Below are 107,699 nucleotides of genomic sequence, written 5' to 3'. Positions count from 1 at the left end.
CTCTATAAGATGGTATGCTAGGTGCGCATAACTTCCGAAGAACTATCAAAAATTTTGATACAGTGTGATGCAAGGCCTAGTTAAAACTAAAAAATCTAACAATATAATTCAGGCTAATAAAAAAAAGAGTCATAGAGTTAGAAAAATTAATAATAAACGAGCAAAACGCGTCGTTGTTATTGGTAATGGCATGGTCTCGCACAGGTTATGCCAAAACCTTGTGTACCTTTCTAAGCAACATGCTCATAGAGTGACAGTTATTGGTGAAGAAAAAAGGCCAGCGTATGATCGTGTAAATCTGACAGAGTTTTTTGAAGGTAAATCACCTAAAGAATTATCCCTAGCGCATCCCGAGTGGTATCAAGATAACGATATTGATCTGCAGCTTGGAGATCCAGCAATAGAGATCGACCGGGAGAAGCGCCGTGTTGAGACCATTGGAGGTAAAGATTTTGACTATGACACACTGATCCTGGCGACTGGTTCTCGTCCTTATGTTCCTGATTTCAAGGGTAAGGATTTAGAAGGTGTTTTTGTCTATCGAACCATTGAAGATGTTGAGGAGATCAAGGCCTATGCAGCACAAGCGGAAAGTGCCGCAGTTATAGGAGGAGGACTTTTAGGCCTTGAGGCGGCAAAGGCGCTGCAAGACCTAGGGTTAAGAACGCATATTCTTGAGTACTCTGGCCGTTTGATGTCTAGGCAATTAGATCTTTCTGCATCTGCTGTTCTACAGGGTAAAGTTGAGAAGCTAGGAGTGTTAGTTCACAACAAAGCCACGACAGAATGGATTGAGGCCATAGATGCGGGAAGGCGTATTTATTTAACAGATGGGAGAACCCTAACCGTTGATATGGTAGTGATTTCTACGGGCATTCGTCCACGGAGCGAGTTGGCTAAAAAATGTGGATTAGAGCTGGGGCTACACGACGCTATTATTGTGAACAACAGGCTTCAAACCTCAGATAAAAATATCTATGCCATAGGGGAGTGTGCGATGCACAAAGGAAGAGTTTATGGCTTTGTTGCCCCGGGGTACCGCATGGCAGATATTCTTTCGCAGAACCTGACCGGTAAACGGAATCAATTCTCCGTCATGGATTTTACGGTGCGACTCAAGTTATTGGGTGTTGATGTTTGTACCATTGGAGAGAATCTAGGTGTTGGCGAAGTCAAAAAATTTACGGATCAGAAACAGTACCGCCAGCTTGTATTGGATCGCGGTCGTCTGATTGGTGGCACCTTTATTGGTCCATGTCCAGAAGCTGCATTAATTCAAGCCGATGTGGAAAAACGCAGAAGGCTATGGAATTGGAAACTAAAAGAATTTGAAACGGCGGGTTCGATTTGGGATACGGAGTTTGGGGGATCGGTAAAGTCCTGGCCTGACGCTTCCGTAATTTGCAACTGTAACCATATCTCCAAGCGTGAAATTCTCAATTGCATTTCTAAAGGTTGTAAAACTGTAGAGGATGTTTCGAATAGAACGACTGCTGGATCTGTGTGTGGAAGTTGTAGGCCACTTATCGCGCAACTCACAGGGGGTGAACCTGCACCAGCCGTGCGAGGTGGTGGGATACTGATTGGGATGTCTCTCGCAGGACTGATTCTTGCCCTGGTTACTTATTTTGCTAATCCCGTTGAATTTTCTGATACGGTGCAAGACGTGAGGCATCAGATAGATGCCATCTGGCGTGAATCACTTTATAAGCAGATTAGTGGCTATACTCTGCTCGGCGTCACTTGCCTAGGACTGTTTTTGTCGATTAGGAAACGGATCAAATTGTTTTCATTCGGAGCCTTCATGAATTGGCGCATCCTGCATACGATTTCTGGGGTACTCACATTGGTTATTCTATTTGCTCATACGGGTTTTCGCATGGGGCATAACCTTAATTATTGGCTCATGCTAACTTTTCTTTCACTAAATGTTTTGGGCGCGTTGGCAGGAATTGTCACTGGAGTTGAAAGTAGAGGAACGGGCTCAATGGCTTTGTTGGCCAGGAAAGCGAAGCCTTATATGACCTGGATGCATATCATTCTTTTTTGGCCACTACCGTTGATGATCCTGTTTCACATACTCTCGGTCTATTTTTATTAAATGATGATAATTAGTTAGCGATGTTCAAACTTATACTCAGCTTAAAATGGTGGATTGCAGCATTGGTCTTGATAAGCGTGCAGGGTCTCTACATTGCCAACATCTTCTTTGTTTCCGAGGATAAGAGAGCCTTACTTCCAGGAAAAACGACGGATGGGCATTACCAAATTGAGATGGAATGCACGGCTTGTCACAAAGCTGATATGAGTGATTTAGGGCAACCTGGGGTCATCAACGAAGCTTGTATGAAGTGTCATAAAGAGGATTTAGATAAGGCTAACGACTCGCATCCGGTTAAGAAATTTAAAGATCCAAGAAATGCCGATCGCTTAGAAAGAGTCGACGCACTTCAGTGCATTTCATGTCATCGCGAGCATGTGCCAGATCAAACGCATCTGATGGCCGTGTCACTGCCTGAAGATTATTGTGCTCACTGCCATGAAATGATTGCAGAAGAGCGTCCCAGTCACTTAGGGATGGGTTTTGATACTTGTGCTACAGCGGGATGTCATAACTTCCATGACAACCTTGCTTTATACGAGAGTTTTCTGGTCAGGCATGCCAAGGAGCCCGACATGTTGAATGAGCAGTTGGTTTTGAAAACGACCTTTAAACAAGATTATACAGAAAAGCATGGAGAAAAAGTCAAACAGCTTACTTGGGATGATCATAATGCACCTGCTAAGCATGCAAAAGATCAGACCATTATGAATGATTGGCTCGAGACGGCTCATGCGGCTGCCGGTGTGAATTGTATGGATTGTCATCAAGACAGTAACAAGAAATCACTGACGTATGGTAAGTGGTTAGATAACCCGGATCACACCTCATGTCAGTCTTGCCATAGTCATGAAGTAAAAGGCTTTCTTAAAGGTAAGCATGGTATGAGGCTTGCCGCAGGCTTATCACCCATGACTCCGGGTATGGCTCGCCAACCCATGAAAAGTGAAGTGGCTCATGCGGAGCTGAGTTGTGTGTCATGTCATTCGACTCACCGCTTTGACAAGGTATTTGCGGCGACGGATGCCTGTATGTCTTGTCATGATGACGAGCATTCTCGGAACTATGTGAACTCTAGACACCATGATTTATGGCGTGATGAGGTGGCTGGAAGGATAGACCAGGGAATGGGTGTTTCCTGTGCATCTTGCCATATGCCGAGAGTCAAAATTGAAGAGTTTGGCGAGGAAATTGTCCGAGTTTCACATAACCAGAGTGAGAATTTGAGGCCTAATGAGAAGATGATCCGGACAACTTGCATGCAGTGTCATGGCTTGGGATTCGCTATCGATAATATGGCAGATCGTAAAGTGATAGAAGGCAATTTTAGTGAACGCACGGAAATTCATATCGAGAGTATCGATATGGCATACAAGCGGGAGTTAGAGAAAAAGGAACACGAAAAAAATAGGAGTAATCAATGAGAAAAATAAGTAAAAAAGCTATCACGATAGTATCTATGCTCGGAGTAGTCGCAGGCATAGTGGCGCTGAGTGCATGTGGTGGATCTTCTGGTGGAGGATCTGGAGGTTATAGCCCCCAAACAGTAACGGATTATCTGTTTACTGTTTTGAAAGCGGATAGAACGATCTATGCGCGTCAAGTGATCCAAAGACTTGTAAATAAGGAAAAAGTAATTGGAGCAAGCGAGAACTTTATGGACGAGAAGAAATTACCTCTTCCCGCGCAAATGTTCCGTATGGGATCGGAGTTAGTAGCAGAAAATCCTGATGCTGGGTTTACTTATTCGTTGCAGTCGTTATGGCCGATTAATAAAACAAATGCGGCTGGGCAAACACCTATGGAAAAAGAGGGTCTGCAATATTTGGTAGATAACCCAGGTGAGAATTTTTATGGGGAAGAAGAATTAGGAGGTAAGAAATACTTCACAGCGATTTATCCTGATTCAGCTGTTTCGCCCGCATGTGTGACCTGTCACAATGATCATAAGGATTCACCGAAGACAAACTTTGAATTGGGTGATGTTATGGGAGGAGTCGTTATACGCATTCCATTACAGTAATGGTTTGGAAGCCGGTGCACATTTTGTTCGAACGAAGTGTGTGCCTTAAAAAGTAGAGGATAGGGTTATGAATAAATCATTACTTTTTGTAATCCCGTTCGGTCTCATCGTTATAGGATGTGGTGGAGATAGTGTTCAAAGTGGAAGTGAATCAGGTAAAGCTACAAAGGTTATTCCTGTGGCAACGCCTGATTTATTACCAGTTTTTGATGACCCAGTGATGCAAACGGGACGTGCTATTTGGATACAGAAATGTGGCAAATGTCATTTTAGAGGTAAGGCGGGATCACCCAAGACTCTTGACAAAGAGGAATGGAAAAACCGGATTGCCACCAAAGGGCGCGATACTTTGCTCAAGCATACAATTCATGGGTTTGAGACATTAAGCACTGAAATGCCAGCGCGCGGGGGCTTTGAAGAATTGACGGATGCAGAATTGATTGCAGCAGTGGACTATATAATAAAAATTTCAACTAATTGATAAAAGAAAGGCACAAATATGACAGAAGAACAAATTCAACTTGTCCAGGATTCATGGGCAAAAGTGATTCCAATTCAAGAAACAGCAGCAGAGTTATTTTATGGGAGACTTTTCGAAGTTGCACCCGAAGTAAAAGCTCTTTTTAAGGGGGATATGAAAGAACAGGGTAAGAAGCTTATGACCATGATTACGGTGGCAGTAAATGGACTGACGAAATTAGATACTATTGTAGAGGCAGTTCAGGATATGGGTAAGCGTCATCTTGGTTATGGTGTGAAAGATGAACACTACGATGTAGTTGGGGCATCACTTCTTTGGACTTTAGAAAAAGGTCTAGGAGATGCCTGGAATGACGAGCTAAAAGCTGCTTGGACGGAGACTTACGTTACTTTAGCTACCGTAATGAAAGACGCGGCTAAAGAGGTTCCTGCTTAGGTTATTGCCAAACCTTTTGTTTCGGGCAAGTAGATATTCCCAATCTACTTGCCTTGGCAAGCGTATAATATGGAGTGTTTGATGAGAGCGACGATACAGGTATCCATTCTTGGTTGTTTTTTCTTTTGTCTTTCTACGTCCTGTAGCCGCGATGAAATAAGCGTGTACAAGGCGCCTAAAGATGCTGTGACTCAGCATGAAAAAAAAACTGAGCCGTACTCTTCTGATAAAGAAGTTACTTTTGAAGTGTCTGCCTTGCCAAATGGATGGAAGCAGGTGCCCGCCTCACAGCTGGTATTGGCAGCGTATGATACAGGTGTTGATGCTCAAGCAACTATTACGGCATTCCCCGGGGATGTTGGTGGTGTATTTGCTAATGTGAATCGCTGGCGTCGCCAAATGGGGCTTCCTCCCGCAGTAGATAGTGATCTGAACAATATTGTCCAACGAGTGCAGTTAGGAAAATCCGTACTGAATTTTGTAGAGATTCATGGCTCTGGGGAACAATCTGGACAAAGTGTATTGGTGTATTTTTTTATGAAAGAAGGGAAGACTTGGTTTTATAAAATGTCCGGTGGGGCAAAAGATGTGCAAACCCAAAAAGAAGTCTTCACGCAATTTGTAGAATCCATAGAAGGTTAGAGATTAAAAATGAATAGAACTATGTGGCTTCAAAATATGCTGAAAATTTTTTCATCCTTAAAGTTAACTGTAGGTTGTTTAGCTTTTGCTGCATTGCTTGTCTTTGTCGGAACGCTGGATCAAATTAATTTGGGAATTTATGAGGCACAGAGAAAATACTTTCAAAGTTTTCTGGTGTTCATGGAAGATTCGGATGGCAGAAAATTATTTCCTGTGCTTCCGGGGGGGTATCTCATAGGCGGGTTATTACTTATCAATCTTTTTGTTGTTCTCTTTACACATTATAAATGGACTGGGAGGAAGTCTGGTATTCTTATGATGCATGTAGGGCTAATTATTCTGTTATTGGGGATGTTGATAACAGATCTTCTTAGTCGTGAGAGCTATATGTCGATTGATGAAGGAGGTTATCAGGATTACTCGGAAAGCCAACGCGATCATGAGTTGGTATTAGTCAATAAAACAGATCCTGAATTTGATCTCGTTTTTTCGGTTCCAGAATCTCTACTAAAAGCAGGAGAGTTTTACACGAATGATGAAGTTCCTTTTAAAATACTGGTTCATCGCTATGCAAAAAATTCTCGTGTCCAACAAAGAGAGGATGCCCAGATAAGTCGATTAGAAAGAAAGGGTCTAAGCCGATTTGTTGATTTTGAGAAATGGCCGGCAGCAAAGAAAGTTGATGAAAAAAATATGCCTTCCGTTTCCTTTGAATTGATAGAAGGCACGGTGACGAAGGGAACATGGCTTGCTTCCGCTTATATCAAGGAGCCACAAAAGATTGCCATCAATGGGGGTGAATGGGAAATTTTGATGAGACCAACTCGTTTTTATCATGGATATAAGATTCATTTGAAGGATTTTTCTCATGATCTCTATGCCGGTTCAGATATCCCTAAGAATTTTTCTAGTAAGGTGTATCTAGAGGATGAAATAAATGGAGTGGAGATGGATACCCTCATTTATATGAATCATCCACTGCGTTATCAGGGAGAGACTTTCTACCAAGCGAGTTTTGCTAACGAGGATAAAACTTCTATTCTGCTGGTAGTTAAAAATCCAGGTGCCGCTATGCCCTATGTAGCCTGCACTATGATGGCGCTAGGTATGTTTATCCAATTTGGATTAAGTCTTTGGAAGCATTTATTAGCTAAACGTGTTGCAGTGGGAGTTTTGAGTTCATGAGTTTTCACAGTCTTTTGGGTAAAATAAGGTGGAGTTGGGTGGCTTTTTTCTTAGGGATTTTGGTTCTAGCAAAGCAGGCGCTTCCTCCTAAAGAAGATATAAATTTATTTCCAGTAAATGATCTTGCAGAAACCCCTGTACTGGTCAACGGACGCATCAAACCTATGGATACTGTGGCAAGGAACGGCTTACTCATTCTAAGTGGTAAGCAGAAGCTGAGAGAGTCGCAGCAAGGAATAGATATGAGAGCGATTCATTGGCTTGTATTGATGCTTACAAAGCCAGAAGAAGCTGATGAGTTGAAGGTATTTCGTATCGATCACAAAGACGTTCTTGGCCTGATAGAGGTGAAACAAGAAGGTGGTAAGAAGTATTTCGCTTTCAATGAAATCAAACCATTTTGGCTTAAGGTAGAACAAGCGGCTAAGAAACCTTTGGAGAAAGAATCACAGTTACGTAGTGCTTATGAACGCGCAGTGGTGAAAGTGTACAATCAACTTATTCTCTACCAGCGCATTAAAGAGAGTCTAGCACTCGATGCTTTGCTTAGTGCGGGTTTGGTAGATCAAAACCAAGAGGTGCTGCAGAGGTATGCCTTTATTAGCCAGATAGCTTATATCAATCCAATACTTGATCTTTCAAAAGATGAGATTATTTCAGATCAAAGTTGGGTCTCTCTGGGTGAGAGATTAATACATTTAGATGAGGGTGATGTTGGTTCTGAATTAGTTTATTGGCAAAAAATGGTCTTGAACTACCGAGAGGATAGATTCGAGGAAGCTCAAGCCGCAGCAAGTGATTACAATGACTGGGCCCGGGAGTATGCACCTTCATTTGTTACCAAGGCGAGAGCAGAATTCTTATTCAATCATTTTGGGCCTTTTACCAACAGCATTGCCCTGTATATCGTAGGCTTTCTTTTTATTTGTTGGAGTTGGGTGGGCAAAGAATATGGAGTTCGCAAAGGTAACGTTGCTCTGGGCTTAATCTGGTTGGCTTTTATTGTCCATACCATAGGCCTGATTACTAGAATATACCTACAAGGAAGACCTCCCGTGACTAATCTTTATTCTTCGGCTATTTTTGTCGGCTGGGGCGCAGTGCTTATTTCCTTGATTCTGGAGCAGCTTCACAAAAGAGGGATTGGCAGTATGGTAGCTAGTGTTGTCGGTTTTTTGACTTTGCTGATTGCACATCATTTGGCTATGGAGGGAGATACTTTGGAAATGATGCGTGCCGTCTTGGATTCAAATTTTTGGCTGGCAACACATGTGATTGTGATCACACTTGGTTATTCAGCTACTTTCATAGCGGGATTCATGGCGATTGTTTATATGGTCAGAAAGTTTCTTGGAAAAGTAGATGTGGAAGAAGCAAAAGCATTTAGGGGAATGGTGTATGGAACCGTCTGCTTTGCGACGCTATTTTCTCTAGTAGGGACGATACTTGGGGGTATTTGGGCTGATCAAAGCTGGGGACGTTTTTGGGGTTGGGACCCTAAAGAAAATGGAGCCCTGCTTATTGTCATTTGGAATGCAATGATTTTGCATGCTCGCTGGGGAGGTCTAATCAAAGTCGACGGGCAGATGCGTATGGCAGTCGGTGGAAATATCATTACTGCGTTTTCTTGGTTTGGTGTAAATATGCTTGGAATTGGTCTACATTCTTATGGCTTTATGGAGAGTGCATTTATTTGGCTTGGTATTTTTGTCTTAAGTCAGCTTGCTCTAATAGGACTAAGCTTTTTTCCCATATCGAGGCAAACTCTTAAAACTGTATAGAATGATGAATTTATGTTGTTCCATAAATCGACAACATGGAGAATTTTATACATTTCAAAATCTGGTGATAAGTTATTTTTGTATCATGATGAGCGAATGTTCGGAGAGTATTTCCAGGATAAGCCAGTTTTAAAGGGAGATTATAGGATATGAATGAAATTCATCAAAGGGCTAACAATATTCACAAATATTTAATAGCAAATAGCTGCCATGGCATAAAGGGTGCATAAATTAAATATAGACTAATACAAAGAAAATATGAGTTATACAACGAATTTGCCGGCAGATGCACCATTCACTAAAGAACAACGTCAATGGCTAAGTGGCTTTTTATCTGGTCTAGCAAGCCCTCCGATAGATGGAGCGACAGCAGTCGTTCCGGAGGAAGCAAGCCTGAAGACCTTGTTGGTTCTCTTTGGAAGCCAAAGTGGTAATACTGAGTCATTGGCCAAAAGTATTGGCAAGAAATCACAAGAGTTTGGTTTTGGTGCCCAAGTCAAAGAATTGAATGAGGCGACTCCGGATCAAGTAAAGACTTCAGCGAATGTTCTCATTGCTACCAGCACTTGGGGCGAGGGTGAAATGCCAGATAACGCTGCGGATTTTTGGGCTGCACTATCTTCTGATGATGCTCCGAAGTTGGATGGTGTGAATTTTTCAGTCTTGGCACTAGGTGATACGAACTACGCTGATTTTTGTCAGGCAGGTAAAGATTTGGACGCTCGTTTTGAAGCCTTAGGCGCCAGGCGAGTGTACCCGAGAGTGGATTGCGATGTTGATTTTGAAGAGCCTTCCGAAGAATGGATCAAGGGGGCCTTGAGTGCTATGTCAGAATTTGCGGTTGATGCATCGGATGCAGCATCTTTGGAAGGGGCCACAGCCGAATTAGTGGAAGGGAGTGCTCCAGTTACATATGATCGCAAAAATCATTTCCCATCAGCTTTACTGGATAATGTTGCTTTAAATGGAGAAGGGTCTGCTAAAGATGTTCGTCATATAGCCTTTTCTTTAGAGGGGTCTGGATTGGAATATGAGGTAGGGGATGCTTTAGGAGTTATGCCTTCCAATGATGAGGCCTATGTAGATTTGTTGATTTCTAAGCTTGGGGCCAAAGGTGATGAGAGAGTCGCCACGCCTGATGGAAATGAAACTATTTTACGAGAAGCTTTGATAAACAATTATGATGTTACTAAAGTTTCGCCTAAATTTCTCAAGCTAGTAGCAGAGTCAAGTAAGTCTGAAGAACTGCTAAAGCTTTTGGAAAAAGAGAATAAAAAGTTATTAGAAGACTATCTTTGGGGGCGTGATCCAGTTGATGTTTTACATGACTTTCCGTGTAATCCAGATCTCAGTGCCTTTTTAGAAACGCAAAAGAAATTAAACATCAGGCTATATTCGATAGCGTCGAGTCCCAAGGCACATCCTGGTGAAGTTCACTTAACAGTTGGAGCAGTGCGTTGGGATCATGATGGGCGTGCACATGGTGGTGTTTGTTCAACGTTTTTAGCCGACCGTTTGGCGTTAGGTGAGAAAACGGGAGTCTTCGTGCAACTGGCACATGGGTTTCGCTTGCCGGAGGATTTGAGCAAGCCAGTTATTATGGTGGGCCCGGGAACGGGTATAGCGCCCTTCAGAGCATTTTTGGAAGAGCGAGCATTCACAAAAGCGGAAGGCAAGAACTGGTTGTTTTTTGGTGATCAGCATGAGAAGACTGATTTTCTCTATAGTGAACAGATTAGGGGTTATTTGGATAGCGGGGTCCTAAGTCGCCTCTCTCTTGCTTTTTCCAGAGATCAGAAGGAGAAAATATATGTGCAAACCCGAATGTTAGAAGAAGCTGAAGAGTTATGGGCTTGGCTTCAAGAAGGTGCACATTTCTATGTTTGTGGTGATGCGAGTCGTATGGCTAAAGATGTTGATGCTGCCCTTCATCAGATTGCCAAAGAACAAGGCAAGATCAGTGAGGAGGATGCTAAGGCATACGTCAAAAAACTCAAAGACGACAAGCGTTATCAACGCGATGTTTATTGAATGGCAAATATAGGGCTAGTTTAGCAACCAATTAAAGATGAGTGTGAATGTAAAAAATCCTGTGATTGATAAAGCGGCCGAAAGTCTAAGCGCGCTAGGGCAACCTATGAGTGACGAGCAGAAGCTATACTTGGACGGCTTTGTAAAGGGGCTGCAAATTAGAGGTGTTAGTATAAAGGATCAGAATGGAGTAGATGGTATTGCCGAAAAACCAGAATTAAGAGTGTTGAATTCAGTTAGCTAATCGAGAAAAGGAGAATAAGTAATGGGCCTTAATGTAAAAAATCCTGTGATTGATAAAGCAGCAGAAAGTTTGAGTGATATTGGTAAGTCTATCAATGATGAACAAAAGCTATATCTTGATGGCTTTGTAACAGGTCTGAAGTCAAAAGGAGTTGCTTTTAGTGACTTAGCTGAAACGCCCGGAGGTAGCATGCCTTCCAAAGGGACCTGTGGCACGGTCTTGGAAGACGTAGATTGGGACTCTCTCTGCAAGGAGGAGAAGCTAAAAATTGAGGAAAATCCTTTAGCGTCCTTTAAGCGCATTGTAGAGAATGCAAGAGAAAACAAGTTTCCCGAGGGCGGTGATGTATTTAAATTTAAATGGAACGGTCTATTTTACTTAACACCTGTAGCTGAAGGTTTCATGAGTCGCTTACGTATACCTGGCGGTATGCTCAAGAGCTATCAGCTAAGAGGTATTGCTAAAGCGGCCAAGGAGTTGACTTCTGGATATGTGCAGATCACGACCAGAAATAATATCCAATGTAGGCTTATTCAACCTAAGGATGCTCCCGCTTTTTTAGAGAGTGTTCAAGAAGTAGGATTGCATACGCGTGGGGCTGGTGCTGACAATGTGCGCAATATCACAGCGAATGCCACTGCTGGTATTGACCCTTACGAATTGATCGATGTGACTCCTTACTACAAGGAGCTGGCGTTGCGTATTATTAACACGCTTGAATTTTACGATCTCCCTAGAAAATTCAATATTGCCTTCGATGGCGGTGGTTTAGTTAGCGCCTTAGAGGACACAAATGATATTGGTTTTACTGCGGTCAAGGTGAAAGCAAATGACGAAGGCTTAGATCCTGGTATTTACTTTAGAATTGCTCTCGGCGGTGTAACAGGACATAAGACTTTTGCCACGGACTTAGGTGTTCTCGCCAAGCCTAATGAGATTGTAGATGTCGCTTGTGCGTTACTAAGGATTTTTATCAAAAACGGAGACCGTACAAATCGCAAAAAGGCGCGATTCAAATATGTGGTGGATTCATGGGGTATGGAAAAAATGCGCGAAGAGATTGCTTCAGAATACGGCTCGGAGCTTTTCTTTGATGAACTAGATGAGGCAGGTCAATCAAAACTTTCTCAATGGAATGACCTGCCAGATGTGGCGCATTCTCATGTGGGAGCTTATCCTCAAAAACAAGATGGCCTTCACTATCTAGGTGTGGGTTTAGAAGCTGGACAAATCACCCCCGAGCAAATGTTTGAGGTGGCAGATCTTGCGGATGCTTATGGTAACGGAGAGATTCGCTTAACTGTCTGGCAGAATTTTATTATTTCCAATGTTCCCCAGGCCAAATTAGGTGAACTACAAGAAAAAATAGAAGAGATAGGTCTATATTGGAAGCAGTCGCATATACGTAGTGGTGTAGTTGCTTGCACTGGAAATAGTTATTGCAAGTTTGCGGCAACCCAGACCAAAGGGCATGCCATAGAGTTGATGGAATATTTGGATGAGGAGCTAAAACTAGATCAACCTGTTAATATTCATCTTACTGGCTGTCCACACTCATGTGCTCAACATTACATCGGGGATATTGGTTTGTTGGGAGCTACAGCCAAAGTTGATGGGGAGAAAGTGGAAGCATATCACGTGGTCATCGGAGGAGGGTTTGGAAAAAACCGTAAATTGGGTCGCGAGTATGCTAAGGCAGTTCCTGTTCCAGTTTTGAAAGAAAAGATATTTGGGATCTTGAATGGTTATATGAAAAATCGCCAGGACGGTGAAGCATTCCAGACATTTTGCAATCGGTATGAGATTGAAGAGTTAAGGGACCTTATTGATGGAACAAATCTTGCAGCTGCCGCCGCATAGTAAAACTCCTGCTTTAAAAAACAGAGAGTTTGATGCGGCACTTGATGAGCTTGTGGATGAAGGCGATCTGATTAGTCGCTACATCCAAAAGCAGCAGGAATTGACCGCAGTTGAGGAATTTTCTAAATGGCATGAGGTAAATAGTGAGCCATCACAAGCAAAGTATTATCATAATCTGATTCCACTGGAGAAGCCAACCGTTGATGAGCAGTATGCTTTCGAGGTTGATTTAGATACTTGTTCGGGGTGTAAGGCTTGTGTAAGTGCTTGCCATAGCCTTAATGGTCTTGATGCAAATGAGACATGGCGTGATGTCGGAACTATTTTCTCAGACTCCACTATTGTTGAAATGGATGAAATGCCTGCTCAGTATACTGTAACAACAGCATGTCATCACTGTGCAGAGCCAGGATGTTTGGACGGTTGCCCGGTTCTAGCTTATGATAAGGATGAATCTACTGGTATTGTCAGGCATTTAGATGATCAGTGTATTGGGTGTCAGTATTGTATCCTAAAGTGTCCTTACGACGTTCCTAAGTATTCAGAGGAAAAGGGGATTGTTCGTAAGTGTGACATGTGTCACAGCAGATTATCAGTGGGCGAGGCACCTGCTTGCGTCCAGGCCTGTCCAAATGAAGCGATTCGTATTATCAAAGTTGACAAGTCTGAATTAACGGCTGAAAGACTTAGCGGCTCGGCTCTAGTTCCTGGTGCTTACGACTCTGGTTATACCAAACCAAGCTCAAGATATATCTCGAAACGAAAATCGCCCTCACAAGGATCCTTTTTCTCTGCAAATACTTTTGAAGTGGCTCCTGAGCACTCTCATATGCCTTTAGTTTTTATGCTGGTTTTAACCCAACTCTCAGTTGGTTCAATAGGAGCAGAAATGTTTTTGCGTCTGTTCGAATTTGAGCCCGAGTTGTGGCTCAGTGCTATTGCTTTATTTAGTGGCTTGGTAGGTATTGGTGCGAGTGTTTTGCATCTGGGTCAGCCCTTGAAAGCATGGAGGGCTTTCTTGGGACTAAGAAAGTCTTGGTTGAGTCGTGAAGTTGTTGGCTTTGGACTTTATGCGCCTATGGCAATTGGTTATGCAGGGTTACTTCTTGTTAAAAACTATTCAGACTTTCCTTGGGTTGATCAAATACCCCTCTCATTTGTTGCCTTTGCTTGTTTTGCTGTAGGACTGATTTGTGTGATTTGTTCGGTCATGGTCTACGTCGATACTCAGAGAGTTTTTTGGCGGATGCGTTGGACGCTTTCTAAGTTTTTATTATCGACAACTCTTTTAGGTGCTGCAGCCAGCTATGTGATAACGGGTCACACCATAGCCCTGACTGTTACAATCATCTCAGCTTTGACTAAAGGGCTCCTAGAAACAGGATTTCTTCTCGCTTACAGAGACAAAAAATTAATTGGAAAAAAGACTGATGCGAAGTCAGCTCAATTAATGTTGAATCAATTGCGATTAGAGTCAGTCTTACGCTTTGTGTTTTTGGTCTTGGGAGTATCCATTATAACGCTAAGCCCATGGGTAGCTCTAGGTAGTATAGTGCTAGCTGAGCTCCTGGAGCGCTACCTCTTTTTCCGAGCAGTTGTTGCTTATAAAATGCCCGGAGGAATCGCTTCATGATCCAAATGATTAGCCAAATGTTAAAAAAGCATTCTCTTATCCGAGAATGGAATGGACCTCTTACTAAGGAGCTTGTACAAACGCCCGGTAGGTTTGGATTAGGAAAAGTTCCCGAGAAAGTAGCACCCGATGCAACAACCACTGCGATTTGTGGGTTTTGTGCAACAGGTTGTGGTTTGAAGCTGCATCTAAAAGACGGGGAAGCCATTAACCTTTCGGCGGATACGGATTATCCAGTCAATCTGGGGATGGCCTGCCCGAAAGGTTGGGAAGCTTTATCAGTTTTAGAATCGAGTGATCGAGCTACTATGCCCCTGCTTCGAGGAGATGATGGCGTTGTCAAAGAGGTGGATTGGGAGAAGGCGATGCTAGAGTTCTGTCGCAGGTTTAAACAGATTCAGGAAAAACACGGGAAAGCTTCTGTAGCTTTTTTAAGTACTGGGCAAATTCCCATGGAAGAAATGGCTATGCTGGGATCATTAGCTAAATTTGGGATGGGTGTAACCCACGGAGATGGTAATACACGCCAATGCATGGCTACCTCGGTTGTCGCTTATAAACAGTCATTTGGTTTTGATTCTCCACCTTATACTTATGGGGACTTTGAAGAGTCTGATGTCCTGGTGTTTGTAGGTTCAAATTTGTGTATTGCTCATCCAATTATGTGGCAAAGGGTTTTAAGAAATCCTCATCACCCTGAGATTATTGTCATTGATCCAAGAAAAACGGAAACAGCAGCAGCTGCTACGCAACACTTGGCTATTCGCCCTAAATCTGATTTGACTTTGCTATACGGGTTAGCAAACAAACTCATTAAAGAGGGCTGGATCGATAGGAAATTTATCGAAGCGCATACCCGTGATTTCTCTGAATTCGAAGAATTTGTTAAGGAATTTGATGAAGAGAAAGTCTTTGAAGCTAGTGGTATAACTTCCAAAGAATTCAATCAGTTAGCAGAAAAAATCCATAAAGGTAAGCGTGTTTCATTCTGGTGGACGATGGGTGTGAATCAAAGCCATGAAGGAACCCGCATCGCTCAATCCATTATTAATCTAGCATTGATGACAGGTAATATTGGGAGGCCTGGGACAGGAGCTAATTCAATCACGGGTCAGTGCAATGCCATGGGTTCTAGGCTTTTTAGTAATACCACTAACTTGTTGGGAGGGCATAGCTTTCAGAATGATGCAGATCGGAAAAAAGTTGCGGAGATCTTTGGTATGGATGAAGAGCTTATTCCTCGAGAGAATAGTTGGGCGTATGATCAAATTATTAGAGGAATAGATAATGGTGAAATCAAAGGGCTTTGGGTGATTGCCACCAATACGGCACATTCTTGGATTAATCAAAACGGATTCAAGAAAGTTCGAGAAAAGTTAGACTTTTTAGTTGTGCAAGACATCTATCATTCCACTGAAACAGCTCAAGTAGCTGATTTACTTTTACCGGCTGCTGGCTGGGGTGAAAAAGAGGGAACCTTTATTAATTCAGAGAGAAGAATGGGTGTGATTAAAAAGGTGAAAAGGGCTCCCGGCAAAGCACTCGCAGATTTTTATATTTTTAAGCTTATTGCAAATTATTGGGGTTGTGCAGATCTCTTTCGTTCTTGGCATTCAACAGAGGATGTTTTTCAAACATTAAAAGAGCTAAGTAAAGGTCAGCCCTGTGACTTTACGGGTGTCGAGGATTACCAAATGATTGACCAACTGGGTGGTGTCCAGTGGCCCTGGCCAGAAGGTGCCAACCAGAAATATAAAAAAGAGCGTAGGCTATTCGAGGATGGTCAATTTTATCACCCTGATGGTAAAGCGCGTTTTATTTTTGAAAAGCCAAGAAAGGTAGCAGAGCCAACATGCTCATCTTACCCTTTTATTTTATTGACTGGACGAGGGACCTCATCTCAATGGCATACACAGACTCGGACTGGAAAATCAGATGTCTTAAAAAAGTTATACCCCAAAAGTTTATATATAGAAATGCACCCTGAGGACATGGGTGAATATGGCCTTTATCCACAAGATCAAGCTACTATTGAATCACGACGCGGAAAGATAAAAGCGACGGTTGTGTCAGCGCCTACTGTGCAGAGAGGACAGATATTTATGCCTATGCATTATGCGAAGACAAATCAGCTAACGTATCCTGATTTTGATCCGTACTCAAGGGAGCCCTCTTACAAGTTTTGTGCAGTCAGGATTAAGAAGTAGGCGAAGCTAAACGGCGGCTATATACCTTCCTTTTATTGCCTTTAAGTAAAATATTTATATTCTCTCAGTATGACTACACTGATGGATCCTTCTGGGCGCAAAGTCGATTATCTCAGAGTCTCAGTAACGGACCGCTGTAATGAGCGCTGCTTGTATTGTATGCCCAAGGACTTCCATGATTGGCTGCCGCGCGAAGATATTTTATCATATGAGGAATTATTAGAAATCGTCCACATCACTTCCTCCCTAGGTATTTCTCGGTACCGAATTACGGGAGGTGAACCACTAATTCGAAGAGGAATTGAAGATTTTATTAAAGAAATGATTCAAATACCTGGAGTAGAGCATGTGGCGTTGACGACTAATGGTACTCGATTGGCGCATCTTGCGGAATCTCTTTATGAAGGTGGGCTTAGAAAACTCAATGTGAGCTTAGATGCGATTGAGCCTAAGATTTATAATAGTCTTACCGGAGGTAGGCTAGACGAAGTGATTGATGGATTGGAGTATGCTCAAACACTAGGATTTAGTATTAAGCTTAACACTGTGTTAATGAGAGGTAAGAATGAAGATCAAATTATGCCACTGCTTGATTTTGCACAAGAACATGGATATATCCTTCGTTTCATTGAATTGATGCCTGTCAGTATGACTGAAATGTTAGATGACTCTAACTTTTTTCCCATTAACGAGGCGAAAAAAATGATTGAGCGTCAAGAGTCATTGGACGTGCTTGAACATCAGCCATCTTTTGGTTTTGGTCCTGCGCGTTATTACAGTCTTCCTAAAAGAGGTATAAGAGTCGGATTTATTGGTGCTATGAGTGATTTTCATTTCTGTGACAGATGTAATAAGATGCGTCTCACTTGCGAAGGAACATTACGCCCTTGTCTGGGTAATCATATGGCATCAGACCTTAAGCCTTCGTTGAGGCCTAAATTAGATAGGCAAAAGCTTACGCAGATTTTTCAAGAAACGCTAGCCATGAAACCAGATGAGCATGTCTTCCGTGATAATTATCAGCCTGATCGCATAATGACGTCCATCGGAGGTTAAAGAAACACTGCCTATTGTGTAAGCATTTATGAAAGTTCGCGTCTTAGCATTTTCGGAGGCAAAGAGTCTTTTAGGTTTTTCAGAAAGGGAAATCAGCTGTTCGAGAGGAGATACTCCTAGATTTGTGCTTGAGAAAATAAATTCTAATGTTGAAGATTACTTAAACTCTTGGAGGGTTGCTATTAATCACGAATATGCAGATTGGGATCAAGAACTAGATGGTTATGTAGAATTAGCAGTTATACCTCCAGTAAGTGGGGGCTAGCATTTGGTCTTGATGAGAGTATCTGTAGAGATTGTTCGAGTTCCTATACTACTTAGCAAACTAAACAGTGGTGAGTTGGAGATTGGATCTATAGTGGAATTTCAAGGTCTTGTTCGTCAGCATGAGAGGGGGATACAAATAGAAGGTTTAATGTATGAGGCCTATGAATCGATGGCTCTTAAAGAGATGGAAAAAATTTTAGAAGAGTTGGGAAAAAATTTTTCCTGTTTTTCAGTTGAAGTCATTCATCGTATTGGCTGGGTGCCTGTAGGTGAGGCTTCTATCTATGTGAGAGTTTGTTCCAAACACAGGAAAGAAGGTTTTGAGCTTTGTATGAGGTTCATGGATCTCTTGAAAAAAGATGTCCCCATATGGAAAGTAGATAGGTCATGAGTGAGCTTTTGCCCATAGCGGAGGCTTACCGTTTAATTGATACGCATATCTCTGAGCTAGGTTCAGTGCGCCTCAGGTTGCAGCAAGCAATCGGTTGTTTGCTTAGGGAAGATATCCTTGCGGATCAAGATGATCCAGCATTTGACCGTTCGGCAATGGATGGATTTGTGGTGACTAAGGAGACGGGTTACAAGCGTGGGCAATCGTGGGAACTGATTGACGAAATTCAGCCAGGTGACCGTCAGCAAGTCACATTAAATATGGAGCAATGTGCAAAAATTTTTACAGGAGCTCGTGTCCCGAAAAATACCCATGTCATTAAAAAAGAGGATGTAAAACTAGAAAATAACAAAGTCGTTTTATGTGAAGTCGATAAGACTAATCATATCAGGGCAAAAGCTTCACAAGCAAGGCAGGGTGATTTACTTCTGAAAAAAGGGCATGAACTACAAGCTATCGAGCTTTCTATCTGTGCTAGTGTAGGAATGACAAACCCTTTGGTTAGTAAACGCCCTCGCGTTATTCATGTGGCCACTGGCAATGAATTAGTAGATCCAAATGAGGAACCTAATGAAACGCAGATACGTGATTCTAATTCCATACTTCTGGAGGCTTTTCTTAAAAAATCTGGTGCTCAACTCGTTCAGCAGACACGCCTTAAAGATGATCTTGAAGTAGCTATGAAGCGATGCTTTGATCTGCCTGATTTCGACCTCATTTTATTTTCTGGTGGAGCTAGTGTGGGCGATTATGACATTGGCCGGCCATTGTTAGAAAAAATGGGGTTCAGTATTCATTTTAGCCGGCTTAACTTACGACCAGGAAAGCCAACAATATTTGGCACGAGAGGTAAGCAGGCTGCATTTGTGGTGCCGGGGAATCCTGTTTCACATGTCATTGTTTACCAGCGTTTAGTAAGGCGGGCGCTGATGTGCATGCAAGGTAAGTCTACTGACTTAGAAATAGCTAGAGCAACGTTATTGCTAGACATACCGGAGTGGTTAGGCAAAAGATTGACATTTAATCCCGCAGTTTTTTCTTTCGATGGGGGAAAAGGCGTTGTTCGACCAATTATGTGGAGTCATTCAGGAGATTTAGGAGCTTTAGCAGGAATGAATGCTATGATAGCTTGTGATCCGAAAAAGTTGCCTAAGGTAGGCGAGAAAGTGATGGTGGAGCTTTTATGAATGAGAATTTTTCACATCTGGACGAAACAGGGTCAGCAAAGATGGTTGATGTGAGCAAAAAGCCAGATATGGTTCGTGAGGCATCAGCTCAGGCTATTTTTTGTTGCCAATCATTGACCATTAAAAAGCTTAAGGATAAAGCGCTGCCCAAAGGAGATGTTTTAACTGTTGCAAAAATCGCTGGGATACAGGCCGCCAAAGAAACAAGTAGAATCATTCCCTTATGCCACCCGTTACCTCTTTCAGGTATGGATATTGAATTTGAGATTTTTGAGCAAAGTATAAGAATTGGGTCCAAGGTAAGAACTACTGCTAAAACGGGTGTAGAAATGGAGGCTTTGACAGCAGTGCAAGTGGCGGCATTGACATTATTTGATATGTGTAAAGCAGTTGATCAGAACATGTCTATTACTGATGTAAGAGTTATCACAAAGACAAAAGCTAATTTAGCGTGAAGATTGGACGTCTAACATTAAGTGATCGAGCATCTCAGGGTGTCTATGAAGACAAAAGTGGTCCTGCAATAGATGCCTATCTCGGTGAATGTTTCGATGAAGATCTGGAATTTGTTCTAAAAATATTGCCTGATGATCAAAGCTTAATTGAAGAGTCACTTATACAACTCTCAGATCACGAACTTTGTTCTTTGATTATTACTACGGGAGGAACAGGACCTAGTGCTAGGGATGTGACTCCAGAAGCGACAATTGCAGTCCTGGAAAAGGAACTTCCCGGCTTTGGCGAAGTGATGAGGACGGAGTCTTTTAAAATTGTTAAGACTGCTATTCTTTCCAGAGCTACCGCGGGTATCCGGGGAAAAAGCTTAATTATTAATTTGCCAGGTAATCCTAAAGCAGTAAGGCAAATCCTGCCCTTACTATTAGCTGCTATAGCTGAGTGTCTAGAACATTTGACTGGATCTAGGCCGAAGTTAAGCAAATCCTTTTAAAACTCTAAGGAGCATTGAGATGTCTTGGATCTTGCCTGCTTTATTTTTCTTAGTTGCTTTGATTTATTCGATTGCAGGATTTGGTGGGGGTTCTTCTTACATTGCTTTGCTCATACTTTTCGAATTTCCTTATGAGATTATTCCGATCATTGGTTTGGCTTGTAATTTAGTTGTTAGCTTAGCAGGTGCTATTAATTTTACTCGAGCGGGGCATTTTCAGGCAAAGCTATTGAGCCCATTTTTATTTGCCTCTATGCCCTGTGCTTATTTAGCCGGGAGTATGGATGTTTCTAAGGAAATCTTTGTTTTCCTTCTAGCCAGCACTCTTTCTTACGCATCTTTTCATTTATTTTTTGGGAATCAAAAATTTGCAGATAAGGACCTGATTGAGCCTGGAGTTCAAAAGTTTTGGGTCATTGGAGTTTTTTCGGGAGCTGTGATTGGGTTTCTGTCTGGAGTTGTGGGGATTGGTGGGGGCATATTCCTTTCGCCTCTACTATATTTTTTACGCTGGGCATCACCTCAGCAAATTGCCTCGTTAGCTAGTAGCTTTATATTTCTCAATAGCCTAACAGGCTTGATAGGACAGTTATCAAAAAGAGCTCCTAATGATATAGCCATTTATGTTGATCTGCTAACCGATTATGCTTTATTGCCATTAGTAGTCGCAGTAGCTGGATTGATTGGCAGTTTTCTTGGAGCTAAGAAACTATATGGTAGGAGCATACAGTTCGCAACTGCACTGCTCGTGTGCTATGTCTCAGTTAGTCTTTGGTGGAGATGGATCGAGATGATATTATGAAAAAAAAGTTTGAGTTTGTATTGCATTATTCGAGTTTAAATCTCATATAGCCTAAGATTGCTAGCCCAATCATTAGTAGAGCATAAGTCGAAGGCTCGGGCACTACGTTATATATAATGTTATCTATAGCAATGCTGTCGTCTGTCTCAATGACGGCCTCTTTAATATTCTGTAGTCCATAATCTGCTGCATCTATAAATCCAAACTGATTAGCTGTATTGCTTCCAAAGACCTCACCTGAAGTCAGGTCTTCCAAATCGCTTATAGTAAGTGTAACACTATTATCGAGGCTATCTGTTAATGTCACATCCAATATGGTGCCATTGTTTAAAAAGTCGATCACTGCGAATGAGAGACGGTCTACTAGGTCGCTTTGAAACTCTATAGTGAAAAGGCCGCCAGTGCTTTGGTCACTAGGGAATGTTAGTATTCCGCTATTGAAGCCCAAGAGGAATTCAGCAATAATTAAAGCATTTCCTAAATTTAAGTTTTGGATGTTGCCGCCGCTGAACGGTGCTTGAAGATCTGGGTCTAATCCTAGCAAAACATTTGTATTATAAGTAGCTCCAACACTAAGTAATCTGGCTGGATTACTTACTGACAGGGAGACCCCGCTATACTGGTCACCGGTTGGACCAAAAGCAGAACTAGTGACGATACTTCCATGTTGAAATGCTTGCTCTGGTTCATCAAAGGTAATGAAATTTATTACACCATATGATGATAGCACGTTCATCATTGATATAGCGGCAGTTATTATTGTAACTTTGATGGGTTTTAATTTCATATAGGCTATCCGTTTTATAGAACTGCAATCTCGTAAGACTTAAGGAAGTTAAAATATCATTTAAGTAAAGTAAAGGCGTATTATGTCTTTATCATGATATTTCTGTTACATATAAGTGATAAAAATCATAAAATAGGGTTAAATAATTATTAAGACAGAAAGAGAAGTGATGTGACTTTTAATTCAAAATATGGATAATAATTATTTATTTTGATCTTGTTTCATCTCGTGAATTAACTTTTTCTTTAAATTTGCTATATCTTTTTCGATATGCATATACGTTTAAGAGCTTTGCATCCATAGTAAAAAAGAATCATTTTGAAAGATATACAATGTCTGAAGACAATATGCATGTTGTTGTGATGGGGGGAGGGCCAGCGGGTCTTACAGCAGCCTACAAACTTACAAAAGCGGAAAAAAAGGCCACCGTTTTAGAGAAGGATAATGTAGTTGGTGGGATTTCAAGGACAGCGAGCTATAAAGGATATCATTTTGACATTGGAGGGCATCGATTCTTCACAAAAGCAAAGATGGTGGATGACTTGTGGAGAGAAGTAATGGGAGATCGTTTTTTGAGACGAAGCCGCATGTCACGAATCTATTATAGGAAGAAATTTTTTTATTACCCACTGCGCGCTATGAATGCCTTGATGGGATTGGGCATATGGAATAGTTTCTTGATTTTTATAAGCTACATGAAGGCTATGTTGTTCCCCATCAAGCCAGAAAAAACCTTTCAGGACTGGGTGTGTAATCGTTTCGGCAAACGCCTTTTTAATACTTTTTTCAAGACCTATACTGAGAAGGTGTGGGGGATACCTTGTTCTGAGATTACCGCAGAGTGGGCAGCACAGCGTATTAAGGGACTTTCATTATTGTCAGCTGCAATAAACGCCTTACTTAAAATGCCAACTGGCAATAAGTCAAAGGTGATTAAAACTTTGATAGATGCGTTTGACTATCCACCTCTTGGTCCGGGGCAGATGTGGAATGAATTCAAGGGGTTAATAGAGGAAAAAGGTAATCGTGTTCAGATGGAGAGTCGCGTAGATAAAATATATTGGGAGCCCGGGTCAGTCAAAGCTGTGCAGGTAGTTCAAAAGGATGGAACCTCGCATGCGCTGCAAGGTACTGATTTTCTGAGCACGCTTCCGATCAAAGAGCTAATCTTGAAATTAGAGCCCACGCCTCCCGCAGATATTGTTGAAGCAGCAAATCAGCTGAGTTATCGAGATTTTTTGACGGTGGCGTTGATTATTGAGCAGGATGATCTTTTCCCTGATAACTGGATTTACATACATGATCCCGATGTGAAAGTAGGGCGCATTCAAAATTTTAAAAATTGGAGTCCTGACATGGTTCCTGAAAAAGGAATGACCTGCCTGGGATTAGAGTATTTTTGTTTTGAAGAAGATGGGCTATGGACTATGAAAGATGAGGACCTTGTAGCACTTGGGCGTAAAGAGATAGATCAGCTTGGTCTAGCCAAGGCCGAGGATGTGCAAGATGGCACCGTCGTGAGGATGCCTAAAGCATATCCAGTTTATGACTCAGTCTATAAAGAGGCCTTGGAAAAGGTAAAAGTTTTTCTTGCTACCTTACCTAACTTGCAGTTGATAGGCCGAAATGGTATGCATAAATACAATAACCAAGATCACTCGATGTTGACAGCAATGATGGCAGTAAAAAATATTCTAGGAGAAAATCACAATCTTTGGGAAGTCAATGCCGACCAAGAGTATCACGAGGAAGTGCAATCCGAGGAAGAGAGGCAGTTGGCGGAAACTCTCAAGACTCAGCCACATGTCCCAGAGAAAACGAATTGAGCCCTGTCCCGGAAACCTTAAGCCTAGCTTTAGAACCGGATGATACTGTTTAAGATTCACGAGACAACTGGCATGTCAGCAGATTTTCATGAATCTCCAACTGATCTAAAAAATAGCTCTTGATCAGTTAAGGGTGGTAGAGGGAACAAGGTATCCAGGGCTAATAGGAGTCACTCGTTGATATACTCTAATATTTGAAAGAATCTCGGGTGGATATTCTTCATATGTTTCTGGGGCAGTTAGAAAGTCCTGCCAAGAGGCTTTTACTTTCCAGCCATCACTAGATGGTGATAAATCTTTGAGTCTTTTACTTAGCTCAGCTGTTTTATCTAGCTCCTGTAAAAACAGAGCTGCTTTCTCACTCGCTACAACGAAAGCAACTAGTACCGCGGTTGTCCGATCGTCTCCCGAAGAATTGAAAATTCGGGAGGAGGTTCCGTTTTCATTAATAAAGTAGTAGCTAAATGCGAGGACTCCTTCACAAACATCTCTACGAATCGCTGAGCTAGGCTGAGTTAACTTAAAGCCAAGAGAGTCCTCTGAAGTTAGAGATTGCCAGTCGGGAGCTCCGCCCAAAAAATCATATGGGTGGTCAACCCTCTCTAGAACTTTTCTGCCATTTATTTCAATGGTTCCATAGGTAACATAAGTAAGTGGTCTTGCTGATTTGCTCTCTTTGCGTTGTCCAAAGTTACGGACAAAAAAGCCTAGCTCGTTCTTTTTATTTTCAGTAAATGAGGGGAGGTCTTGTCTAATGACAGAATTACTCAAATCCTGATGCATCAAATTGAGAATGGCACGTGCTTTGGAAAAGTTATCCATTTTACCCCTGGAGGTTGACCATGCAGATGACATAGTGCCAAGAATACTGACAAGGATACTAAAAATAATGGTGAGAACGGATACTGCTACTAGCACTTCTATCAATGTAAAGCCACTGCGTGACAATGGTTTTGCTCTGGTTAGACTGCGTTTGTTGGATCTAAGATATGTATTGTCAAAATAGAGTTTACGCATGAGATCGATTATTCAGATTGTTCTTCAATACGATTGACCCTAACGGTAGTCATTACTTCGTAAGTATTATTTGGTGTTATTGTTTTTGAGGCTGCTGGCCAAAAGAGTTGAAGCTGGATTCTAACAAATGTTGTTGCGGCACTTCCCTCTGTGGCAGACGCATTCCAAATACGGTATTCAAGACGAAATTTAGCTTCTTGCTGAGATGTTTTTCTTCCGCTCTCATCGATGTATTCAACAGTGCTAGATGATGGTGGGTTTTGAGATAAAGCCTCAATATTATAGATAGAGGAAATAGGCATGTCCTCCATCTGCCTGGTTGGATCAGATTTCCATCTCTCCAGGAGTTCACTTGCTACATTAGCGGCAGCAAGTTTGGCCTCACTGTCTCCAACGCTATCAAGACCTAAGCTAAAAAGACCAAGAATAGCCACTACACTAAAAGACATAATACCAAGCGCCACTACTATCTCTACTAGACTGAAGCCTGTTGTCTTTTTTTTTGCTCTATTCTTGGAATACTTTAAATTCATTGAGTAAAGATTCTCAGTCTTCCTGTCAGTCCCGCAATGCGTATGACAGAGGCTTTTTCATCATCTAATAAGGGCTCATCTGGCGTCCCGCCAATGACTGGCAATACCACCAATTGTATGGAGCCTGGTAGAGCCCTAGCTACCTTGGCCTCTCCCAAGGGATTGAATTGAATCGTGCGGGTAAAAGCGAGTCTGCCATAAACACGTGAGTCATATGTGAAAAGTTCCCCATCAGCAAAATATGAAGGGTCATCACCTAATTCAGGATGCTCGCGGAAATAGTCAGTCTCAGGCAACTCATCGACCAGAATGCATTCCTCAATTCCGGTGATGCTTCCAATGAGTTGGAAATTTTCCACATTGTTCTTACTCGGGTTGATATTTACAGCTTTCGCTCTAGATAAATCATAGATTCCGCCGGGAGAGCTATCACGAGAGGCTATGGTTGCTATGTATATTTTTCCTGTATCCGGATCAGGCTCCGTGATGGCAACATACGCATAAGTTCCGTTGCTGATCGCAAATTGTCTTGCCGACTCTACGGAATTAGATATCTCTATGACAGCCTTATTGCTACCTCCTCCAAACAGGGAACGATGAATAGTGGGTGAGGCTAGGGCAATGACTAAAGCGATAATTCCGATGGTAACTAACAGCTCCATGAGGGTGAAAGCTGATGATTTGAGATGGCGTGTATGTTTGCCTGATTTCGAAAACCAGGATGTAAAGGCTTTAAGTGCTAGTCGACTAAAGTGTAAACCCATATATAATTATTGTAGCATACATAACTTTGTCAGGAGTTCCAACAGGATAATTTATTTCAATCATCAACTTAAAATTCTATCCCAGGTATAGGAAATAAGGAATTGGTAGAGCTATAAATAGCCATAGATTTTATTGAGTTTCTTTGAGATTATCTTTTTCGTCGATCGGCTTTTCATCGACCAGGGAGTCCAACTGGTTCATTATTTCTATCACGCGATCTCCACGAACTAAGGTTTGATCATATCTAAAGTTGAGGCGGGGGGTGTATTTGATAACAACCCTTTTGGCGATATTACTCTGTAGGTTTGCTCTCAAATCGTTGAGTTTATGCAGTAGATCTTCTGGTGCTAAATCTTTATTAAGAGTGCTTACGTAGATAAATGCTTGTCTTAGATCAGGACTAATTTCTACATCAGTGACAGTAATTAGATGACCTTCAAGAGACTTTTCTCGTGATAGTATCCTGCTGAGCTCACTTTTGTAAACTTCAGCAAGACGAGTAGTTCTACGAGTCATGAAAAAGATTATTCGAGAGTTTGTGCCACTTTTTCTAATACGTAACACTCGATAATATCACCCTCTTCATAATCATTAAAGTCTCCTAAACGAACGCCGCACTCCATTCCGGCTCGGACCTCGTTAGTTTCATCTTGGAAACGCTTAAGGGTTACCACAGATCCATCATATATCGGAGTATGATCACGTGTGATACGGGCTCGACATGATTTGGTGATACGACCGCTTTCAACGACGCATCCGGCTACAGGGAACTTGGATAAAGAAAAGACTTTTTTAACTGCAACTTTGCCAATGTGGCTTTCGCGTTCCTCTGGGTCCAATAGCCCTGCCATAGCATCACGAACTTGGTCAATAAGCTCATAAATAATACTGTAAAGTTTGATTTGAATGTCTTCTTTCTTGGATGCTGAGGCAGCATTACTGTCAGTGCGCGTGTTGAAGCCCAAAATAACTGCATTCGATGCTTTTGCTAGAAGAACATCATTTACGGTGATGGGGCCAACCCCTGAGAGAATAAAATTAAGTTCTACTTTATCACTAGGGATTTTATTCAGAGACTCAATGATTGCTTCGAGAGATCCTTGTACATCTGAACGCAAGACAACAGGTAGTATCTTCTTTTGCCCGTCTCGCATGTCTTGGAAGAGAGTCTCGAGAGTTACCTTTGATCCCTTCTGTAATTTACCCATACGCTCTTCATTGCTTCTTTCCTCGGCCAGGGTTCGAGCCTTTCGCTCGTTCTTCATGACAACGAATTCTTCTCCGGGCACTGGAGAGCCATTGAATCCTAGTATTTTTACGGGAGTAGAAGGCCCAGCAGATTTGACAGAAGCTCCGACATCATTGATAAGCGCTTTGACTTTGCCCCAATAATTTCCACAAATAAATGCGTCTCCGACCTTTAACTTGCCATGTTGAACAATGATCGTGGCATTAGGACCTCTACCTACTTCGATTTGACTTTCAATAACAAGACCCCTGGCTAGCCCGGTATCTTCAGCTCGGAGCTCCATTACTTCGGCTTCCAGTAGCATCATTTCCAGCAAATTATCCATTCCTGTGCCTTTTACGGCAGATACTTCGCATACAATGGTCTTACCTCCCCATTCTTCCGGAGCGAGGTCCTGCTCTTGAAGCTGAGCTTTAACTTTATCAGGGTTTGCAGTGGGTAAGTCTATTTTATTGATAGCAACGATAATGGACACATTAGCGGCCTTGGCATGTTTGATAGCTTCAATGGTTTGGGGCATGAGGCCGTCATTTGCTGCTACAACAATAATAACAATATCCGTTATGGTGGCACCTCTAGCTCTCATTGCAGTGAACGCTGCGTGTCCAGGTGTGTCTAAAAAAGTAATGGTCTGGCTATTTTTTTCGATGCTATATGCACCGATGTGTTGGGTAATTCCGCCTGCCTCACCGGCAGCAACTTTCGTTCGTCGAATAGCATCTAGTAGGGAGGTTTTCCCATGATCCACATGCCCCATAAAGGTGATAATAGGAGGGCGCGGGGATAGTTTTGATTGATCCTTGACTTCAGCGGGCGGCGGCGGTGGCGGCGGCTCTTCGATGACTTCCTCTACTTTATGAATTCCTGCTCCTTTTTCGCGTTTTTCGAGAGCAAATTCAAAACCATTCTTTTCACATATTTTAGTGGCAATGTCTTCCTCAATGGTCTGATTTAGAGTTGCAAAGACATTCATCTCCATGAGTTGATGAACGACCTGAAAGGGTTTTAAACCTATGCGTGCAGCTAGATCTTTGACGACAATCGGTGGCTTCATTGAGACCACTTTGTCATCTGCAGCTGCGGACGGATTACTATCTGTTAGTGCTGGTGGGGTTGGACTAGGATCTACTACCTTAGCTTCACTCTGAGGAGAAGTATGAGGCTTGGGTGTCTCATCCTCTTTTGGCTTGGGCTTTTCAGCAAGAGATGTCTTGGGCTTAGGTGCGGTAGCCTTCTTTTTAGTAGCAGGTGCTTCTTTCTTGTCAACACTGCTAGAGGCTTTGGCTTTGCTCTTGGGAGCAGCTTTTTTTGCGGCAGTCTTTTTTGCAGCAGTCTTTTTAGGTTGCTTGATAGGCATTCGATTATTGAGCTCTCTAGTATGTTATCTTTTAACGCATAGCATGCAGTGCTTTGTGCGCGTTATCTTTAATGGCTTCTAATTTTTCCTCATTTATATCAGGAAGGCCTTCTTTCAGGTCTTCTAGAGAGACTTCACAAATACCCTCTATACTTCCAAAGCCTGCTTTAATGACAGTTTCTGCCATTTCTTTCTCGATCTTGAGATGTTTGGCGAGATTTTCAGCAGCTTTAGCTAATTTCTGTTCAAAGCCTTCGACTTCAATTTCTTCTTTTTGGATGTCAATATTCCAGCCAGTTAGTTTTGCAGTAAGGCGAGCATTTTGACCCCTGCGGCCAATGGCTAGTGAAAGGTTTTCGTCGTCTACTATAACTGTCACTCGCTTATTTTCTTCATCCACCTCAAGCTTTTTAAGCTTGGCAGGTTTAAGAGCCTCAAGGACCAGCTCACGGATATTGTCTGACCAGCGAAATAAGTCGATCTTTTCATTGTTTAGTTCACGGACAATATTCTTAACTCTAGCTCCTCTCAGTCCAACACACGCTCCCACTGGATCTATTTTTTCATCTTTCGACCAGACAGCTAGCTTGGTGCGGTAACCTGGTTCCCTGGCCAGTGCTTTAATCTCAACAGTATGATCATGTAGCTCGCTGACTTCTAACTCGAATAACTTGCGGACAAATTGCGGGTGGCTGCGAGTCACAACAATTTCAGGGCCACGAGGGGCACTATCAACAGAAAGAACAAGGCCTCTAATTCGTTCCCCAGGGGTATAGTCCTCAGTAGGCACTCGCTCATTTGAAGGCATGACAGCTTCAAATTTACCTAAGTCAATAATGACATTCTGACGCTCAAAGCGTCTGACAGTGCCTGTAATAATATCACCAACTCGATCTTTAAATTCATCAAAGATCATTGTTTTCTCTATAGAGCGAATGTTTTGATTAATAGTTTGTTTGAAAACCTGAGCTGCAATGCGGCCAAATTCTTTTGGAGGAATTTCCATTTCCAAGTCATCACCGGGCTGAGCTGTTACTTTTAGTGCTCTTGCTTTAATCAACGCCACCTCTGATCCGGAGTCGCGAACCTTTTCTACTACACGAAACTGGGCAAATGCTCTAATATTGCCTGTTTTGTGATCAATTTCAACGCGAAGGTCTTTGGCTTGGGCGAAACTTTTGCGCGCAGCAGAAAGCAGGGCGGACTCGATAGCGCTGATCATTTCATTCCGGTCTATGCCCTTTTCCTTCTCCATGTACTCGAGGATTGATAAAAACTCCTGGCTCATAACTTCACTTTCATTCAATATCTTCTAAGGAAAAAAAAAGCGGAAACCTAAGGTCTCCACCTTTCCAATAACTTCGTAATCCTTTGATCGCGAGTTATCAACAATATAGAGAATCAGATTTTAAGGTCAAGGTTGATTTGATAACTTATCTGTTATAAGTCACGTACTATAAATGATTAGAGAAAGTTTTTCCAACGATAGGCTAGGGTTGATTGCGGGCAAAGGAATCTATCCAGAGCTGATTCTTACAGAGGCTCGTAAAGCTGGAGTAAGAGAAATTTTTATGGCATGTGTTGAAGGAGAGACTGACCCCTCTCTTGCTGGATTAGCTGATATTGTCTTATGGCATCGTGTAGGGCAACTAGGTAAAATGTTAAACTTTTTCAAGCAATATGAAGTCTCCCATGTGATTATGGCGGGACAAATGACCCCACAGCGTCTTTTTGATCTTAGGCCAGATATGAAAGCTATTGCCGTCTTGGCTGGATTGAAAAAACGTAATGCGGAGTCAATATTTGGAGCAATTGGGGCTGAATTAGCTAAGGTTGGTGCTAAGCTCCTCCCTTCAACGACCTTTTTAGAGGACTATGTAGCTCGAGAAGGTCATATAGCAGGGCCCAGGGAATCAAAGCGTTTGTTGAATGATGCAAGATTTGGTTGGCCTCTAGCTAAGAAGGTGAGTGAATTAGATATTGGACAAACAGTTATTGTGAAGCAGGGTACGGTTCTTGCAGTGGAGGGGTATGATGGTACTAATAGCACGATACGAAGGGGGGGGCAGCTGGGAAAGAATTCAGTGACCATGGTTAAAGTATCAAAGCCTAATCAAGATATGCGTTTTGATGTGCCCGTTATAGGGCCCGATACCTTGCGAATAGCTGGAGCTTCAGGGGTAAATGGTATTATTTGTGAGGCTGAAAAGACTTTAATTTTAGGGTTTGATGAAGTTTTACAGATTGCGAAGAGTGAAAAAGTCACGCTAATGGGAATGAAGACAGGCAATGAGTAAAAAAATTCGTGTAGGTGTTATTGGCGTAGGTCATATGGGTAAAAACCATGCGCGCATTTTTTCCGAATTGGATCGTGCGGAACTTGTAGGGGTTCATGATATAGATACTCGACTTGGGGAAAAGATTGCCTCTAAGTATGGCACTAGTTTTTGGCCTGATTTAGATAAGCTAGCTAAAGAAGTAGAGGCATTTTCAATTGTTACGCCTACTACATTTCACTATGAGATAGGCATATCTCTACTGAACAAAGGAAAGCATCTATTGATTGAGAAGCCAATTACGACTACTACAGAGCAAGCAACCGAATTGGTGGAGTTGGCTAATAGTAATGGGCTGGTCTTACAGGTTGGACATGTCGAGCGCTATAATCCTGTGCTGGATGCTTTGGAAGAGCGTTTAGCACATCCCCGCTTTATAGAGGCTCACCGACTATCATCTTACCCAGATAGGAGCACAGATATTGGGGTGGTGATGGACCTAATGATTCATGATCTAGAAGTTATCCTACATCTTGTGAATTCATCAGTCGCGTCGATTGACGCAGTGGGCATTCCCGTTCTCAGCTCGAGCGAGGATATTGCTAACGCTAGAATCAAATTTGAAAATGGCTGTGTGGCTAATATCACCACAAGTCGCATCAGTCCTGAGAAAATGAGAAAGATCCGTATATTTCAAGATGATGCCTATATATCCCTAGATTACTATGCGCAAAAAGGGGAAATTTATCGCAAATCCGAAAATAAGATTTTGCGAGATAGCATACCAATCTTAAAGGAGGAGCCTTTGCTTAGGCAACTTGATGACTTCTTGCTCTGTATTCTTGCAAAAGGAAAGCCGAAAGTTTCTGGCGACCATGCAACAAGGGCATTAGAGACGGCTGCGAAAATTTGCGATCAAATCTGGTCAAATTCTTGTCAGGTCCTAGAATCCGAGCTTTGAGCATGAATGAAGTCAGTCAAGTAGAGACACATTTTTATATCATCGCAGGAGAAGTTAGCGGGGATCGTCACGCTTCAGATCTACTGACTGCTTTAAAAAAGTATTACCCTAATGCGAATTTTAAAGGCATAGGAGGCAGGTATTTACGTAGTGCAGGGCAGGAACAGCTTTTTGATATGACAGTTCATGCGGTAGTTGGTTTAACAGATGTTCTACCAAAGTATTTTAAATTTCTGAGTTTATTTAAAAAAGTATTGGCTGACATAGACTACGTTCGCCCAGATGTATTAATCCTTGTTGATTATCCTGGTTTCAATCTTCGCATTGCCAAAAAGGTGAGAGAGATGTTTCCCGAAACGAGAATAGTCTACTACATTAGTCCTCAAGTCTGGGCATGGAAGAGTGGTAGAGCTAGAATGATGGCTAAGTATATTGATCTCGTCTTATTGATATTACCCTTTGAAGAAGAATGGTACCAAAATAACGCACCTAAGGTTAAGACGAAGTGGATAGGCCACCCGATTATGGATAGATGGCAAGTCGCCTCTACTGAGGTCAAAGCTGAAGAGGGAAAGCTTAGAATCGCTCTTATGCCTGGAAGCCGTAGGAAAGAAATTAATACGCACCTGCCTGTTTTCTTGCGAGCTGCAAAGTTATTGAGTGCCTATAAAAAGGGAATCGACTTTGTTCTATTAGCAGCTGATGACAGAGCTAGAGAGTTGATTGAGAGCATAGTTGAAGAGCAAGATGTTGGAGCTCTATCCCTAGAGATTCATCAAGGTTATCAATTGACTCACCTTCGACGCTGTTCGCTAGCCTTAGTTGCATCTGGAACAGCTACATTAGAGTGTTGTTTAGCGCGTTTACCTATGTTTGTAGTCTATCGCGTAAGTAATGTAACTTACTGGTTAGGTAAAGCATTAGTCAGATTACCTTATTTAAGCATTGTGAATATTTTGGCTAAGGAAAAGGTTGTTCCTGAGTTCTTACAATCCCGAGTTAACGAGGAATTGCTCTTTGAGGCAGCTCGTCGGGTTTTAGGGAAGTCAGATTGGTTAGAAAAGACCAGCGAGAAGCTTGATGAAGTTGCAAACAGTTTGGGCAAACCTGGAGCAAATAAGAGAGCTGCTCTTGCCCTAAAACGGTTGTCTGAACAGACTTCTTAGCTTTTTCTCTCTAGTAAATAAGCAGAAATAGCTTGTAAAGCTTCGGCTTTCTTCCCTAAAGATCGAACCTTATTAAAAGCTAAGTCAGTAAGCCGTTTTGCTTCCTTTTGAGCTTTGGCCATACCTAGTATAGATGGGTAAGTAGCCTTTTCAGAGGTGAGGTCCTTGCCCGCACTTTTACCGAGCTCAGCACTTGTTTGTGTAATGTCCAAAATATCATCGATAATTTGGAAGGCTAGACCAAGGGCTTGCCCGAACTCTGTCATGAGTTTAAGCCTGCTTGGCGATGCGTTAGCAGACATAGCCCCTAAGCGAATAGATGCGCTAATAAGGGCTGCTGTTTTATTATTATGTATGTAGCGTAGCTGAGTAGGTGTTATTTTTTTCCCTTCACATTCTAAGTCTACAACTTGTCCTGCTATGAGGGCTTGGCTTCCACTAGCCTGCGCTATTTCTTGAATAATTTTTGCAGTAGAGTAGTTTTTCCAGCCTTTACAGCGACTAGCAATGGCGAAAGCCTCCGTTAGTAAAGCATCCCCTGTTAAAACTGCTATACCTTCACCAAATTTCTTATGAGAAGTAGGCATTCCTCTGCGAAGATCGTCATCATCCATGCAGGGAAGGTCATCATGAATAAGTGAGTAGGTGTGAATGCATTCTACTGCACAAGCAAGAGGTAGTGCGTTTTGGACATCTCCTCCCAAAGCCTCAGCAGAGGCCAAACAAATAATAGGCCGTAGTCTTTTGCCTCCGGCAAAAATACTATACCTCATAGCGGTATGTATAGTGCTTGGCTTTTTGTCCTTAGGAGGCAGTTCACGATTCAGAGCTTGATCGACTAGCTTTTGCTTCCTTTTCCAATATACCTTAATATCCACAGTCGAATTGTTATGTATAGCAATGAAAGAATTGGCAAGCATCTTGTCATTTATTATAGCTCCTTTAGTATAAGAATATGATTTTGCCGAGAATCTCTGTTCTTTGTGCGATCTTTCTAGGAGCCCTTGCTTTTGAAAGTAAAGCGAGCCAATTAATCACCAATAAAAGCGGCGACTGGCCCATTACTATTCAGTGTGATGATGTTATTGAATCTGAAAAAATTCTTAAGACTGTGACAAGTGCGATGGAGTATCTAGCAAAAATTTTTGGCGCTGACTTTTTTGATAATATTTCACTGAATTGGATTTGGTATTCTAGAGATCGTGAGCCCCTTGAGGCGGAATTATTTCCTAGGTCAGTTTATCTGCGTAGTTCTCTGGCATTTAAAATTGAGGGTTGGAATAGCATGGAGCTATACCGGGAGCAGCTCGTTCGGACTACAGTGCTTTGTGTTTTACAAGGGTTTTGGTTGAATTCACATAGAGATAAATACGAAGATTTGGAAAAAGTGGTTCCTCCGGAGCCACCTTATTGGTTAGTGGAAGGACTGGTTTTCGGGGTTTTAGGTAAGGAAGTAGACTTGTATCAAAAGGTTATTACGCGTTTTGATGCGCGTAATAATATTCCAACATTAGAAGAAATTCAAAATTGGGATGGTCATACAAACCATTATTTGGAAAAGCAAATGCAAAGAGTTTTTTGTCGTCGATTAGTAATGGCAGCAACATCTAATGAACCTGAACGCAAAGCGATAAGACAGTGGATTAAAAAAAGTATGAATAAAAAAGGTAGTCGTTATTGGGTGCAAAGTTCAATTAATAATCAATGGTGGAAAGGGGCACTAAGAAAACCCGAGCCTAAAGCAGTTCCCATCATGACTTGGGAAGAAACAGCTAGCCAGTTGAGTGGCTTAATGGATTTTTCAGTTTTTATGGAGGAAGAGAGTAAGTCACGGCTATTTTCAATCAAAGAATTGCCTGAAGATGCTTCTCCTGAGTTTCGTCGCAAAAAAGAGTTTGAGAAAATTTTAAAGGAACTGAAATTTTTGCAATCCCGAGGGGCCTACTCTTGGATAAGGATAATTGAGTCGTACTACTTTGCTTTGAAGGCATGGCTAATTAATAAACATAAGGATTATTTAGAGTGTATAGCCTGGGCAGAAAAGCTAGAGACAAATCTTGCTCAATATCAGGCTAGAATGAATGACCTTATGGATTGGGCAGAAGTAAACTTTCCTATGACGACTCTAGAAGATGATTATTTATATTATCACCAAATGGAGGAAGAGCTTCAGCGAATAAACAAAAAGCCAAAAGATTTATTTGGTAGAGAACTTAAAACTCTATCTGTAGACTGAGTTATGAAGTGTATCTTGTATCCAAGCCTTTTGTTTTTGAAAACCTTAATTCTACAATGATAGCAGATTGGATGCTGAATTGAGCAGGATAAAGGCGTTTTGCTTTCTGACTTTCTCAATAAAAATAATTCTAAGAAGAGTCATTGGGTACCATAACTGAAGAAGGAATGTTTAGGGATGTTCCTACTCTGATGAGATTGGGGTCCTTAATATTATTGATAGCAATTAACTCGGAGATTTTGGAACCATATCGGCGGCTTATGGAATATAGTGTGTCACCTCTTTTTACTACATGTCGAATATAATTTGGAGAGGGATGTGGAACAGCATTGGTAACAATTTTGGGGCGAGATTTCGTAGCAGTCGTCGGGGCGATAGGCAAACGCTTGACTGGTAGTGGCATGCTTCGTTCGTCCTCATATTTGGACTCTGGTGTTGACGAAATAGAGGAGGTCTTCATTTGTAATTGAGCTACGTTGCGAATTTCTGGAAGATTAGCAAACCCGTAGTCAAGTAGCTTTGGTGCATCCATCCATTTATTTTTACTTTTGAGAATGATCAAATGTAGCTCCCTTCCATTACGACTTACTGAGGCAGCATACGTATGTTGTGATGCGTGAGTCCAACCTGTTTTTGCTGGGCCCATGCCAGGATACTTACCCAATAGCTTATTGTGATTTTTTACTGTTTGTGTTCTGGCTTTGGTTTTTAAAACGAAATTCTTAGTCGTGCAGATTTGCCTTAGCTCCGGGATCATTATGACGGCTTGAAAGATTTTTAGCATATCTTTGGCACATACGACCTGCTTAGGGTCTGGTAAGCCATGTGGGTTTGTGAAATTTGAGTGGGTGCAGCCCAAGGCTTTGGCTCGTGCATTCATCATTTTGGCAAAATTCGGGATGGAGCCAGCAACATGTCGAGCAAGGGCCATCCCGCTGTCATTATCTGAGCCAATGAGTAGCGAGTATACAAGGTCTTTTACCGAGACTTGCTCACCGACTTTGAGTGGAATATGACTGGGCTCTACTTTTGTGTCATCTGCATGAACAGTGACCATGCCTTCTAGCTTCGTTTTTTCCCAAACTAAAAGTGCTGTTAAAAGTTTTACAGTGCTAGCTGGGTACCTCTTCGACTTAGGTCTTTTTTCATATAATATTTTGCCAGTTGCTTGGTCAACTAGGAGCGCGCTTTCCGCATAGAGCTGGGAATTAAGTTGGCTAGCTGAAATGGCAATGGCGTTAGCTGGAAGGATATAAGAATAGATAAGTCCGGCGCAGGCTAAACCTAGCAACTTGCAACACTGTTCAATCATAAGTTTCTACTTTATTTTATGTAAAATACCAAGAGCCTGTTGCTCTCAACACTACAATTTCTAGTTAGTAAGAATGATCTTGTCAATGAGACTAGTTCATCTCAGCTAACCGGGATCTTACATTAAAATAAATCGGAAGCTTGTCATGAAAAGTTAAATCTCTATCTTTTTGTCCTTATGAGTTCCATGGAAAAGCATACCTTTCAGGCAGAAGTTAAGCAGTTATTAGATATTGTAATCAACTCCCTTTATACAGATAAGGAGATATTTGTGCGGGAGTTGATATCAAATGCATCTGATGCACTAGAGCGTCTAAGATTTCAGCAAGTAGCTGGAAATGCCATAGCGGATGAGAATTTAGAGGCGCGTATTGCACTAACAACTGATAGCGAGGCTAATCAAATTACAATTGAAGACACGGGTAGCGGAATGACTAAGGATGATTTGGTAAACAATCTTGGCACGATTGCGCACTCTGGATCTAAGGAATTCCTAACAAAGGTTCAGGCAGATAAAGATCAGAAAGCAGCCCTTGATGTGATTGGCCAGTTTGGAGTTGGTTTCTATTCGGTGTTCATGGTCGCCAAGGAAGTAAGAGTTTACACACGATCCTATTTACCTGATGAGAAGGGGTGGTGTTGGAGTTCTGAAGGGACAGGAGAATACAGCATAGAGGAAGAAAAAGGTTTGCGTCGTGGAACCAAGATAGTCATTTCTTTAAAGGAGGATGAGAAAGATTTTGCGCAAGATTATCGTATTGAGTCGATTATCAAGCAGTATTCGAATTTTGTTTCGGCTCCTATCGAATTAAATGGAAAATCTGTAAGCACGGTGCAAGCCATTTGGACTCGCTCGAAAAGTGAAATTACTGAAGAAGAGTATAATAAATTTTATCAATACATTGGGCATGATATGGAAGAGCCTCAATACCGGTTGCATTTTAATGCAGATGCCCCATTAGCGATTAAATCTTTATTATTTATTCCTAAAAAGAATATGGAACGAATGGGGCTTGGTAGACAAGACGTTCAGGTAAACCTATACTGTAAAAAAGTTCTCATCGAATCCAAGAGCAAGAGTCTCATGCCAGAGTGGCTCAGGTTTGTTAAGGGTGTAGTTGATAGTGAGGATATTCCTTTGAACATTTCTCGTGAATCCATGCAAGACTCTGCTTTGATGCAGAAGCTGAACAAAGTTATTACGAGTCGTCTGCTGAAATTTTTAGACGAGGAGAGTAAAAAGCGTCCCGAAAGTTTCGAGGCATTTTACAAAGAATTTTCGCCTTGTCTTAAAGAAGGAGTAGCTACGGATTTTACTCATAGAGAGGCTCTTTCAAAGCTACTGCGCTTTGAGTCTTCGGAAACAGAGAGTGGCAAAACCACGACACTCGCAGATTATGTTTCTCGCATGAAAGACGAGCAAGAAGAGATCTTTTATGTCATGGCCCCATCGCGTGCTTCCGCAGAAGCGAGTCCATATAATGAGGTTTTCAAAGCTAGAGGGCTAGAAATGCTTTACTTAACGGATCCATGGGATGAATTTGTAATGGAGCACCTAAACGAGTTTGATGGTAAAAAATTAAAGTCTGCCGAGAAAGCTGATTTAGAGGTAGATGAAAAAGATCGTGAAGCTAAGGGTGGATTAAAGAGTGACGATGCACGTCTTTTAGCTAATTGGATAAAGGAGACATTGGGAGATCGAGTCAAGGATGTGGTAGTTTCTAAACGTCTTGTAGATAGTCCTGCTGTAGTAATTGATCCTGATAGTCATATGACAGCAACTATGCGGCAAATGATGAAGGCAGTTCAGCGGGAAAAAGGAGCTGCTGATGAGCAGGCTTCAGAGGCTCTTAATATGGAGATTAATCCATCTCATTCGCTGATGCAAAAGCTCAATGAGACTCGCAGTAAGGATGAAGGGTTAGCGAAAAAAGTTGTCGAGCAAGTTTTTGACAGTGCTAAGATTGCAGCTGGTCTTATGGACGATCCACGCACGATGGTTAAGCGAATGGATGAGTTGATGGAGGCCGCACTTTAAGCTGTGTGATGGCCTCTAGGATAAGCTGAGGTTTTAAAGCGTGTAAGGCTTTTCGGGCTTCTTCTTGATTAGCCTGAGCATGGGGTTGCAAGCTAAAGCCCTCAGGGCATGGCGCAATATATGGACATTCCCAAGGGTGCCAAGTTGTAATATTCCAAGGAAGGAATATGGCAATAATAGGTGTTTGTGTGGCAGCAGCGAGGTGCATAACGGCTGTATCTAGACCTATAAAAAGTTTGGAGGACTGCAGTATAGCAGCTAACTCATGCCAGGCTAGTTTTCCGCCGGTAAAGCTGCAATGACCCCCAGCATTTTTTTTGAGTCCAAGGCAAAAATCTATTTCTCTGGGATCTGGTCCAGAACTTAGGACTACTTTTTCGCCTTGCTGTACAAGCGTATGAATAAGCTCTTTCCAATAGTGTTTGGGCCATAGTTTGCGGTTCCATCTAGATACTGGGTGAATCACAATGCTGTTATTAGTCTGTAGGCTTTGGATACTGGCGATGTCTTTCTCGGTAATATGAAAGCGAAGAGGCGGCAGCTTATTTTGAAGTTCTAGTATGCTTCTAAAAATCTGGTAGTCATTTTCTACGCTATGGCAATTTATCTGAGCTGGAACCAGTTTATTAAGAAAGTATTTCCAGAAATGGGACGTTTCTGAATTGGCCATACCCCATCGTTTTTTTGCTCGTGAGATCGTGGCAAGCCAGCGCCCCCTATCCCCATTAGTAAGTTCGAAAATATGATCAAAGGTATTTTCCCTCAATTGGCTAAGAAGTTTGAGAGTATTAGTGAGCTCGCCTAAAAAGGAGCGGTTACTTTTTTCAGCAGGGGATGTAGTAAGAATTTGATCTATTTCTGGGCATCCTTCCAGAATGCCTTGCCCTCCCTGTCGGACCAAAACAGTGATGTGAGAATGAGGATAAGCTTCCTTAATTGCACAGATGCTAGGAGTTAGGACGAGATTATCCCCAATATGCTTAAGTTTGATAATGAGGATGCGCATGCGTCATTCCTTGCTTCTCAGCAAGCGATTTAAAATTGCCCTCTACACTTAATAGATCCTTAAAGTGTCCACATTGAACAACATTTCCTTTGGCCAGCACGTAAATACAATCCGTTTGGCGAAGGGTGGATAGTCTGTGTGCTACAGAGATGATGGTTTTGTTTTCAGGTAAGTTGTCAATAGCCCGTTGGATTTCAGATTCTGATGCAGAGTCAAGGGCAGATGTAGCCTCGTCTAATAAAATAATAGGAGCTTTGCGAACTAAGGCTCTGGCAAGCGCTATTCGTTGCCTTTGCCCTCCTGATAAGCGAAATCCGTACTCTCCAACAGTAGTCTGGTAACCCTCGGGAAGTTCCCTAATAAATGAGTCGGCATGAGCTGCTTTGGCTGCACGTATAATATCGTCTTCTGTCGTTTCCAGAGTGCCATAGCTAATGTTTTCATAGACACTTTTATTGAAAAGCAGCACTTCTTGGCCCACGAAAGAAAATTGGTTTAGGAGCGATTTGAGAGATAGATTGCGAATATTGTGTCCATCAATATTGATTGATCCTTGATGGACATCATAAAATCTAAGAATAAGGTTAATAAGGGTGCTTTTGCCAGAACCACTTTCACCAACGATTCCTATACGATGTCCTTTAGGGACTTCTATAGAAATATTATTGAGGGCGTTTTCTTCACTTTCAGGATATGAGAAAGAAATACTCTGAAGTGAAAGTAAGTGATTGAATGTTTTAAGTTCAATAGCATCTTCGGCTTCTTTGATATTGGGCTCTTCAAGTAAGAGTTTTTGGATGCGCTCCACACTCACGTAGCTTTGTTGGATGAGTAGATTTAAGCCAGCAAGTTTTTTTATAGGGGAATAACTAAAAATGACGGCCATTAAGAATCCAGCTATGTCCGGTAGGCGGAACTCAAAATAAATGGCAAATATAAGAGTAAAACCAAAGGCTAGAGCTGCAATAGACTCTATAATAGGATTCGTGAGAGATCTGGAACGTATGATTCTCATATTGTGACTGACAAGTTGATTAGAGAGTTGTAGAAACTCTAAGGCTTGAACCTTTTCTAAACCAAATGATTTAATAACTCGAACATTGGAGAGAGCTTGTAATATCAAGCTTGATTGTGATACATCGGTCACGCGTTTTTTAGTGGCAGCTTTCTTGACCTTCTTTCCCAGAATAATAATTGGAATGGCGCATAGTGGTAGAAAGGTAAACGAAAAAAGTGCCAGCTTCCAATTAATCATGGCTAGGCCCACGGCAACTCCAATAAGTACAAAGGGTTCCCTGATGAGGTCGGAGAGACCCAATTGATAGGCACGGTGTAGTTGGTCTGTATCGCGGTTAATACTTGAATGGAGGTCCCCGCTAGAATTAGCGTTAAAATAATTTAAAGATAGCGACATTAATTTGTCTAGAATTTTACAGCGCAAGTCACGCATGAAGCGTTCATTAGCCCAGCCAATTAAATATTTGCTGATGTAACCTAAAACGCCTCTCAACACTGCTAGAAAAAAAATAAACAGGATTCCGAATACGATACGTAATGGAGTTAAGGGCTCTTGCAAGGAGGGTAATAGCGGGTCAATTTTGCTCTCAATAAAGCTAAACACATTGGTGATTTGATCAGCATTGATATTGATTTCAGTAATCGCGGAAGGAGTAGTATTGATTTGTTCAGCTATAATTTTGGCAGCACCTACAAAAAGTCCATGGCTTAAGCCAAATAAAATACAGAAAGCGATGCCTAGGAAAAAGCGTTTCCAATACAAACGCATGTAAGGCCAGCAAAGTCGGTGAATGAAAGCGATCTGCTGTAAAGTTTTTGGCATGGCAATTACAAAGGTGGTGGTCTTTCTAATTTGTCTTCTTGGTGGTAGAGTTTAGGATACTATCTAATACGGCTTCGGGGTTTTGAGCTTTCATAATAGGGCGTCCAATAACCAAGTAATTACTTCCCAGCTCAATAGCTTCAGCAGGCGTCGTGACTCTGCTTTGATCATTTAGGTCGCTTCCTTTGGGTCTCACTCCTGGGGTGACAAGAGTGAAATGATCTGAAAATTCTCTCCTAATCAGAGAGACCTCGAGAGGGGAGCAAACCAATCCTTTAAGTTCGGCTGAATGTGCCAACCGAGCTAGTTCTAGGACTTGCCCTTGCGGCGTGTGATTAAATCCTATTTCAACTAGATCTTCTTCAGAATGGTGAGTTAAAACTGTGACGCCCAGCACAGTCGTTCGAGGGAAGGCCGAAGCTGCTTTCATAGCCTCAGACATCATTTGGCGGCCACCCATGGTATGAATCGTTACAAAGGAGACATCTAGTTTGCAAATGGACTCAATGGCGCGGCCAACTGTATTGGGGATATCATGGAATTTTAAGTCGAGAAAGACGTTTGCATCTCGTAGCCGGATTTCTTTAATAAAATCTGGTCCTGTCAGATTGAAGAGCTGCATGCCAATTTTAAAAGTACCTATTTTATGCTTAAGACGATCTATCCATTGCAGAGCTGCTTTGGGGTCATCTAAGTCTAATGCGAGAATCAGGTTGTCAGGTGTCATGATTTAGGCGAAAAAGGTTCCTACGACATGAAGATTGAGGCAAGGGCTAAAGTTAATTTGTTTTTGAGGATTTTGGGCAAACGATCAGATGGCTTTCATCAACTAGAGACCTTAATGGCCCCGATTTCGTTATATGATAGTATTGAATTAGAAGAAATAGAAGACGAAATTGAAATACAGGTTCGAGGTATGAACCTGAGTGCAGGTAAAGACAATCTGGCGTATCGAGCTGCGCTTGAAGTTCGTAAAAAAGTAAGAATTAAGCGCGGAGTGCGTATTACAATAGATAAGAGAATTCCCTTAGGTGGCGGTTTGGCAGGCGGCAGTAGCAATTGTGCAGCTGTCATTAAAGGAGTAAATGATCTTTGGCAAGCGGGGCTTGGTGAAGAGCAATTGCATGAAATAGCCGCTAGTTTGGGCAGTGATATCAACTTTTTTTTGCAAGATAGTCCTGCTATTTGTTCTGGCAGAGGCGAGAAAATTTCTCCTGTTCTTTTAGAGCATGATCTATTTGCGGTCTTAATTAACCCTGGTTTTGGTGTTGAGACTCCTTGGGCCTTTAAGACTTATGCCAAGAATCCAAAAATTGGGAAGGAGGGTCAGCTTTCAATTAAGTATAAAAAATCGGATGACAGTCCTAGTGATATTACTAAGCTGCGCAATGATTTAGAGCCTCCTGTATTTGAAAAATACATATGGTTGAGTGGAGCCAAGAATTGGTTGCTTAGACAAGAAGGAGTTTTAGATGCTATGATGAGTGGTAGTGGTGCTACGGTTTTTGCACTTGTTGATTCAGAGCAAAGAGCTGCTGCGCTCATTTCAAAATCAAAAGAAATTTTCGGTTCGACTACATGGATACAGCATGTATCAGTACATAGAGGTATATAACGTATGATGGACCTGGTTGAAATTATTCAGGAGAAATGTCTTCCTGAGCGCAATTGTATGCTAACCGTGCAGGATCAATCTGGAGAGACTGGTTTTCTATATTTTAAAGAAGCCCAGATTATTGAGGCAAACTGCGGCGGGGAATGGGGTAACCAGGCCTTTGCTATTATCTTGGCGTGGCAAATACAGAGCCATAGCATTTCGGAACTTCCTCTAGGTATCAAAAGAACTTTATGGGATCCTATTGATAAACTCATTGAAGATATACGCGGGGTTGGCTCTGCATCTGGTGTTCGTGAGGTGGTAAAGCATTTACCTATGAATTCAACTGTAAGTGTTGAGCCCGACGCTCCCTATGGATTTCAAGATAAAGAGAGTCAGCTTTTTACTGTCTTGATAGATCGAATGCGTGACCTTGAGGGGTTAATTGCTCTCTTTCATGAAGGTCAAGATCGTTTGCGCCTGGTGACAGGAACAGTTCAAAACGATAAATTGAATGGACAAGTGCTGCTGGATTTTTCTGAAGCAATAGAGAATCTGGGTGGGGGACTTGGAGCTGGACGCTTAATGGATTGGTATATTGAGACTGATCAGTCTAGGATTTGGCAAATATCAGCTAATGGAGAAATTTTTTATCTGGTTTCGAATAAGGATGTCATGCCCGATGAGTTTGCTTCACAGTTCCGAGAATGCTTGGAGGGATTATAGAATATGGAGGAAGATCAAAATAGGGTTTTGCCGGCACTAGACCGTTTGGTAGCAATTGATGAGGTCTCAGCTGTCTTTGTATTCAACGAGGATAATGAGATTCTGGCGAAGCATATGCCAAACCACTATACAGATGCTGCGTTGGTTCAGGTTGCTGCGCGCATCCAAGGGGTTTTACAGTATGGAGCTGAGATTGGTGAGGAGATTAAAGAATCTGTATTTCAGTTTGAAAATTACGGTGCCATGATCAAGCTCTTCAGCGATACCTATACCATGGCAGTATTTTTTGATCGAGATGCTGAGGTAGCCCTTTTGCGTCAGCCTGTAAACTTAGCCATTTTAAATATTGATAAGGCAGTCAGGAAAGTAGAAGTCGGGCTAATGGAGGATGCTGCCCGCTCGGATCTGGCGCAAGCAGCCAGGCAAGCTGAACGAGAAATTTACCAAGTGACTGGAGATGACGCAAATGGGTATTTTCGCCGCTTAAGCCTGTTGGCAAATTATTATTTAGGACCTCTAGGAATAGAAATTTTGGAGCATTCCTTTCGTGAACAAAATCTAGCCTTACCAATTAAAAAGCGCATCGATATGTTACACATCGTGCAATACTGCGCGGAGCATATTGCCAATCCAGCACATCGAGAGGCCTATTTAGTTGCTGGTGAAAATTTAATGGATCGCTTGAAATTTGAATCCTAGTCAACAAAAGACGTCCATGTACGAGACCATCTGAGCTTTTTCAATTCAAGCCAGAGATGTAATAGGAGTTGAACGAAATGTGTAATAGCTTGAGCCACAAGAAAAAGATAGTTGACGAAGATGTATTAATCGGGCGATACCTCTAGGAGACTGTATGTTTCTTGGCGACAAGATTTTTCATAGATCTTTGAGTTTCCATGCCATGGCCATCATACGGGCTTAGAGAAATAAAAGATGAAGCAGCTAGTTATCTTATTTTTAATCATGTGTTCCTTGAGCATAGGGATCAGAGCCAATGAAGCTATGAATGACTCCATACTTAAAGATCTCAGTAAATTTCCGGAGTATGTTCTAGAGGGCTTTGGAATGGAATCACAAAAACAGTACTCCAAAGCTTTTGATCTATACTCGAAAGCACTCGATCTAAAAAAGGATTCTCCTACTGTTTATATACGGAGGGCTTATTGTGGTGCAAAAATGGGTTTAGTCGAAGATGTAGTGGCAGATTTAAGTGAAGCAGTGTTATTAGAGCCAATGACGCCAACAGATTACTTAACGGTAGGGTGGTTTAGGGCGACTAATCCATTCCCTCGTTATAGGGACGGGCCTTTAGCTGTTGCATTGGCTCAAAAATCCCTTGAAGGTCGAGAATCAATAGATGGCTATGATGTCCTAGCAGCCGGATATGCAGCTATGGGAAGTTACGGAAAGGCGCTAGATGTCCTCAGGATGGCAGTTAAGAAATTCCCAGAGTCGGAGCGGGTAAGTGCAATCAACGACAGAATTGTTTTATTTAAGCAAAAAAAGCAATTTAATGAGGATTGGTCGGCCGTTGAGGGACAAGATCCTTCAAGAAAATAAGAATTGCCAATTTCTTGCAATAGAGTATAACAGAATCAGTAGGCAAGGAGGGGTAAGCCTTGCAACTGGAATAAAAGGAAGTGTTTTATGGTTGGTAGGATTTGCTTGATGTCTAAAGGGCGTATGAGTGGTAGTACCTACCTCAATGGGAGTGCCCTATGGATAATCTTCTAATTAGCGAGAAAATTGCTGTAGAAAGAAAGCAATTTTATTTTGATCTAAAGGAAAACGAGAGAGGTAGATTCCTTAAAATCACTGAAGATGTTAATGGCAGGCGTGATACTATCATTCTTCCTTCTACGGGAATGAAGGATTTTGCGAAAGCCTTAAATGCTATCATTGAGTTCGAAGGTGATGATTCTGATTAATTTAGTAAGTAGGGATAAAAGCTGTCTAGCTTGGCTCTTTTAGTTAAACAGCAAACTCAGTGCGTTCTACGGTGTAAATTTTGGCTGTGCGTTAATGCTGCAGCCAAAGCGTCTCCTTCGTCAGGGGTGGGAGTTTGATCAAGCCCCAAAATAGAACGCATCATAAATCCTACTTGGTTTTTAGCTGCATTGCCTGTTCCTGTAGCTCCTTTTTTAATGATCTTGGCGGGGTATTCGAAAATTGGCAAGCCAGCTTGTTCGAGGGCGATAAGCGCTGCTGCCCTGGCGCCTCCAAGACCTATGGCAGTCTTAGAATTCTGCACATAGATGATATTTTCAATCGAAGCTTCATCGGGATTAAATTCCTCAATAAGGTCTTGGAGAGTTCTTGTAATAATAAAAAAACATTTAGCATGAGTCAGCTTGTTTTGGTTCTTAATTGACCCAAAAGTAATAGTTCTAGGCGGGGCGCTTTGCCTGATTTCAATTATTCCATAACCGGTGCATCGAAGTGAAGGATCAATTCCTAAGATACGCATCTATGTAGCATAACATACTAAGTTTTCGCAGAAAGCAGTAAGATTTTTTAGATCGCAAGAAATGTAAATGGGAGCTTCTTGTGATTTGACAAACCGCAGCTTTGTTCTTTTATTATATAGGTATGAGATGCGTATTTTCGATGATGGTGCTCATTTTAACCGTTTCCTCGCTTCGGGCTGAGAATGAAGCTGAATTACGTGCGCCTATTGTTAAGAAAAGCCAGCCTTCCATCTCAAAGAAATCGGAGGACATCTCTAAGCCGAAAGCTACAGGAGTTATTTTCATGATATCGGAGAGGGGCCTTGAGGTTATCAGCCCCAGTGCCAGTTATGATTTAGGTGTAGGCCAAACTACATTAACCATGCCTTTTCTCCACGAAGAAAAACTCAATGAAGAAGAGGAGCGTAAGCAGTTTGGTGGAATCAAGTTATTTGGATGGCTTTTCTAGATTTTCAAATAATTTTATTCTCAATCCCTCTCATCAAAATGATTACAACGATAGATTTATTTGGCCACTGTTTTGATATTTAACTGCTTAATTCTATGATTTAGAATTCTAGGAGTTGTATTCAGTAGCCTTGCTGCGCCTACTTGTCTACCTCGAGCCTGAGTCAGTGCTTTTGTAATAATCTTACGCTGAAAAGCGTTCACCATTTCCTCGAGGCTTCCTTCAATAGCTATGTCTTCGGGATTGAAATCTAATTCAAACTCTCTGCCACGGATTTCTTCAGGAAGGAAAGAAGATTTTAGTGTTCGGCTAACTCCTTCTACTATAACTGCACGCTCAATGACATTGCGTAGCTCTACAATATTACCTGGCCAACTATAGTCTCTTAATTTCTCCATAGCCTCACTCTCAATATCCGACATCTCCGCGTTGAGCTGTTTTTTGAAGTGATTCAAGAAGAAGTAACCCAGTAGCGGAACATCCTCTTTTCTGTTGCGTAGTGCAGGAACAGAGATTCTATTGACATCTAAAATAGATTGTAGCTCAGGGATAAAGCCTTGTTTTGGGTCTTCGTCTGCTTGAAGTGACCGAATAAAAATTAGCCTAACATCAGTTTTTACTTCCTGTTGACTGCTTGCTCGCGTGAATAACTTGTCTTTGATAATTTTTACCAAATTCATTTGCAATTCGGGCGATAGGATATGAGCATCTTCTAATAGTAAAGTGCCTGAGGATGCAAGGTCAACTCGTCCCATAGTTTCAAGCTCTGAAGTAGCAGAAGGCTTATCATTGCCCTGCCCAAAGAGTTCTACTTCAATTAGGTGGGAGGGCAGGGAGGAACAACGTAACACTATAAATGGTTGATTACTGCGCACTCCAATGTTGTGAATATGGCGTGCAAGTAACTTTTTCCCAGTTCCTCGCTCGCCTTCAATGAGTAAAGGGTCAGACTTTGCGGTTTGTCGTAAGCATTTGTGTAAAACATGTTGAAAAGCCATGGTCTCACCAATCATTGTATGGGAGGGGCTTTGGATGACTTGTTCACGACGATTTGCTTCCAATTGTCTTCTGACCGATGTGTGAACAAGCGATTGTTCAGCGATGGTTCTGAGGTCTTCGGCTTCGAATGGTTTTGAAATAAAATCGACAGCTCCAAGTCGTATGGCCTCGGCCATGGTTCGGGTAGATGTCACAGCACTTACCATGATGACGGGAAGGTCTGGGTACATCACACGGAGTTCCTGCAGAAATTCCATTCCATTTTTTTCTGGCATCACAATATCTAAGAGCACGAGATCTACATGGTCATTCCTTAATACTTCTATAGCATCTACGGAGCTGCTTGCTGAAAGAACGTGGTGAGTTGATCTAAATGCCTCAGCTACGGCGTCGCGTGGCCCCTTTTCATCATCAATTACTAGAATTCTCTTCATTATTTTCCCTTCTCCAAACCTTATTATGGTATTTATATGAGTTGTAGCATGATCTTAAGATAGTCTTAACATTCTATATATGGTTTGTATGTCACAAAAGACTAACTAGAGAGCAATTAATCAACGTCAATGTGTCATTATAAACAGATTTTGCAAGGAATAGTTTACTTTTTTTTAACTTTTATGTCTGTATAAGTTGATAAACTGACACTGCATAAGTATTTGCTAAATATGGAGAGATTCATATTTTGGTACTTGAAGCTCCCTTAGCAGCCCTAATATTGAATGTTAAATCATTAAACTTAGGTCATGCTATAGAGACCTTAGGATTTACGTAAGATCTTGGCTTTAAGTAATATAGAGACATTTAAATATCATCTTTTGAGACCCATGTAGCTATTCTATCTCGATTAGTGCTCTGCGCTTGGTAGCGTTCCCATCTCTTGCTTGTCACGAGTTACGCTAGGACGATGTGCTCGATACATCTTCGTCACTCTGTTTGGTTAAGCGGCGATGCATCTATTTCAACTTCATTAGATCATCTGTATTCAATGGATGCTTTACTTATACGTCAGGAGAATTACGGATTACTAAATGTCTTATTCGCCAATCATACCTTCCGTGAAAAAAGAAGCGGAGAGCATTCTGTGGCTCACAATTGAGATGTTTTTTCGCTTGAGATGGGAGTAATGCGGATGCTCTGAGGCAAAATCTTAGAAGGTTTATTCTCAGCAGGAAAATCAATAGAAAACTCCTAAAATAAGGAAAACAGTGGGATGGGAACGTCTAATAATAAACTTGCATCAATTAGATCAAAGAGTATTATGCGTCGCTTATGTCACAGCACAAGAGTTTAAGAGGATCAGGAGGTATTGCGATAAAGCGCAATGTGCTCAAGCGTTTCGAGAGAGTAGAAGTTCTCAAAAAGCAGGGTAAATGGAAAGATGGTCAGAAAGTCATTGGGTTACCGAAAACAAAGGCGGATTTTTAGATTTTAGTGATAATTTTCTGTATTCGGCCAAGTGACTCAAGCACTTGGCCTTTTTTTTAGTCGACATCATTCATGAGGATTAACAAATATTTAGCCAGCACTGGCTTGGCCTCCAGGCGTAGCAGTGAGGCTATGATCTTAGAAGGTAGAGTCAAAGTCAATGGGCACTTAGTTCGAAATTTATCCTATCAAGTGGAACTGGACGCGCATGTAACGGTTGATGGCAAGAAAGTTAGATCCGAGCGCTCAGTTACGGTGCTATTGAACAAGCCATCTGGTGTTATCTGCTCAACAGAACCTCAAGGGATGAACAAGACTGTCTTTGACTATTTGCCAAGTGATCTTCCCAGAATGTTTTATATAGGACGTTTGGATGTGGATAGCGAAGGCATGCTGGTAATGACGAATGATGGAGATTTATCGCAGAAACTATCTCATCCAAAACATAAAGTTCCTAAGATTTATTTCGTTAAGTTGGACAGAGAGTTCGATTTTGCTCTGGCGCCTAAAATGAAGAAAGGTTTTTTAATTGAGTCTGGTTTTGCTAATATGGAATCTATTTATCATTTGAATGGTAAATGGGTCAAAGTCATCCTGACACAGGGCTTGAAGCGTCAGATCCGGTTGATGTTTCTAAGAGTTGGGTATAAAGTGCGTCAACTTAAGCGTGTTCAGATAGGTAATTTGGAGATAGGTGCTTTAAAAACTGGAAAATGGAGATATTTAAAAGATGAGGAAATTCAGCGCGATTTGCTAGGTGCTCGTCTTGGCGACAGAGGTAAGCCAGAGCGACGCGAAAAGAATCTCAGTAAAGATAAATCTGATAAGAAAAGTGTTAAGGATAAGTCAAAATTACCAAAGCAGAGTGTGGCAGGACGACCAGCCTCAAGTCCTCATAAAGCTAAAGTTGATGGTAAGTCATCCACTGGAAAACAGTCTAGGAGGACTAATTTCAAAAAAAGAGCCAAGCATGTTAAGTAGCAGCTAGAGGACAAATAGACACGGGATCATTGTCTTAAGTGCTAAAGTATTTGTATTATCGATAGTGGAGCTGTGTAGAAAGAATTTAATCATGAGTCAGAAAGCAGGAAAAGGTCATTCAGCGTTGTGGGGAGGGCGTTTTGGAGAAAAAACCGCTGCATTGATGCAGGCATTTTCGCAATCGGTTTCTTATGATAAAAGACTCTATCGGCAGGATATTAAAGGCAGTATTGCTCATGCTAGAATGCTACAGAAGATTGGTGTTCTTTCGGCGCGTGAATTGAGTCAAATACAAAAGGGGCTTAAAGATATAGAATTAAAGATTGATGAAGACCTCTTTAATTGGAGTGAGGAATTTGAAGATCTTCACATGAATATTGAGTCAGCCCTAACCCATGTAGTTCCCGCAGGAGCAAAGCTTCATACCGGGCGCAGTCGTAATGATCAGGTGGCAACTGATATGCGGATGTGGGTCATGGAAGAAATTGATGTAGATAAAAGTGCCATTAGAAATCTGCAGAAGACCTTAGTGTCTTTAGCGGAAAAGTATGAAGAAGTGATCTTGCCTGGATACACGCATCTTCAGCGGGCACAGCCAGTAACTTTTGCTCATCACTGTTTAGCTTACGTAGAAATGCTTGAGCGTGACTATACTCGCATGTCTGACGCTAGAAAGCGTATGAATGTGCTACCTCTGGGTTCAGGTGCTATAGCTGGGAGCACGATCCAGTTAGATCGTAAACTAGTTGCCAAGGAATTAGGCTTTGAAGAAGTCAGTCAAAATTCTCTAGATTCGGTAAGTGATCGCGACTTTATTCTGGAGTATGTTTTTGTAGCTTCTCAAATCATGGTACATCTATCTCGTTTGGCCGAAGATCTCATTATATGGTCTTCAGCGGAATTTGGCTTTGTACGAATAGGAGACACTTATACTACTGGATCCAGCTTGATGCCTCAGAAGAAAAACCCTGACGCAGCTGAGTTAATTCGTGGAAAGACTGGCAGAGTTGTAGGTGATCTTATGTCACTTTTAACCTTGATCAAGGGATTGCCGATGACTTACAACCGCGACTTACAGGAAGATAAGGAGCAACTGTTTGATGCTGCTGATACTTTAAGCATTTGTTTAGAGGTTATGGCCGGAATGCTCAAGGTGACTAGAGTCAGGGAGGATAAATGTCTGATAGCTGCTTCGGATGCCAATCTTTTGGCTACAGATGTTGCAGATGAATTGGTGCAGCAAGGTGTGCCTTTTAGGCAAGCTCATGAGATTGTGGGTAAAGGTGTGGCTTTAGCAGAAATACGTTCTTGCGGTCTCAATGAACTGACGGCAGAGGATTGGCAGGCCTTAGATCCCAGAGTGAAGAGTGATTTAACGGATATATTTAATTTAAAAAGAGCATTAACAAAGCGCAAGACAGTGGGTTCTCCGGGTTTATCTCAGGTGAAGTCGCAATTGAAGCGTTGGAGAAAGGTATTGGCTAAGGACTAGAAAAATATGCATGATTTTTATTTAAAGAGAGGAAAGCTCTATGCTGAAAAGCATTCAATTGATGCTTTAGCGAAGAAGTATGGTACGCCTTTATACATTTATTCAGCTAATACCCTCAAGCAGCATTACCATAAGTTAAGAAAAGCTTTAGATAGTCTAGATATACGTATTTGTTATGCAATGAAGGCTAATTCAAATCTAGCAGTCCTGTCTCTATTAGCTAAAGAGGGTGCATCCTTTGACATTGTGAGTGGGGGAGAGCTTTTTAGAGTGTTAAAGGCTGGTGGGAAAGCTAAGGACTGTACCTTTGCTGGAGTAGGTAAAACACGCCAGGAGATTGAGTATGCAATCAAAAAAGGTGTTTATTGTTTTATTGTGGAAAGCTCAGCGGAGCTTGATTTCATCCATCATATAGCAAAGAAACTCAAGAAAAAAGCTCCAATAGCATTTAGAGTAAATCCTGATGTGGATGCAGGAACTCATGAAAAAATTACAACAGGTACCTACAAAAATAAATTTGGTATTGCTTATAACGAAGTCGAAGGCTTATACGAGCGAGCCGCTAAGATGAAGTACCTAAAGATGTGTGGCGTGCAAATTCATATTGGATCACAAATCACAACTCCTGGACCTTTTAAGGCTGCGATTGAAAAAATGATTCCTATGGTGAAACGATTACGTGACCAATATGGAATTGAGTTCTTTGATATAGGTGGAGGTATAGGTATCGTATATGATCCTGCTTTGGAAAGCGGTTCAGATCAGTGGTGGCAGAATCAGAATGAGCCTCCTATGACGCCTGAAACATACGCAAATGTATTAGTTCCCTTACTAAAACCGCTCGGTTTGAAAATCATGATCGAGCCTGGAAGATTTATTGCAGGTAATGCCGGGATTTTGGTTTCAGAGGTCGTTTATATCAAACGCACTGAGAAAAAGAACTTTGTCATTGTGAATGCTGCAATGAATGATTTGGTTCGTCCTTCGATGTATGAAGCCTATCATGAGATAGTTCCACTAAAGGCAAAGAAGGGTGAATACATATCGAGTGATGTAGTGGGTCCGATTTGTGAATCAGGAGATACATTCTGCAAGGATCAGTTGCTTGCACCTTTGGAAGCAGGGGATCGCTTGGCTTTTTTGAGTGCGGGAGCCTACGGGTTTGTTATGGCATCTAATTATAATAGCCGTCCTCGGGCTGCTGAGTTATTAGTAGATGGCAGCAAAGTTCATTTAGCTCGTAAACGGGAAAGTGAAAGAGACCTAATCAGAGGAGAAGCTGTGTTATGAACTTGGCCTTTGTTAAAATGACTGGGGCAGGTAATGATTTTGTCTGTCTCAATAATCTCAAAGATAATCTTTCTTTGAGCAAAAGACAGATTGCTAAAATATGTGATCGTCATTTTGGAGTAGGGGCTGATGGTATGCTAATAGCCGAAAAATCTTCTATTAGCGATATTAGTTATCGGATGCGTTATCACAATGCTGATGGCGGCCAAGCTGAGATGTGCGGTAATGGTGCTCGATGCTTTGCAAATTACCTCAGGAATTTTTGTGGACTGTCCAAGAAACGCAATGAAGTTTCCTTTATGACTAAAGCCGGCGTCATTAAAGCAACGTTTTTGCCTAATGAGGAAGTGAAAGTTCAGTTAACGGCCCCTAAGAATCTCAAGCTGGATTTACCCCTCAAGTTAAGTGGAGGAAAATGCAAAGCTCATTCGCTAGATACCGGAGTTCCTCATGCACTTATTTTTGTCCAAGACCTGGAGGCACTAGATATTTCTAGAATGGGCAGAGAGGTGCGTAATCATGAGGTATTTCGCCCGGCTGGAACGAATGTGAATTTTGTACAGCAGACGGGTAAGAACGCTATTCGGGTAAGAACTTATGAACGCGGTGTAGAAGACGAAACTTTAGCCTGTGGAACAGGAGTAACCGCTGCTGCTTTAGTTTCTCACCTCAAATTAGGAATGGGCAAGTCTATCAAAGTAAAAGTGCAAGGCGGTCCTACTCTTAAGGTAGCATTTAATGTAGAAAGCGAAAAATTTACTGATGTGTCGCTAACAGGTCCTGCTACAGTTTGTTACAAGGGCACTATAGAAATTTAAAGGGATCAATTTATGTTTAAAGGAACTTACACAGCATTAGTGACACCATTCAAAGATGGAATGATTGACGCTTCAGCATTTAGAGAGTTAATCTGCAAGCAAATTGAGGCCTCAGTAGAGGGTATAGTGCCAGTTGGTACAACAGGGGAATCTCCTACACTTTCGGAAGAAGAGCATTTGCGAGTAATCGAGCTTGCCGTACGTGAGGCCGATAAAAAAATTCAAGTCGTAGCTGGAACAGGCGCTAACTCAACAAAGGAAGCTATTGCTCTTACTAGCGGTGCTGAGTCTATGGGTGTTGATGCCTGCCTATTGGTTGCACCGTATTACAATAAGCCCAGCCAGGAGGGACTTTATAAGCACTTCATGGCGATTGCCGAAAGTGTTGAAATCCCTTTGGTCCTCTACTCAATCCCTGGTCGCTGTGGTATTTCAATTGGAGAAGAAACTGTTGCTCGCTTGGCTCAAGATGCCGACAACATTGTGGCAATTAAGGAAGCTGGTGGAACGGTAGATCGAGTAAGTTCTTTGCGGCAAGTGCTACCAGAAGACTTCATTATTCTATCTGGAGACGATGGTTTGACCCTACCGTTCATTAGTGTCGGTGCTAGTGGTGTGATCAGTGTGGCGTCTAATCTGATTCCTGATCGTGTTAAGAAAATGGTGGACTTGGCACTCAGCGGCAACTTCAAGGAAGCAGAACTAGAACACCGCAAATTATACGGCTTTTTTACAACCTTATTTGTAGAAACAAATCCTGTGCCCATTAAAGCAGCTTTGGCCGCTAAGGGCTTAATCTCTGAGGATGTTAGATTACCCTTAGTAGGTTTGAGTGATCAGAGCGAAAAAAAGCTACGGACTGTTCTTAAAACGGTTTTGTAAATAAAAAGAAATATTATGAAGACAAAGATTGTGGTGATAGGTTCTAAGGGGCGCATGGGAATAGCTATTATCCGTTTGCTTGGGCTAGATCCCGAAGCTGAAGTAGTAGGGGCTATCGATGAGGGAGATGACTTAGATGAGGTCTTACCAGGTTGTGATGCTGTTATCGATTTTAGTCATCATTCTGTCTCATTAGAAGTAGCCCGGAAGACTACTGAGCAAAGCAAGGCTCTCGTTATTGGAACAACCGGACATGCTACTGAAGTTAAAGAACGAGTTTTAGCCTTGGGCCAAAAAGTGCCTATGATTTTTGCTCCAAACTATTCGGTTGGAGTTAACACATTGTTTTATATCACGCGCAAAACAGCCGAGATTTTATCGCGAGGCTTTGACCAAGAGATTGTTGAGATGCACCATCATTTTAAGAAGGATTCGCCAAGTGGAACGGCTGCGAAGTTATTGGAGATTCTTTGTGACGTTAAGGGTAAATCAGTGGATGAATTAGCTCGTTATGGCCGAGAAGGTGAACCAGGTGCTCGCACCAAGAATGAGATTGGCGTTCATGCTCTGCGAGGGGGTGATGTTGTGGGGGATCATACGGTGATCTTTGCTGCCACGGGTGAACGCGTGGAACTAACTCACAAAGCTAGTAGTCGTGATACTTTTGCAGGAGGTGCTATTCGAGCAGCTAAGTTTTTGCAGGGCAAACCACCGGGTGTTTACGATATGTTTGATGTACTAGGCCTTAAGTAAAATGCGAGTAGGCATAGCTCTGGGTGCTAATTTAGGGGATAAGTTGATGACGCTCAATAGGGCTGTAGACTATCTAAGAACTATGGATAATCATCTAGTTCTATCTAGTTGGTATAGCAGCCGTCCATTGGATTGCCCTGCAAACTCACCGGACTTTATCAATGGAGTATTAGAAATGGGCTATCAAGGAGATCTCTATGATTTATTGAACGAACTCCAAGCTTTGGAGATTGAAGCTGGCAGAGCAGAGATAAGAGACAGAAATGCACCTCGGCCACTAGATCTTGATATTCTTTATGCTGATAATCAGATTATAAACTCAGAGCGTTTGACATTACCCCATCCTCGAGCTGCCGAACGGTTATTTGTTCTACAGCCTCTCTCAGAGATTGTTCCAGATCGAGTATTGCCAGGAGGTGATGAGTCTATTTCGAAATTATGTGAAATTCTAAAGGAACAGAACAAGGAGATGGTGTGCCAAAAACTAAAGAGTTAATGACTTGCGATAAGGTTCGTCACTGGTCAAGTGAGAATCCTATATTGGCGCTTACGGCTTATGACTACCCCATGGCCAGGATTTTGGATGAAGCCGGCACAGATATCCTTCATGTGGGTGATTCCTTAGGTATGGTGATAATGGGTGATGAAGATACAACTCAGGTAACGATGGAGCAGATGTGTTACCACACCAAGGCAGTGTCTAAAGCGCGTCAACGGGCTTTGATAACGGCTGACTTGCCCTATGGCTCATATGATACTCCAAGAGATGCAGTGCGGTGTGCTAAGAAATTATTAGAGGCTGGCGCAGATGCTGTGAAATTAGAAGGTGGTGATGAAATTAAGGAACAGATTATAGCGCTTAGGTCAGAGGGTATTGAGATTCAAGGACACTTAGGTTTACTTCCACAAAGGATTAAAGAAGAAGGCCGCTATAGACGTAAAGGCGTTACTTCAGAACAGGTTGAACAAATGAAGAGAGATGCGGAACTTTTAGTTCAGTTAGGTGTTTTTTCGATCGTCTTAGAAGCAGTCGTTCATGAGGTAGCTAATGAAATTACATCCTTAATATCAGTTCCAACTATTGGTATTGGTTCAGGAAGCCAAACGACGGGACAAATACATGTCATTCATGATGTCTTAGGACTCTTTCCTTGGTTTGTTCCCCCATTTGTGAAACAAGAGGCAAAACTAGCCGACGAAATTTTTAAAGCTATCGATCGCTTGAAAAAAAGCCTGTAATTTAGCCTAAACAAAGCGTATGTTAAGAACACATGCTCGCCAATAGGACTACTCCTAGGATTTATATTGCCGCCACAAGGCAAGATGTGGGTAAAACGACAACCTCCATTGGGCTGGTTGGGGCTCTAAAAAAGAGGTTGACTAGGATTGGTTATATCAAACCTGTTGGTCAGAGATTTGTGGAAATAGATGGACATAAAGTAGATGAAGATTCTGTTCTTATAGGACAGACGTATGCTGTTGAGTTGCCCATCCAAGCCATGAGCCCTATAGCAATAGGTCCTGGTGTGACAAAGCACTACATTGATGGTCATATTGGTGACAACATGGATGAGAAAGTCCAGGAGGCTTTCTGTCGTGTCGCATGGGAGCATGATTTTGTCGTCATTGAAGGAACTGGGCATGCTGGCGTTGGTTCGGTATTAGACCTCTCTAATGCTCATGTTGCAAAAATTTTAGAGAGTAAAGTTGTCATTGTATGTCCTGCGGGTATCGGTCGCTCTGTTGATGAAATTGAGCTTAATGCAGCTTTATTTGAAAAGCACGATGTGGAAGTTGCTGGCGTGATAGTCAACAAAGTGTTGCCAGACAAAGTAGATTATTTGCGGCCATACTTGGAGAAAGCTTTCCACAAGATGGGCTATCCTTTGTTAGGAATTATTCCGTTAAACCAGGATTTACCAAAGCCTACGTTGAACCAAGTCAGCCAGGAATTAAAGGGAGAGTTTGTTGCAGGAGAACACCTCAAGACCAGGTGGGTAGATCGAGTTATGATTGGTGCAGCATCTTCTCGCAACGCAGACATCTATTTCAACTCGGGAACCCTGATCATCACGGCAGGCGATCGTGAAGACCTTATCTTGACGATTATGGAGGCGTATGAGGGGGATCCAGCTATGGATATTTCTGGAGTAGTTCTGACTCAAGGTTTTTTGCCACAACCAGGATTGCTTAAAATTATGAGGGAGAGACCTATTCCATTTATCAGTGTTCCCTACGACAGTTATACGGCAGCATCCCGTATTAATAATATGACTGTCAAGACGGAGCTAGGGAATGAGACCAAAATCCGCCTCATTCAAGATATGATAGAGAAGCACGTTGATCTAGATAGGATGATCAAGGCTGCTAACCTAAAGGATTAGCCCATGAAGCTTAACATACTGCTATCTTTTTCTACGGCGTGAACGCGAGCTACTTTTAGCTCTTGGGCTTTTATCAAGCAGCGCAGTGTAGGTGTAGCAGAAATTTGCGATCTTTTTCTTTTCTACCGATTTTCCTATGTAGTGTTCAATGCTTCTGACTTGGTCTAAATCTTCGCCTGTTATTAAAGTAAGAGCGTCACCAGTGGCAGCAGCGCGGCCTGTTCGTCCAATCCGATGAACGTAATCTTCAGGATTTTGTGGGATATCGAAATTGATGACGTGTGTGACGGTGCTGATATCGAGCCCACGAGCTGCAATATCCGTAGCTACTAAGACTTCTGCTTTACCAGCTTTAAATTCTTGCAAGGCCTTGGTGCGCTGAGATTGTGAGCGATCAGAGTGTAGAACGGCTACAGTATGACCATGCGTATCGAGCCAACTACTAATTTTGTCGGTTTCCGCTTTTGTGCGACAGAAGACAATCACACTTTCATAGTGACTTTGTTCGAGCAGTTCTAGGAGTAGCTCAAATTTCTGGTCTCTTGCAACGGGGTAGAATGCGTGAGCAACTGTTTCAGCAGGTGATTGGCGATGTCCAATAATAATCTTTTCTGGATTCACCATAGCCCAGCTCGCAAGGGACTCGATCGCTTGGGCTACGGTTGCTGAAAAGAGTAAAGTTTGTCGTTTATCTGGGCAGTAATTGATGATGCGTCGAATATCAGGGATGAAGCCCATGTCGAGCATACGATCAGCTTCGTCTATCACAAGCATTTCAAGGCAGTTGAAGTTGAGTTGTTTCTGTTGCAAGTGATCTAAAAGGCGTCCTGGAGTCGCGATGACCACATCAGGGTTTTGAGAAAGAGATTTTTTTTGATTTTCGTATTTTACTCCTCCGTGCAATAGAGTGATGTGCATGTCAGTAAAGTGGGAAAGGTCTTGGCATACTTCAAAAACTTGGGCAGCTAATTCACGCGTTGGCTCCACAATCAAGGCTCTTAGCTTCCCAGTGTTTTTCAGCTTGGAGAGCATAGGTAAGACAAAAGCAGCGGTCTTGCCTGTGCCAGTTTGAGCAGAGCCTATGATGTCTACCCCTGCAAGAATTCGTGGGATCGCCTCTGCTTGGATGGGGGTTGGATCTATGTAGCGTAATCGCTGCGCCCCATGGACGATTTTTTCTTCTAAGCCGAATTCTTGAAATGACATAAAGATCTGATTTATGCAGATAGTACTGCAGAGTGCAATGAGATATATCTGATATTAAGGTTTGGTTACCAAATCTAAGGGCTAGACCTTTGTTTTAAAGTACTCGATGGTCTTTTCTAAACCCTCCTGCAAAGGAACCGTGGGCTCCCAATCTAAAATTTCCTTTGCGCGGGTAATATCGGGCTGGCGTTGTTTAGGGTCATCCTGAGGGAGAGGTTCATAAATGATTTTGCTCTTGCTGCCGGTGGCATTAATGATTCGTTCTGCAAATTCTCTAATAGTAAGTTCAGTTGGATTTCCGATATTCACAGGTTCTGCGAAGTCTGATTGTGAGAGGCGGTAAATACCTTCAATGAGGTCTGATACAAAGCAGAAGCTGCGGGTTTGAGATCCGTCTCCAAAGACTGTGATATCCTCATCTTTTAGGGCTTGTCCAATAAAGGCGGGAACAACTCTACCATCTTTGAGGCGCATGCGAGGACCGTACGTATTAAAAATACGCACAATGCGTGTTTCAACCCCGTGTGAGCGGTTATAGGCCATGGTCATGGCTTCTGCAAAGCGCTTGGCTTCGTCATATACTCCTCTTGGGCCAACCGGATTTACATTACCCCAATAGCTTTCTTTCTGAGGATGCTCTAGTGGATCTCCATAGCATTCTGAAGTCGATGCTAAGAGAAGGCGTGCTTTTTTTGCTTTGGCTAGTCCAAGAGCCTTATGCGTTCCAAGTGAACCCACCTTGAGGGTTTGAATAGGCAACTCAAGGTAGTCAATGGGACTTGCTGGAGAGGCAAAATGAAAAATAAAATCGATGTCTTCAGGTAGATATAAGTACTCGGTGACATCTTGCTTGATGAATTTAAACTGCTTATTACCTGCTAAATGTTCAATATTTGCGACATTGCCGGTAATAAAGTTATCGATCCCGATAACTCGATGTCCTTTAGAGAGTAGTTTGTCACATAGATGAGATCCTAGAAAGCCTGCTGCTCCTGTTACGACTGTGGTTGACATGATGCTATGTTTCTACCGTCGAGAAAGAGCGCGGCAAGCTCAAAGTCACATAGAGTCATTTAACTATTTTGTGCCTTATTTCTGAGATGGTGATCTAGTAAGACGAGATTAGTCATTGCTTCCACCATGGGAACCGCTCTTGGAAGAACACAAGGATCATGTCTGCCCCTAGCTTTAAGAGAGGCATTTTTCCCGCTTTTAGAGACAGTCTTCTGAGATTGGATGATGGTGGCGGTTGGTTTGAAGGCGATGCGAAAGATAATATTTTCACCATTGCTGATACCGCCTTGCACGCCGCCACTATCATTTTTAATTGTAGTGACCTTGCCTTTTCTGATACGGAATGGGTCGTTATGTTCTGAGCCCAACATATTTGTGCAATGAAATCCTGAGCCCACTTCAAAGCCTTTTGTCGCAGGGAGTGACAGCATAGCCTTAGCGAGGTCAGCTTCTAGCCGATCAAAGACCGGCATACCTAAACCAATTGGCGCATGGCGGATGACACACTCGATGATTCCTCCTAGGGAGTCTCCCTTTGCTCTTGTTTTTTCAATGAGTTTGATAACTCGTTCGGCATCCGTTTTATCTGGCCAACGCACGATGTTGGATTCCACTTCTTTGAATTGAACTTTATTTGGATCAACTTTGGCTTCAAGTTTGTGGATTTGCTTTACATAAGTCACAATCTCTAGCTTGGGTAGTTGTCTTTTAAAAACCTGCTTGGCAACAGCAGCAGCTGCCACTCGACCAATGGTTTCTCTTGCAGAGGAGCGCCCTCCACCGTGTGGATTACGAATGCCAAATTTTTCTTGATAAGTGTAATCTGCGTGAGAGGGGCGATAGAGAGTCTCCATTTCAGAGTAAGCTTCTGGCCTAGCATCTTTGTTTTTGACCATTACTGAGATAGGGGTTCCAGTGGTTTTACCTTCAAAGACACCTGAGAGAATTTCGCATTGATCCGCCTCCTTCCTTGGTGTAACAATTTTGCTTTGTCCTGGGCGACGGCGATCTAGGTCGATTTGGATGATCTTTTCGTTCAGGGGTATCAATGGTGGGCAGCCATCTATAACGACGCCAACGCCTCCGCCGTGCGATTCTCCCCAGTTTGTGATGCGAAATAGTTTTCCAAAGGAATTGCCCATAAGCTAAATATGATGCTCAATGTTTGGAAAACTCTAAAGGAAAATTTTCAGAACTAGGCTATGTCGAAAAAACACATTGTATTGGTTGGATTAATGGGATCCGGGAAAAGTGTTATAGGTCGTTACTTGGCGAGATCTTTGCAGCTTGCTTTTACTGATACGGATGAAGTCATAGTTGATCGGGAAGCCATGAGCATCCCTGAAATATTTGAGAAAGCTGGAGAAGAAGGCTTTCGCAAGGTTGAGTCCGAAGTGATTGCCAATGTGGTGTTAAGTAAACCACGTGTGATTGCTACCGGGGGAGGAGTTGTGACACAGCCTAAAAACCTTGAGTATCTAAGAGATTCAGGGCGAATATATTACTTAAAGGCCTCGGTGAATTGCTTGGCTGAGAGGATTCAACAAGATCACAATAGACCCTTACTGAAGAATGCAGATCCATATGAGGTCCTGCAAAAATTACTGGTTGAGCGCTCTTCTTTATACGAAGAAGCAGATAAGATTATAAAAGTAGATGGAAAAACCGTTGAAGAGATCTCCAACAGTATCGCCCAAGATTTTAGCCAAACAAGTTAAGGCTTTGGCAAAGGATTTAGGCTTTGATGTTTGTGGAATAGCTGAGGCCAAGCCTTTCCCCAAACAAAACTATTTTTTTTCATGGTTAGAACAGGGAATGGCTGCGGGTATGGAATGGTTGAAAAGGAATCCCGAGCGCCGTTTAAATCCTCGCTTGGTCTTGCCTGGAACCAAACGGGTAGTTGTCTTGGGAACTAATTATTACCAACCGCAACCCGGACATCGAGGAAAGATAGCTACATACGCTTTGGGCAAAGATTATCATGATCTCCTTCCCAAGCGCGTTCGTCAATTAAGTGATCAAATGAATGAGTGGGGCGGTGAGCAGCGTTGTTATACAGATACAGGTCCAGTCATGGAAAAGGCGCTTAGCGCGATGACTTCAGTTGGTTGGCAGGGTAAGAGCACCATGCTCATTCATCGTAAACACGGGGCCTGGCTCTTTTTATCAGTGATTTTGACTACACTGGAACTTGAGTTTGATGAACCAGAGAAGGACCACTGTGGAAATTGCACACGCTGTATGGACGCGTGTCCAACAGATGCAATAACGACGAACAGGCCTTACCAACTAGATGCGAGGCGTTGCATAGCTTACCTAACCATTGAACATAAAGGGATTATCCCCGTAGAATTTCGCAAAGCAATTGGAGATCATCTCTTTGGTTGCGACGATTGTTTGGATGTCTGTCCCTGGAATCGCTGGGCTCAAGAAACAAGAGAGGCAGGCTTTAAGCCTATAGATAGGCCAGATTTAAGAGTGATGTTACATTGGGACGATGCCACATTCCGTAATGCTTTTAGGGGAACGCCAGTCTTTCGCTTAAAGAGGGATCGTTGGATTAGAAATCTATGCGTCGTGTTAGGTAATATTGGTGATCAAGAAGATCTTTGGGCACTGCGTGAAGTTCTCAAAAGAGAAAAGAATGAGGTGATTTTAGATCATGCGACTTGGGCTGTAGACCAACTAGAGAAAAAATTCGGATTGGCGCCGGCATAGACACCTGCCCTTTAGGGAAGTTCTTCCTTATCCGAAGACTTCTTAGCTCTACTACTAATTGTTCCTGGAGTTGGAAGGGGTTTGTCGGATTTGAGAATTTCGTCTTCTGATGGGGCATCGACCGTGTCTCCTCCCCAAAAGACACGCCAGGGCTTTTGTTGTAAAGTAGAGGTCAGTGCCTTGGCATTGGTGGTTATCACTTTGAGATTCTTAGAAACCACATTCATATCAGTCATAAGTTCATCTAGTTCAGCTAAGCTTGTGGTCAAACGATCTCCATTATCTTCCATAAAAAGATTGAGCCTGACGGTAAGTTCTTTGGCTTGTTCAAGCGTTGCTTGCCCATCTTTAACTAATTGAGCTATGTAATCAGGAAGATCTGGATGTTTCTCATTTAAGTCAGTAAGAATCTTATTCACTGCGGCCATTGTATCCATGCCGGCAGAGGTAAGCTCTTCAAAGCTAGCGGCTGGTGTGCCTGCTAATACGATGTCATTCGGCAGGACTTTTTCGTCTGGGGGGCCTGGATTAAGGTTGATGAATTTTTCCGCTAGCACAGTATCTGCCGCCATCTCTGCCCTTGTACCCAGGGTTAGTGGGGGGCAATCTTCTTCTAATGTGAGCACCACTCGAATAGCTGCTCGATCATTTGAAGGATCTCCATCATCCAGACGAGCTTGGCGTTCCTCTAAAGTAAGAGGATAGATGTCACTGACATAACCAACAGGAGCCCCGCTATAACGAACGGAGGAATGAACTTTAATACCAATCACAGATGGGAAATCGACCAGAACCGTTTTTCCGGGCCTTGTTAGGCGAGTTTTGGTCAAGGCATGAGTAAGCGCAGCCAAAAGTACGAGGCTACAGGCAATCACAACCCCTGCTATAATGTAATTAGCTAAATTATTTTTTTTCATAGGATTTATTCTTCTAGAGCATCTTTTAAGTTTCTTCGCCTACTAGGCGTTTGATATAAGCATCTTTCGAAAGTTTTAGTGGGATAGGTCCGTCAGGTTCTCCTTTAATAAATTGTTGAAGAAATGGGTGTGGATTATTTCGTATTTCTTCAGGTGTGCCATAGGCGACTACTTTACCCTGTAAATCGCCTGTGCCAAGCATGAGCATATGGGTAGCAATTCGAAAGCAGCTAGTCATGTCATGTGAGACCACCATAGCAGTCATGCCCATATTCCGAGTGAGTTGTAATGTTAACTCATCTACCACAGCAGTCATAACTGGGTCTAAGCCAGAGGTAGGTTCGTCGCTAAAAAGAAGCTCTGGGTCTAGAGCTACTGCTCGAGCGAGACCTACTCTCTTTCTCATCCCTCCAGAAATTTCAGAAGGCATGAGATCTTCAAAACCAGTTAGGCCGACGAGTTCTAGCTTCATTTTAACGACAAGGTCGATAATAGAAGAGTCTACATCACTATGTTCCATCAGGGGCAGAGCGACATTTTGGCCAACAGTCAAGGACTGCATGAGAGCTCCAAATTGGAAATTCATCCCAAAGCGTTTGCGCATCTTATTGAGTTCAAATTCATTCATGTCTGTTATTTCTTGTCCAAAGAGTTTAACGGATCCAGAGGTAGGCTTGAGCGAACCGATGACATGGCGTAGTAGAGTGCTCTTTCCGCATCCAGAGCCTCCCATAATGATAAGAGTGTCTCCGCGATAGATTTTGAAGCTAATCCCATTGAGAACGGTACGATCACCGAACTTCCTAACAAGATCCTTTACCTCGACAATTGGTTCCCCTTTATCTTTTGCGGGGTCTTTACTCTTGGGAGGGGCTTCACTCATGGCTCGTGTCTTGTGTTACAACAGGTAAAAGAAAATTCCAGTTAGAATGGCATTAGCAACTAACATAGCTAGCAAGGAGTATACCACGGAGTTCGTCGTAGCTTTACCCACGCCTGCGGCTCCGCCTTTGACCTCAAGTCCAGCGTTACAAGCTATGGTGATAATGAGCCAGGCAAAAACAAAGGCCTTTATGATGCCAGCATACAGGTCCCAGTTTGTTGCGCGATCAACCGAGTGGATGATATAGATGGCTACTGACATATCTAGGGTCAACCAGCAAATTAACCAGGCACCAAACATTGCGACAAAGTCTCCTAATATGGTCAGCACTGGTAGCATGATGACCATGGCAATGATGCGCGGGATAATGAGATAACGCACTGGATTGATCCCCATTACACTTAATGCTTCTATCTCTTCGGAGACCTTCATAGTACCCAGTTCAGCGGTGACCGCAGAACCGCTCCTACCGATCACAATTACTGCTATCAGCACTGGTCCCAGTTCACGCAAGAGCGTGAGCGAGACAAGGTCGGGAACGTATTCAGCAGCCCCAAGCTTCATGAGCTCCTTAGCAGATTGCATGGCTAGGGTGAGTCCTACACTAAAACCCGTTAGACTCGCCATAGTTAATGCCTCCACGCCGATCTTAACCATCTGCTCGATGCAGGCATGAATGCTGAACATGTAGCCCTTTAATGGGGCAATAAAAAGCCAATAAAGGATGCGAAAGGTGAGTTGGAAATAGGCCTTGATCACAAATTTATTCTAATCACCAACCGATAGACAACAAACGGACTGGCCCAAGCTTGTTGTTGCGGTTCTTATGTTTTGAGCAATTGTAACGCATCATCTACTGATTCTTTGATTGAAAAAATTTCACCCAGGCGAACCAGTTCGAAGACACTTTTAACCCTTTGGGACATCCCTGCCATGGCTATTTTTCCAGAATATTTACGTGATCCTTGGTAATATTCCACAAAAGTGGCTAAACCTGAGGAGTCAATGTAGTTAACTTGAGTAAAATCAATCAGAAGATTAGCGCATTTTTCTTTAACCAATCCACGCAGTAGATCCCTTAGTTTGGGCGAAAAATTAAGATCAATATCTCCCTTAATAGTGAGGACAAGTACCCCATCTTGGTCTTTTTGGACAACTTCCATCTCTAAAAAGGGTTAGCAACCTTGGTATAGGCAGACAAATAAAAAAATGAAAACATCGACAAAAATATTATAAATCCCCCTTTAAAAGGGAATGCACGAGTTGCATTTTTTGATTTGTTAAATGCTAAACGGGATTCTCCAACTAAATCTCCCACTTGAACCCGTATGATGTCATACAAGTTCAACGAGATGCATAAAAGCTTGAGCCGCAGAGAAAAGAGAGTCGACAAAGATCTATCAGGAAGGGGATTCCTCCAGGAGATTTGATGTTGTTTGGGGTCAAGATCTTGCACGGATCTTTAAGTCTCTATGGCATCATTCGCGTTAGAAATAGCTTTTGCACTTGTGAGTAAGATGTCGATGTGCCTTGCATCGACTAGGAGGGTCTGCTAATCCATAAATATGAGCAAAGAGACACAAGATAAATTAGTATCCGATTTCAAAGACGTTATTGCGGATGTGGAAGTTTACTTCAAAGAAACTGCGGGTGAATTAAGCGAGAAAGCTAAAGTAGTTCGTGAGGATCTTTCCAAAAAACTAGATGTGACCAAAATAAAACTTGATGAAACCGAGAAAGTTCTCAGGGAACAAGCTGTTGCAACTGCAAAAGAAACAGACAAGGTGATCCGTGAGCATCCGTATGAATCTATTGGCGTTGCCTTTGGTGTTGGAGTACTATTAGGAGTTATTCTAAATCGCAAATAGTCTCAAATATGGAAGATGAGACCTTCAAGCCTGGTCTTTTTGGACGAACAAAGAGACTGGCCGGCAACTTCGTTGAAGCAATACAGACGAGGCTTGAGCTTTTCGCTTTGGAATATCGCGAAGAGCGGACGCGCCTGGTCATTTTGATAGTCATGGCATTGACCGCTTTTTTGCTATTTAGCTTGGGTGTCATTGTTTTCACCTTTGCGATAGCATTTGCCTTCGAGGAAAGTTACCGTGTGCTGGCGATGTGCATCATGGGCGCATTGTATTTTCTCTTAGCGGTCATCGTCGCGTTTTGTCTTAAGTCTTATCTAGAGAAGCATGGCTCTGCCTTTGACCAAACTGTTGAACAGCTTAAGAAAGATGCTCAGTGCTTAAAGAGTTGAATCATTTGCAGCAGCAGAAGCAAGGGCTTGTTCTGAGCTGCTCTTCCCAGCGTCTTCAAATCCAGGAGGATTTAGAGAGGCTGGAAATTGTCTCGGACAAGCTAGAATCAGGGGTTAGAGTAGCCTCTGCTGCGGCTACAAAATTGCGCTGGGTTCTGCCATTACTTCCGCTAGGCGGAGCTCTATCGCTTCTTAGTAGGAAGAAAAGCATCAACTTAGATATGGTTGACCAAGCCAAGCAACCATCATCTAGGAAGCACTCTACAAAGAAATTTGGTAAAATGGGGAGTTTTCTTTGGAAAGCGCTACGTCCCGGAGGTTATGGTTGGGCACTTTATAAAGTTCTAAAATCAGTGCGGTCATGAAACGCAGCGACTTTTCTCCAGCGGAGCGGTTGATTCTCTAATGATTAAGTCTGTGGGAACAAGGATCTTAACCGGAAATTGTGGGCTTTGTAGCTCGTTCAAAAGGTAGTTTGCCGCTATCTGTCCCATTTTTCTTCCATGAATATTAATCGTAGTCATTGCTGGCTGAAGCACGTGGCAATAGTGGCTATTGGCATAGCCCGTCACACTGATGTCTTCTGGTATCTTCAATCCTGAGCGCTTGAATTCTGAAACCAGATCAAAGGCTTCACGGTCACTGGCACAAATGACCGCTGTAGGCCTTGTATCCATGTTTTTTATATCAGCAATCGCTTTGCTAGCCAGAGTGGGATTATAAGGTTCTTCAAAGATTATTTTTGCATGGTAATCCAAGCCGGCAAGCCGCATGGATTGTTCAAAAGCGCGCATACGAAGGATAAATCCCTCGTTTTCTCTGAGATCGGATCCATAAAAAAAAATTCTCTTATGATTATTCTCCATGAGATGGGAGACCATTTTTTCGACTCCTCTGCGGTTATCTGAACTCACAGAACCAATATCCTGCTGATTGACGGTGGCATTACTTAAAATGACCGCAGGGATATTGGCCTGAGTAATGTATTCGCGAATAGGGGATTCAGTATGACTGGCAAAGACAAAACCGCTTACGCCTCTGTCCCATAATTGTTGGACCTGTACCATTTTATCTTCTATGCCTTTGAAGGAATTGGAAACACGTATGTGGTAGCCTGCGGTAGACATGATGTCATTCACTCCCATTAGCCAGTCTTGGAAGACGCTGCTCCAGCTTTCAAATAGGTCTATGTTGACAAAAAAACCCACTTCTCCCGCTATGCTCTCGCTAGGGTTTGCATTATAGTGGTAGCCAAGTAAATCTTGGCTTGGTTTGATAACATTGGCTTTTTCTAGGTCCTCAAGGGCCAGGCTTATCGAATTCTTAGGTAATCTTAGAAGCCGAGTGAGTTCATCTAAAGCAGGGATCTTTTCTGGGAAATATCGGCAGCGCCCAAGGACTTTTATGACATCTCTGGCTCGCTCTCGGTTGTCAAAAGTGATCTTTACAGTATGCTTACGTAAATCCTTGCTCATCTATTTGGCCGATTCTTCCCAAATCGAGACGTCGTTTCCAAAAGAATCAAAGATCGCCTCGAAAAAGATGCTATTACGACTATAGATCCTATAGAGTAAATGTTTCAATCAATCTTTTTTGTTTGCCAATGATGCTCAAAAAAATTAGGTTTTGTAATTCACATTAACTCGGGTTGTGCAATAGAAGCTCAAGCAATTCTCGTATAATCTGGGTTCAATACAGGCGCCGGTCGTTTAGTGGTAGGACTCCAGCCTTCCAAGCTGGTAGCGTGAGTTCGATTCTCACTCGGCGCACCATTTATTTTTATGGGTTAAATGGGTAAGTGTAACACGAGTGTAACAAGACGCTTCTAAATTCACTCCATTTTAGCTACAAAATAGCCAATCCTATAGATCTCCTTAACTTGGGCTTCTCTCTTTAAATTTAAATCGCTCTTATGTATTTTTAATCTTGATAGAGGAGATTGAAATCAAAGCATACTCAAAAAGTAAGTATAAAGATATGTAGGAGCTTTATGTTGTGAGACTGCTATTTAACTCCCTTGAAAAGGTCTTCCCAAGGACAACGCAATGCATTGCGTATATCAACGAGAAGGGTAAATGAAGGCGACACGATGCCCCTCTCAATCTTTTGGTAATGTCTTAAATGAACATTGGCTAGCTCTGATGTTTGGAGCTGAGTTAATTTTTTGGCGTACCTTACCTTAGCGATGTTTTTTCCAAGTTTTTGAATGCGGTCAAGTTTAGCCATGCAGCAATATATGGTTCCCAATAAATGCCAAATCAAAAACGCCATATATTGCTACATTTTAATGTTGAGTTATTTATTGAATCAGTATAAATAGAACTGAAATGAAAGAAAAACTAGGAACCTTTAGGAATTTTACGATTAGGTTTATTGACCACGTGAAGAAGTTCACTGTTTCGAACCCTCGTAGGGTAGAGATCGCAAGTCTTTATTTTGAAAATCTTCGCCAGAATATAAAGCTCACCATCATCAACCGAACGCTCTTTTTTCTCTATTTTCTCAATGACCTTATAATCAATATCCCATCCACACGCCCCGCACTTTGCCGCAAGTTCATTTCTCGTCAGTATATGTTGCTTGCGGAGTTTTTGAAGTTGAGGACCAATAAGGTTTCTTTTGGTACGCGCAGCAAAGATCATTATTGCTTGACTCTAAAGGAGCCGTTAATTACAAATGCCCTGCTAGAAGTCGTTATGTAATTTGCCATAATTACCATTTCAAGCCAAATGGTGACGCATTAATGAAAAAAATTTTAATGATTGAAGACAATGACACGCTAAGAAAGCTACTTGGTACTGTTGTGGAAGGTTTGGGTGGGATAACTGTTTACGGGGAGGAAACGTGTCAATCGGCCTGGGAAGCTATTTGTCGAGGGGAGTATAGGAATCTTGATTTCATCATTATGGATATTTACACCCCGGGGGTCACTGAAGAGCAAAAAGAATTCAATGGCAAAGTTTTGTTGAAAAGAATGAGAGAAAAAGAGGGGTTTAAGACAATCCCGATAATTACCATGAGTAGTTGGCCAGAAACAAGTTTAGAGCAGGAGCTACTCTGGTTGGGAGCTAGTTCACACATCGAAAAAGCATCATCCCTGATCGTAGATAATCTCTCTTTAGAAGTAAGAAAAATACTGGCTAATAACAGCATCAGGCAAAAAGCAGGTATTCGTAAGCAAGAATAATTTTGTCAAGTTATGCAAATATTAGTTGTTCATCCACAAAGTAGTAAATTGAGGCAAATGACCATCGTGCTTGAGTCGATGGGGCACCAGGTTTACAGCACCTCTGATATGGTTTATGGAGATGAGATTCTTAAGCAAGTTGAAATTGAAGCCATTTTGGGTTGGAAAGATTTCAAGAAGCTCAAAGGTGAGTATCAGGATAAATATTTGACTTTCCTTACGAACGAGATCAATTGTGAGACTATTCGTAAAAAACTAAAGGAGGAACGAGGAACTTTGGAATAGCCATAAAATTGAAGATTTGATGGCTGGGTCAGTAGATGTCTTAGGGTCTGTTGTAAAATTTTTTTAGAAATAGGAGAAAGAAGAATATCTCACCAGTGACTAGAATAAGTCACAAATCTCTTTCAAGAAAACCATCACATGCAGAATTTTTAGAATCAGAAATGGGTCAATCTAAGTCGCTTAAAACAAGTAGGATAAGATTAAAGAGAATTTGTGCCTGGTTAGAATTTTAACATTCTCGCCAATAACATATGGCTCAAAAATACATCTAACATTTCTGTAGGAACAAGATTTCTTATAGGAAATTATGAACATTTTACGTTTTAATGAACTTGACAGTATCTGCTTATTTTATAGAACACACAGCTTAAAGATTAACTACCAAAACCAATGAAAAAGATGAGAGCAAAGAGAGAAATGAGCTTAGGCCTATCAATGTGGCTAATTCTGCTGGCATTAAACATGTTCATAACCTCTGCATCTGCACAAGTATTGCAGTATGAGTTTGAAGAAGGCACGGGGTTAACCACCAGCGATTTAAGCGGAAATGGCTACACCGGCCATCTCATGGGGGGAGCAGCTTTTTCCTCCGGAACGCACTCGAGTAGCGGGGGCATCTTATTCGATGGGAACAATGACTATGTGGCCATGGACAATCTTTTCTACCAAGGGACTAACTATGCGGCCTTTTCTGTGAGCTTCTGGTTGAAGACCACCGATAAAAGCAACCAAGTGATTGCCTCCTTTGACCGGGATGAGTATTGGCGAGTGGAGATTAATGGGTCAAGTGCCGGTCAAGGAGATGTGGGCTTTGCCGTAGCCACTACTTCGGGAGCTGTTGAGATCATAGGAGGAACCACTCGTATCGATAACGGGTTATGGCATCACATTGTCACGGTTTTTGATAATGGTGTGCTCAGTCTTTACATTGATGGAGTTTTAAATAGAACCAAAACAGTTGCCGGCACCACTTTTGGAACAGGCTCCACACGCTATGGATTTATCGGGGTGGGGTCTGAGGCAGATGTCTATGATGGAATCAAAAGCCCGACCGATTATTTCAATGGCAGTCTCGATGACTTCCGGATCTATAACATGGGGCTGACTCAGACCGAAGTGCAAGCCCTTTATGATCAAAAACTAGCCGATGGGCTCGATGTTGATGAAGACGGTTTGGATGATCTATGGGAGTATCAATACTTGCTGGATCTCAGTCAGGGGCCTGCTGATGACTTTGATTTGGATGGGTTGAATAACCTCAATGAATTTACCAATGGAACCGATCCGAGCTATGATCACGCCCAGAGAAGTGATCCCAAGCTCTTTAGCACGGTTCTAAGCAACCTCAGTGACAGCTGGCAAAGTGTTAGCTTACCGGAGAGCTATGATAGCATGGTGGTGGTGGCCACTCCGGTTTATACCAGCAGTGAAGAACCCGCTGTGGTGCGGGTGCGCAATGCGGTAGGCAATAGCTTGGAGATCAAACTACAGAGCCCGGGAGATCTTAGTACGGTAGACTCCCTTTCGGTTCATGTCATGGTAGTAGAAGAAGGTTCCTATGTGAGTGACCTGCACGGAGTGAGTTTCGAGGCGGTGAAACTCACCTCTTCCATAACCGACTCCAAAAATAATTGGGTGGGAGAACCCTATATACCGCAGGATTACTATGCTAACCCTGTGGTATTGGGACAAGTAATGAGTGAGAATGACCCACTGTGGTCGGTGTTCTGGGCTCGTGGAAAAAAACGATCAAATCCTCCACTAGCGGACGTCATCTATGTGGGTAAACACGTGGCCAGTGATAGCATAAAGACCAGGGCCAATGAAACCTTGGGAGTGCTCATCTTTGAAGAAGGTCTCTGGGAGATCAATGGAGTAGAGATTTTAGCAGGGTTAGGCACAGACTCCGTCCGAGATCTCTCCAAGCTTAGTAGCTACCCTATCAGCGGAATCACGGGTGCTCAACTAGCCGTGCTGAGTTCGGCAGCCATGGATGTCAATGAGGGAGGATGGCCCGTGCTGATTGCACCCAATGAACTGAACACCACCCAGGTGACTCTGGGGATTGATGAAGATAAGATTGCCGACAATGAACGGAACCACGGCACCGAACAAGTGGCTTACTTGATAATGGAAAGCAATTCTGGTAACAGCACCCCCCCGTGGTTGGGTGCTTCGCATACTTTACCAGGGGTTATCGAAGCCGAGGATTATGACATAGGGGCTAATGGAGTGGCTTACTTCGATTCCACCCCCGGAAACAATGGAAACCAATATCGTAATGATGATGTAGATATCGAAGTCACCTCGGATACCGGAGGGGGTTATAATTTGGCTTGGGTGACCGCAGGCGAATATCTAAGCTACAGCGTGGATGTCACCCAAGCCGCGGCTTACAACATTACGGCTCGGGTGGCTACTGGTATAACCAGCCTGCGCAACTTTCATATTGAAATAGATGGGGTGAATGTGGGCAACATGTCTTTGCTTAGAAAAAATTCCAAGAAGGGATGGCAGAACTGGACAGATGTCACCTTAGAAAATGTTCAGCTTACTCCAGGAGAGAAGGAAGTGCGCTTTGTCTTCGATAATGGAAGACTCAATTTAAACAAACTCACCTTTTCCGTGGCGTCTGAAGATACAGAAGATGATGGAATGGACGATGACGGCCATGGCGATATGGATGACGATGACGGCCATGGCGATATGGATGACGATGACGGCCATGGCGATATGGATGACGATGACGGTCATGGCGATATGGATGACGATGATGGCCACGGTGGGCATGGCCACTTTACCAGTATAACAAGTGTTTCCGATAACATTAATGACTTTGCTACTCATGCTGCCATGCAAAATGGTGATTGGAATGATCCTAACACGTGGATGATGGGACATATACCAGATGAGGGTGCGATTGTACATATTCATCACGGTGTTGATGTTACATATAGTTCAAACAATGCTAACACACATATTTTTTATATTCATGTTGATGGAAACTTCAATGTTACCTCAGACAGTGGCACATCACGTCTGCAAGTAGATACTATCGTAACAACTCCTGGATCTGAATTAAACATTGATGGTAGTTCTGGCAATCTATTAGATATTGTAATTAGTCCTTACAACAGCAATAAAATCAATGGACTAAAAGACCGCAAATATACTGCTAATGGGGAAAAAGTAAATGATGGTCATGGTGTTCTTGGCAGATATCAATGGGATCCGGAGCAAATGTCACTGGGCATAGTAACTGAAGGGAAAGTTGATATTAAAGGAAGAAAAAAAATCGGCCATTTAGAGATGTCTGAAACCGGACAAGATGGTGATGACTTTATATATATCGATATATCAAAATATAACTTAAATAATACTTCAAATTTAGCTGATATTCAAAATGAAATAGGTTGGAGTTTAGGCGACATAATTGTAGTTGGCGGTACAGAATATTATCGACCAGATGATCAAAAAACCTATGACGAGCAAACAGCCATTTCTTCCCTGGACATACTTGACGGAAAGCTAGTTGTCGGTCTTGAAGATAAATTAAAATATGACCATAAAGTCACCGAGCTAGACACTGATTCAGATGGGTCGCTCGAAACTAGATTATCTCCAACAGTAATAAATTTAAGTAAGAATGTTCAAATTCGTTCAGAAGTCTCAACTAATACGGATGGAAATGGCTATGTTGACTCAGTTGAAATGAAAGTCATCACGCAAAATGGCCATACTATGTTTATGCATACAACTGACGTTTCAATACAGGACGTAAATTTCGCGGGCTTAGGACGAACTGACAAATCTATACCAATTGATGACATTGATATAGAAGGTCATGCTGAAGATCCTATCGATATTACTAATCATCGTGGCCGATATTCTCTTCATTTACACATGAATGGTTTTATGGAATCTGGCGATAAAAATCTTGATGATGACATAGGTTATGGCGGCGCATATCTATCTGGCAATCTAGTCTGGGGATCACCTGGGTGGGGAATGACGCATCATGCAGGTCTTGCCACTCTGACTGATAATGTAACTTATGATGTTTTCGGAGCTGGTTTTGTATCGGAAACTGGTGATGAAATGGGTGCTTGGGACAATAACGTAGCGATGAAAATGATTGGTACTAGTAAGCCTGCTGATGAAAGATCTACTGTCGGAAATCAAGATTTTGGTAACACCGGAGTAGGTTTTTGGTTTGAATCAAGAATGATTGAAGTGACTAATAATAAATCAATCAGTTCGGACTCAGCTCCCTTTTTTGTCGATGGTAGTGGTGGCCAAAGCGCGACCATAAATATTGAAGATCTACCAGATTTTCTTCTACCATACGCCAATGCGCTAGACCGATCTGGTGGTCTGGATGGAATGGTTGCAGCCAGGGACATACCAGTGTTTCGGTTTGACAATAATATGGCAACTGCAACGCATACTGGTATTTGGGTTGAAGAGGGGGCCGGTATGGTTGGAAGAGATATTGGAGCATTAGAACATGACATAAGAAGTATCTATACTAATCATCAATCCTATAACATAGAAAGGTCAGGATTCTTTGTCGTAAATACTTCACAAGTTACAGCTATTGATACAATTGTCAGCGGTACCTATCCAGAAGATGGCGTTGGTAGTGGAATTACTGGTCATGCCGGGCAAGCATTTGCAGGAGGAGCCTATCAACAAGCATACGAAGTAGCCTTAAATGGCGTTTACCTTGATAATTTCGGCGCTGGAGCTAAGTCATTTAACAAGGTTTACTTTTCAACAGACCCCATCCAGCATCAGGGCAGCTCTGTTATGGATCATACGTTTGTCAATCTAAGCATTTCAGATACGACAATCGACCGACTAGACAGGCCGATATCACATGATGTTGTACTCGGTGAAACATCTGATTTATTTTCTACTACCTATCATGGTAATCGTAGTACTACTAAATTAAGGTCTGCTCCTGATTTTACAGACAATGACGGTAGTAATGTTGTGGAGAATCGATTTACGGTAATTTTGGGTTCTCAAAGCAATACATTAGCGTATTCTGCGACTAGGAGTAACGATTTATTATTGGAGAAAGTAAAGGTAACAGATGAAAATTATATTTTCGATAGTGATGAAGTTAAAACCGGTAATGTTGATCCTGAGTCCTACGTGACTGGTATTTGGGGAGTTAAAATAGATTCAGCTGGCGCGACTTACGCTCCTTTCATTGATCACCATCAAGATGGTCACGATTTTGATAATATTGGTAAAGAGTTATCTATGGTGTTAACCGTTTCTGACCTAGAATATCTCGTGAATAAGAATGGAATGGTTGAAATGAACGGAGAGCGTTTTGTTGTCATGGAGGAGTATTTCTCTGACCGCCTAACCGGTATGGTTGAAACCGTTCACTATGTCATACGCCTCAATGGTGGTTATTGGAATCAATTTGAAACTTCTGTTGAAGTTAATTCACTGACATTTGGTTACGCTAAAGATAACATTGGTAATGCCAGTATTACTATGAACAACGTGACATACAGTGAAAATGAAAAATTCCTCGGTACAAATAAGGACGATTTGATTTTTGCTCAATTTGGAGATGACGTTGTTAATGGTGGGAGTGGTGACGATATCCTCTACGGCGGTTTTGGTGATGACAAACTGAATGGTGGTAAAGGTAATGATATTCTTATTGCCGGTGGTGGCTCTGACGTATTAGATGGCGGACCCGGCACAGATACAGCTGTTATGCAGGGTCGTATCGATGATTACATTATTACGCAGTTAAACTCAAAATCTTATACTATCTCGAGTAGCTTATGGCTTGATGGTGAGAATATCCTTAAAAATATTGAATATATTCAATTTAATGGTGACACCTTGCTGACTGATCCATCGAACAGTCTTGGCTTATAGGAGTTATTTCGATGATAAACCAAAGTCAGAGTTGGAACATGAGCCAATACTAGATCCACAACCTGAACCAGTAGTCACAGAGATATTATATTTTATCGATGATGCTGATACCGACAAAAACATCTTCGAGGTTAAAAACGACGATGTTTCAGATGGCATGCCACCAGGCTCATATAGTGAGAGCATAGAAATTATGACAAGCCTACTTTTGGAGCGTGTTTCTGTTCCGGTCAATATAACTGTACTTGATTTATAACCAAATTGTGTTCATAAGTTCGGCGAGGAAACAACAGTCTCTTGTTTTAGGGTGTAATCTAACGCTTCTTTTACAGCGTCTACATTGGGTGCTAATTCAACAGGCTTGTTAGCATATTTACTCGTGAAATCTAAAGCTTCCTCATGATATTTCACTTTGAAATCGGTAAACTTCAAGCCGTGGGCAGTTGAAATAACCACAACTTTTTCAGATTTATCAATCTTACCTGATTTTAGCAATTTTATCATCGCAGCCAAGGCTACTCCCGTGTGAGGACAATTGAACATTCCAGTCTTATCACCTAGTGCAGAGGCCTCCGCGAGTTCCTGCTCGGTAGCTTGTTCGACAATACCATCAAATTTTTTCAAAGCTCGAATAGCTTTCTGTATGCTAACCGGATTACCAATTTGGATAGCACTCGCTAGCGTCTTTTCAGCGGTAATGGCTTCAAAATTTTCCCAGCCTGCCTTATATGCTCTGTATAGGGGATTAGCCCTGGCTGCCTGAGCAACCACGAGTCTTGGCAATTTATGAATGAGCCCCATTTTTTGAAGCATGGATAGGCCCTTACCTAAGGCAGAGACATTGCCCAAATTTCCCCCTGGTATAATCATGACATCAGGAACTTCCCACTTAAACTGCTGGATAATCTCAATCCCTACAGTCTTTTGTCCTTCAACTCTTAAGGAGTTCATGGAGTTCGCCAGATAAATACTCTCATCTTTGGTGATCTCCTGCACGACTTTCATGCAACCGTCAAAATCGGTGTCTAAAGATAAAACGAGAGAATCGTTCGCAACAGGCTGAACCAATTGGGCAATGGAGATCTTACCTTTAGGCAGCAGGACAATCGATTTGATTCCGGCCGCAGCACAATAGACACCCAAAGCTGCTGAGGTATCTCCAGTTGAGGCACAGGCTACAGCTTTTATAGGGGCACCTTTGGCAATCATTTCATTGACTTGCGAGACTAGGACGGTCATCCCGAGGTCTTTAAAAGAGCCGCTGTGGGTGTTTCCACATAATTTTACCCATAAATCTTCTAGACCAATTACCTTTCCCAATCGCTCAGCCCAAAAGAGGTTGGTTCCGCCCTCATAAAGTGAAATAACATTGTCATTCTGAACAGTTGGCAGCACCCATTCCTTCTTACCCCATACACCCGAGCCGTATGGCCAATTGCTAGCTTTATACCGCTGCTCAAAAAGCTGTTTCCATTCTTCTGCTGATTTTTGACGCAGTGCTGCGTAATCGTGCCTAACTTCCAGCAGCGAGTTACAAGATTCACATCGATAAGTCACAGTATCTAGGGGATAGGTATCACAACAACTTTCCTCTATGCACTGAAACCATGAGTGGTATTGCTTCTTTTCTTCCATAAGTCTTGGACAAGGTCGCATCTCCGACAGCCCCTTTCAACTTAAATTAAGCTCTAAAACCAAAATATCCTCCCATGAATCCCGCAAAAGTCGTCTCCACTTGAAATTTTTTCTCCTACAGCCATTTCTTTCCATCTATTTGTATCAAATCACCCGCTTAAAGTAGCTAAAACAGGTAACTTTTTACCCACCTCTTAAAGTTTAGCTATCGATGGGGAGTATTTTTTGCTTTTTACCCAGAGCACTATGATTAGACATCCTTATTCATCAGGCATTTAGTGTCTTATTCTAACCTGATAATATGAAACAATTGTAAGCATCAATCGTTGTTATAAATCATTCTTTATCAACATGTTATAATCATCATAATATCAAGTTAATAATTTGCTATCTCGGTTTTTGATTCATGCCATGGCGCTTATGTCTTGGGACGAAATATAGTACATGAATCAGGTTAATTCTTTTATCAAGAAAGGTTTTCTTGGGCTTGTGCTACTCACGCTCCTTGGACTGCATGATGGGCTCTTTGCGCTCGAGCTACGAAAAGTAGGCACTACCCCCTATGACAAAATGATTGCTCGAGTTGAACCTATTCTTAAGACCTCTGGCAAGGGAGTTGAGCCTGAATTATATAAGGTCAACCAGTGGATGAAGGAAATCAATACCATCCCATACAAGTATACCTCTACTTGGAAAAGGCCTTCTGAAGTTGTTTCTAGCAACTCTGCTGACTGTAAGGGCAAGTCGATTATGCTGTATGAGCGTCTCAAAAAAGCTGGCGTGAAGAATGTTAAAATCGTGATCGGCAAAAGAACTCCTAAAAGCAGGGTGCACCACGCTTGGGTCATTTGGAAAAAGGATGGCAAGAACTACCTCTTAGATCCTACATTTTATAATCAAGCATACGAGCTTCAAAGCATACACAATACCTTCTATAACGCCTATTATGCTTTTACAGGTGGTCGCAAATATAGGGTTTCTTGAACATCTCCATCAGGTTAAAGGCGGAGGTAGACTTGTTCAAACTCCAGATGAATAACTCATCAAAAATTATTGGACTAATAATTTTTGATGGGGAATTGTGGATTGCTGGCGGTTGGTGTCAATGTGGCTGGACCCGGGATCGAACCGGGGACACATGGATTTTCAGTCCATTGCTCTACCGACTGAGCTATCCAGCCGTCTTTAAAAGGAAGCTGGATCATACAAAATCTCTGAACCCTGGCAAGCCCTTGTTTTAAGTCTGAAATGACAGTATTATGTCGTCGCCTGAAGCCAAATGATTGTCACATGGTAGTGCTTTATGTGCTCAGCTAGGTGTTAAAAGCGAATCGTGCAAAGGGGACTTAAATGTTTGGGTAAGATCTTGGTTCCTAGAAATATCCCGCCTCCTAGAGCTATCACCTAATTGGGATATCTTCGTTGACTCTCTTGTCCTTGTGACTCAAGCTTTTAGGTATCTCCTTAAACTTTATGGCATCATTCGGCTTTAACAAGCGTGTGCTTAGCAAGCATTTTGAGCGAGCGTGATATAAATGAAAAAGATAGACCCCTATACTAACCCTGACGCACAAGCAGAGGCCACGCTTCAGGCGATGACAAACCGTCTAGAAGAGCGTGGTAAGAATGCGGAATTTCTTAACATGATTAGGGATTACACTTCGACCTTACCTCATGATAAACCACTCAAGGTTCTAGATCTTGGCTGTGGAACAGGCGTGGTCATTCGAGAATTGGAGAGAGTTTTACATAAGGAATCTGTTTTGCATGGGGCTGACATAAGTGAGAATTTGTTACAACAAGCGAGAAAGCTTACCCTTCAAAGTCACATAGAATGGGATCATCTTAACTCTCAGGCTCTGCCCTATGATGATAGATGTTTTGACGTAGTCGTGATGCATACCTTGCTAAGCCATGTGTCTGATCCCTCGATCGTCTTGGCTGAAACTTTTAGAGTTTTGAAACCTAAGGCGACGTTGATTGTCTTCGATGCAGACCATGCTAGCACTACCTATGCTTTACCAGAATATGATGACATGCGTCGCATCGACCATCTTTTGAGCTCATCTATTGCGACTCATCCAGATATTTGTCGACAACTTCCACGCTACTTAAAAGCTGCAGGCTTTCGGATAAATAGTCATTCCTCAAGGGTTCTATCTGAGTGTGGACGCGGAGACTACTGGCTTTCGAGTGTCCAAGGATATGCTAAGATGTTTTCGCAGCTGGAAATTCTTGAGTCTCAAGATGCTGGGAGATGGGTGGATCATATGCTGGGATCACACGAAGAAGGGACCTTTTTCGCTGCAGGAGTCTTTTACACCTTCTATGCACAAACTTGAATATTTGATTGATCCTCTGGGCCGAAGCTGATCCAACCAATGTAGCCTACACAGGCCCGAGAACGCTTGTGTCAATGCTATGATTGTGTTATCAGGTTGCTCCTCAATGCCAGGAGCAAGAGAGAGTAATTAAAAAACTTTTACTTTGTATTGCAAAGCACTTTGTTATTTGCTAATGCTGTATAGTATAAGTTAACACACTATGATAGCGAATCACATCCATGATGCATTAGCTCAGGTAAAAACTCTGCAGAGCTACGTTCTAGACAGGAAAAATTTCAAAGGTTTCTCAGGACATGGACGGTTTCTAGGAGGGGTGACGGTAATACTGACATTTTTTGTTTTATCATATGGGTGGGTTCCGGCGACCGTGGAAACGCATCTTGCAACATGGGCAGCCGTGTTAGTCCTTGGACTCATCTTTAACTTGGGAGGTCTATTTTATTGGTTTATGTACAGTCCCGACGCTGGACGTAAGTGGAGTGAACTGAAACCGTCGACTGATGGATTACCGATCTTGGCCGTCGGTGGTGTGCTAAGTTTCGCAGTCATTTTAAAAGAACAATATGACCTGCTCTTTGGAGTATGGTTTAGCCTCTATGGACTGACACATATGATCTTTCGCCAGAAATTACCCATTAGCAATTATTACTTGGGTTATGTTTATTTACTAGTTGGTGCGGGTTGTCTCCTATGGCAGGACATCTCATTTGTTAATCCTTGGCCCATGGGGATCGTCTTTGGAGTAGGTGAATTAGTGGGTGGTGTTATTTTTTACAGGAACAGATATGAGCAAGAAGAAACAGAGTAGTTCTTTTCAAGGATTAGAGAAAATCTTTCATGAACCTAAACGCTTGTCGATTGTTTCGACGGTTTGTGCTTCCTCAGAGGGCCTTCTTTTTACAGACTTGAAAGCGAGATGTGACCTCACTGATGGGAATCTCAATAGACATCTGAAGGTGTTACAGGATGCCAAGGTAGTGAAAATTCAAAAAACTTTTGTCGATGACAAACCGAGAACGACTATCTTAATAACACAGAAGGGCTTAGATCGTTTTCACGAATACCTGGCAGCTCTATCACAGGTTTTAGAGCAAGCACAGGAGTCAATTCCTAAATCAACCAGTAAGAGACCAGCACTTCCATTGGGCAAATTGGCTCGAGCATGAATAGGATGGTAAGATGAATCGCTCTGTAAAATATAGATCAGCTTTGCAATACAAAGTACTTGTTTTGAAATTATTATCCAAAGTATTGGTTGTGTCGGTTTTGTCAGGTCTACCACTTCTGGGAATTGTGCTAGCGGGTCAAAAAGCTGATTTGTATGGGGAGTTCCCTCCGTTGACGCGTTATGTTCAACACGCTGAGTTTAGTGGGCCTATTTTTATAGGTATGGCGGTGCTGATACTGATGGTTACCGGTCCATTTATTTATCATTGGTTACAAGCGCTATCCAAGGATAAAAGGAACAATAGCAGGACAGGAAAATACTCCTCATTTCCTTGGTGGGGCTGGTTGGGACTTGTGGTGGGTGCCATTTTTTTGGTTCTGGCATGGAATCGTTTTAGTTGGTTTAGTGAATTTCAAATCTACACGTTTATCCCACTTTGGTTCGCTTATATCTTGATAGTGAATGCTTGGTGTTACAAAAGAACATCTCAATGTCTGATGCTGGATAGGCCCTATTACTTCTTGGGACTCTTTATTCTAAGTTCTGTATTCTGGTGGTTCTTCGAGTATCTGAATCGGTTTGTTGAAAATTGGTATTATCTTAATATTGGAACACTTGATAGCTTGGAGTATTTAATTTTTGCTTCGATTTCATTTGCTACAGTTTTACCAGCTCTCTTGTCTACTTATCAGCTTCTTGGCTCTTGCTCCTTTTTACACATGGGTATGAACAAGTTCCTGAAGTTGAGGTTCATAGAGGATAAAAGGGCAGCGGTAATTCTCTTACTATTATTTGGTGCGGGGTTATTAGGGATTGGTGTTTATCCAGATTATTTGTATCCCTTGCTCTGGTTATCTCCTCTCGTGTTAGTTGTCTGTGTCCAGATATTGCTGGGTGAGAAAACGGTATTCTCATCCGTCAAATATGGGGACTGGACGAGAATTTGGCTACTTGGATTAGCTGCGTTGACTTGTGGCTTGTTTTGGGAAATGTGGAATTTCTATAGCTTGGCCAAGTGGGAATATTCAATTCCATTTGTCCATAAATTTAAAATTTTTGAAATGCCACTTTTGGGCTATGCAGGATATTTACCATTTGGTTTGGAATGCTGGGTAGTAGCGGATTTTTTTCTAAGACCCATAAGAACCTCAAATCAATAAAAAATAATAACTAAAGGGTAATCCATCATGAAAAAAGTAAATCTGAAGGACAGTAATTCTCGATCACTTTGTGCGACAAAGCTAATGCTTTATTTTAATACAGCTCTTATTCTCGCCTTTACCTCATATTTTCTGATAATACCAGGCTTTGATATAGTGAGGGATTTGACCGATCCTAATATTCGAAATGAAGGGATTCCTCAAAGAGCTTGGCGTTTACACGAAGCATTAACGCCTCGATATGCCAAGTGGGCTAAGCAAAGGGTTGCCTCAGCAAAAGCGGGGTCGTTATATCTCTATGATGTGCCGGCAACTGAATGGCCCATGTTTGGTTCTGTATTTTACTTATGGGCAACTGAAGCTTTGCAGCTTGCCTGGGAGAAAGATCCTTCTTTAACTAAGAGAGCCCCAAAGGAATATGCCAGTGATGCTATTGAAGCATCCAAAGATTTGATCATGGATCCAGTGCACCACACCTGGGTAAGGCAACATTGGGGTGATGATTATTTACATAATGAAAATGCTTTTTTTCGTTCTCTTCTGATAGCCGGACTCACTAGTTATGAAAAATTGACTGGCAGCGGGAAGTATTTGGCATTTATACGTGATCAAGTAAACACTCTAGCACAAGAGTTAGATGCTTCCCCGCTAGGTCTTTTAGAAGATTATCCAGGAGAATGTTATCCTATAGATATTGTGATGGTCATTGCATGTATCAAACGTGCTGATGATTTAATTGGGACTGATCACAGTGCTTTTGTAAAAAGAGCCATTCGAGCTTTTGAGGGGGACATGCTTGATCAGCGAGGCCTCATTCCTTTTTTTGTTAATTATAAGACGGGTGTTCAAGGGCAGCCTTCACGCGGCATAGGTATGTCGCACACGTTGATTTTTGCTCATGAGATTTGGCCAGAGCAAGCTAAGGAGTGGTATAGGAAATATGAAGAATATTTTTGGCAGGAGAGAATAGGGGCTTCGGGTTATAGGGAATTCCCCAAAGATTTATCAGGCTATGACTGGACTTATGATGTAGATGCAGGGCCCATAATCGCAGGTTTTAGTCCTTCGGGAAATGCTTTTGGTATAGCATTGGCGCGAATCAATGGGCGGCTTGATCATGGATATATTTTGCTTTCACAAGTATTAACAGCTCCCTGGCCTCTGCCCAATGGGGAACTTCTTGGTGCTAGAGTCTTATCAGACCCGATTCATGCACCCTATTGGGGAGAAGCCGGTATTTTATTTTTTCTAACGCAGACACCTGCAGATGGAATGGAAGTGATTAAAGGTGGATCACTCCCTCTATTAGTGTATCTTGGACTTTCATTTTACTTTGGCTTAGGAGGAGTAGTTATTTTTTCACTATGGAGCAAGCTTCGTTACTGGAGAAAAAAGAATACGGCTACGTTTTGGGTTATTGGACAGGGGACTCTTTGGCTTATTCTACTCGTTTCAGGAATAATTCTTTGTCTCATGGGGCAAAGGTGGACAGGAATTATTTTGCTAATTCTGTCCTCGGCATTTCCAGTTACCCTACGGCCATGGAAGTGGCCTTTCCCACAAAGTAAAAAGGTATCCGGAAGTCAAAAGGAAGAATCGCATGCCTGTTAAGATGATTCTTCCTGCATTGACAGAGGCCAAGAGCCCATTATTTCGACCTATCAAATACGCACTCTTTCCCCCTTTGGGATTAGCAACATTGGCAGCCTATTTAGATGAGAAGGATGAGATTGATTTACAAGATGAACATGTTGAAAAGCTACAGATTGATGATGAGCCAGAACTTGTTGTCATCCAAGTTTATATTACAAGTGCCTATCGAGCCTATGAGTTGGCGGATCACTATCGAGCAAAAGGCGCCCATGTGTGTTTAGGAGGGCTGCATGTTACTTCGCTGCCTGAAGAGGCGGCAGCGCATGCAGATACCATTTTTATAGGACCTGGAGAGGATACGTGGCCGCAATTTTTAAAGGACTATAAAGAAGGAGTTGCTCAAAGTTGCTATGTTGCACCGGCAAAAAGGTCTATTGAGGGTATTCCAAAAATTCGCAGGGATCTTATCAAGCGACATCTCTACATGGTACCCAATTCGATAGTCGTTTCGCGAGGTTGCCCACATACTTGTGACTTCTGCTATAAAGAAGCATTCTTTGAGGGTGGGAATTCATTCTATGTGAAGAAAGTTGATGAGGCTTTGGCTGAGATCGAAAGACTTCCGGGTAAACATCTCTACTTTCTAGATGACCATCTTTTGGGAAATCATCAATTTGCTTCCATGCTTTTTGATGGAATGAAAGGGATGGGAAGATTGTGGCAAGGGGCGTCGACAATTAATGCTGTGCTAAAACCTGGTCTCTTAGAAAAAGCGGTTAAAGCAGGCTTGCGTAGTTTGTTCGTAGGGCTGGAGACGCTAGATGAAACGAATCTTAGACAACATACCAAAGTGCAAAATCTAAACCGTAGCTATGAAGCGGGTATAGCACGTATTCATGATCAGGGAGTCATGGTGAACGGGTCTTTTGTTTTTGGAATGGATGCTGATGGACCTGATGTTTTTAAGAGGACCGTAGACTGGGCAGTGAAAAACAGTATAGAAACTTCAACATTTCATGTGATGACTCCTTACCCTGGTACTGGACTATTTAGGAGGATGGAAGATCAGGGGAGAATTTTGCATCGCAATTGGGATTTGTATGACACACGTCATTGTGTCTATAAGCCTGCAAAAATGACCGTAGAGCAAATAGAACAAGGTTATGGGTGGGCGTACCGAGAATTCTACAATTGGAAAAATATTGTGAAAGGTGCTTGGGCTAAAGAAGAGCTGATATCAAAAATTCGCCACATGGCATATGCTGCTGGTTGGAAGAAGTTTGAGGGAGTCTGGAACGTTCTGATTCGCACGAAACAGGTCTCTTACGCCCTGCCAATTCTTGAATCTGTTCTATCAAAATTCGGGAAGTTAGGTTCTGCAAAATCTAAACCCCTAAAAAGCGACCCTCTTATCCAGTATGCAAGAACTCTAGAAATCTTTCCACCCAAATCTACGACGACAACATAAAAAACATTTATAGCAAAAAGGAACCCTTAATGAAAAACTATCCACAAGTAGCACAAACATTTTGTATCATAAATGCGGCAGAAGCTGTACATAAGCAATTAGGACATCATTCTAGGGAACAAGCCTATCGCGATGCTTTGGAAAAAGAATTTAAAAAGCAGTCCATTCCCTTTGAGGTGAATAAGCGGCTTAAAATAAACAATGGCGGGACTACTGAATTAGTATACCTGGCAGATTTTGTCTGCTACCGATCCATCATTATAGAGCTCAAGGCTCTACATAAAATATCTAAAGTCAAATCTCAACTAGCTCAGTTTCTCAAGGTAACAAAAACAGGTTTACAAAAGGGGCTTTTGCTTAACTTTGGTGCAATTGATTTGCAGCACAGAAGATTTGTGACCGAGTCAATTTCGTATATTTGAGTATTTTAGAAGAGCTTTGCCAAAGGATGATTATGTTATATTCTATTAGGTATGAAAGCTATCAAGTTATGCAAGTTAGCGCTATTTTCTTTTTTTATTATTGGTTGTAGCACAGAAAACAAAAAGAGTGCGGAGAGCAAAATGGTATGGATACCAGGTGGAAGTTTTCTTATGGGAACAGACGATCCCTCTGCACAGCAAAACGAGCGCCCCTCTCGTGAAGTAACTGTGGATGGATTTTGGATGGATGAAACTCCAGTGACAAATCGTCAATTCTTAGAATTCGTTGAAGCTACCGGTTATGTAACGACAGCGGAGAGAGAAATTAACTGGGAAGAGTTTAGGAAAAACTTGCCACCTGGAACTCCTAAACCACCTCCTGAAGGTTTGGCTCCCGGATCCTTGATCTTTCAAAAGACTCAGGGCCCAGTTGATCTGAACGTATATTCCTCATGGTGGTTCTGGACGAACCATGTCAGTTGGAGAAATCCGGAAGGTGAGGGTAGTTCGATTAAAGACCGCCTGGATCATCCAGTTGTTCATGTTTCATGGTTTGATGCTTCGGAGTATGCCAAATGGGCTGGTAAGCGTTTACCAAGCGAAGCTGAATGGGAATTCGCAGCCCGCGGAGGGCAACCTCATAGCCGGTTTATATGGGGTAATGAATTTATGCCTGGAGGGGATTATATGGCAAACACTTGGACGGGTATATTCCCTTATCGCAACGACAAAAAAGATGGATATGAGGCTACTTCACCTGTAGGGACTTTCCCCCCCAATGCTTACGGCCTGTATGATATGGCTGGGAATGTGTGGAATTGGTGTAGTGATTTTTATGCAGTCAATGTGCATCTTGTAGCAGCAATGTCGGAGGATAAAAGCTGCTGTATAAATCCTGTTGGACCAGACAAATCATATGATCCTTCACAGCCTAATCTCAAAGAATTGCGGGTCATCAAAGGGGGGTCATTTCTTTGTCATGTTGATTATTGCGAAAGTTACCGCCCAAGCGCGAGACGTGGCAATACGCCAGATACGAGCACTTCCCATACAGGCTTTCGTTGCGTGAGGTCACTTTCAGCTGAAGGCTCGTAGTTTTTGTCTATTTTTTTAAAGATTGGAAAATGCAAACAAGGCAGGGCTGAGCCAATGGCTGTTAGTTTGCATAGTGTTAACTTTAGCAAATCTCTCATGCTCGATTGGCTTGGCAAGGATTTAATTTTAGGGCTTTGTATTTATTCTTAGGTGTTGTTATCTTAGTCATAATGCTAGATTTGGAAATTCAATGGTTCTTGATCTTTTTAGCTAAATAGAGATGTTTCATAATCCATTGAATTTTATGAAAGTTTCAAAAATATTTGCTTTGGTTCTTTGGTTGATGAGTGCAGCCGTGCTAGCGGTTTCTCAGGAGCAGCTAACAACAGTCACAGAAACCATTTCTATAGAATTGCCTGATGGAAAGGGGAAAGTTCAAATACCTGAGGGACTTAAAGTCGAGGTCTTAAGAGCTGAGGACGACGAAGTCATTGTTCAATTTATTGATGAAGAGCTCAGTATCCCTATTAGCAAAACAGATTACCAAGAGAACTTAGATTCACTTGCTAAAAGAAATCCACCAACTCCGCAATTCTCAAAATCAAAGCCAGAAGAAATTCAAGGCTTCGGCAATGCCTTGAAGAGCACGGGAGATACTCAAATTGTCTTTTCAAATAACCTTCCAGAACTCGATGAAATGACGATTGAGGCATGGATCAATATTGAGCAAGCCCCTAAAACCAAATCAGCACGGCATCTTATTTTATCCTGCAACAATTTTTTTTATTTTTACATTAGAAAGCAAAAAGATGAGACACTCGCCCTATACTTCGCGATGGGCTCTGCTGGAATAGGCAAGATAAATTTCCCCAAAAACCAATGGGTTCATGTAGCAGCAGTATGGGATGGTGACTCTAAAAAAATACGGCTTTTTTATAACGGAAATCAAGTAGACGCACGTCAATGTATGGTCATGTCATCAAATGATCATAAACTTGTGCATGCTTCAACAGTTAAAGAAAAGGAGCGAGGAAAAGATTATTTTCATTACCAACTGGATGAAGTTCGCATTTGGAACAAGTCGTTGAACAGAGAGGAGATTCGTAAAAATTTTCAAAAACAGTTAGTAGGATCAGAAAGTGGGCTTATTGGCTATTATAACATGGACTTGCATGGAGATGCTGTGAAGCAAATTCCTAATCTTGCAGACGCAGTGGAGTTATCAAAGTATGCTGAAATTAATATCAATAAGCAATCTAGCTTCAACTTTATGGAAAGCTTTGTTCCTGACCCAACGAAGCATTATAAATTTTTGATAAAAGAATCTGAGTTAATTGATGAAGGGGATTTTATTCAAAAGGAGTGGGATGAGCTATCTAATAGAGACATTTCGGAGTGGGGAAAAACGACCTTAGAAGGTGTCCATCCTGATAAGTGGAAGCACGGAGAAACGCGTCACTTTATTGTCCATTATGTAAGAGATGGAGACCGAATCGCGCGACGTCTCGAGGAATCTTACAGGCAAATCAAAGACTTTATGGGCCAACCAGAGGACTTAAAAGGCCAATGGAAATCACATATCTACGCGATAGCAACTTGGCAAGAGTGGGAATTATGGATATCCAAATTTTTTGATTCACCGATGGCTATTGCAGGCTTGTGTCGAGGGCAAGAGTTTTTTTTACCGGCACGAGATCGTGACGGTAAATTTGATGTAAAGGGTCAAACACTGACTCATGAAATGAGCCACCTAGTCATGAACAGACTGTTCTCTGGTCGTTTGGCTTCTTGGCTAAATGAAGGTATTGCCGAGTACTTTAGTGAGGCAGAAAAGATGTCACGGCGCGACTTCAAACGAAGAATGAGTTTGGGAAGAGTGAAACTAGATCTAAAAAAGTTTACTAGCAATGATTATCACTTTACGGAATTAGAGGATTCAGTGAAAATTGGTTATTACAGAGAGGCAGCCATCCTCGTGAATTTTTTAGTTGTTAATCACGGGGAAGAAAAAATTCCTGAGCTGGTAGAATTTAACCTGTTTGGAGGAGAGTTTGCAGATGCCGCAACGAAAATCTTCGATTATGAGAGTTTTGAAGCCCTAGAGGTAGCATACAAAAAATATAAGGATAGGCACCTCAAGTAAGGCCTAACAAATTTAAGGGAATGGTATCGAAGTGATATTGGAAGACAGATCAGTCTTTGCGATGCTTAAGGGGCTACGCGCTTAGTTTGCACTGCTAGAGTTTTACAATCATTGCAAATAAACAGGATCTCCGACCTTGATGGAGGCAGTATCGCTCATATGTCCGTAGATCCCAAGATTTTGATCCGCATCTTTAACGATACTTCGTAACATAGATGGGTCTCTTGGAAGCTCCTCCAGTGGGCGAGTCACAGCACCACAGCGAACGGCTGTTTCGGTGCAATCCACCCGAGCATTGCCAATGAGTATCTTTCTGCCGACCCATTCTTGCTCCAGAAGGCTTGGCTGCAACTCATGGGTCTCTATTACAAGGTTCGGCCTAAAACGGCGAATGTCCCAATCGGCTTTCGGATGTAATAATTTCATATGCTTCATAGTAGCCGTTGTCACGATGTGCAGCGGAGCCACAAGGAAGAATGTGCCAGGGATCGTGATGAATGCAGCTGAGCTCTCGGGAATGTTTTCAGGCGATTGAAGGAAATCAGGCAAGGGTTCGCCTGGTTCTCGGGTAAAAGTCTCTTTTAATTCATTGAGCCAGTCATTGCCATTAGATCTGTAGCGATAAAATGAAGCTTCTACTTGTTCGATATCTTTTAGATAGATTAAGCGAGATTCATGACCAATGAGCTGGGAAAGTTTTTGATGCACTCCTGGGTCTTTACTAGAGATAGTCGCACCATCTGGAAAACGAATTTCAATGATTTCTTCTTGAGGTGTTGCTTGGAAACTAGCTTGGCACTGAAGGAGCTCAGGCCGAAATTTACAGCTCTGAACTTCCTGACGTGCTTGATCGAATACTGCCCAGAGGCGATCCCCCTCAATGCCAAAGGGCCCGATCTTTGAGCTTTTCACTTGTTCGCCGGCTACTCCCTTGAGCGGATAGCGCCAAAGTTGTTGGATCGTTCCGATTTGCTTCATTTGCTTTTCATTACATACGAGCATTAAGTATGCCGTAGATAAGATTACGAGATATTAATGTCCTAAACTCCTAAGGAGGGAGTGCAGATAAAGTTGGAAAAATCTTAGGCCAAGAGCTTTGAAGCTTTAGAGGTGAAGAGCAAGAAGTATGAGATGAAAATTTTGTTATTCATGGCAATGACAAATTTGCTGGCTCATACATCCTAATGTGCCCAGAATCTAACTATTAGATGGATGATTTATCACCAGAAGAAGCCAAGGCTCTTGAAAAGAAATTTTTATTATCCGTGAGGCATTTTAGAACTCAATTTGGATATCATTTGTTTTCTAAATTTTCCGGAGCCATTCAGTCAGGCCCCTTTTCCGGAATGAAATTATTACTGGATAGCTCATGGAGTGATGGAGATTTATGTCCCAAGATAATAGGAACATTTGAGCAAGAATTACATGAAGAGATTTATAGGGTCATTGATAAAAAATATAAATTAATTGTTAACATTGGCTGTGCAGAAGGTTACTACTCAGTTGGTTTTGCTAAGAATATGCCTGATACTACCCGTGTCATAGCGATTGACATTGATAAGAAGGCATTGTCAATTTGTAGTAAAGTCGCAAAGGCAAACGGAGTAGATTCTAAGATAAGTTTTAAAACAGGATGTAGTCCAGAATCTTTAAAAGATATTTTACTTAAAAGTGATGATGTTCTCTTGTTTCTTGATTGTGAAGGGGCTGAACGGGAATTGTTGGATCCTGGGGTAATTCCCGAATTAAGACGGGTTGATTTTGTTGTCGAGTGCCACGATTTCTTAGGAGATAAAATTACCAGCCAGTTGCAAGCAAGGTTTAAAGCTACCCATGAAATAACAATCATTACGGAACAGACAAGAGATCCCTATGCTTACGATATTCTCAAGGGACTAAACGGCTTGGATAAGCAAATTGTTCTCTGTGAGTTTCGTCCTGAAACCATGCAGTGGTTAGTTTGTCGATCACAATCTAGTCATAGATGAATATGTAATTCAGGGCTTACCGGATACTTCTTAAAGTTAGCCACCCTTATGATTTAAGTTGTTCAGCCCTAAATTTTCAAAATGTACGTTCAAGAATAATGGAAAACTGAAAGGTAAACTCTCAATAAAAGAGAGCAAAAGGTATATGCCTACTTGAACCCATGATTTCGTTTTTTATATACATGAAACGCAAAGAGTCCTAGAAGCATAGGTATTTTTAGAAAAATATTCGACTGAATCGACCAGAAAAATTTGGATCTCTCCTTCATGAATTAACTCCTGGAAGTAACTTTTTCTGTCAGCTAAGGACTCTACAAGATAGGTGAAATGCTTCAGTTCATTTAAGGGAAATGTTCAAGTGTTAGTACCCATCGACTTTAGGGCTGAAAAGAGGATCTTTTTCAAACGCTCCCTCGGAGACAGGCTTGATATGAAAGGATCGGTGGATTCATACATGCGCATACCATTCTCACAGTGAGCTACTCTCAACACTCCTCGATCATGTAAAGACTCTATAATTAATTTGGTGGATTTGGAAAAACCTCCCCAGTAAGTCCTCACCCGCTTGGTGCCTAGATGTTGTTCTAGCTTATTGGAATGTGTTGGTCCCGATTCATTGATGAGCTTCAAGATTTTCTTTTCAGAATGGGAGAGGGATTCATTCGTTTTAGGGTAGATCACTTGCCACAACTCCATTGAGAGAAAACCATAGGCATAGAGAAAGCATTCCTTTAGATCTAATTTAGAATAGGTTTTTCCAAATCTCTCGCTTATAGTTCCTAACACGATGATGTAAAATAAGGTCCTAAGCTCTAGGGGGGCAACGAATATGGCCAGCTTGTACAAATTCCATTCGTTTCATCGCGGTGTCTAACCCACAGAGTGAAAACAAACTAGTTCTCACCACACGTTTTCTAAATGTTTCAATGGAGCTCTTAGAAGTTTTCATAAAAGGACATGGAGTCTTTCCTCGGAAAATGAGGATTATGATCTAACGTGGTCAATCATTGTCCTTACCGCTGGACTTGTATTGATACAATCTATTTTAATATTTTTGTGTTTTTTGGGAAAAACCCTAAGCAACTCATCGGCAAAACCCTGACCTATTGAATCTACTCCCTTGAAGTCCAAAATGACCTCACTAAATTGGTCTAAGTTTAAGGATAGACGCTTGGCCACAGACCTTGATATATATTTTTTCTGAAACAAGTGAACTTCTACGCGGGTTTTCTCAAATTGATAATTGTAAGATTCTGGAGCGTGCTCTGAAAACAACCTTTCTAGTGACCGTTTAGTTTGTTTACTGATTACAAAGGTTACCTCTGTCCCCTTCAAAATCGCTTTATCACGAACAAAAACATCTCCATGAGTAACTTCAAATTGGATAGCATTTGATCTAAGTATAAAAGTATCAGCTATTCTCGAGGTAAAGAAAATCCCTTCACCTGCATGATGATCAGGTTGTGACGTAGCCTTACCTTTTAAGAGCATGGATAGAGCATCATACTCATCGTTTAGATGATACTTTTTTGCAATGGTGTGAAATGTGCCGACCCCTTTATCTCTTATTGTAAATTTGAAAGAGTAACTATCTAGATAACAATGAATATCGCAACTTGCTGCCAGCGAGTGATCAATAGAATTGTTGAGCATTTCAGTAAAGGCATAATTTAAAATATTAAAGCAATTCTCTGAAACCAAAGATTTCAGATTCATTTGCAAAGACACTTTATCAAAAATCACATCTTCCTGTAGTCCCTCGAGTTTGTAGGTATAAAATACATTCTCTATAGGTGATATCTGATTGGTAGCAGGAGAATAGGCCGCATTTTTGGTAACACCTGATTTAACAATTAGACCCTTTTCTGTTAGCTTTTTGATATGATTATTTAGTGCCTGCCTGGATATTTTAAGTTTTTTGGAGAGAAAAGAACCAGAGATGGGGTGATTCTTTTTAATGAGTTGAAATATTTTATCTCTGTTGTTCATTGTCAATTAATTGTCAATATCTTAGCTCTTTTAATTGTAAATAAGAGAGACGTAATTTGTCAACTATTTGTCAATTATATATCATAGGGATTGTCAAGTAATATCCTGTACACACTTGTGCTCCCAGACCAAGAAAAGTAGCTATAGCAATGCTTAAGAAAGTCGCCCGTCCACGTGCCCCGGGCGATGTGCATGAGAAGAGCACAGGCTTGTCACTCCATAGTTTTTGTTTCTGGCGAGAGGCCCACCCCAAAATATTTCTGAAAGCTGCGGTGTCACTACCATGATGCTCTACTGACGAAATAATGACACCATTTGTCCGATCAATCTCCTGAACCAGAGCTTTGGCTTGATCCGAAATACCCTCTTATTCCTTAAACTCCGGGGAGTAGATTGGCATTTCATAATCATTTAAATCCGGTGATAGGATTGTTGTTCCATCCATCAAGGAAGATGCATAAAGCGCCAATGTTTTATTAATGGATGTTTTACTATGACTTCCTCCTGTCACTAATATCTTTTTCACAGGCTAAAAACTAAGCTGCTTTGGGCATTTGTAAACGGATGGAAAGTATGCAAACGGCAGTGATTCTTTGGTATGAAAATGAGCTTCTGTCTAGTAGATGTCTGTTACCCCTATAGGGATCTCATCATGATTCTTTTTGTCAGTTTTCTATAACTACCTTACCCAACCCCATTCTACTCTCTAGACGTGCGTAAGCCTCGCCCACTTGTTCTAGACGAAAGCAGTTTTTATTAAGTACAGGTTTCAGACCTCCTGACTCAGAGATGTGAGTTAGGTTGCGTAAAATCTCTGCGTGTTCTTCACGCTTATGATTGTGTAACATGGGTATCAGCATGAAGACGACGTGCAGGGAAAGACCCTTGAAATGAGCCGTTGTCAGATCTAACTCGCACATTGAGACAGTTGAGGCAATCTGGCCATTCAGGGTGGCTGCCTCAAATGAGTTGGACATATTGGCCCCGCCCACCGAATCGAAAACCACATCGAAGCCAACACCATTCGTATATTTTGCCACATAATCTTGAACTGTTTCGGATTTGTAATTAATGGGTGTTGCACCCAGTTCTTGGATGAGTGCTAATTGTTTTTCACCTCCGCCAGTGGCATAGACATCTGCTCCAAAGTGCTTTGCCAATTGCAGTGCGACATGACCCACCCCGCCTGATCCACCATGCACTAATACCTTTTGCCCAGCCTGGATCCCAGCACGTTTTAACCCTTCATACGCAGTGATGCCAACCAATGGTAAAGCAGCGGCCTCAGGCATTGAAAAATGACTCGCCTTGTGAGCAATCAATCGCCCATCAGCGAGGATGTAATCGGCTAAAGTTCCTGGCAAATCAGCAAGTCCCCCAGCACAGCCATAGACTTCGTCCCCCACAGAGTAGCCTTTCACATCTTCGCCAACTTCTTCGATGATACCTGAGAAATCCATGCCTAGAATCGCAGGCGTTTTAGGGGATAAGGGAAGATCCTGGCCCATTTTGCGAATCATCGTATCTACGGTATTCACACTGGATGCCTTAATGTTTATGAGTACATGGCCTTCTTTTACTTGGGGCTTTTCTACTTCTACGACCTCGAATGTTGCGTTTTCACCATAGGCCTTGATCTGCATTGCTCTCATAACGGTCTTTCTAACGGTTATATTTTTATGACTTCGATTCTTTTGCTTTAGCTGATTTCTTGCACTTTCATGACCAAGTCGTTCCAATTACGCTGGTTCTCTATGTCATGTTCCAGACCCTTTTCATCAGCAATTGTGAAACGCTTGATAGCAGGGGTCTTACTCGTTGCTTGATAAAGCCAGTAGGCTTCTGCTTTTAGGGCATCATCAATTGGCTTGTCGATGGACTCATAGACAGCTTGCTTGCAGGCGTTAATAGATTCTGCAGGAAACTGTGCAATCCGTTTTGCTAGACTATCCACATATTCCCCGATCTCCTCCGGATCAAGTGCCTTATTGATAGTGCCATAGGCTTCGGCTTCATCTGCGGTGAAGTCGCGAGCACTTAAGATGATTTCTAAAGCTCTACCCAGACCCGTCTGACGTGCCATGCGAGAGGCTCCTCCTCCGCAAGGTAAGATTCCCATACCTACCTCCATTTGCATAAACTTAAATTTACCGCGTGCTGCGAAACGCATGTCTAAAGCGAGTGCTAGTTCATGGCCTCCACCACGAGCGAAACCCTCCAGTTTGGCGATGGTCGCCTGAGGTACTTTGCTAATGCGCTCGCATACGGATTGGAGATCGAGTAGTTCTACTTCGTCCCGTGAAACGGCTTCGGTAGACATATCCTTGAGCAATTCGGTATCGTAATGACAAACCCATATTTCGGGATTTGCCGATTGGAAAATAACCACTTTCGTTTCGCGATCACGCTCAAGCCGCATAGCGAGGCTATTTAGGTCGGATAGCATTTCTTGGCCTTGTACGTTTACAGGACCGAAATCAAAGGTAACCGTAAGTACACCTTCGTTTATCTCAGTTTTGAATGTTTTATATCCTTCGTATTTCATTATTTTTTGTCATTGAGGTTGGATTGAAGTAATGATTTTTGTTGATACTATCGATTGTGCTTTTAAGCTATCATTGATAGGATGAAATTGACAAGTAAGCACAATTTTTTCATGTAGTTACAAAAATGTAAGTAATGCGATGGATGCTGGCTTATGAAGCATAAAAAAAATTGCGATCGACCTTATGGCTGCTCTGTTGAAGCAACATTAGCTGTGATCGGAGGTCGCTGGAAACCTATTATTATCTTTCTACTCATGCAGAATGATACACTAAGGTTTGGCCAACTTCAGAAGTCTATTGATGGCGTGACTCAACGTATGCTGACCAACCAGCTGAGGGAACTGGAATCGGATCAAGTGGTCCATCGCAAAGTCTATGCTGAAGTGCCCCCTCGGGTGGAATATTCTCTGACTGAATATGGTAAAACCCTCAAACCCATCATGCTCTCCATGCGGGATTGGGGCGCTGAACATATGACGATTAAGAGTTCGTGAGCTTGCGGAGAGAACGAAAACGCCATGAGTGACTTATCGTGATGGAAAGGTTCACATAACGATGGTTTTCCGCAACTGCCCTTAACTTATCGGAATGAGAACTCTTTAAAATCGGTGTCCATCTGCGAAATCTGCGGATAGATTGTAGTCAACTACTTGCTAAATTTTTCTAGTGAGATCTTCATGCTCAAAGGGCCATCCATTCGGTGGAAAGTTAAGTATGAGCATAAATTTTTTAGCAAGCGGAAATTTATCTCAATGCCGATCGAATCGGTAGATCGGTGTACCGTATTAAAAATCAGAAATGTTGATCGTTTTTTGCACAAGGCTAATAGAGTAACTATTTCAGAATTTTGATTGTGTAGAGCATATCCCAACCAACGGATGAACTTAAAATTTCTCTGGGCGGCGCTACAGCCAGTGTATTGATGCGCGTATGGGTATAACCCATTTCTTTAAAAATTTTCTCTTTTTGTTCGAATCGCACCTTTCCTCAATTATCTTCTGCGATATGGTGAGGTGTTAGGCTTTTTTTAAATGATCTTCATAGAACAACACCACATTACGAGTCGTGGTCTCAAAGTGGGATAGTTAAATCATTCGGTTAGGGAATAAAAAGATTTATGCAGGTAAATGGTAAGTCAAGCGTTTGGCTTAAAAGAAAAGCGTGCATGATTAGGATGTCATTATAGCTTAATGAGCTCATGATAGATATTCAGTTAAAAAATCGCCTCAAAGGCATGGTGCTTGGTCAATTTCTTGGAGATGCAGCCTCTCTTGGTGCGCACTGGATTTATAATGTGAAAGATCTGGCAAATGCTTATCCCTCGGGGATTGCAGGTTTCGAAATGCCGGCAGAAGGGCACTACCATGCAGGCAAACAGCCTGGAGAACTTACTCACTATGGTGATGCAGCCTGGGTGTTGCTGCAGGCACTTGCGGATGAGGAAGTTTTTGATGTGACACATTTCGGTAAGTCTTTTGTCAGGTCTATGGATCCTGCAAAGGGATACAAAGGTTACTTTGATGCAGCAACTCGAGGGACTCTTGAAAACTATAAAAACCACGTCGAGGTATCAACGGAACCCTACAGTTTTCAAGAAGGCGCTGATGACGATCAGCTTGCTACTATTTCGGCTCTAGCTCCTTTCATCGCTTTTTATATTTGCCGCAACCACGGACTGCCTGAGGACTCGACAAAACTTTTCGAACAAGTAGAGAAGCTCACACGCTTGAGGCAAAACAATGATCGCGCAGTTGCCTATTGTTTGGCGCATACACGACTGCTCTTGCAGTTGCTTGCGGGTCGAGATATCCACAGTGCTTTCCATCATGTCGAGGAGAAGATAGGAACTAATGAAAAGCTCGACGCTGAAGTGCGTAGAAAAATAAAAGACGCTTTTAACTTGAAGCAGAAAAGTACTATGGAGGCCACAGATATTCTAGGCCAAAGCTGCCCTCTTATTTGCAGCTTTCCTTCAGCCATTCAACCCACTGCGAAGCATAATGAAGATTTTGAAAAAGCAATCCTGGAAACCATCCGCGGGGGTGGTGATAGTGCAGGCCGCGCCGCGATGATTGGCAGCTGGATCGGTGCTAGAATTGGCTTTGATGATCTTCCGAAAGACTGGTTGGAAAAACTAGCTCTGAAAAATGAAATCTTGGAAATACTGGATAAGTGGTAAGCTTCGCATCAGTTTTAGCAATGTATCAGTTGAGGAGAATAACCATCCTACTCCATCTTGAATAAAAGTCTCAGGTATTGTCTTTACGACCTTAGCTTCGGTATCATAATCTCTTGTTTTGTTGCAGATTTTGTTAAGCAGAGCTATCTCCTGGTTCCTATTTGATAAGATTTTCGTAATGCATCAAGCCGTCTTTTTTGACTTCTTCCATAAATTAATCCTGACGCTTTTCCCAGTGTTTCAAGTCTTTGATGGTGTGCGGATCATGGGTGGGGGGCTTATGCGGTTTAAAAGATGTGAGTGCGCTCACTGTGGTCAGCTACTCAATCTGCGTATTGACCGAGTTGGAGGATGACACAGTGGCCTTGCTTCAGCTATGGTCCATCTTCACGTAACTATGACCACACTTGCTTATATCTTTCTGGGACTTCTTTTGACTAAATATGCCGTTGAATCTTACTTAAGTTTGCGTAACTGGAAGCATATTCGAAAGCACCGTGATGAGGTCCCTGAGAAGTTTGTAAACCAAGTATCTCTTAAAGAACATCAGAAGGCAGCGGATTACAGTATTGCCAAAATTAAAATCTCTTTTGTTTTTGAGTTGTTTGAAGTTGGTCTCTTAGTGGCATGGACGGTCTTAGGAGGTTTTCAATATCTCCATAATCTCTCAGTTGGGCTGGTGGATCATCCTGTTCTTACCGGATTACTTTTTTTCTGTTTTTTTGCTTTGATTTCGATGCTCTTAGATCTACCCAAATCTATTTATTCTACTTTCGTTCTCGAGGAAAAATACGGATTTAATAAAACGACAGTTAAGACTTTTGTCTTGGATATATTCAAGGGTTTGGCTGTTAGCGCTGCATTAGGATTGCCCTTGATTAGCATCATGCTTTGGCTGATGGAGAGTGCTAGCTATTGGTGGATTTATCTATGGGCGGTGGTCGCTCTGTTTCAACTGATGATGCTTTGGGCTTTTCCTGTTCTCATTGCTCCCTTGTTTAATAAGTTTCTTCCTCTGGAAGAAGGAGACGTTAAGGATACGGTTCAAGATCTCTTAAATAGAACCGGCTTCAAAGCAAGTGGCTTATTTGTGATGGATGCTTCTCAAAGGTCAGGGCATGGCAATGCTTACTTTACAGGCATAGGAGAAACAAAGCGCATTGTCTTCTTCGATACCCTGCTCAAACAACTATCACCCGCAGAGGTCGTTGCGGTATTGGCTCATGAGATAGGACATTACAAAAAGAATCATATTAAAAAACGTCTGGCTGCAACGTTTGCCATGATGTTAGGTGCGTTTGCACTGTTAGGTTATCTAGCTCAGTGGATACCTTTTTATACAGGTCATGGCGTTGATACGGCTGCACCCCATCTAGCGCTCATTTTATTTATGACAGTATCCAGTGTTTACACCTTTCCATTAACCCCGTTGTTTTCTTATTTGTCTCGCAGGCACGAGTATGAGGCCGATGCCTATGCAGTAGAACATTCCCAAGCAAATGACCTTTCTTCTGCCTTAGTCAAGCTGTATAAGGAAAATGCTTCTACGTTAACACCTGACCCCTTATTCAGCGCCTTTTATCACTCGCACCCCCCTGCTATCAATCGGATTGAGAAACTTTATAGCTAGCACTTTAGCTTCTTCTCATAGTCCGATTATTTCGAGAAGCATTCGATGATTTTTTGCAGGGAAGCTGAAAGAACGCGTCGGCGCATCCAATAGAGATGGATTTCCCGGAAATAGGGTTTTTGGGTTAGGGAACGATAAGCGACTTTTCGATGCTTATGGAAATCAATGGCTATTTGTGGAATAAAGCTAAACCCTAGACCGAGCTCGATGATTCCCAGTAGCGTATCGATCTGTGAACTCTGAATGGTCACATCTGCCTTGATACCGGACGCTTTGCAGTAGCCTTCCGTTTGGCGTGATAGGCAATGCGCCTCCTGCAGCAGGACGAGTCGTTCACTTTTGAGCTGCTTGAGTTCAATCTTTTTCAGGACACACAGTGCATGTCGCTGTGGTAAAGCCAGCAGCAGCTCATCCTGCATTAATAAATGATGGTCTGCATCCTGGTCGATTTTGGTAGGAGGACTCATCAGGGCAAAGTCGATCCCGCCGTTTCTTAGGCGATCGATCAGAGATTTGGTGGTGTCTTCCACCAGCTCGTAATGGGCTTCCGGATAGCGTTTGGTGATCCGCTTGAGTATTTCTGGCAGCAGATAAGGAGCGATGGTTGGGATGGCTCCAATTCGTATGGGTCCTTGAATCCCTTTACCGCTGCGATCAATGAAATCACGTGTCGATTCGATCTCTGACATGATGGCTTTAGCATGGGGAAGAAATTCTTTACCTAGCTCGGAGAGGGTAACGCCATCGCGTGCTCGGAGAAATAGGCTGCCTCCCACTTCATCCTCCAGTTTATTGATCTGCTGACTGAGCGAAGGCTGCGATACATTCATCATGTCAGCTGCTTTGGAAAAATTGCCAGTGCGTGCCAGCTCCAGAAAATAGCGGATACGGTGAAATTCCATGGCTATAGTTTATACCTATATGACGTATAATATCAAAGTATTATACCTATAGTAAAATCTATGTATTTTTACATTTAAGAGGAAAACCTTTGTAAAAATAACTTAACCAGCAGGACCCCAAATTATGTCAGAAAATATATCCAAATGCCCCTATACAGCAACGATGTCATGGCTGAAAAGAATTCAGTCCTTTTTCAGCGCCTTATCCGCTAATATGATCCAAAAAGTTGAAAGCTCGGAAACTGTAGAAGAATCGGTCCGCGTCAAATCAGCTAGCAGCAGTGAATGCCCTTTTTTAAATGGACGTGCCAAAGGAGCACTGAGTCCGACCGCAGGTCGTGGCACTAACAACCGAGACTGGTGGCCCAATGCCCTTAACCTGGGCATATTACGTCAGCACAGCACCCTATCCAGTCCCATGCAATATGATTTTGATTATCGAGAGGCATTTAAGAGCCTCGATCTCGAAGCTGTCAAAAAAGATTTGATGGAGCTAATGACGGATTCTCAATCCTGGTGGCCGGCTGACTACGGTCACTACGGCCCACTTATGGTGCGTATGGCCTGGCACAGCGCTGGAACCTACCGCACCGCAGACGGTCGTGGAGGAGGGGGCACCGGTGCTCAGCGTTTTGCACCACTCAATAGCTGGCCAGATAATGCAAACTTGGACAAGGCCCGTCTGCTACTCTGGCCGATCAAAAAGAAATATGGCAAGAAGCTCTCCTGGGCGGATCTTATGATCTTAGCCGGTAATTGCGCACTGGAATCTATGGAATTCAAAACCTTTGGGTTTGGTGGAGGACGCGTGGATATCTGGGAACCGGAACAGGATATTTATTGGGGTCAGGAAGGAGAATGGCTCGCTGACAAACGCTACAGCGGGGATCGTCAACTCGAGCAGCCTTTAGCAGCAGTTCAGATGGGTCTCATCTATGTTAATCCCGAAGGACCAAATGGAAACCCAGATCCGGTTGCTGCGGCTCACGACATACGCGAGACCTTTGGTCGTATGGCCATGAATGATGAAGAAACGGTTGCACTGATCGCAGGCGGACACACGTTTGGTAAAGCCCATGGCGCAGCCAACCCAGATGATCATGTTGGACCGGAACCGGAAGCTGCGGGCATTACAGAACAAAGCCAGGGTTGGACGAGTTCTTATGGAAGAGGCCATTCCGAACACACTATCACCAGTGGACTGGAAGGTGCCTGGACTCAAACTCCAACCCGCTGGAGTAACAACTACTTCAAGAATCTATTTGAATACGAGTGGGTGCTGACCAAGAGCCCTGCTGGAGCCCAACAATGGACTCCGAAAAACGCTAAAGATGTTATGAATGTGGTGGATGCTCATGATCAGTCTAGACGTCATGCTCCAATGATGTTCACCACAGATTTAGCTCTTAAGGAAGATCCGGAATATGCAAAAATCTCACGTCGCTTCTATGAGAATCCTGATGAGTTTGCCGATGCATTCGCGCGTGCTTGGTATAAACTGACCCATCGTGACATGGGGCCGATTTCTCGCTACCTTGGTGCTGATGTTCCGGAAGAAACACTCATATGGCAAGATCCACTGCCTGAAACGCCAGGAGAAATCCTTAGCGAACATCAAGTCAAAGAGCTGAAAGCAAAAATTCTGGCAACTGGCCTCAGTATTTCGAAACTGGTTTCAGTCGCTTGGGCTTCGGCTTCCACCTATCGTGGATCTGATTTTCGCGGTGGAGCCAACGGTGCTCGCGTTCGTCTAGAACCCCAGAAATCTTGGGAAGTTAACCAACCAGAAATTCTTTCGGAAGTGCTGTCAAAACTAGAAGAGGTAAAAAAAGATTTCGACGGCAATGTTTCTTTGGCTGATTTGATTGTGTTAGGAGGTTGCACTGCAATCGAAAAAGCTGCTAAAGACGCAGGTTATGACGTCGTAGTTCCCTTCATTCCGGGCCGTGTAGATGCCGGGTCAGATCAGACCGATGTGGATTCCTTTGAGCCCATGGAGCCGCAAACAGATGGGTTCCGCAACTATGCCAAGACTCATTTTACTGTTTCTGCGGAAGAGATGTTGGTGGATCGAGCACAATTGCTGACCCTAACTGCACCTGAAATGACCCTTCTTGTAGGTGGACTGCGTGTCTTAGGAGCTAATCACGGCGACAGTAAACACGGCGTTTTTACCAACAACCCGGAAACACTGACCAATGACTTCTTTATCAACCTATTGGATATGAGTGTGACTTGGAAGGCTTCTGATGAAAGTGAAACCACTTTTGAAGGAAGAGATCGTGTCAGTGGAAAAGTCAAGTGGACGGGCACGCGGGTCGATCTGATCTTTGGATCGAACTCCGAGCTGCGTGCATTATCTGAGGTCTATGCTTCCGATGATTCCAAAGAACTATTCGTGAAGGAATTCATTGCAGCATGGGGCAAAGTCATGAACCTCGACCGTTTTGATCTCGAATAAGATCATCCGATTTTCTTAGCTCTAAAAAGTGAGACTTGATAGTTTCAGATGAGAGCTTTGTTAGAAGGAGATTACCTCAATTAGAAGAGATAATAGGTGGCCAAAGTGTAAGGTTGAAAAATAGATTTCTCTTTCACATATCCTTGGATGCACGGATGAAAAAGTATGATGGAATAGACAAGCAATTTTCACTGGAGCTTTTGCCGGTAAGGAATAAAAACTTGTCATCTAACAGTATTCTGCTTATCTAAGTACAATATGATTTGTAATGGCATGCCTGTAGTAGTGGCCAGCCCTCTCGACAAAGTGCGAGTGGCCATTTGTATTTACGGCAGATTGCAAACTTCTCACGTCTTCTAAAAATTAACTAAACTTCAAAAAAATTTTGCAAACGCCGTCTCTACCAGACGGCGTTTTTTGTTATGAATATAAGATTGAAACAACTCAAAAGGACCTTTGCTTTGGCTTTGCCGATGATGGCAGGTCAACTCGGACAGATGTTGCTGGGACTTAGTGATACGTTGATGATCGGACAGATGGGGACCGTCGAGCTGGCTGCGTCTGCCTTTGTTAATGTTCTCTATCACATCCCCATCGTTGTTGGCTTTGCCTTGGCGGCGGCGGTAAGTGTGCAGGTTTCTCATTACCATGGTGCTAAACAGAATGTGCAAGCAGGGGAAGCATTGCGTCACGGACTTTACTTCTCGTTGGGTTTAGGGATGGCCACGGCTGTGATCACCTTAGCCATCTTTCCTTTTCTTCATTGGTTTGGCCAGCCCGATGATGTAGTGGAGGCGGCGCGTCCGTATCTGCTCTGGATCACATTGTCATCGCTTCCTATGATGCCGACTCTGATCTGCAAGAGTTTTGCGGACTCGAAGAATCATCCTTGGCCAATCTTTATGATCATGCTGGCGGGAGTCGGAGTGAATATACTACTCAATTATCTCCTGATCTTCGGGAAATTCGGCTTTCCAGAATGGGGGCTAACGGGTGCAGGAATTGCCACCTTTTCAGCTCGCATGTTAACGCTGATCGGTATGTGGTTTTATCTGACGAACTCACAAATACTAGGAGTCAGTTGGCCGAAGCGATGGTTTGGGCCTATCGATCGAGCAGAATGCGGTTCATTGATCAATTTAGGAATGCCTATCTCGGGCCAGATCTTGATGGAGTTCGGCTTGATTGCGCTAACGGCTCTTTTCATTGGAAGCTTTGGTGCGGTCTCGATGGCATCCCATCAGATTGCTATCACTTGTGCGGCGACGACCTTTATGTTACCCATGGGATTATCTCAAGCGGTGACCATTCGCGTTGGGCACAGCTTGGGCGAAGGCATGCCCTTGCGATGTCGAGATATCGTTATCGGAGCCCATGTATTGACGCTATGGATTATGGGATCGGCTGCCATTCTATACCTCATCTTTGGAGAAGTGATTGCGGATGCATTTACGAATGATCAGGAGGTCGTGAAGTTGACGGCGACACTGTTAACCATCACGGCTATTTTCCAGATATTCGATGGGGCACAGATTATCAGTGTTGGTGGATTACGTGGCTTAAAGGATGTGAGTGTTCCAACAGGGATCATTTTTACTAGCTACTGGGTGATCACATTGCCTTTGGGGTTGATCCTTGCCTTCTTCTTCAACCTGGGAGCGATTGGCTTTTGGATTGCTCTGGCAGCGGGATTAGCTACAGCCGCCTTCGCACTGACCGGAAGACTTACATACATGCTCAAAGAGACTAAGATATCGAGTCCTCGAGGAAAGAGAGAGGGCGATGAGCCATCTTCTCTGGTCCAGATGAGATCAAATGATTTCCTAGAGATCTTACCTGGGGAGCGAGAGTTGGTAAGAGATTTTTAACTCAGGCAAGTTGTGGGCGGGGAATTTTGCGTAAATGCTTAAAAATCAGAGGGTTCGGGGAAATGGTTAAGTGAGTGATTTTTTTTAATTTTCTCTTGTCAAGGATGTTGAAATATATATGCTACTCGTCCCTTTCGATGGAGAAAGGATACAACCATAGATGGTTGGCGTGTGAAGGCTCTGCAGCTTACACCTAGGAAATAACTAGGATTAATGGTAACAGACAGGGTCTTCCTCCATGCCGGAGAAAAGGCTTACAAAGCTAACACGCCAGACGCATCTCTGCTGGGCGTGTTCTTTTTTTGTGAGGAGAATGATAAATTTAAAAACAATAAGGATAAGATACGAATGCCGACAATTAACCAGCTAGTTCGCAAAGGGCGCAAAAAGGTCGTCAAAAAGACGAAGGCACCCGCATTGCAAAATTGCCCTCAGCGCCGTGGTGTGTGTGTCCAGGTGATGACCAGAACCCCTAAGAAGCCGAACTCTGCGCTTCGTAAGGTAGCAAAGGTTCGTCTGACCAATGGTTATGAGGTTATTGCCTATATTGGTGGAGAAGGGCATAACTTGCAGGAACACTCGATTGTTCTGGTGCGCGGTGGGCGCGTTAAGGATTTGCCAGGTGTTCGTTATCACATTGTTCGCGGAACGCTAGATAGCTTAGGCGCTGTTGGTCCAAGTAATACCAACAAAGTTAACCGTAATGTTTCACGCAGTAAGTACGGAGTGAAGAAAGCTAAGGGCGACAAAAAATAATTTTAAGAAAGTTTGAATTATGGCACGTAGACGCAGAGCAGAAAGAAGACAAAGAATACCAGATGCGGTTTATGAAAGCTTGGTGGTTAGCGCATTGGTCAACACCGTCATGAGCCGTGGTAAAAAAGCCACTGCCGAGAAGATTGTTTACAAAGCGATTGATACAATCAACGAGGGGAAAACGATTACAGATCCTCTTGAGATGCTCAATAAAGCGCTAGAAAATGCAAAGCCTCGATTGGAGGTGAAGAGTCGCCGCGTAGGTGGTGCCACCTACCAAGTCCCTATGGAAGTCCCTGCAGATCGTCAGTTGGCCTTGGCACTTCGTTGGATTGTAGGTAACGCACAACGGAAAAAAGGTGTTCCCATGTCTAAAGCTTTGGCAAACGAACTTCGCGATGCAGCCTCAGGTCAAGGTGCTGCGATTAAAAAACGTGATGATGTTCACCGCATGGCGCAAGCCAACAGGGCCTTTGCTCACCTAAGGTGGTAAGCATTTAAATTAGGATTTTTGAAGGAAGAAAAGAAAATATGGCAAAACGTTTCCCACTTGAGCGAACCCGAAACATCGGGATCTGTGCTCACATCGACGCTGGTAAGACTACCCTTACCGAGCGTATCCTGTTTTACACGGGTGAGGTGCACAAGATCGGTGAGGTTCATGAAGGGGATACGGTTACTGACCATATGGATCAGGAACGTGAGCGCGGTATCACTATTACTTCTGCAGCTATTACCTGTCACTGGGATTGTAAACTGGATGAGTTAGTCGTTAAGAATTTTTCGAAAACTAATAACCGCATTAATATTATAGATACTCCAGGTCATGTAGATTTTACCGCAGAAGTTGAGCGTTCCTTACGTGTCTTGGATGGTGCGATTGCGGTCTTTTGTGGCGTGGCTGGAGTTCAGCCTCAGTCTGAAACGGTTTGGCGCCAAGCGACTAAATATAATGTTCCTCGTATTGCCTTTGTGAACAAGATGGATCGCACTGGAGCAGATTTCGAAGCGGCAGTGGCTAGCATGAGAGAGAAGTTAGGGGCTAATGTCTGGCCTGTTCTTATTCCACTAGGATCTGAAGATGATCTCAAGGGTCAGATCGACATCGTTAATCAAAAGGCTGTGATTTATGATGAGAGCGACAAACTCGGCTCTACTTACCGCATCGTGGATATTCCAGAATCTGAAAACTCGCGTGCGCAAAAAGCACTTAATGACTTACAGGCCGCTCTGATAGAAGTAGATGATCAGTTGGCAGAGCTATTTCTAGAAGAAAAAGAGCCAACGACAGAGCAATTGAAGATGGCAATCCGCCGTGCAACCATTGCCAATAAAATTGTTCCAGTAGCAGGCGGCTCAGCTTTTAAGAACAAGGGAGTGCAATTTCTAATTGATGCCGTGATTGATTATCTACCCAGTCCACAAGATGTCCCCGCTATGAAAGCGCACTCTGTGGAGAATATGGAAGATGAAATTTTGATGGAAGCCAGTGATGATGAGAAATTCTGTTCGCTGGCTTTTAAACTTTGGTCAGATAAATATGTAGGAAAGCTTATATTCTTCCGTGTTTATTCTGGAACCTTAAAAAAAGGAGATCAGGTTTATAATCCGCGCACGGGTAAAAAAGAGCGAGTCAGTCGCATTCTGCAAATGCAAGCGGATAAACAGATTGACTTAGATACTGTTTATACAGGGGATATTGCTGCGCTTGTGGGCCTAAAGGATATCCGCACCGGTGACACGCTTTCAGACACCAAGCTTAACGTGATGCTGGAGCCACCTTCTTTTCCAGAACCAGTCATTTCTATGGCAATTGAGCCCAAGAGCCAAGCTGACCGTGACAAACTTTCAACGGGACTCCAAAGGCTATCTGAAGAAGACCCAACGTTTCAAGTCATGACTAATGAAGAAACTGGCCAGACAATCATTAAAGGCATGGGCGAGTTGCACTTGGAGATCATCCGTGACCGTTTGAACAGAGAATTTAAAGCACAAACAAATGCTGGTGCACCGCAGATTGCTTATCGGGAAACAATTACTAGAGAAGCTGGCGCTGAAGGCAAGCTCATCAAGCAGTCTGGCGGTAGAGGGCAATATGGCCACGTTGTGATCAGTGTAAAGCCTCGCG

The 107,699-nt window shown here is 42.5% G+C and carries 101 protein-coding genes and 2 tRNA genes; 70 read left to right on the top strand and 33 right to left on the bottom strand.

Going from position 1 to position 107,699, the window contains the following annotated elements; genetic code table 11:
- The first annotated feature begins 67 nt into the window (after nucleotides 1-67).
- The 20 genes from AAGA18_05655 to AAGA18_05560 all read left to right on the top strand — a co-directional run bounded on the left by AAGA18_05655 (nucleotide 68) and on the right by AAGA18_05560 (nucleotide 21,275).
- A complete protein-coding gene (locus tag AAGA18_05655) occupies nucleotides 68-2,101 on the top strand; it encodes an FAD-dependent oxidoreductase (protein MEM9444822.1) in 2,034 nt (677 codons plus the stop codon).
- Nucleotides 2,102-2,121: 20 nt separating this feature from the next.
- Complete coding sequence (locus tag AAGA18_05650) at nucleotides 2,122-3,525, top strand: cytochrome c3 family protein (GenBank protein ID MEM9444821.1); 1,404 nt, start codon at nucleotides 2,122-2,124, stop codon at nucleotides 3,523-3,525.
- The gene (locus AAGA18_05645; protein MEM9444820.1) at nucleotides 3,522-4,124 is read left to right on the top strand and encodes a DUF3365 domain-containing protein; all 603 of its coding nucleotides are present in this window, start codon (nucleotides 3,522-3,524) and stop codon (nucleotides 4,122-4,124) included. The genes AAGA18_05650 and AAGA18_05645 overlap by 4 nt, the downstream gene beginning before the upstream one ends.
- Nucleotides 4,125-4,191: 67 nt before the next feature.
- Nucleotides 4,192-4,605, top strand: a complete 414-nt coding sequence (locus AAGA18_05640; GenBank protein MEM9444819.1) for a c-type cytochrome — start codon at nucleotides 4,192-4,194, stop codon at nucleotides 4,603-4,605.
- Between the two features lie 18 nt (nucleotides 4,606-4,623).
- A complete protein-coding gene (locus tag AAGA18_05635) occupies nucleotides 4,624-5,040 on the top strand; it encodes a globin family protein (GenBank protein ID MEM9444818.1) in 417 nt (138 codons plus the stop codon).
- An 81-nt stretch (nucleotides 5,041-5,121) separates the two neighbouring features.
- Nucleotides 5,122-5,682 (top strand): hypothetical protein, encoded by a 561-nt coding sequence (locus tag AAGA18_05630; protein MEM9444817.1) that lies wholly within the window; start codon nucleotides 5,122-5,124, stop codon nucleotides 5,680-5,682.
- A gap of 9 nt (nucleotides 5,683-5,691) precedes the next feature.
- Complete coding sequence (locus AAGA18_05625) at nucleotides 5,692-6,867, top strand: cytochrome c biogenesis protein ResB (GenBank protein MEM9444816.1); 1,176 nt, start codon at nucleotides 5,692-5,694, stop codon at nucleotides 6,865-6,867.
- Nucleotides 6,864-8,648, top strand: a complete 1,785-nt coding sequence (gene ccsA / locus AAGA18_05620) for a cytochrome c biogenesis protein CcsA (protein ID MEM9444815.1) — start codon at nucleotides 6,864-6,866, stop codon at nucleotides 8,646-8,648. The genes AAGA18_05625 and ccsA overlap by 4 nt, the downstream gene beginning before the upstream one ends.
- 258 nt (nucleotides 8,649-8,906) lie before the next feature.
- Nucleotides 8,907-10,679 (top strand): sulfite reductase subunit alpha, encoded by a 1,773-nt coding sequence (locus tag AAGA18_05615; protein MEM9444814.1) that lies wholly within the window; start codon nucleotides 8,907-8,909, stop codon nucleotides 10,677-10,679.
- A 37-nt stretch (nucleotides 10,680-10,716) separates the two neighbouring features.
- Nucleotides 10,717-10,923, top strand: coding sequence for a hypothetical protein (locus tag AAGA18_05610; GenBank protein ID MEM9444813.1), 207 nt, complete (start codon nucleotides 10,717-10,719; stop codon nucleotides 10,921-10,923).
- A 21-nt stretch (nucleotides 10,924-10,944) separates the two neighbouring features.
- Nucleotides 10,945-12,783 (top strand): NirA family protein, encoded by a 1,839-nt coding sequence (locus tag AAGA18_05605; protein MEM9444812.1) that lies wholly within the window; start codon nucleotides 10,945-10,947, stop codon nucleotides 12,781-12,783.
- The gene (locus AAGA18_05600; GenBank protein MEM9444811.1) at nucleotides 12,752-14,416 is read left to right on the top strand and encodes a DmsC/YnfH family molybdoenzyme membrane anchor subunit; all 1,665 of its coding nucleotides are present in this window, start codon (nucleotides 12,752-12,754) and stop codon (nucleotides 14,414-14,416) included. The genes AAGA18_05605 and AAGA18_05600 overlap by 32 nt, the downstream gene beginning before the upstream one ends.
- Nucleotides 14,413-16,623, top strand: a complete 2,211-nt coding sequence (locus AAGA18_05595) for a nitrate reductase (protein MEM9444810.1) — start codon at nucleotides 14,413-14,415, stop codon at nucleotides 16,621-16,623. Before AAGA18_05600 ends, AAGA18_05595 begins: the two co-directional genes overlap by 4 nt.
- Before the next feature lie 69 nt (nucleotides 16,624-16,692).
- Nucleotides 16,693-17,679, top strand: coding sequence for a GTP 3',8-cyclase MoaA (gene moaA, locus AAGA18_05590; GenBank protein ID MEM9444809.1), 987 nt, complete (start codon nucleotides 16,693-16,695; stop codon nucleotides 17,677-17,679).
- Nucleotides 17,680-17,707: 28 nt separating this feature from the next.
- Complete coding sequence (locus AAGA18_05585) at nucleotides 17,708-17,944, top strand: MoaD/ThiS family protein (GenBank protein ID MEM9444808.1); 237 nt, start codon at nucleotides 17,708-17,710, stop codon at nucleotides 17,942-17,944.
- Between the two features lie 12 nt (nucleotides 17,945-17,956).
- Complete coding sequence (locus tag AAGA18_05580) at nucleotides 17,957-18,337, top strand: molybdenum cofactor biosynthesis protein MoaE (GenBank protein MEM9444807.1); 381 nt, start codon at nucleotides 17,957-17,959, stop codon at nucleotides 18,335-18,337.
- Nucleotides 18,334-19,524, top strand: coding sequence for a molybdopterin molybdotransferase MoeA (locus AAGA18_05575; protein ID MEM9444806.1), 1,191 nt, complete (start codon nucleotides 18,334-18,336; stop codon nucleotides 19,522-19,524). The genes AAGA18_05580 and AAGA18_05575 overlap by 4 nt, the downstream gene beginning before the upstream one ends.
- Nucleotides 19,521-19,979 (top strand): cyclic pyranopterin monophosphate synthase MoaC, encoded by a 459-nt coding sequence (gene moaC, locus AAGA18_05570; GenBank protein ID MEM9444805.1) that lies wholly within the window; start codon nucleotides 19,521-19,523, stop codon nucleotides 19,977-19,979. The genes AAGA18_05575 and moaC overlap by 4 nt, the downstream gene beginning before the upstream one ends.
- Entirely contained in the window at nucleotides 19,976-20,473 is a 498-nt protein-coding gene (mog, locus tag AAGA18_05565; protein MEM9444804.1) for a molybdopterin adenylyltransferase, read from the top strand. Before moaC ends, mog begins: the two co-directional genes overlap by 4 nt.
- Nucleotides 20,474-20,492: 19 nt before the next feature.
- A complete protein-coding gene (locus AAGA18_05560; protein ID MEM9444803.1) occupies nucleotides 20,493-21,275 on the top strand; it encodes a sulfite exporter TauE/SafE family protein in 783 nt (260 codons plus the stop codon).
- Between the two features lie 25 nt (nucleotides 21,276-21,300).
- Here the strand turns inward: AAGA18_05560 and AAGA18_05555 are convergent, their stop codons facing one another.
- The gene (locus tag AAGA18_05555) at nucleotides 21,301-22,062 is read right to left on the bottom strand and encodes a PEP-CTERM sorting domain-containing protein (GenBank protein ID MEM9444802.1); all 762 of its coding nucleotides are present in this window, start codon (nucleotides 22,060-22,062) and stop codon (nucleotides 21,301-21,303) included.
- A gap of 332 nt (nucleotides 22,063-22,394) precedes the next feature.
- On the opposite strand from AAGA18_05555, the gene AAGA18_05550 reads away from it, so the two are divergent.
- Complete coding sequence (locus tag AAGA18_05550) at nucleotides 22,395-23,888, top strand: NAD(P)/FAD-dependent oxidoreductase (GenBank protein MEM9444801.1); 1,494 nt, start codon at nucleotides 22,395-22,397, stop codon at nucleotides 23,886-23,888.
- A gap of 123 nt (nucleotides 23,889-24,011) precedes the next feature.
- On the opposite strand, the gene AAGA18_05545 is transcribed toward AAGA18_05550, so the two are convergent.
- From AAGA18_05545 to nusA, 6 genes are all read right to left on the bottom strand, one after another.
- Entirely contained in the window at nucleotides 24,012-24,905 is an 894-nt protein-coding gene (locus AAGA18_05545) for a prepilin-type N-terminal cleavage/methylation domain-containing protein (protein ID MEM9444800.1), read from the bottom strand.
- Nucleotides 24,906-24,913: 8 nt separating this feature from the next.
- Complete coding sequence (locus tag AAGA18_05540) at nucleotides 24,914-25,438, bottom strand: hypothetical protein (protein MEM9444799.1); 525 nt, start codon at nucleotides 25,436-25,438, stop codon at nucleotides 24,914-24,916.
- The gene (locus tag AAGA18_05535) at nucleotides 25,435-26,202 is read right to left on the bottom strand and encodes a prepilin-type N-terminal cleavage/methylation domain-containing protein (protein MEM9444798.1); all 768 of its coding nucleotides are present in this window, start codon (nucleotides 26,200-26,202) and stop codon (nucleotides 25,435-25,437) included. Before AAGA18_05535 ends, AAGA18_05540 begins: the two co-directional genes overlap by 4 nt.
- 130 nt (nucleotides 26,203-26,332) lie before the next feature.
- Nucleotides 26,333-26,719: a 30S ribosome-binding factor RbfA gene (rbfA, locus tag AAGA18_05530; protein ID MEM9444797.1), complete on the bottom strand. Its 387-nt coding sequence runs from the start codon at nucleotides 26,717-26,719 to the stop codon at nucleotides 26,333-26,335.
- An 8-nt stretch (nucleotides 26,720-26,727) separates the two neighbouring features.
- Nucleotides 26,728-28,809, bottom strand: a complete 2,082-nt coding sequence (gene infB / locus AAGA18_05525; protein ID MEM9444796.1) for a translation initiation factor IF-2 — start codon at nucleotides 28,807-28,809, stop codon at nucleotides 26,728-26,730.
- A gap of 31 nt (nucleotides 28,810-28,840) precedes the next feature.
- Nucleotides 28,841-30,097 (bottom strand): transcription termination factor NusA, encoded by a 1,257-nt coding sequence (nusA, locus tag AAGA18_05520; protein MEM9444795.1) that lies wholly within the window; start codon nucleotides 30,095-30,097, stop codon nucleotides 28,841-28,843.
- Between the two features lie 172 nt (nucleotides 30,098-30,269).
- Between nusA and lpxI the strand changes: the two genes are divergently transcribed.
- Genes lpxI through lpxB form a run of 3 tightly spaced genes read left to right on the top strand, consistent with a single transcriptional unit; the run spans nucleotide 30,270 to nucleotide 33,212 of the window.
- Nucleotides 30,270-31,106 carry a UDP-2,3-diacylglucosamine diphosphatase LpxI gene (gene lpxI / locus AAGA18_05515; protein ID MEM9444794.1) on the top strand — a complete coding sequence of 279 codons (837 nt, stop codon included), beginning with the start codon at nucleotides 30,270-30,272 and terminating at the stop codon, nucleotides 31,104-31,106.
- Nucleotides 31,099-32,046 (top strand): Gfo/Idh/MocA family oxidoreductase, encoded by a 948-nt coding sequence (locus tag AAGA18_05510; protein ID MEM9444793.1) that lies wholly within the window; start codon nucleotides 31,099-31,101, stop codon nucleotides 32,044-32,046. Before lpxI ends, AAGA18_05510 begins: the two co-directional genes overlap by 8 nt.
- Before the next feature lie 2 nt (nucleotides 32,047-32,048).
- Complete coding sequence (lpxB, locus tag AAGA18_05505; protein ID MEM9444792.1) at nucleotides 32,049-33,212, top strand: lipid-A-disaccharide synthase; 1,164 nt, start codon at nucleotides 32,049-32,051, stop codon at nucleotides 33,210-33,212.
- Here the strand turns inward: lpxB and AAGA18_05500 are convergent.
- Nucleotides 33,209-34,132, bottom strand: a complete 924-nt coding sequence (locus AAGA18_05500) for a polyprenyl synthetase family protein (protein MEM9444791.1) — start codon at nucleotides 34,130-34,132, stop codon at nucleotides 33,209-33,211. The genes lpxB and AAGA18_05500 overlap by 4 nt on opposite strands.
- A gap of 35 nt (nucleotides 34,133-34,167) precedes the next feature.
- Here AAGA18_05500 and AAGA18_05495 point away from each other — a divergent pair, with 35 nt between their 5' ends.
- The gene (locus tag AAGA18_05495; protein ID MEM9444790.1) at nucleotides 34,168-35,448 is read left to right on the top strand and encodes a hypothetical protein; all 1,281 of its coding nucleotides are present in this window, start codon (nucleotides 34,168-34,170) and stop codon (nucleotides 35,446-35,448) included.
- 130 nt (nucleotides 35,449-35,578) lie between these two features.
- Here AAGA18_05495 and AAGA18_05490 read toward each other — a convergent pair whose 3' ends face one another.
- The gene (locus AAGA18_05490) at nucleotides 35,579-36,760 is read right to left on the bottom strand and encodes a LysM peptidoglycan-binding domain-containing protein (protein ID MEM9444789.1); all 1,182 of its coding nucleotides are present in this window, start codon (nucleotides 36,758-36,760) and stop codon (nucleotides 35,579-35,581) included.
- Nucleotides 36,761-36,937: 177 nt separating this feature from the next.
- Between AAGA18_05490 and htpG the strand changes: the two genes are divergently transcribed.
- On the top strand, nucleotides 36,938-38,797 hold the full coding sequence (gene htpG, locus AAGA18_05485; GenBank protein ID MEM9444788.1) for a molecular chaperone HtpG: 1,860 nt from the start codon (nucleotides 36,938-36,940) through the stop codon (nucleotides 38,795-38,797).
- On the opposite strand, the gene rfaQ is transcribed toward htpG, so the two are convergent.
- The 3 genes from rfaQ to pyrF are packed head-to-tail and all read right to left on the bottom strand — an operon-like array spanning nucleotide 38,760 to nucleotide 42,370.
- Nucleotides 38,760-39,803, bottom strand: coding sequence for a putative lipopolysaccharide heptosyltransferase III (rfaQ, locus tag AAGA18_05480; protein MEM9444787.1), 1,044 nt, complete (start codon nucleotides 39,801-39,803; stop codon nucleotides 38,760-38,762). The genes htpG and rfaQ overlap by 38 nt on opposite strands.
- Nucleotides 39,778-41,643 (bottom strand): ABC transporter ATP-binding protein, encoded by a 1,866-nt coding sequence (locus AAGA18_05475; protein MEM9444786.1) that lies wholly within the window; start codon nucleotides 41,641-41,643, stop codon nucleotides 39,778-39,780. Before AAGA18_05475 ends, rfaQ begins: the two co-directional genes overlap by 26 nt.
- A gap of 25 nt (nucleotides 41,644-41,668) precedes the next feature.
- Nucleotides 41,669-42,370: an orotidine-5'-phosphate decarboxylase gene (gene pyrF, locus AAGA18_05470; GenBank protein ID MEM9444785.1), complete on the bottom strand. Its 702-nt coding sequence runs from the start codon at nucleotides 42,368-42,370 to the stop codon at nucleotides 41,669-41,671.
- Nucleotides 42,371-42,397: 27 nt separating this feature from the next.
- Between pyrF and ispE the strand changes: the two genes are divergently transcribed.
- The 5 genes from ispE to AAGA18_05445 all read left to right on the top strand — a co-directional run bounded on the left by ispE (nucleotide 42,398) and on the right by AAGA18_05445 (nucleotide 45,894).
- Nucleotides 42,398-43,258 carry a 4-(cytidine 5'-diphospho)-2-C-methyl-D-erythritol kinase gene (ispE, locus tag AAGA18_05465; protein MEM9444784.1) on the top strand — a complete coding sequence of 287 codons (861 nt, stop codon included), beginning with the start codon at nucleotides 42,398-42,400 and terminating at the stop codon, nucleotides 43,256-43,258.
- A gap of 3 nt (nucleotides 43,259-43,261) precedes the next feature.
- On the top strand, nucleotides 43,262-43,966 hold the full coding sequence (locus tag AAGA18_05460; protein MEM9444783.1) for a hypothetical protein: 705 nt from the start codon (nucleotides 43,262-43,264) through the stop codon (nucleotides 43,964-43,966).
- 3 nt (nucleotides 43,967-43,969) lie between these two features.
- Nucleotides 43,970-44,665, top strand: a complete 696-nt coding sequence (locus AAGA18_05455; GenBank protein ID MEM9444782.1) for a hypothetical protein — start codon at nucleotides 43,970-43,972, stop codon at nucleotides 44,663-44,665.
- Between the two features lie 303 nt (nucleotides 44,666-44,968).
- Nucleotides 44,969-45,526, top strand: coding sequence for a hypothetical protein (locus tag AAGA18_05450; GenBank protein MEM9444781.1), 558 nt, complete (start codon nucleotides 44,969-44,971; stop codon nucleotides 45,524-45,526).
- Between the two features lie 158 nt (nucleotides 45,527-45,684).
- Nucleotides 45,685-45,894, top strand: coding sequence for a PUR family DNA/RNA-binding protein (locus AAGA18_05445; GenBank protein MEM9444780.1), 210 nt, complete (start codon nucleotides 45,685-45,687; stop codon nucleotides 45,892-45,894).
- Between the two features lie 56 nt (nucleotides 45,895-45,950).
- Here the strand turns inward: AAGA18_05445 and ruvC are convergent, their stop codons facing one another.
- The gene (ruvC, locus tag AAGA18_05440; protein MEM9444779.1) at nucleotides 45,951-46,433 is read right to left on the bottom strand and encodes a crossover junction endodeoxyribonuclease RuvC; all 483 of its coding nucleotides are present in this window, start codon (nucleotides 46,431-46,433) and stop codon (nucleotides 45,951-45,953) included.
- 122 nt (nucleotides 46,434-46,555) lie between these two features.
- Between ruvC and AAGA18_05435 the strand changes: the two genes are divergently transcribed.
- On the top strand, nucleotides 46,556-46,882 hold the full coding sequence (locus tag AAGA18_05435) for a hypothetical protein (protein ID MEM9444778.1): 327 nt from the start codon (nucleotides 46,556-46,558) through the stop codon (nucleotides 46,880-46,882).
- 56 nt (nucleotides 46,883-46,938) lie between these two features.
- Here the strand turns inward: AAGA18_05435 and AAGA18_05430 are convergent, their stop codons facing one another.
- The gene (locus tag AAGA18_05430; protein MEM9444777.1) at nucleotides 46,939-48,315 is read right to left on the bottom strand and encodes a sigma-54 dependent transcriptional regulator; all 1,377 of its coding nucleotides are present in this window, start codon (nucleotides 48,313-48,315) and stop codon (nucleotides 46,939-46,941) included.
- Nucleotides 48,316-49,150: 835 nt separating this feature from the next.
- On the opposite strand from AAGA18_05430, the gene AAGA18_05425 reads away from it, so the two are divergent.
- The 10 genes from AAGA18_05425 to AAGA18_05380 all read left to right on the top strand — a co-directional run bounded on the left by AAGA18_05425 (nucleotide 49,151) and on the right by AAGA18_05380 (nucleotide 57,906).
- Nucleotides 49,151-49,306, top strand: a complete 156-nt coding sequence (locus tag AAGA18_05425) for a small basic protein (protein MEM9444776.1) — start codon at nucleotides 49,151-49,153, stop codon at nucleotides 49,304-49,306.
- A gap of 72 nt (nucleotides 49,307-49,378) precedes the next feature.
- Nucleotides 49,379-50,287 (top strand): pseudouridine synthase, encoded by a 909-nt coding sequence (locus AAGA18_05420; protein MEM9444775.1) that lies wholly within the window; start codon nucleotides 49,379-49,381, stop codon nucleotides 50,285-50,287.
- A 91-nt stretch (nucleotides 50,288-50,378) separates the two neighbouring features.
- The gene (argH, locus tag AAGA18_05415; GenBank protein MEM9444774.1) at nucleotides 50,379-51,779 is read left to right on the top strand and encodes an argininosuccinate lyase; all 1,401 of its coding nucleotides are present in this window, start codon (nucleotides 50,379-50,381) and stop codon (nucleotides 51,777-51,779) included.
- A 6-nt stretch (nucleotides 51,780-51,785) separates the two neighbouring features.
- Nucleotides 51,786-53,069 (top strand): diaminopimelate decarboxylase, encoded by a 1,284-nt coding sequence (gene lysA / locus AAGA18_05410; GenBank protein ID MEM9444773.1) that lies wholly within the window; start codon nucleotides 51,786-51,788, stop codon nucleotides 53,067-53,069.
- Entirely contained in the window at nucleotides 53,066-53,887 is an 822-nt protein-coding gene (dapF, locus tag AAGA18_05405; protein MEM9444772.1) for a diaminopimelate epimerase, read from the top strand. Before lysA ends, dapF begins: the two co-directional genes overlap by 4 nt.
- 12 nt (nucleotides 53,888-53,899) lie before the next feature.
- Nucleotides 53,900-54,769: a 4-hydroxy-tetrahydrodipicolinate synthase gene (gene dapA, locus AAGA18_05400; GenBank protein MEM9444771.1), complete on the top strand. Its 870-nt coding sequence runs from the start codon at nucleotides 53,900-53,902 to the stop codon at nucleotides 54,767-54,769.
- Between the two features lie 15 nt (nucleotides 54,770-54,784).
- Nucleotides 54,785-55,522 (top strand): 4-hydroxy-tetrahydrodipicolinate reductase, encoded by a 738-nt coding sequence (dapB, locus tag AAGA18_05395; GenBank protein MEM9444770.1) that lies wholly within the window; start codon nucleotides 54,785-54,787, stop codon nucleotides 55,520-55,522.
- A 1-nt stretch (nucleotide 55,523) separates the two neighbouring features.
- The gene (folK, locus tag AAGA18_05390) at nucleotides 55,524-56,018 is read left to right on the top strand and encodes a 2-amino-4-hydroxy-6-hydroxymethyldihydropteridine diphosphokinase (protein MEM9444769.1); all 495 of its coding nucleotides are present in this window, start codon (nucleotides 55,524-55,526) and stop codon (nucleotides 56,016-56,018) included.
- Complete coding sequence (gene panB / locus AAGA18_05385) at nucleotides 55,997-56,761, top strand: 3-methyl-2-oxobutanoate hydroxymethyltransferase (protein MEM9444768.1); 765 nt, start codon at nucleotides 55,997-55,999, stop codon at nucleotides 56,759-56,761. The genes folK and panB overlap by 22 nt, the downstream gene beginning before the upstream one ends.
- A gap of 32 nt (nucleotides 56,762-56,793) precedes the next feature.
- Nucleotides 56,794-57,906, top strand: a complete 1,113-nt coding sequence (locus AAGA18_05380; protein ID MEM9444767.1) for an AAA family ATPase — start codon at nucleotides 56,794-56,796, stop codon at nucleotides 57,904-57,906.
- A 21-nt stretch (nucleotides 57,907-57,927) separates the two neighbouring features.
- Here the strand turns inward: AAGA18_05380 and AAGA18_05375 are convergent, their stop codons facing one another.
- The 3 genes from AAGA18_05375 to aroC form a co-directional block, all read right to left on the bottom strand.
- Nucleotides 57,928-59,112 (bottom strand): DEAD/DEAH box helicase, encoded by a 1,185-nt coding sequence (locus AAGA18_05375; protein ID MEM9444766.1) that lies wholly within the window; start codon nucleotides 59,110-59,112, stop codon nucleotides 57,928-57,930.
- Between the two features lie 81 nt (nucleotides 59,113-59,193).
- A complete protein-coding gene (locus tag AAGA18_05370; protein MEM9444765.1) occupies nucleotides 59,194-60,126 on the bottom strand; it encodes a UDP-glucuronic acid decarboxylase family protein in 933 nt (310 codons plus the stop codon).
- 59 nt (nucleotides 60,127-60,185) lie between these two features.
- Nucleotides 60,186-61,268: a chorismate synthase gene (aroC, locus tag AAGA18_05365; GenBank protein MEM9444764.1), complete on the bottom strand. Its 1,083-nt coding sequence runs from the start codon at nucleotides 61,266-61,268 to the stop codon at nucleotides 60,186-60,188.
- A gap of 60 nt (nucleotides 61,269-61,328) precedes the next feature.
- Here aroC and AAGA18_05360 point away from each other — a divergent pair, with 60 nt between their 5' ends.
- On the top strand, nucleotides 61,329-61,844 hold the full coding sequence (locus AAGA18_05360) for a shikimate kinase (GenBank protein MEM9444763.1): 516 nt from the start codon (nucleotides 61,329-61,331) through the stop codon (nucleotides 61,842-61,844).
- The gene (gene queG, locus AAGA18_05355; GenBank protein ID MEM9444762.1) at nucleotides 61,783-62,844 is read left to right on the top strand and encodes a tRNA epoxyqueuosine(34) reductase QueG; all 1,062 of its coding nucleotides are present in this window, start codon (nucleotides 61,783-61,785) and stop codon (nucleotides 62,842-62,844) included. The genes AAGA18_05360 and queG overlap by 62 nt, the downstream gene beginning before the upstream one ends.
- A gap of 11 nt (nucleotides 62,845-62,855) precedes the next feature.
- On the opposite strand, the gene AAGA18_05350 is transcribed toward queG, so the two are convergent.
- The 4 genes from AAGA18_05350 to AAGA18_05335 all read right to left on the bottom strand — a co-directional run bounded on the left by AAGA18_05350 (nucleotide 62,856) and on the right by AAGA18_05335 (nucleotide 65,807).
- A complete protein-coding gene (locus tag AAGA18_05350; GenBank protein ID MEM9444761.1) occupies nucleotides 62,856-63,761 on the bottom strand; it encodes an MlaD family protein in 906 nt (301 codons plus the stop codon).
- Nucleotides 63,762-63,786: 25 nt separating this feature from the next.
- The gene (locus AAGA18_05345) at nucleotides 63,787-64,644 is read right to left on the bottom strand and encodes an ABC transporter ATP-binding protein (protein ID MEM9444760.1); all 858 of its coding nucleotides are present in this window, start codon (nucleotides 64,642-64,644) and stop codon (nucleotides 63,787-63,789) included.
- Nucleotides 64,645-64,659: 15 nt separating this feature from the next.
- On the bottom strand, nucleotides 64,660-65,403 hold the full coding sequence (locus tag AAGA18_05340; protein ID MEM9444759.1) for an ABC transporter permease: 744 nt from the start codon (nucleotides 65,401-65,403) through the stop codon (nucleotides 64,660-64,662).
- A 65-nt stretch (nucleotides 65,404-65,468) separates the two neighbouring features.
- Nucleotides 65,469-65,807, bottom strand: a complete 339-nt coding sequence (locus AAGA18_05335) for an STAS domain-containing protein (GenBank protein MEM9444758.1) — start codon at nucleotides 65,805-65,807, stop codon at nucleotides 65,469-65,471.
- A 402-nt stretch (nucleotides 65,808-66,209) separates the two neighbouring features.
- Between AAGA18_05335 and AAGA18_05330 the strand changes: the two genes are divergently transcribed.
- Genes AAGA18_05330 through AAGA18_05320 form a run of 3 tightly spaced genes read left to right on the top strand, consistent with a single transcriptional unit; the run spans nucleotide 66,210 to nucleotide 67,266 of the window.
- Entirely contained in the window at nucleotides 66,210-66,512 is a 303-nt protein-coding gene (locus tag AAGA18_05330) for a DUF883 domain-containing protein (protein MEM9444757.1), read from the top strand.
- Nucleotides 66,513-66,520: 8 nt separating this feature from the next.
- Nucleotides 66,521-66,901, top strand: a complete 381-nt coding sequence (locus tag AAGA18_05325; protein ID MEM9444756.1) for a phage holin family protein — start codon at nucleotides 66,521-66,523, stop codon at nucleotides 66,899-66,901.
- Nucleotides 66,886-67,266 carry a hypothetical protein gene (locus AAGA18_05320; GenBank protein MEM9444755.1) on the top strand — a complete coding sequence of 127 codons (381 nt, stop codon included), beginning with the start codon at nucleotides 66,886-66,888 and terminating at the stop codon, nucleotides 67,264-67,266. Before AAGA18_05325 ends, AAGA18_05320 begins: the two co-directional genes overlap by 16 nt.
- Here AAGA18_05320 and AAGA18_05315 read toward each other — a convergent pair.
- On the bottom strand, nucleotides 67,261-68,376 hold the full coding sequence (locus AAGA18_05315; GenBank protein ID MEM9444754.1) for a substrate-binding domain-containing protein: 1,116 nt from the start codon (nucleotides 68,374-68,376) through the stop codon (nucleotides 67,261-67,263). The genes AAGA18_05320 and AAGA18_05315 overlap by 6 nt on opposite strands.
- A 223-nt stretch (nucleotides 68,377-68,599) precedes the next feature.
- Between AAGA18_05315 and AAGA18_05310 the strand changes: the two genes are divergently transcribed.
- Nucleotides 68,600-68,673 (top strand) — tRNA-Gly (locus AAGA18_05310).
- 232 nt (nucleotides 68,674-68,905) lie between these two features.
- On the opposite strand, the gene AAGA18_05305 is transcribed toward AAGA18_05310, so the two are convergent.
- Nucleotides 68,906-69,127, bottom strand: a complete 222-nt coding sequence (locus AAGA18_05305; protein MEM9444753.1) for a helix-turn-helix transcriptional regulator — start codon at nucleotides 69,125-69,127, stop codon at nucleotides 68,906-68,908.
- A gap of 113 nt (nucleotides 69,128-69,240) precedes the next feature.
- A complete protein-coding gene (locus AAGA18_05300; protein MEM9444752.1) occupies nucleotides 69,241-69,543 on the bottom strand; it encodes a helix-turn-helix transcriptional regulator in 303 nt (100 codons plus the stop codon).
- A gap of 101 nt (nucleotides 69,544-69,644) precedes the next feature.
- Between AAGA18_05300 and AAGA18_05295 the strand changes: the two genes are divergently transcribed.
- From AAGA18_05295 to AAGA18_05285, 3 genes are all read left to right on the top strand, one after another.
- Nucleotides 69,645-70,088 carry a response regulator gene (locus AAGA18_05295; protein MEM9444751.1) on the top strand — a complete coding sequence of 148 codons (444 nt, stop codon included), beginning with the start codon at nucleotides 69,645-69,647 and terminating at the stop codon, nucleotides 70,086-70,088.
- Between the two features lie 12 nt (nucleotides 70,089-70,100).
- Entirely contained in the window at nucleotides 70,101-70,373 is a 273-nt protein-coding gene (locus tag AAGA18_05290; protein MEM9444750.1) for a hypothetical protein, read from the top strand.
- Nucleotides 70,374-70,763: 390 nt separating this feature from the next.
- Nucleotides 70,764-76,283: a LamG-like jellyroll fold domain-containing protein gene (locus AAGA18_05285; protein MEM9444749.1), complete on the top strand. Its 5,520-nt coding sequence runs from the start codon at nucleotides 70,764-70,766 to the stop codon at nucleotides 76,281-76,283.
- Nucleotides 76,284-76,550: 267 nt separating this feature from the next.
- On the opposite strand, the gene thrC is transcribed toward AAGA18_05285, so the two are convergent.
- Complete coding sequence (gene thrC, locus AAGA18_05280; GenBank protein MEM9444748.1) at nucleotides 76,551-77,918, bottom strand: threonine synthase; 1,368 nt, start codon at nucleotides 77,916-77,918, stop codon at nucleotides 76,551-76,553.
- Between the two features lie 444 nt (nucleotides 77,919-78,362).
- Between thrC and AAGA18_05275 the strand changes: the two genes are divergently transcribed.
- Nucleotides 78,363-78,902 carry a hypothetical protein gene (locus AAGA18_05275; GenBank protein MEM9444747.1) on the top strand — a complete coding sequence of 180 codons (540 nt, stop codon included), beginning with the start codon at nucleotides 78,363-78,365 and terminating at the stop codon, nucleotides 78,900-78,902.
- A gap of 124 nt (nucleotides 78,903-79,026) precedes the next feature.
- Here the strand turns inward: AAGA18_05275 and AAGA18_05270 are convergent.
- Nucleotides 79,027-79,099 (bottom strand) — tRNA-Phe (locus tag AAGA18_05270).
- 354 nt (nucleotides 79,100-79,453) lie between these two features.
- Between AAGA18_05270 and AAGA18_05265 the strand changes: the two genes are divergently transcribed.
- The 9 genes from AAGA18_05265 (at nucleotide 79,454) to AAGA18_05225 (ending at nucleotide 89,252) form a co-directional block, all read left to right on the top strand.
- Complete coding sequence (locus AAGA18_05265; protein MEM9444746.1) at nucleotides 79,454-80,260, top strand: methyltransferase domain-containing protein; 807 nt, start codon at nucleotides 79,454-79,456, stop codon at nucleotides 80,258-80,260.
- Nucleotides 80,261-80,462: 202 nt separating this feature from the next.
- Nucleotides 80,463-81,071, top strand: a complete 609-nt coding sequence (locus AAGA18_05260; protein MEM9444745.1) for a hypothetical protein — start codon at nucleotides 80,463-80,465, stop codon at nucleotides 81,069-81,071.
- On the top strand, nucleotides 81,049-81,429 hold the full coding sequence (locus AAGA18_05255) for a transcriptional regulator (protein ID MEM9444744.1): 381 nt from the start codon (nucleotides 81,049-81,051) through the stop codon (nucleotides 81,427-81,429). The genes AAGA18_05260 and AAGA18_05255 overlap by 23 nt, the downstream gene beginning before the upstream one ends.
- Nucleotides 81,430-81,442: 13 nt before the next feature.
- Nucleotides 81,443-82,591 (top strand): hypothetical protein, encoded by a 1,149-nt coding sequence (locus AAGA18_05250; GenBank protein ID MEM9444743.1) that lies wholly within the window; start codon nucleotides 81,443-81,445, stop codon nucleotides 82,589-82,591.
- A 27-nt stretch (nucleotides 82,592-82,618) separates the two neighbouring features.
- Nucleotides 82,619-84,202 (top strand): hypothetical protein, encoded by a 1,584-nt coding sequence (locus tag AAGA18_05245; protein MEM9444742.1) that lies wholly within the window; start codon nucleotides 82,619-82,621, stop codon nucleotides 84,200-84,202.
- Nucleotides 84,192-85,652, top strand: a complete 1,461-nt coding sequence (locus AAGA18_05240) for a radical SAM protein (GenBank protein MEM9444741.1) — start codon at nucleotides 84,192-84,194, stop codon at nucleotides 85,650-85,652. Before AAGA18_05245 ends, AAGA18_05240 begins: the two co-directional genes overlap by 11 nt.
- A 29-nt stretch (nucleotides 85,653-85,681) precedes the next feature.
- On the top strand, nucleotides 85,682-86,074 hold the full coding sequence (locus AAGA18_05235) for a GxxExxY protein (protein MEM9444740.1): 393 nt from the start codon (nucleotides 85,682-85,684) through the stop codon (nucleotides 86,072-86,074).
- 51 nt (nucleotides 86,075-86,125) lie between these two features.
- Complete coding sequence (locus AAGA18_05230; GenBank protein MEM9444739.1) at nucleotides 86,126-87,169, top strand: formylglycine-generating enzyme family protein; 1,044 nt, start codon at nucleotides 86,126-86,128, stop codon at nucleotides 87,167-87,169.
- A 244-nt stretch (nucleotides 87,170-87,413) separates the two neighbouring features.
- On the top strand, nucleotides 87,414-89,252 hold the full coding sequence (locus tag AAGA18_05225; GenBank protein MEM9444738.1) for a LamG domain-containing protein: 1,839 nt from the start codon (nucleotides 87,414-87,416) through the stop codon (nucleotides 89,250-89,252).
- Nucleotides 89,253-89,360: 108 nt separating this feature from the next.
- On the opposite strand, the gene AAGA18_05220 is transcribed toward AAGA18_05225, so the two are convergent.
- Nucleotides 89,361-90,230 carry an MOSC N-terminal beta barrel domain-containing protein gene (locus AAGA18_05220; GenBank protein ID MEM9444737.1) on the bottom strand — a complete coding sequence of 290 codons (870 nt, stop codon included), beginning with the start codon at nucleotides 90,228-90,230 and terminating at the stop codon, nucleotides 89,361-89,363.
- A gap of 230 nt (nucleotides 90,231-90,460) precedes the next feature.
- Here AAGA18_05220 and AAGA18_05215 point away from each other — a divergent pair, with 230 nt between their 5' ends.
- Complete coding sequence (locus AAGA18_05215; protein ID MEM9444736.1) at nucleotides 90,461-91,240, top strand: hypothetical protein; 780 nt, start codon at nucleotides 90,461-90,463, stop codon at nucleotides 91,238-91,240.
- A gap of 354 nt (nucleotides 91,241-91,594) precedes the next feature.
- Here AAGA18_05215 and AAGA18_05210 read toward each other — a convergent pair whose 3' ends face one another.
- The 5 genes from AAGA18_05210 to AAGA18_05190 all read right to left on the bottom strand — a co-directional run bounded on the left by AAGA18_05210 (nucleotide 91,595) and on the right by AAGA18_05190 (nucleotide 95,774).
- Complete coding sequence (locus tag AAGA18_05210) at nucleotides 91,595-92,026, bottom strand: hypothetical protein (GenBank protein ID MEM9444735.1); 432 nt, start codon at nucleotides 92,024-92,026, stop codon at nucleotides 91,595-91,597.
- A gap of 198 nt (nucleotides 92,027-92,224) precedes the next feature.
- Nucleotides 92,225-93,229 (bottom strand): DUF4325 domain-containing protein, encoded by a 1,005-nt coding sequence (locus tag AAGA18_05205; protein ID MEM9444734.1) that lies wholly within the window; start codon nucleotides 93,227-93,229, stop codon nucleotides 92,225-92,227.
- Between the two features lie 367 nt (nucleotides 93,230-93,596).
- A complete protein-coding gene (locus AAGA18_05200) occupies nucleotides 93,597-93,755 on the bottom strand; it encodes a hypothetical protein (GenBank protein ID MEM9444733.1) in 159 nt (52 codons plus the stop codon).
- Between the two features lie 139 nt (nucleotides 93,756-93,894).
- Entirely contained in the window at nucleotides 93,895-94,881 is a 987-nt protein-coding gene (locus tag AAGA18_05195) for a zinc-dependent alcohol dehydrogenase family protein (protein MEM9444732.1), read from the bottom strand.
- 47 nt (nucleotides 94,882-94,928) lie between these two features.
- Nucleotides 94,929-95,774, bottom strand: a complete 846-nt coding sequence (locus AAGA18_05190) for an enoyl-CoA hydratase/isomerase family protein (GenBank protein MEM9444731.1) — start codon at nucleotides 95,772-95,774, stop codon at nucleotides 94,929-94,931.
- 153 nt (nucleotides 95,775-95,927) lie between these two features.
- Here AAGA18_05190 and AAGA18_05185 point away from each other — a divergent pair, with 153 nt between their 5' ends.
- The 3 genes from AAGA18_05185 to AAGA18_05175 all read left to right on the top strand — a co-directional run bounded on the left by AAGA18_05185 (nucleotide 95,928) and on the right by AAGA18_05175 (nucleotide 99,584).
- A complete protein-coding gene (locus AAGA18_05185; protein MEM9444730.1) occupies nucleotides 95,928-96,269 on the top strand; it encodes a helix-turn-helix domain-containing protein in 342 nt (113 codons plus the stop codon).
- Between the two features lie 704 nt (nucleotides 96,270-96,973).
- Nucleotides 96,974-97,954: an ADP-ribosylglycohydrolase family protein gene (locus AAGA18_05180; protein MEM9444729.1), complete on the top strand. Its 981-nt coding sequence runs from the start codon at nucleotides 96,974-96,976 to the stop codon at nucleotides 97,952-97,954.
- 397 nt (nucleotides 97,955-98,351) lie between these two features.
- Nucleotides 98,352-99,584 (top strand): M48 family metallopeptidase, encoded by a 1,233-nt coding sequence (locus AAGA18_05175; protein MEM9444728.1) that lies wholly within the window; start codon nucleotides 98,352-98,354, stop codon nucleotides 99,582-99,584.
- A gap of 26 nt (nucleotides 99,585-99,610) precedes the next feature.
- Here AAGA18_05175 and AAGA18_05170 read toward each other — a convergent pair whose 3' ends face one another.
- Nucleotides 99,611-100,486, bottom strand: coding sequence for a LysR family transcriptional regulator (locus AAGA18_05170; protein ID MEM9444727.1), 876 nt, complete (start codon nucleotides 100,484-100,486; stop codon nucleotides 99,611-99,613).
- Between the two features lie 124 nt (nucleotides 100,487-100,610).
- On the opposite strand from AAGA18_05170, the gene katG reads away from it, so the two are divergent.
- The 5 genes from katG to fusA form a co-directional block, all read left to right on the top strand.
- The gene (gene katG, locus AAGA18_05165) at nucleotides 100,611-102,947 is read left to right on the top strand and encodes a catalase/peroxidase HPI (protein ID MEM9444726.1); all 2,337 of its coding nucleotides are present in this window, start codon (nucleotides 100,611-100,613) and stop codon (nucleotides 102,945-102,947) included.
- Between the two features lie 434 nt (nucleotides 102,948-103,381).
- Nucleotides 103,382-104,815, top strand: coding sequence for an MATE family efflux transporter (locus AAGA18_05160; GenBank protein MEM9444725.1), 1,434 nt, complete (start codon nucleotides 103,382-103,384; stop codon nucleotides 104,813-104,815).
- Between the two features lie 348 nt (nucleotides 104,816-105,163).
- Nucleotides 105,164-105,571 (top strand): 30S ribosomal protein S12, encoded by a 408-nt coding sequence (gene rpsL, locus AAGA18_05155; protein MEM9444724.1) that lies wholly within the window; start codon nucleotides 105,164-105,166, stop codon nucleotides 105,569-105,571.
- A gap of 19 nt (nucleotides 105,572-105,590) precedes the next feature.
- Nucleotides 105,591-106,064 (top strand): 30S ribosomal protein S7, encoded by a 474-nt coding sequence (gene rpsG / locus AAGA18_05150; protein ID MEM9444723.1) that lies wholly within the window; start codon nucleotides 105,591-105,593, stop codon nucleotides 106,062-106,064.
- Between the two features lie 38 nt (nucleotides 106,065-106,102).
- A partial coding sequence (gene fusA / locus AAGA18_05145) for an elongation factor G (GenBank protein ID MEM9444722.1) occupies nucleotides 106,103-107,699 on the top strand: 1,597 nt, incomplete at its 3' end.

The organism is Verrucomicrobiota bacterium (assembly GCA_039192515.1).
Taxonomy (GTDB): Bacteria; Verrucomicrobiota; Verrucomicrobiia; order Methylacidiphilales; family JBCCWR01; genus JBCCWR01.
The sequence above is the reverse complement of the archived record's forward strand: the minus strand, read 5'-3'. Positions and strand labels throughout refer to the sequence as shown.

What these genes read in the sequence shown, in the direction of transcription:
- AAGA18_05185 (MEM9444730.1), top strand. Translation starts at nt 95,928, where the DNA reads ATGAAGCATAAAAAAAATTGCGATCGACCTTATGGCTGCTCTGTTGAA.
- AAGA18_05290 (MEM9444750.1), top strand. Translation starts at nt 70,101, where the DNA reads ATGCAAATATTAGTTGTTCATCCACAAAGTAGTAAATTGAGGCAAATG.
- AAGA18_05455 (MEM9444782.1), top strand. Translation starts at nt 43,970, where the DNA reads ATGGAGGAAGATCAAAATAGGGTTTTGCCGGCACTAGACCGTTTGGTA.
- AAGA18_05205 (MEM9444734.1), bottom strand. Translation starts at nt 93,229, where the DNA reads ATGAACAACAGAGATAAAATATTTCAACTCATTAAAAAGAATCACCCC.
- AAGA18_05500 (MEM9444791.1), bottom strand. Translation starts at nt 34,132, where the DNA reads ATGCTTGCCAATTCTTTCATTGCTATACATAACAATTCGACTGTGGAT.
- AAGA18_05450 (MEM9444781.1), top strand. Translation starts at nt 44,969, where the DNA reads ATGAATGACTCCATACTTAAAGATCTCAGTAAATTTCCGGAGTATGTT.
- AAGA18_05640 (MEM9444819.1), top strand. Translation starts at nt 4,192, where the DNA reads ATGAATAAATCATTACTTTTTGTAATCCCGTTCGGTCTCATCGTTATA.
- AAGA18_05275 (MEM9444747.1), top strand. Translation starts at nt 78,363, where the DNA reads ATGAATCAGGTTAATTCTTTTATCAAGAAAGGTTTTCTTGGGCTTGTG.
- AAGA18_05610 (MEM9444813.1), top strand. Translation starts at nt 10,717, where the DNA reads ATGAGTGTGAATGTAAAAAATCCTGTGATTGATAAAGCGGCCGAAAGT.
- AAGA18_05220 (MEM9444737.1), bottom strand. Translation starts at nt 90,230, where the DNA reads ATGAAGCAAATCGGAACGATCCAACAACTTTGGCGCTATCCGCTCAAG.
- folK (MEM9444769.1), top strand. Translation starts at nt 55,524, where the DNA reads ATGCGAGTAGGCATAGCTCTGGGTGCTAATTTAGGGGATAAGTTGATG.
- AAGA18_05305 (MEM9444753.1), bottom strand. Translation starts at nt 69,127, where the DNA reads ATGGCTAAACTTGACCGCATTCAAAAACTTGGAAAAAACATCGCTAAG.
- AAGA18_05630 (MEM9444817.1), top strand. Translation starts at nt 5,122, where the DNA reads ATGAGAGCGACGATACAGGTATCCATTCTTGGTTGTTTTTTCTTTTGT.
- AAGA18_05490 (MEM9444789.1), bottom strand. Translation starts at nt 36,760, where the DNA reads ATGATTGAACAGTGTTGCAAGTTGCTAGGTTTAGCCTGCGCCGGACTT.
- AAGA18_05170 (MEM9444727.1), bottom strand. Translation starts at nt 100,486, where the DNA reads ATGGAATTTCACCGTATCCGCTATTTTCTGGAGCTGGCACGCACTGGC.
- ispE (MEM9444784.1), top strand. Translation starts at nt 42,398, where the DNA reads ATGAAGATTGAGGCAAGGGCTAAAGTTAATTTGTTTTTGAGGATTTTG.
- lysA (MEM9444773.1), top strand. Translation starts at nt 51,786, where the DNA reads ATGCATGATTTTTATTTAAAGAGAGGAAAGCTCTATGCTGAAAAGCAT.
- AAGA18_05510 (MEM9444793.1), top strand. Translation starts at nt 31,099, where the DNA reads ATGAGTAAAAAAATTCGTGTAGGTGTTATTGGCGTAGGTCATATGGGT.
- AAGA18_05425 (MEM9444776.1), top strand. Translation starts at nt 49,151, where the DNA reads ATGTCACAGCACAAGAGTTTAAGAGGATCAGGAGGTATTGCGATAAAG.
- AAGA18_05350 (MEM9444761.1), bottom strand. Translation starts at nt 63,761, where the DNA reads ATGAAAAAAAATAATTTAGCTAATTACATTATAGCAGGGGTTGTGATT.
- ruvC (MEM9444779.1), bottom strand. Translation starts at nt 46,433, where the DNA reads ATGCGTATCTTAGGAATTGATCCTTCACTTCGATGCACCGGTTATGGA.
- lpxI (MEM9444794.1), top strand. Translation starts at nt 30,270, where the DNA reads ATGATTAGAGAAAGTTTTTCCAACGATAGGCTAGGGTTGATTGCGGGC.
- AAGA18_05655 (MEM9444822.1), top strand. Translation starts at nt 68, where the DNA reads ATGCAAGGCCTAGTTAAAACTAAAAAATCTAACAATATAATTCAGGCT.
- dapB (MEM9444770.1), top strand. Translation starts at nt 54,785, where the DNA reads ATGAAGACAAAGATTGTGGTGATAGGTTCTAAGGGGCGCATGGGAATA.
- AAGA18_05375 (MEM9444766.1), bottom strand. Translation starts at nt 59,112, where the DNA reads ATGTCATTTCAAGAATTCGGCTTAGAAGAAAAAATCGTCCATGGGGCG.
- AAGA18_05230 (MEM9444739.1), top strand. Translation starts at nt 86,126, where the DNA reads ATGAAAGCTATCAAGTTATGCAAGTTAGCGCTATTTTCTTTTTTTATT.
- aroC (MEM9444764.1), bottom strand. Translation starts at nt 61,268, where the DNA reads ATGGGCAATTCCTTTGGAAAACTATTTCGCATCACAAACTGGGGAGAA.
- AAGA18_05285 (MEM9444749.1), top strand. Translation starts at nt 70,764, where the DNA reads ATGAAAAAGATGAGAGCAAAGAGAGAAATGAGCTTAGGCCTATCAATG.
- queG (MEM9444762.1), top strand. Translation starts at nt 61,783, where the DNA reads ATGGAAAAACCGTTGAAGAGATCTCCAACAGTATCGCCCAAGATTTTA.
- AAGA18_05555 (MEM9444802.1), bottom strand. Translation starts at nt 22,062, where the DNA reads ATGAAATTAAAACCCATCAAAGTTACAATAATAACTGCCGCTATATCA.
- AAGA18_05330 (MEM9444757.1), top strand. Translation starts at nt 66,210, where the DNA reads ATGAGCAAAGAGACACAAGATAAATTAGTATCCGATTTCAAAGACGTT.
- AAGA18_05580 (MEM9444807.1), top strand. Translation starts at nt 17,957, where the DNA reads ATGAGAGTATCTGTAGAGATTGTTCGAGTTCCTATACTACTTAGCAAA.
- moaA (MEM9444809.1), top strand. Translation starts at nt 16,693, where the DNA reads ATGACTACACTGATGGATCCTTCTGGGCGCAAAGTCGATTATCTCAGA.
- AAGA18_05475 (MEM9444786.1), bottom strand. Translation starts at nt 41,643, where the DNA reads ATGCCAAAAACTTTACAGCAGATCGCTTTCATTCACCGACTTTGCTGG.
- AAGA18_05420 (MEM9444775.1), top strand. Translation starts at nt 49,379, where the DNA reads ATGAGGATTAACAAATATTTAGCCAGCACTGGCTTGGCCTCCAGGCGT.
- AAGA18_05460 (MEM9444783.1), top strand. Translation starts at nt 43,262, where the DNA reads ATGATGGACCTGGTTGAAATTATTCAGGAGAAATGTCTTCCTGAGCGC.
- AAGA18_05495 (MEM9444790.1), top strand. Translation starts at nt 34,168, where the DNA reads ATGATTTTGCCGAGAATCTCTGTTCTTTGTGCGATCTTTCTAGGAGCC.
- AAGA18_05325 (MEM9444756.1), top strand. Translation starts at nt 66,521, where the DNA reads ATGGAAGATGAGACCTTCAAGCCTGGTCTTTTTGGACGAACAAAGAGA.
- AAGA18_05335 (MEM9444758.1), bottom strand. Translation starts at nt 65,807, where the DNA reads ATGGAAGTTGTCCAAAAAGACCAAGATGGGGTACTTGTCCTCACTATT.
- AAGA18_05215 (MEM9444736.1), top strand. Translation starts at nt 90,461, where the DNA reads ATGGATGATTTATCACCAGAAGAAGCCAAGGCTCTTGAAAAGAAATTT.
- rpsG (MEM9444723.1), top strand. Translation starts at nt 105,591, where the DNA reads ATGGCACGTAGACGCAGAGCAGAAAGAAGACAAAGAATACCAGATGCG.
- AAGA18_05535 (MEM9444798.1), bottom strand. Translation starts at nt 26,202, where the DNA reads ATGGGTTTACACTTTAGTCGACTAGCACTTAAAGCCTTTACATCCTGG.
- AAGA18_05575 (MEM9444806.1), top strand. Translation starts at nt 18,334, where the DNA reads ATGAGTGAGCTTTTGCCCATAGCGGAGGCTTACCGTTTAATTGATACG.
- AAGA18_05245 (MEM9444742.1), top strand. Translation starts at nt 82,619, where the DNA reads ATGAAAAAAGTAAATCTGAAGGACAGTAATTCTCGATCACTTTGTGCG.
- AAGA18_05265 (MEM9444746.1), top strand. Translation starts at nt 79,454, where the DNA reads ATGAAAAAGATAGACCCCTATACTAACCCTGACGCACAAGCAGAGGCC.
- AAGA18_05560 (MEM9444803.1), top strand. Translation starts at nt 20,493, where the DNA reads ATGTCTTGGATCTTGCCTGCTTTATTTTTCTTAGTTGCTTTGATTTAT.
- AAGA18_05315 (MEM9444754.1), bottom strand. Translation starts at nt 68,376, where the DNA reads ATGAGCAAGGATTTACGTAAGCATACTGTAAAGATCACTTTTGACAAC.
- AAGA18_05650 (MEM9444821.1), top strand. Translation starts at nt 2,122, where the DNA reads ATGTTCAAACTTATACTCAGCTTAAAATGGTGGATTGCAGCATTGGTC.
- AAGA18_05615 (MEM9444814.1), top strand. Translation starts at nt 8,907, where the DNA reads ATGAGTTATACAACGAATTTGCCGGCAGATGCACCATTCACTAAAGAA.
- rpsL (MEM9444724.1), top strand. Translation starts at nt 105,164, where the DNA reads ATGCCGACAATTAACCAGCTAGTTCGCAAAGGGCGCAAAAAGGTCGTC.
- thrC (MEM9444748.1), bottom strand. Translation starts at nt 77,918, where the DNA reads ATGGAAGAAAAGAAGCAATACCACTCATGGTTTCAGTGCATAGAGGAA.
- AAGA18_05195 (MEM9444732.1), bottom strand. Translation starts at nt 94,881, where the DNA reads ATGAGAGCAATGCAGATCAAGGCCTATGGTGAAAACGCAACATTCGAG.
- AAGA18_05380 (MEM9444767.1), top strand. Translation starts at nt 56,794, where the DNA reads ATGCTCGCCAATAGGACTACTCCTAGGATTTATATTGCCGCCACAAGG.
- AAGA18_05235 (MEM9444740.1), top strand. Translation starts at nt 85,682, where the DNA reads ATGAAAAACTATCCACAAGTAGCACAAACATTTTGTATCATAAATGCG.
- dapA (MEM9444771.1), top strand. Translation starts at nt 53,900, where the DNA reads ATGTTTAAAGGAACTTACACAGCATTAGTGACACCATTCAAAGATGGA.
- AAGA18_05180 (MEM9444729.1), top strand. Translation starts at nt 96,974, where the DNA reads ATGATAGATATTCAGTTAAAAAATCGCCTCAAAGGCATGGTGCTTGGT.
- AAGA18_05550 (MEM9444801.1), top strand. Translation starts at nt 22,395, where the DNA reads ATGTCTGAAGACAATATGCATGTTGTTGTGATGGGGGGAGGGCCAGCG.
- AAGA18_05595 (MEM9444810.1), top strand. Translation starts at nt 14,413, where the DNA reads ATGATCCAAATGATTAGCCAAATGTTAAAAAAGCATTCTCTTATCCGA.
- AAGA18_05540 (MEM9444799.1), bottom strand. Translation starts at nt 25,438, where the DNA reads ATGAATTTAAAGTATTCCAAGAATAGAGCAAAAAAAAAGACAACAGGC.
- AAGA18_05300 (MEM9444752.1), bottom strand. Translation starts at nt 69,543, where the DNA reads ATGATCTTTGCTGCGCGTACCAAAAGAAACCTTATTGGTCCTCAACTT.
- dapF (MEM9444772.1), top strand. Translation starts at nt 53,066, where the DNA reads ATGAACTTGGCCTTTGTTAAAATGACTGGGGCAGGTAATGATTTTGTC.
- AAGA18_05605 (MEM9444812.1), top strand. Translation starts at nt 10,945, where the DNA reads ATGGGCCTTAATGTAAAAAATCCTGTGATTGATAAAGCAGCAGAAAGT.
- AAGA18_05635 (MEM9444818.1), top strand. Translation starts at nt 4,624, where the DNA reads ATGACAGAAGAACAAATTCAACTTGTCCAGGATTCATGGGCAAAAGTG.
- rfaQ (MEM9444787.1), bottom strand. Translation starts at nt 39,803, where the DNA reads ATGCGCATCCTCATTATCAAACTTAAGCATATTGGGGATAATCTCGTC.
- AAGA18_05295 (MEM9444751.1), top strand. Translation starts at nt 69,645, where the DNA reads ATGAAAAAAATTTTAATGATTGAAGACAATGACACGCTAAGAAAGCTA.
- AAGA18_05345 (MEM9444760.1), bottom strand. Translation starts at nt 64,644, where the DNA reads ATGAGTGAAGCCCCTCCCAAGAGTAAAGACCCCGCAAAAGATAAAGGG.
- AAGA18_05360 (MEM9444763.1), top strand. Translation starts at nt 61,329, where the DNA reads ATGTCGAAAAAACACATTGTATTGGTTGGATTAATGGGATCCGGGAAA.
- katG (MEM9444726.1), top strand. Translation starts at nt 100,611, where the DNA reads ATGTCAGAAAATATATCCAAATGCCCCTATACAGCAACGATGTCATGG.
- AAGA18_05190 (MEM9444731.1), bottom strand. Translation starts at nt 95,774, where the DNA reads ATGAAATACGAAGGATATAAAACATTCAAAACTGAGATAAACGAAGGT.
- ccsA (MEM9444815.1), top strand. Translation starts at nt 6,864, where the DNA reads ATGAGTTTTCACAGTCTTTTGGGTAAAATAAGGTGGAGTTGGGTGGCT.
- AAGA18_05435 (MEM9444778.1), top strand. Translation starts at nt 46,556, where the DNA reads ATGAGATGCGTATTTTCGATGATGGTGCTCATTTTAACCGTTTCCTCG.
- nusA (MEM9444795.1), bottom strand. Translation starts at nt 30,097, where the DNA reads ATGAGCCAGGAGTTTTTATCAATCCTCGAGTACATGGAGAAGGAAAAG.
- argH (MEM9444774.1), top strand. Translation starts at nt 50,379, where the DNA reads ATGAGTCAGAAAGCAGGAAAAGGTCATTCAGCGTTGTGGGGAGGGCGT.
- lpxB (MEM9444792.1), top strand. Translation starts at nt 32,049, where the DNA reads ATGAATGAAGTCAGTCAAGTAGAGACACATTTTTATATCATCGCAGGA.
- AAGA18_05250 (MEM9444743.1), top strand. Translation starts at nt 81,443, where the DNA reads ATGAATCGCTCTGTAAAATATAGATCAGCTTTGCAATACAAAGTACTT.
- AAGA18_05240 (MEM9444741.1), top strand. Translation starts at nt 84,192, where the DNA reads ATGCCTGTTAAGATGATTCTTCCTGCATTGACAGAGGCCAAGAGCCCA.
- AAGA18_05430 (MEM9444777.1), bottom strand. Translation starts at nt 48,315, where the DNA reads ATGAAGAGAATTCTAGTAATTGATGATGAAAAGGGGCCACGCGACGCC.
- AAGA18_05445 (MEM9444780.1), top strand. Translation starts at nt 45,685, where the DNA reads ATGGATAATCTTCTAATTAGCGAGAAAATTGCTGTAGAAAGAAAGCAA.
- AAGA18_05260 (MEM9444745.1), top strand. Translation starts at nt 80,463, where the DNA reads ATGATAGCGAATCACATCCATGATGCATTAGCTCAGGTAAAAACTCTG.
- AAGA18_05600 (MEM9444811.1), top strand. Translation starts at nt 12,752, where the DNA reads ATGGAACAAATCTTGCAGCTGCCGCCGCATAGTAAAACTCCTGCTTTA.
- AAGA18_05255 (MEM9444744.1), top strand. Translation starts at nt 81,049, where the DNA reads ATGAGCAAGAAGAAACAGAGTAGTTCTTTTCAAGGATTAGAGAAAATC.
- AAGA18_05545 (MEM9444800.1), bottom strand. Translation starts at nt 24,905, where the DNA reads ATGCGTAAACTCTATTTTGACAATACATATCTTAGATCCAACAAACGC.
- AAGA18_05225 (MEM9444738.1), top strand. Translation starts at nt 87,414, where the DNA reads ATGAAAGTTTCAAAAATATTTGCTTTGGTTCTTTGGTTGATGAGTGCA.
- moaC (MEM9444805.1), top strand. Translation starts at nt 19,521, where the DNA reads ATGAATGAGAATTTTTCACATCTGGACGAAACAGGGTCAGCAAAGATG.
- AAGA18_05625 (MEM9444816.1), top strand. Translation starts at nt 5,692, where the DNA reads ATGAATAGAACTATGTGGCTTCAAAATATGCTGAAAATTTTTTCATCC.
- AAGA18_05585 (MEM9444808.1), top strand. Translation starts at nt 17,708, where the DNA reads ATGAAAGTTCGCGTCTTAGCATTTTCGGAGGCAAAGAGTCTTTTAGGT.
- infB (MEM9444796.1), bottom strand. Translation starts at nt 28,809, where the DNA reads ATGCCTATCAAGCAACCTAAAAAGACTGCTGCAAAAAAGACTGCCGCA.
- AAGA18_05645 (MEM9444820.1), top strand. Translation starts at nt 3,522, where the DNA reads ATGAGAAAAATAAGTAAAAAAGCTATCACGATAGTATCTATGCTCGGA.
- htpG (MEM9444788.1), top strand. Translation starts at nt 36,938, where the DNA reads ATGAGTTCCATGGAAAAGCATACCTTTCAGGCAGAAGTTAAGCAGTTA.
- pyrF (MEM9444785.1), bottom strand. Translation starts at nt 42,370, where the DNA reads ATGACACCTGACAACCTGATTCTCGCATTAGACTTAGATGACCCCAAA.
- AAGA18_05175 (MEM9444728.1), top strand. Translation starts at nt 98,352, where the DNA reads ATGACCACACTTGCTTATATCTTTCTGGGACTTCTTTTGACTAAATAT.
- rbfA (MEM9444797.1), bottom strand. Translation starts at nt 26,719, where the DNA reads ATGACTCGTAGAACTACTCGTCTTGCTGAAGTTTACAAAAGTGAGCTC.
- AAGA18_05370 (MEM9444765.1), bottom strand. Translation starts at nt 60,126, where the DNA reads ATGTCAACCACAGTCGTAACAGGAGCAGCAGGCTTTCTAGGATCTCAT.